The sequence below is a fragment of the Wolbachia endosymbiont (group A) of Crataerina pallida genome (assembly GCF_964028475.1).
In the GTDB taxonomy this organism is placed as follows: Bacteria; Pseudomonadota; Alphaproteobacteria; order Rickettsiales; family Anaplasmataceae; genus Wolbachia; species Wolbachia pipientis.
Genome location: NZ_OZ034785.1, coordinates 519,045 through 634,387 on the forward strand (window position 1 = coordinate 519,045; position 115,343 = coordinate 634,387).

The following is a 115,343-nucleotide window of genomic DNA, read 5'->3' on the forward strand; positions in this document are numbered from 1 at the left end:
CCTGAAGTGCGGGTGAGAAAAATCTTTTCAGCGCTAGAAGCTATAGCATATGCAGCAGAATATGCATCATCATTTGCTATTGCTATTATCCTCTTTTTTCCTCTTGCACTATAGATAAAATCAGCTAGGTCAAAGACACCGTTTACTTCCCCTCCTGGACTGTATATGTCAAGTAGAATCGTCTCTATGCTTTTATCTTCTAAAGCACTCTCTATCTCTTCATGAATATTTTCATACGAAGTCATGTCTAAAATATGATCAAAAGCTTCTGTTTTTTTAGTCAAAACTCCATAAATACGTATTATTGCTATTCCTTTTGGGTTTATATGAAAATGCTTTAAGTTCTTAAAGATAGGTTGTTTGCTGTTATATAATGATAGTAGTTCAAAGCTTCTTCTCTCTACCATTATTGGTTTATTTATCCACATCACCTTCCTTCCCTTTTATGATTAACATCAGAATCGAAACAAAGTCCAAAAGAATCAGCACGCTTTTGATCTTCTGCTATTTCTTGGTCAATTTCTTCTACATCGTAACCCATTTCTGAAACTACTTCTGAGCGACTCTTGAAGCCATTTCTTACCGCCATTTGCTGTGCTTGCTGATCTTTAAGAGGATCCACCCAATCAAATCCCTGTGGTATCCATTTTACTTCTTCTTTCGCTGCTTTTACTACTTTTTCATCTATACGAAGTTCTCCAGAAAGTACTGCTAATTCTAGCCATCTATTCCAAATAGGTCTACAAAACTGGAACACTATCACGTTATGCTGTAACATTGCACACCTTCTGCGAAACTCTATCAGCCCTGCTCGAATGGATGAATAATTAACACCTGTTAAATCTCCTGTTAGCTGCTCATATGTTATTCCTGTACCTATTGCTATTGCCCTCAGTTGCTGTCTCATGAATGCTTCATAACTTCCTCCAACATCTGATGGCTCTGAAAATTTTATATCTTCTCCTGGGTCTAAAAGCTGCATTGTTCCAGGTTCCAGGCCAGATAGTGCTACTCCTTGCTCACTTGCTTCACCTTCTCCCATGATATTTGCTTCTGGATCGAGTCTCGTAATAAATCCAGCAAACATTGCTGCAGTTCTCTTTCTCACCAGCTCTGCATCATCATATTGATCAAGCTCATAAAGCTTCAGCAGTATATTAGAAAGCCAAGGCTCCCCTCTGATTTGCCCAGGTCTTAATGGTCTATAAATATGTAAAACATCATTTGCTGGCACTCTCACTGATTCACCAAACGAGCCTTCACCAGGGTGTTCTTTAAATAGGTAATATGCTTCTCTTTGCCCAAGCTTGTTAAACTCAATCCCGTTTCTTATTACATTACCATTTCCTAAAGTTTGATTTGTTTTATTATCTAAATGTTCAGACTCAAGTACTTGCAGTTGTAATGGCACAGAAAATCTATCTTCCAGCTTTCTCGTTCTTAAACGTACAAAACATTCTCCCCCCTCTATCATACTTCTGCATACTAGAGCTTGTAATCCATAAAAATCACTTATTCCACAGCTATCTGCTTCATCTGTCCATTTTAGCCATAATTCTTGCACTTTCTTTCGAAATTCTCCATCTCTTGCTTTTGATTGTGGTTTTATTCCTGTTCCAATAGAGTTACTTACTATTGTATCAATGATATTTGCTGCATATGGATTTTTTCTTACCATATCCCGAGAGCGGCTACGTAAGTGCCCAAGGCTCTGAGAAAGTAAATTATTTATGCTTCCTGTTTCTCCTTGCCAATACATCACTCTTCTTCCTGAGCCTGACGCATCCCAAGCAGAACTTTTGATTTTTGGCTTACTAAATAGTTGTTTGAAATTTTTCAGCATCATACTAACCAAAATTCTCTTAATTCTTTCAAAGTTCCGTTAAATTTATTTCTGTCACATTTTCCGATTCCTTCTACTTCATGTGGCTCTGGATTTGTTTTACCGTCAGTATATTGCCATAAAATCCAATCATTCCAGCCTTTTGGTAATGTGAGCTCTTTTCTCCAGCTTGCTATCCATAATGGACATTTTGTCAAAGTTGGCGTGGCAAAATCCTTAAGAAAATAGCTACTGCCATAAATTAGGGGTAATCTTCCTGTTACTTCTTCAACTCTCTTTACAAATTCCTCAGCTTGCTTAACTGCAATATTTTTGCCACTTTTGTTTTCTTCAATATCCAGCGCAAGTATGGTATTTTTGCTTTCGCCTACCGTTTTTAGAAAATGATCAGCTTGATTCTTGCCGTTTCCTTCTGTGCCAAAATGATATGCTCCCCAGAGTAATCCTTCTTCTTCAGCTTTCTTTCTTCTCTTCGCATACTTTGAATCCACATATTTTAGCCCTTGTGTTGCCTTGTGAATTACTCCAACTATACCATTCTCTTTGTCTAGCTTAAAATTCACATTTTCTTGCCAATGTGACAAATCTATTATTCCATTTACTGGACTCTCTCTATTCTCCCATAGTTTTATAAAAGTTTTTAATTGCTCTAAAAATTCAGAATATTCCTCTTTTACAACTTTTCTCAGAAAATTTTCCCTCATATAACTCCTTTATTTGTTGCAAAAATAATCTTTCGTTTAGGCTTCATTCCAGCAATCTTTAGTTCACCTTTGATGCGTTGTCTGAGGCTGAGCAAATCATTTATCTGAACTTCAGCATATCTCACCACATGGTCACCATATGCAATTGATACCACTCTTTCGCCACTCTGAAGCTTCTTTATTGCTTGTTCAACTTGAATTAGATAATCTTCGTTATACATTTACTACTCGCTGATCCATTTGCTTTTCACTATTTTCTTTGATTTTTTACTTTCTGGTTTTTCACTTAAACTATTCCATTTACTCTCTGGCCATCTATCTATTCCCAGTGCTATCGATGCTGCTCTTGCATAAATCCTACAGTCTAATACTTCATTTCTTTCTCTTACCTTTTGCCACTCTTGTTTGGTATAACCTTTTACTACTTTGCTGACTAATTGCTCTGCCGTTAGCTGCTTAAAATATTCAGGTGCATACTCGGGAAAATGACAGTATCCTGCTGGAGCTTCTTCACCGTCCTTTAAAACATTAAGTAATTGAAAAAGTTCTGACTTTAAAATCGATACTCCCACTGGCCAGAGCTTTATTCCTCTTTTTAGCTTTTGACCACCAACTGTTATATCTACTCTACTTGGGCTGCTAAGTGGTACTAGAGCTTTATTTACACCTTTCACTGCCATTACTCTTCCAGAGCCTTGATGACCTCTTACCCAATTGTATACTTCTTGTGTCGCATACCCAGCATCAACCGCCATCATACTTATCATGTATTCAAGACCATTTTCACCGATAAAATGATGATTTAAGAGCTCAGAGAGTTTTCCCCATACTTCTCCTCTTCCAGTATCACCTTCAAATACTCGGTATTCTATTGACCAACTTTCGCGGCTTTTTCCCCATGCTACAACTTCTACTTCTAAACGATCTTTTTGGACATCTACTCCTGCAGTAAGCACCACTTCTCTCCTAGGTACTGTGCCTACGGGAAAAAATTCTCTCCTGTTAAATAATTGCTTCCAATCTGGTACTTCTCCTTTGTCTACCCAGGTTTCTCCAAGCGTAGTATTTATCCATACTTTTAGTAATTGTTCACTTTCTTTTGCATGAAGAAAATCTTCTACTGCTTGAGTCCAGCTATACCAGCCTACTGGACTATAAAGACTTGAAAGATGAAATCCTTTTTTCTCACCTTTTACTCCATTAGTAGGTCTCCATTCTCCACGCTCAAGCATCTCTGTCTTTTGATGATTTTCTATTTTGCCGCTACATTCAGTGCAGACATAATGTGCTGTTCTTGAGTCGTTGTTTTCCCATTTAATTTGTGACCATTTTAGAACTTGATAGTAATTACAATACGGACATGGTACAAAAAAGTACTGCTTATCTGTTGCTTCAAATTCTTTCTCAATTCTGCTTATTCCATGAATCGTTGGTGTTGATACTAAAAAAATCTTTCGCCGTGCAAATGTATTAGTTCGAGCAATACTGAGCAGCACTGGATCTCCTTCACCACCTGAATCTCCTGGATAGGCGTCTATTTCATCAAGAAAGAGATATTTTACTGGCATAGATCGGAGGCCTACACTGCTATTTGCTCCAGTTATTACTACTATTCCACCTGGAAACTCCTTACTTTGCACAGTATTGCCCGAATCTCTTGACCTTGGGTCTTTTACTTTACTTTTTAAACATGGCGTACTCTCTATTAACGGCGCAAATCTTCCTTTTGACCAGCGTTTTCCCATTTCAACTGTTGGCTGCACAACTAACATTGGCCCTGGTGTTTGATCTATGATATAGCCTATCCAATTATTTCCTGCTTCTGTTCCCCCAATCTGTACTCCTTTCATGAATACTATTTTCTCTGCTGGTGAAGATGGAGATAGTGAATCCATGATTTCTTTTAAATAAGGAGTTCTCTCTGTTCTCCATTTACCTGGCTCTGATGCTGCAGTTGGAGCTAAAACTCGATACTCATTTGCCCACTCTGATACTTTAAGCTCTGGATCTGGTCTTAAACCTTCAGAAAAAGCTCTAGCGTATATCATTGTCTGCATCTACTCATAATTGGTTCTATCTCAATATTGTTAACAGTAGAGTTTATTCCTCCACACTCCTCCAATTCCATAAACATCTTTTTCTGAAATTCGTTTTCTATATATCTTTTGCTCATCTCACTTATCATTATTGCTATAACAAGCGCAAATATCCCTGTTATTGTTGCAAAAATGATTGCACTGCTTATTGTTGCTGCTGTTAAACCTATATATGCTGCCATTGCTACTGCGCTAACTGTAATACAGATGCAGATAATATTATTATGTTTTTTCATCCTTTTATCTGCTATTTCTCTCTGTGCTATATATTTATTATGAAGGGTTGGAAAATTAACAACGGTATCTCTGCAGAGCAATGACCCATTTTTTTCAGTAAATAAAACTTTAAGTAACTCCAAATTATTTGATTTGATTGCTAAGTGCAAAACAGGTGTATAATTTGCTCCTTTTTTCAGCAATAACTTTACTACATGTAAATGCCCTTTTTCCGCAGCAAGGTAAACTGGTGATAGACCTTTATTATTTACAATATTAATATCGATTTCTTCTTTTAAAATTGCATCTACAATCTCAATTTCTCCTCTTTGTGCAGCTAAATGGAGTAGACTATTCTTTTCAGAACCGTATTTATTACTCATCAAAGCCTTCTTTATCTCAGGTTTAGCGTAATCAAATGGTGTTTTACCGCTATCGTCTTTTACCAGAGGGTCTATATCTTCTCGCGTTAGTAAAACTTCTATTGTTTTCAGTCTTTCAGCGTAATGTAGTGGTGTTTTATTTTCATAGTCTTGCAAATTGACTTGAGCATTAGGCTCCCTTATTAAGCATTTGAGGATATCCAAACACAAATCTCTTTCATCGTAATTAGTATTACTTACAGCTATATGAACAGGTGATAATTTCATCGAGTTTTGTCCTACACGTGCGCTATTTACATCTGCTCCTAGCTCCAGTAATAACTTTACTATCTCTAACTTTTTGTTATTAACTGCATAGTGCATTGGTGTCTGATTTCGTGCATCAAAAACCTCGATTTCAGCTTTTCCTTCTCTTATCAAAATCTTTACAACTTCTGCATGTCCTATGCCTGCTGCTAGATGTAATGGAGTATGGTGCAAAGCATTTCGTACATTAACGTCAATACCTTTTCCTATCAAATATCTAACTGCATTAACTTCACCTATCATTGCAGCTAAATGAAGTAAGCTATCTTGTTCTGACCCGTATTTGTTATTAATTAGCGCTTGTAATATCTCTGCTTTTTTCCCTTCTTTGGCGTAATCAAGAGATGTTTTACCATCATTATCTTCTACAAAAGGATTGATATTCTTTTTTGTGAGTAGCAGATCTACCATACTTAATTCATCAAACTCTATAGCGCAATGTAGTGGGGTTTTTCCGTTTAATCCTCTAACATTTACATCTAATCCAGGTTGATTAATGAGACACTTTATTAACTCCAAACTTAAGTTATCAGCCATTTTATATTCAAAATCTTTTTTATATTTGAAATTTAGTATTAGATAATTCTTGTAATGAGTTTGTAATCTCTTCAGTTAGCGCCATATGAATCTTTTCAGTGTCACTCAGTGATGCAAGTAGTGCTGAAACTCTATTTGGAATATTAAGCAAATTATTACGGACAACTCTTGCTACGTTAAATGCATCGCGCTTTACTTCCTCTACTGCTACAAGTTCACCAATCTCAGCCTTAGCTTTCGCCTCAAGAAGTTTACCTCGCTCCATTTCATTTTTTATTCGAGTTTTCAGCAACATCGTGGAAAGTTTTTCTCCGTTTTCTGAATAGTTTTTTCTTCTCAATGGTTGACTTGGATCTCTTATTGCTGCCACCGCTTCATTTGCCTGTTCTCTATTGATCAAACCATCCTCCAACTCAACTATTCCTTTTTTTACTAAATAACAGACATATTGCTTTGACACTCCTATCTCTCTTGCCCATTCCGTTTGCGTTATCTTTTCCACTTTTTTCTTACTGTTTTTCTTCTTGAATTTCTGAAAAAGTTTTGCCAGTACCAGAAAGAATTGCCTCCCTACCTGTGTATATTTGCCAACGTTTTATCGTTACATCTTGGAATATTAAGCAAATTATTACGGACAACTCTTGCTACGTTAAATGCATCGCGCTTTACTTCCTCTACTGCTACAAGTTCACCAATCTCAGCCTTAGCTTTCGCCTCAAGAAGTTTACCTCGCTCCATTTCATTTTTTATTCGAGTTTTCAGCAACATCGTGGAAAGTTTTTCTCCGTTTTCTGAATAGTTTTTTCTTCTCAATGGTTGACTTGGATCTCTTATTGCTGCCACCGCTTCATTTGCCTGTTCTCTATTGATCAAACCATCCTCCAACTCAACTATTCCTTTTTTTACTAAATAACAGACATATTGCTTTGACACTCCTATCTCTCTTGCCCATTCCGTTTGCGTTATCTTTTCCACTTTTTTCTTACTGTTTTTCTTCTTGAATTTCTGAAAAAGTTTTGCCAGTACCAGAAAGAATTGCCTCCCTACCTGTGTATATTTGCCAACGTTTTATCGTTACATCTACAAATTTTGAATCTAGTTCTATTGTCCTGCAGATTCTTCCTGTTCTCTCGCATGCAATTAGTGTGCTGCCAGAACCGCTAAATGGATCAAGTACTATGTCTCCTGATCTGCTGCTGTTTACTATTGCTCTCTCCATTAGCTCTACTGGCTTCATCGTTGGATGTAGTGTATTGTGCGTTGGCTTATCATAAAACCATAGATCACTTTGATTTCTTCCTCCATGCCACTCACGTTTATTACCGCTTTTCCATCCATAGAGCATTGCTTCGTATTGTCTTTGATAATCAGATCTTCCCAGTGTAAAGTGATTCTTCGCCCAAATGATAAATGTTGACCAACGACCACCTGCTTCTTCAAATACTTTTTGCAACGTTGAAAACTCTGATGATGATACGCAGATGTAAATTGCACCCTTTGTATATGCTAAAATATGGGAACAGATGTCATAGAGAAAAAGTTCGTACCTTTCACCTTGATTATCGTTTAATATCTTTTTATCTTCTCTCTCTTGACTGCTACCATAATCAACGTTATATGGAGGATCACACACAGTAATATCTGCCATTTTATCGTCTAATACTGCCTTAAATGACTCAACTACGCAGCTATCACCACAATAGATTCTATGATTTCCTAAAATCCAAAGATCACCTGGTTTTGTTACTTTTTTGTCATCACCAGCTAAATCAGAAAGATCTTCTTCTTCATTATCTAAATCATCAAGAAAGTTTTGAACTTTTTCCAATTCAAATCCAGTCATTTTAAGATCAAACTGTAAATCTTCTAGCTCTTGAATTTCCACTCTCAAAAGATCATCATTCCACTTTGCCCAATTAGCTGATTGATTTGCCAGTAATCGAAAAGCTTTGGTTTGTGGTTCATTTAAATTATCACTTAAGACCACTGGAATACTTTCCATACCAAGTTTTCTTGCTGCTTTAAGTCTTAAATGACCATCAACCACAGTGCCATCGCTTTTTGCAACTATTGGTATACGAAAGCCAAATTCCCTGATTGAAGCACACATTCTATTTACTACGTCATCATTTTTACGTGGATTACGCTCATATTCGACCAGATTTTGAGTAGGATAATAGTGGATTGCTAAATTCATATAATTTAAATCCTTAATAATTAAAAAGTTAATATTCAAAATATCTCTGACGCTAAAGAAGGCCTGGGGTTGAACCCACCAAACCCGCCATTATGGCCGAAAGGACCCACTTTTACGGTATTTTTAATGTGTTAAAATCTTTACTAAGATTCATAACGTAGAACATTAATGCCAAAGCATCTGCTTGATTATCATCTCTAGGTGAAAAACCTTTTTCACGTATCGCTTCAATAACTTCACTCTTACTTGCATTACCTTTGCCTGCTATAAAGCGTTTTATAGTTTTAACATTAACACCTTGGTAGGGAATATTGTTCTCTTCACACCAAGCAGATAGAACGGCAAGAAAACCACCGTAGCAATGCGCTGCATCAGTTCCTAGATGTCTTCTCACTTCTTCAAAATACACTGCAGTGAACTCATGTTTCAAAGAATTAAGCCAATTACGAAAATTCAAGAAGCACATGCCACCTCCGCTAAAACGACTACCATGAAAGCCTTTGCTTCCACTTTCAATTATTCCATCTGTTAGAATTGCCCAGCCCGTTTGCTTGCCAAGGTCCAGTGTTAGGATTGACATTTATATTCAGAATTTGTTTCGCTAGAGTGCTATATAATATATATTCAGGATTTGAAAAATTTTTGTCCAAAAAATCTTCTTCTTAAGCAAACTTTTTAGAAAAAACTTGGTTAAAAATCAGTAAACAGCCCTTGCATAATTATTGGTCAAGACTTTCAGATTTCTATCTTAACTATTTAAATAGTCTATTATGTTATCATGGTGTGGTTAGTTTCTTATGAACATTTATCCAAATCGTAAATTTTGGGAAGATGATTTAGAAGTCCCTGTTAACCATTTGCTTGACCGTTTTCACAATACAAAAATACGTCAGTCTTGGATAGATTCACTTTCTGGTAAGCAATTAAATATTATTTTTCAAAACTCCTTTAAAGATAAATTAAATGCTCAACTCTTTGATGATGAAAGTTACGATAATACATCTGTACAATACAAACGTAAAGTGATTGCTAATTATTCCGATTCTCTCGTTACTTACTACTTGATTACCTGTTTTGACCGTGCAAAACTAGAAGTTACTGTCAGTGAAATTGCAAGATCTGCATTAACTACAGAACTCATGAAATCCTACCTTGTAAAAAATAATAATAAATATGATAAGAAGTCTTTGCTGTTTCTGCTGTTTCATGCAGATTACAATCTTTTAAAGTCTGTCTATCACTTTGAAAAAATACAAAGAAAGAGTTTCATGTCTTTTGCCTTACAAAAAATACCAAGACGACCAAGTACTCCATTTAAGGACTTTATCTCAGAGGAAATCATACAACAAATACTGAAAGAAGATAACATTAAGAGAAATGACAGTTTCGAGAATCAACTACAAGGTTTCTTCTATCATCAGAATCGTTTATATGTGTTAATACGAAAAGCTAGCGATATAGATTTGTTGTTAAATTCAAACAAAGTTATTCATGGCCATAAGGCAGAGTGGATGATTTTGGATTTTCTACTAAATGGCACTCAGGTAGATCTTGGTGCTAGAAATATCGATCAAGCTATAGAAATAGCAAATAGCATTGCAAGTTGTTACTTTGGCTGCGAATGTATTTTTGTAGATGTGCAGGATAAAAACTTCGCGGAACAGGTGCATAAATTTATAGAAACTTGTATTAATGAATCTGATTCAAATATTCGTGTTTTTGAGTTAAAGTTTCAGTCAAATCGTTTCAATTACAGCTATACTAATATCACTTTGACTGTTGCTCCATATGATCCTATTGCACCGGAATTACATGTTTTAAAGCCATTTGTAGGAGACATAGTGCCATTTATAGAGTCGATTAAAGTAATATTTCAAGGCAAAAAGATAGGCTTATTTTTTAAGCGAAGTGATGAGTACATAGCAATTTACTACTCTGAACATCCTCTGAATAAAAGGGAAAGAGAGGATTTTAAAGCATACATAAAACAATTTTATGGTCTTACAATCTTGCCAAGAGCAAATCTCTGATCTTTTTAATTCTGGCAGCTCTTGGGTTAATCCAAATCAAAATTACATCGAAGCAGCAAGGTATTTGTCAGATCTTGAATTAATTAAGATGCAAGAGAGGTCTTACATTATCTGCTCTCGTAGACAAGATAAATTAGATTGGCCAAATATAGTTGATCCATACTGTAACAATGAGATTTTCATTGATGAGGACTTTAACGAAGCATGCGATAATATAATTTGTGAAAATTGCAACCGTGATATTTTACCTAATACCTACAAGAAGCAAAGATTTCACCGCTTATCTGCATATTTAAACCCAGAGAAATTTATGAATTGGTTTGAAGGTCAGCTAAGTGATACAAATTTTATGTGGCAAAAAGTGGAAAGCGGAGTTTATCATGTTGGTGGACAAGGTAAGATTGTAAGTTTAATCATACTTGATTTTTGCACCAATCCAACATTCTTAACGATAGATAAGCTTAAAGCTAATCCAACTGTATTAATAATACTGAGAAAAAATCCATCAAACATACCTCTTGATTTGCCCACAGTAAAAATGGTTGACCTTTTCTTTCAGCATAAGACTTTAATTGAAGTATTCCAAGAAGCAGTACAAAGAGGAGTACCAGAGTTAATACCAAATACTTCAATGCAAATCTTACATACTGCACTTAATCTAATTGAACCTCCTAAAGAGAAGGAATTATTAAAGTTGCAATTGATAGAGGGCTCACTTTACGTAAACAATATAGAGATTCTAAATAAGAAAGCTGTAGCATGTATGAAGGTTTTTCGCATATTATTTGAACAATTTTTGCATGATTGTAAAAAAGAATTACCTCCTGAAAAACACATGTTGCTTAGCATAACTGAAATAGAAAAACGCCTAAATCTTGATCCAGAAGCAGACCCAGAACATCACATCAGAAAACCACTAAACACAATCCAAAGAACAATAAAAACCACCTTAGCTAAAAAGTTAGGATTAAACATCGAACGTAATGATGTGATTCAAACAGTTGGTTGGCCTGGATCATCGCGTAAAGATTATGGCTACCGTATTAACCCTTTCACTGTGCTGATAAAAGTAGTTCGTTAACTGTGTTGAAGAGAAGTAAAAGATGTTACAATGGAAAAAGTAAAATTTGTGACAAGGCTTGTGATCAAGTTTTAAAGAAGCGTTCTTTGGTTGGTATTTTACCCTAAAGTCACATCTAGCTTTAAAATACAGTTTTTGCCTTATCTAAAAAAAATACAAATTCTCAATTACGTAAAAGCCTAAATTTCTTTTGCTTTCTTCAATCTTTTCTACTCTGTTCGTTTGCCGACTTTTGTGTTTGAAGCACATCTACATTCAATGCCCCTATACTAATATATACCGACCACTTTTTCCGGGAGTTTCTGAAAAAAAGTTAAAATAATTTTAAGACAGCTAAGAAATTAAAAAGAGCATTATGTCTTTTACAACAGAAATCTTCGCTATTTGAGTCCTTTCCATTTTGGAAACAACTTTTTACTTGAGCTGAAAAGAGATTACATGAGTTTTTGGTAAAAACATACAAAACCTATCTAAATCATCAATAACGCTATAATAGCCCTCTAAAGACGTTTTAAAGAATGGTATTGTAGTAGAGAGATTATTTTGGCTCCATTCCCTTCTTGTAAAGCTAAAGATACTAATGTTAGCAAACTCTATAAACTTAAGAATAACTGTAGAAACTATTATTTTTTAAAGTCAGAAAAAACATCACTTACAATTCAACAATTCTCCAAAATCAATTATGTTTGAAAAGTAATCACTATCTATAACATCATCACTTACATCATTGACGTGGATAAGGACTGGACGACATGAAAAGCCTTTTGGACGATTTAGTGCATCTATTTTCTTTTGTACCTCTTGTATTATTGAATGACCAATTTTATCTTTTGAAAATTTGATTTCGCAAATGTAGAGAGTGTTAAACTTCGTTTGAATCATATAATCAATTTGACAGCCTGCACTATTACGCGTTCTTTTCTGAAAAAATGGATTTTCGCTTATTATTCCATCAATTCCTAAGATATTATGTATACTCTTTCTATTGTTCAGCACCAAATTTTCAAATTGAAGCCCAATAATTGTATACCACTCTGGTAAGAACCCTATAGAGTAGGTGTCACGATTAATTTTCCCTAGATCTTTTTCGATATATTTTAGATAAAACCTTAAATAATTATCTTGAAGTCTGTACCTCCTGAGTCGTGAATCAGTACCCGTTTTTATACTCCAAGTATGATCCTTTGCAATAAAACCAGCAAGCTCAAGCTCATGTAGATACTCAGAAATGCGTCCATGTCTTACGATATTTAAAGTAGCACAAATTTCTTCTTGTTCTTTAGCTCCAGTAGAAAGAGCTCTGACTATTTGCTTATAAAAAGCCGTTTTTCGCATGAATAAATCTGAGAATATTTGATTAAATTCTTCAACTAAAAACCCACCTTTTGTAAAACAAAGCCTTTTAATATTTTCTTCAGCGCTATGTTTAAAATTTACCTCCTCTAAATACTTTGGAATTCCGCCAGTTACTGCAAGCACCTTAAATTTTTCATATGCTGAAATATTTTTCGGCCAAAATTCATTGCAATCAGAAAGTGATAATTCTCCGAGTGTTAAAGTTAACGATATTCTCCCTACGAAACCAGTGCTGCTAAGTATATTTTTCTCGATCCAGGATGAAGCTGATCCACAAACAACGAAAATTAACTTGTTATTATTTTTTAGCTGCGTATCCCAAAAATTTTTTATTTTGCCTAAAAAGGTTGGATCTTTTGAGCCCATCCAAGAAATTTCATCAAACAGCAATAATGTTTTTCCTGATAGTAGACGTTCACCAACTGCCCATAGTAAATCGCTCCAGTCATCATACCTAGCAAAAGATGTATTAAATTGTCTAGCAACTTGTCTAGAAAATTCATTAAGTTGGTAGGACGTTGTAGTATGCCTTTCTGGTGGCAAACCTATAAAGGAGTAATATTGTTCAAAATACTTACCAAACTCTTGAATTAAACGACTTTTTCCTATACGACGCCTTCCTTTGACTACTACAAAAGATGCAGTATTTTTGTCTGTAAGCTCCAGTAGTTGTTTTAACTCAGTTTGCCTACCAATAAATGATGGAGACATAAAACACAAAATATAAATCTTTGTCTCCATTATACTAGATAAAATTAGAGACGTAAATAAATAAATTTAGATCTTTGTCTCCATCTTGAACTATTGAGAGGGTTTTGTAGCTTCTGTTTCTTCTTCTATGGCAGTAGCTAGAGACTTTTTTCCTTGAGCTACCTCTACAATTTGCTGATTTCATCACTGAGAGTTTTGCAATTAATTGCTCAGAGGTTTGCGATAAAAGTTGTTGTATTCCCATAATAGTCTCCATAACCCCTTATACTCACCATAAGTTGTTCAATCTTTTTTGAAAAATTTTCTTTGCAAAGTGTAAAAAATGTGTTAAACTTACTAGTAAGTTTACTAAAGATGCCTTTTATTTGCGTTTTAGAGGGCATTATAAGCGTTCTTTAGTGTGGCTAGTAAGTGTTTACACCCTAAAGTTACAGATAGCTTTAAAATGCAGCTTTTGCCTCATCTAAAAAAATTAAGAATATAAAGCTGTTTATTTTGCTTTCTTCAATCTTTTCTACCTCAAGTCTTCATCGCGCTTGCATAAAAGCCTTATTAAAGCAACTAGACCCAGCTCACTTGAAAGTTATTGAGTATTCCGGAAAATCCGGAGATCTGAATTCTTAGTTCAGCTATTAAACTCAGTAGACCAGCGTTATGCGTTTGTTAAAAAAAAGATGAGGGTTAGAGCCTCTGTTAAACTTATGGTAGAAGTAAAGCTATTGCAAAAATAATGTTTCAAAAAGTCTACTAACCATTTGTTCTTTAGGTTCAAAAAATTTTCTTTGCAATCAACAAAAAGCATGATAGACTAGTTGTAGGGTTTTTTCTAATAAATAAAAGTTTGGGGTATTAAGATGCCTCGTAATCGAGTTTTAAGCTACCCTACATGAGTAACTTAGGTCTTGGTGGTATAACTGTACCCTGAAGTCATAGAATCTTTTTAAAACGCTATTATGGATCATTTGTTTTTCACTGCCTTTACTTTATATTTTTATTATAGGTTGCAACTCCATAGAAAAAGCAAAATTATGAAAGGACATCAAAAAACGTTAAGTTCTTCTCTTAACTGATATATACTATGTACTATAGCATAGTATATATTTATATATATAGATTTTTGCCATCTTGCCAACTTCCCTAAACCCGCTATAGAAGAGGACTTTACCCATGCTATCTAGTTGGCAACTTTTTGCCATCTTGCCATCTTACTATTTCTTTAAACTATTGATTTTCTTATATTTTTATCAATTTTAAGTTGGTAGAATGGCAGATTCTTCAGTTTGCCAACTTGCCATCTTGCCAACTTACTATACTATTTTGCCATCTTGTTTTGTAGAATTATGTATCACCCAAACGTCTGGATTTTCAACTGGTAAGGTTACTCCGTTATTTGGTGAAAGATAATAATCTGGCTTTACCAGCACATGTTGATTTTCAGAAATTTTTAACTCCATGTCTTTAACACATAAATAGCCGTACTTTGATTTAGTGCTTGATACTTTATATCCAAGAGCTTCCTTAAAGAACTTTATGTGGCCAAGAGCTGCAAGATGGCTAATCCTTTCACGGATGCTACGTTCACTTCCAAGGCCTAGCTTTCCCTCAAAATACCTAGCAAAGTGTGCCGCGGTGTAAGTTTCGCCTTTATATGCTTCATTAGCAATTAACTCTAAAATTATATCACATCTTCTTAGACGTTCTAAATCCAATTTAGTATTATAGCTAGACCTTACTATTCTTTCTGAATTTAATGTATCATCAGATTGTACAAACGCACCGTTATGCCAATAAAATGAAATCTTTTCTTCGTTAGATGCAGAATAATTTGACTTCTTACGGCAAAGTACTCGTTCATTACCAGAAGCATCAGCTTTATCTGGCTTTGACAAGTACCAACGAGATCTTACTGTATTATTCCACGCAGTTGAACCACCTGTACCTGTTTTACGTATTATTCCTGAATCAGAAGGATGAGCACATAATAATACAGCTCCTTTTATTACTTTCACTATTTTTCCACAACAACTTTGAATAAATTGTCTCACATGAGAGCGATTGTTTTCATTGCCACCAAATAAGTCTGCTGCTGTATCTAAAACTACTAGCTTTGGTTGAAATAATTTAATATCTTCAAGTAATTCTTCAAAGCAATGAGTTAATTTACCTATATCTTTGTTATCAAATACCATGAGTAGATTATCTTTCCACACTCTCGATAAAAAGCCAATATTATCATGAAAGTCACAGGATTCCATATCTAACTGATATAATCTATTTATAGCACACTGTCTTCGCCATAGCTCTTCTGTATCATCTTCACAAAATACACCATATGTCTTCATCTGCTCAATTTCCATTCCCAACCAAGATTTACCTGTGCTCGCTGCTGTCATTAGTTGTTGAGCAAGTAGAGACTTTCCCATACCACCATCACCGTAGAGAGCCGTAACACTTCCAATAGGAAGCCAATCTTTAACAATCCATTCTCTTTCTGGAGCAATATTAGCCCAAGCTCTGGTATCTATTCTCAACGATTTTTTTGAAGGAGCCTTTTTTGTACTAAGGATGAACTCTTCAACATTTACACCTTCTTTCACGCAATCAGCAGCGTCCCAACCCTTTGGTTTATCTTTAGGTATTTCCAAAATGCAAAGTTCTTCAACTCCAAGACAAGTAAGTTTCATAGCAGATTTTTCAGCGTATTTCTTACCTGGTTCATCATTATCTGGCCAAATAATAACATGTTTACCTTTGAGTGGTGTCCAATCTGTCTTCTCAATAGGTGCATTTGCTCCTGACATTGCTGTTGTTGCAGTTATTCCTTTCTCTATCAGCGCTTCTGCACATTTTTCTCCTTCAACAAGAATAACTTTATCGGACTTCAAAATACCTGGAATATTATAGAGTGGCCTTATCTTCGGTGCACCAAAGTCGGACTTTTTTATATCAAAAGGAAGATATCGCTTTCCATTATTATCATCATAACGATAGACTCTAACAATAGCTTGGCCGTTTTCATCGTAATAATCCCAATATGCAGTTGGATTACTTGAAGTTTTGAAATGACCAAGCCACTCAGCTATAGAAGCCATTACTTCAGGAAACTCTATTCTTGTACTTTTTCTATTTACTCCCGCCCAAAGGTCGATAATGTCACCACTGCCATTAAGTTAAAGAAAAAGTGATGGACTGTATTATAAAATCAAGTAAGATCCATAAGTTAAAAGAAGCAATAATATGAGTAAAAAAAAGAGTAATTACATTTATAAAAAATAAATTGATGAGTTTGAACTTTATAAACGCTCACAAAGTATCCTCAAAAGATTTTTCAAGAAAAAGAAAGCTGCCTTTCATTGATGTGTTTATTCTAATTTTCAGAAAGAGTGTAAAATCATTGCAAGTAATGCTTAATGAGTTTGTTCTGCATACAAGAAAGGATCACACAATCACGGCAAGTGCATTTACTCAAGCAAGGAAAAAGCTAAAGCATACTGCGTTTTCAGAGCTAAACGATGATATAGTTTCTCTATACTATCAAGATAAGGAATTTAAAACCTATCATGGTTTCAGAATGCTTGCCTTTGATGCTTCTATACTTATCCTGCCAAAAAGTAGTGAGGTAATAAATGAATTTGGCTCAAGACCAATAAGAAATTGGACTAAAAAAGAGTTTGGAGATTACACAAGTACAACTTTTGAAGTATGTTACGATGTATTAAATAATGTCTCTATAAAATCAGTACTTGGCAGAAGTGACAGTTATGAAGTTGCCTTAGCTATTGATATGCTTGGCAGCGTGAAATCTAACGATTTGCTGATCTGTGATAGGGGATATGTTTCTTATCGGTTTTTTGCTGAGCTTGCACAAAGAGGTATTAATTACATAATTCGCTGTCCATATTCGTCATTTAATGAAATTAATGCTATGTTTAAGCCAGAAAGTCCATCTGATGCGATAGTCGTGTCAACCGCACCTGTCAAGGTAGCAAGACAGCTAAGGAAGCTAGGATTACCTGATAAAATAAAGTTTAGATTGGTCAAGATAGTTCTTTCTTCTGGCGAGATTGAAGTGTTGGCTACATCGTTGTTAGAAGAACAGCAGTTTAAAGTTGAAGAATTTGGAGAGTTATATTATTTACGTTGGGGAGTAGAAACATTTTTTTCCAAACTCAAAGGAAGGTTAGGTTTAGAAAATTTTACAGGTAAAAGTGTTGAAACCATAAAGCAGGATTTTTGGTCAACCATCTTTATTAGCAACTTAGAAAGTATTATGACAGAGGATATAGAAGAGACATTGAACGCGGGTCTAGCCAATTGCAAGTACGAGAAAAGCATCAATAAATCTGTCTCATTTAATGCAATAAAAAATTTAGCTTTCGATGTTTTTTCTACAGAGTCAGACATAGACTGCATTATGGATCGATTATCACAGTTATTTTTGATGAATACTTTAGTAGTGAGAAAAGGAAGGAAGGTCGAGCGTAATAAAGTAACTGATACTCGTTCACTGAACTACCAAAAAAGAACTAGAAAACATGTGTTTTGAACCTAAGATACCTTTTTGTTAGAGGTTACATCTTTCACTCAATAACCTACAGTTGTTATTTTTTCAGTACCTTGAATTTTACTTCCCTCAAGGTTCACCATAATATTTGTCATCATTACAAAATTACTTATATTTTTGGTCGAATTTTAACTCCTGTTTCCTTAACTTAATGGCAGTGATAATGTCACCACCTTCTCCTGTTGCAAAATCATGCCATAGGCCAGCTTCACTACCACTTAATTCTACTACTAGACTCTTGCCTTTATCACCTTGTACATTGCCTACATAAAACTTATCACCACGAAAAGTTCCTCTTGGTAATAGATATGAAAGGCATGATCTGATATTTAACAAAAGCTGAGCTTTTAGCTGTTCTTTTTCTAATAACGGTTTGTAATGTCCATTTCTTTGTGGTGCTGCTGTATTAAAATCATAATAGATATCCATAAAATTCCCCAATATATTAAAATTTAACTTATGAAATTCAACTAAGCTGTTTTCCAGTGTCCGTTAACTTCACTGATGAATTTTGTTGGTATGGGTCTTCCATTTTTGAGTTCATACATTACTTGCAGAACATTTCTATGCTGACTAGGTTTAAATATTACTACTCCAGATGTATATAAACTTCTTAAAACATTAGCACCACTCAATGCTTGAAATGGATTCTTTTTTAACGTAGTTGTGGATACTTTTTTGGTATAATGTGTAAAGATTACTCCGGCCATAGGATTAGTTATAGAACGTAGTTTATCAACATCATTTTTCAGAAAAGAGACCATACTCCTATAATCAAAAAGAGAATCTATCACTATAACGTCAACTGTTTTTACATCGAGATTTTCGTACATAATTTCTTTTATTTCTTCCACATTCAAGGTTAGTTTTATTTTTTGAGTGATGACTAAGTTTTCTGTCCCTGCATCAAGGGTTTTCTTGCTGATTCTTAGCTTCTGTAAGCGCTCTCTTATGTAATCATATTCCATTTCATTCTGTAGATAGAATATCTTAAGTGGCTTTGCAGGCTTCATACCAAGAAATGATACTCCAGCAGCTAAATGTACTAACATGGAAAGAAGAAAATTACTTTTTCCGATTTTGGGAGTTCCACCTATGACCAAAAGACCGCCTGGAGTTAATATTCTTGGCCCTATTATATCTTTTGGCATTGGTGATTTATCATTTAAGTAGTGTCTTACAGAAAATGCTTTTTCTCCATTGTTTTGTAACGTGGAATTTTTTTTAGCGTTCAACCACTTTTTGGCAGAATCTATGTTACCTTCAACTAAAGTCCAAAGACTGAGTATGTCTCCCTTCTTTTCTTTATAAATGTCATTCCAATTTCCTGCTTTCTCTCCTTTTATTTCAACTATTATCTTATCTTTACCTAAATTTGCCAGATAGAACCTATCTTGATAAAATTCTCCACCCGGAAGTAAGTAAGATACACATTCTTTTATGTTATCAATTAACAATGATTTAATCTCTTTTTGAGATGAAAAACCCATAAAATTTCCCTCCTTTTTAATCAACATATTCTTTAAACGTTTAGAGTCCAGATTGGCGAGTTCACAAACAGTTTCAAAGGATCGTGATCGAATCCATTTACAAGCCTCTTTTTTAAGTTTTAGGTTCCTTCCTGCTGCATCCTGAAGAGCTCTAATAATAACAGCAGCCCATAACTTTCCTTCGTCGTACTTCAAAATGGTAACCAGTCAGATTCAATACCATTGTTTTGTTCTGGAGTAACAACTGTAGCAATTCTGTTTCTATCTCCGTATCTACTGTCGGCTTCAATACCAACTTTTGCAGTAAACTCTAACCCGTTAAAATCAGCTATAGAGTTGATTTTTCTAGCAATAGCTGCTTTTTCTGAAGTGTCATGTGCATGAATGTTCCGTGCTGACTCCAAAATACTTCTAAGCATAGAACGACCAGATTCTCCCCAAGTATCTTCTCCTTCAACTCTTGCTTTGCCACTTTTAATACCAATTACTTGAAAAATCTTGCGTTTTGCATATGGACCTTCAGTGACAGTAAATTCAACGTTTAAATAGATGCTGCCGGTAGCATAGCTTTTAGTGAACCAATTTTCATAACCTCCAGGCTTTATTGCCATTTTTACCTTGACTATTGTACCTTTCGGTATTAAACTGCTTTGCAGTTTTGCGTTATTAAAATCAGTTAAAAAATCTGATAACATATTGTCTCCCATAAATTAAGTGAAAAAAATCAACTCCATTGGTCTACAAGTTTCCAACGACCATTTATCTTATCGACAAGCTTGCTTGCCACACGTTCACCATTTCGCAGTTCAAATACTATCTGACGTACAGTACTTTCTTCATCATGAGCAAACATCACCATGCCAGTGCTATAAAATCCACGTAAAGATCCAGCACCGCTTAAACCTTGAAATGGATCCTCTTCTAGCATCTTTTTGGATAGTTTTTTTGTATGGTGAGTGAGTATTATGCCCGAATCTGGATTGATAACATTTCTCAGTCTTTCAAGTGTTTTTTGCAAGAAGAATAACATAGCGCTATTGTCGTTTTCATTGCCATATTCACTTGAGTTAAAAATGTTACGAAGAGGATCGACGGCAATAATATCAGGTTTGAAACGCTCTTTGATAACATTTTTAATTTCATCTATTTCTTCACTGCTGAAAGATAATTGTACTCTTGGTGTAATGATTAAGTTATTGGCAGCTATATTCAAAAGTTCGTTATCCAGTTGAAGTTGTTGCAAACGTTCTTTCATATATTCAATTTCAGTTTGCAGATAGAAAATTTTCATAGGTTTGCTTGGAGTCATACCCAAAAATGAAACTCCAGCAGCCATGTGGACAAGCCATGAAATTAGAAAATCGCTTTTGCCAATTTTAGGTGGGCCACCTAGTACCAATAGACCTCTTTTTGTTAAAATCCTTGGTGAGATTATATCTTCTGGTATCGGTGCTTTGTCGTTTAAATACTCTTTTACGCTGAAAAAGGGAATTTTTTGACCGATATTGAAAAAGCTTTGTTCCATAATAATTATTCTCCAATTTTTAATTAAGCAATAGGAGCCAAAGTTTTGGCTTTAATTTTCGCAAGCAATTTACCAAGATGCGGTTCTTCAACCATATTCAGGCAGCCACTGCGATCTTTAGCTGGATATCCCCAAGAGTTAATAGTTTGACAGACAAATAAACGTTTCTCTGTTCCATCATCTTTCTTGATTCCAACCATGCTGATTACCTCATCAACTATCCCTGGAATCTCACTAGCAGTTTTAGCCCCTTCACATTGAGGTAGCCATGTTGAACGATTACAGTCATCAAGATATTGACCTAGTGTGCCAACTATGATGATGTCTTTATCTCTGATGTGTTGAAACTGATTGAGCCATGCCATCATCTCTTGAGCAAGTAACCCATAAGCAGCTCTTTTATCTTCTTTTCCCGATCTATCAGAAAAACACTCAGGTTGCATCCTTGCCCATAAAAGACATAAACGTGAAGCAACGGTTATACTATCCACAAAGATGCATCGGTATTTAGAAACTTCAGAAAGAAGATCTTTGTGCTTGCTACAGACATGCTCATAGTGTTTTTGACTATACGCCTGATCAGATTTTAGTGCAGGGTTCGGACCACCAATTAGGCAGGCAATATCCCGAGCTTGATTCCAAGTACGAACACTAATTGAATCTCCCTGCCAATCTTGAACAGCAAGCAGACCTGCTTCAAAGTCAAGACAAAGTGTTGGTTCACTTATAGTCTTTAAGAGGCTGGTTTTACCAATACCGTAAGGACCAAAAATTACTACTTTTATGCCTGTAGTTGTTTTCAATCTTTCATTATTGTTTAAAATTTTAAAAGTCATTTATTCACCTCAATGGTATATGTTATATATTCAGGAAAGGTAGAATTTATGTTCAATTTTTCTTTTTGCCCTTGTAGTAGATGGAAGAGAGTTTTATACGTATTTTTCTTACCATAGTATTTAAAGTAGTTCTTGATATGTTGTTCATCTTAGCAACTTCATATAAGTTAAAGTACTTGAGTTGTTCGCATATCCTCTGCATCTTTCTTGGTAGCGTTGAAATCATGTAATCTACATCAGTACGTTTTGCTACTTCATCTTCAAAAGCTTCTGTTTTCTCAATATTGATGTAGTTATTAATATTGCGTTTTATACATAGTTGTTTCTCTAATAAGTTGTTGGCACGACGTTCAGTTAATCTTGCTACAAAAGTGTTAAAGCTACCTTTACTTTCATCATATCTATCAAGATAAGTCCAAATTTCACAGAAAAGTTCTTGCTCAAGATCTTCATGAGTTTCATGAGCAAAGCATTCAAAAAGTTTTAATCTCTTAGCTTGATACCGTATATTTTGAACAACTATGGCAGTTTTTAGTTTCATAACTTTTCCCTAAAACAATTAATGCTTTAAGGATGAGAACTTATAGGTGCACTTTGTAGGACAGGAGCAAAAATAAATAATACAGATGCAATTTTTAACCTATTAATATTCTATTGTTTTTTTTCGAGAATAATACAGTTCGATTTTTAAATAATACTGCAACAAAAAATTAGGCAAAAATTCATTTTTTTTGGACAAAAATTTTTCAAATCCTGAATATATATTATATAAGCCTTTCAAACTCATCACAGGTGTCAATTCTTACACAATCAGGAAGAGCAGCAATAGCAGCAAGTATAAAAGAGCAGCCGATACATCTTGCCTGGGGAACAGGTGATGCAGGTTGGGAAAGCAATCATAAAGTAGAAAAAACTTTTGCAGCTGATAGCGAAATCAAGCTTGATCACCATCCCATTAAAGACGTAAAAATTTTTATCAGACAAACAACTTATCAGCCAAGTATTGATTATACAGTTGATAGTAGTACTGGTGTTATTCAGTGCACAGAAAACAGCTCTATTGTAGAGAGTAGTACAGTTAGAGGTTGTCCGGAAACTAGTAAATTCAAGCATATTCCCTCTTTAACATAACCCTACTCATAGCTAGGTATATGAAATTCTCAGTGGATGTTGTGAGTAAATCATACTCCTTCGATAGCCTTCTATTCCTATTAACCCAAGCAAAAGTCCTTTCTACAACCCATCTTCTTGGCTGTACTTTAAACCCTTGTTCTCTTGTTGGTAGTAGCTCAGGTGGCGTATCTTTGTGCACCCAAAATCTACATGGAGGCCTTTTAACAATTTCAATATCTATGTCATATTCTTCCTTTATGTGATTCTTTAAATTTCTTCCTTGGTATCCCATGTCAGCCCACATTTTTTTAACTTTAGTATATTTTGTTCTCATATTGTTTAATGCTATTTTAATACCATCTCTATCATTTTCGTTAGCAGCGCCTACGTAACAACCTAGTATAAAACCCTGAGTGTCTGTAATTATATGCCTTTTTCTACCCTTTACTTTTTTACTTCCATCATAGCCTTTGATCCCCCCTTTTCTGTAGTCTTTACAGATTGACTATCTACTATACAGGCACTCGGCTGCTCATTCCTTCCTATTTTTCTTCTACTATATTTTGTAATTTCATAATTCATTTTCTCAAAAATTCCCTGCTTCTTCCATTGCCTGAACTGCTCATACACAGTCTTCCATAGCGGAAAATCATTTGGTAAATACCGCCATTGACACCCTGTACGCAATACATAGAAAATTGCTTCTAATATTTCTCTTTTGCTATACTTTGGCGGCCTTCCTCCTTTCTTGTATGATACTCTGAAGTGTTTTTCTATTCTTGCCCATTCCCTTTCGCTTAGATCTGTTGGATACTTTTTTCTCATCTTTACCCCGTACTAAAATTTCAGATATTATAGCCTTTTACTAGTTTCCGGACAACCTCTTATAGCTCTTTCCACAGAAGTCCGGATATGATAAGATTAAGGATAGATGGCGATAAGGAGGTTGGATGCCGGCAGCATATAGTTATGATTTAAGAAAAAAAGCAATGGAAGCACTAGACGAAGGGGAAAGCAGAGAAGCAGTGGCAGCAAGATTTAAAATTGGACGAACTACTTTGTGGGAGTGGCAGCAAAGAAAAAAAGAAACAGGCGACTTTCAGTCAAAAAAACTCGGTAATGGAGGTTACAATCAGAAAATTATCGACTGGAATAAGTTTATCGAATTTGCTAAAAAACACGGTAGAAAAACTCTGTCGGAAATGGCTAAACTTTGGGGCAACGTTAGTATCCAAACGATCCACCGAGCTCTCAGAAAAATTGGATTTACGCGCAAAAAAAGACATATGGATACAAGGAAAGGAACGAAGAAAAACGTGCTGAATTCTTAAAAATTATAGCAACAAAAGAACCAGAAAACTTAGTGTATATAGATGAGTCTGGGATTGATAACACGGAGGACTATCCATATGGGTATTGCCAGAAAGGACAGCGATTTTATGCCCTAAAATCTGGAAAAAAAACTCAACGAATCAGCATGGTTGCAGCCTTAAGTAGAAGAAAGATAGTTGCTCCATTAACATTTGAAGGCCACTGTAATATGGATATTTTTAATGGATGGTTTGAGCAATTTTTGGCACCGATCTTAGAACCTGGACAAACTGTCATTCTTGATAATGCTACTTTTCATAAGTCTGATAAGCTTATCAAGCTCGCTAAAGAGTCGGTGCAGAAATTTTGTATCTGCCGCCTTATTCTCCAGATTTTAACAAAATTGAGCATCATTGGTTTGCTATAAAAAACAGAGCCAGGAAAAACATTCCTCTATTCGAATCCTTTCGTCGTGCTGTTGATTCTGCCTTCCTATGACCTATTCGGACTATTATGAGAAATGCTATACTATAGAGTACGTTCAAAGCACACCACCGGAGCCCATTACTTCTCAAAAACTACTCAATGAACTTGGCAGGCGTACTGCAGACGAAGTTCTCTTCTGCACAGGTGATGAGAATGGAGAACTTGTAACTCCTTCTGGAAGGTTTAGGTCCTCAAATGTACCAACCAATAATTTGTACCTTAAATTTACTTTCGATTTCACGGACGCAGCAAATCAAGTGATAAGGGAATTAGGGGTTATGGTTGGTACTAAAATAAAAGAAGGATTACCTGAAGGACAGAGATATTTTGAACCAAAAGACGTGGAAAATCCTGGAATTTTGTTAGTTTTAGAACACTCCGTACCACTTATCAGAACATCTGCAACTCGGGAAACTTTTTCATTTGTTGTAACTTTTTGAAACAAAATGACTTTAAATAGTTATTATAACCGCTTTAATCCTGACAAAGAGTACGAAAAAAGTTTGTTTCTAGCAGGAAGAGGTCTACAGTCAGCAGAATTAAACGAGACGCAAGAATATGCTCTCTCTAAGCTTAAAGGCATAGGAGATGCAATATTTCGTGATGGCGATGTTATAACAGGAAGCAATTGTATTATAGATAGAGAAACTGGTAAAGTTACGCTTGAATCAGGAAAAATCTATCTTCGTGGAGCAGTGAGAAAAGTCGAAAAAGAAGAATTTATTATTCCACTGAGTACCACAGTTCGTATAGGTGTTTATTATCTAGAATCTACTATTACAGAGCTTGAGGATGAAAATCTTCGTGATCCTGCTATTGGTACAAGAAACTATCAGGAAGTAGGAGCTGCAAGGCTTAAAGTTTCCACCATTTGGGGATACCAAGTAGAAAGTGTTACTGTTAACTCTACAAATGGCGAATTTTACCCAATTTACAATATTGAAAATGGAGTATTGATAGAACATTCACCGCCACCACAAGCAAATATAGTAACTACTGCTCTTGCTCGTTATGATAAAGAAGCAAATGGTTCCTACGTCGTAAATGGCCTTGAAGTAATGTTCCTGCAAAAGGAAGAGGGAGAAGGAGGAAAAAAAATATTTGTGATTAATGAGGGCAAAGCTCATGTTGATGGCTATGAGATTGAACTTCCTCACAGTATTCGTGTTTCTTTTGATGAAGATCCGGATATAAAATCAGTTGAATCAGAGCCACATACTTTTCAGCCAAATAGCCAAAGAGTAATGGAACTTAAAGTTAATGATTTTCCAATAAGTGAAATTAAAAAAGTAGATATAACTGTTCAGAAAACCATTACCATTACTCACGGTTCATATTCAGGAGCCATTGATCCGATACCTGACTCTGCAGTACTTGAAATTATTCAAATTAAACAAGGCAATGTTATTTATGAAAATAGTATAGATTACAAATTAAACGCAGGAAACGTCGATTGGTCATTACCTGGTAAAGAGCCAGCTCCTGGAAGTAGTTATCAAATAACTTACCGCTGTCGTACTCATGTAAGCCCTGAAGATATAAGTGAAGAGGGATGTAAAGTAAGAGGTGCCGTTGATAACAGCTTGGTTCTGGTTGATTACACCTGGAAAATGCCCCGCTATGATTTAATTACTATCGATAGCAAAGGAGTAGTAAGGAGAATAAAAGGTATAGCTCACCCTTGGCGGCCATCAATGCCTAAAGCACCTAGCGGACAACTTTTGCTCTGCTACATTCATCAGACATGGAAAGAAGGCGAAAAAGTAAAAGTAGTGAACAATGCTATTCATGCTGTACCTATGAATGAGCTTGAAGCAATGAAAAGGGGAATAAATGATCTTTATGCGCTGGTTGCAGAGGAACGTTTACGCAATGATGCAAATTCAAGAGAACCTACAACGAAAAAAGGAGTATTTGTTGATTCGTTCTTCGATGATGATATGCGTGATCAAGGAATTTCGCAGTCTGCAGCGATAGTAAACAAGGAATTAATTTTACCAATAGATGTAACGATTGCTGATATTGATGGGGGAGAAAAAACTTATTTATTGCCATATAAACTTGAGCCTGTACTGGAGCAGCTTTTACAGACCAAAGGAGAAAAGATCAATCCATACCAAGCTTTTGATCCAGTACCAGCACAAATTACTTTAAATAAAAATATTGATCACTGGACGGAGGTTACCACGAATTGGAAAAGCCCAGTAACAAGAGTATTTAACGTTAAAGAAACGACAGAGCTATTGTCAAGTACTTCATACGAAACTGAATTTATGAGAGAAGCAGTACAGAATTTTGAAATTGAAGGTTTTTCCCCAAACGAAAAGCTCAAAGAAGTGAAGTTTGATGGTATCGTCATTCAGCCTATGGCATAAGAGGTGAAAAATATGATAACAGCTAACAACCAGGGAAAATTAAAAGGAAGATTTACCGTTCCTGCTAATATTCCAGCAGGTACTAAATTAGTACAATTTTATGGGGATAAAGGAAGCTATGGAGAGACAACTTATACTGGTAAAAAAACTATTACCATAGAAGAGAGAAGAAGAGTTATCGCAGCAAGAAGAATTGACCCTTTAGCCCAAACATTTACTTTAAATGAGAGCAGACACATAGGAGGCCTAAACTTATGGTTCACAAATAGCGGCAAAAAACGTGTTGTTGTGCAGATTAGAGAAACAGCAGTGGGAATGCCATCGCAGACTGTTATTGCTGAAAGCTATATCGAGCCGAAAGATATAAAAGTAGATGGCACAGCAACACGTATAGAATGGTCACCAGTGTTTTGCCATGCAGGAGAGGAGTATGCGATAGTACTGCTTACTGATGATCCTGGTACTGCAGTAAAGATAGCAGAACTTGGCAAATATGATGCAGTAAATAGCCGTTGGGTAACAAGTCAACCATATCAAGTAGGAGTATTACTTTCATCAAGCAATGCAAGTACCTGGACTCCACATCAAAATTTAGATTTAACGTTTCGATTACTAGCTGCAAAATTTAGTGAAAATTCTTACGTTATTGATCTGGGCAAAGTTACTGCAAACAATACTTCAGATTTAATTGTTTTGACGAACGTCGAAAAAGTAGCATTTGATACCAATGTAGAGTTTATCTTAACAGATGAAGAGGGAAAAGAGAACTTTTTGTCTGATAATTTGCCACTTGCACTGCGTGAAAGACTATCTGGAGAGCTAACAGTAAAGGCAAGCCTAAAAGGAGGGCGAGAAAAAAGTCCAGTGCTATATCCTGGGTTACAGCTAGTTCTAGGTAATCTTTCAGAGTCTGGAGATTATGTAACAAGAAGCATTACAGCAGGAGCTAACACTAAGATTACCATAACATATGATGCGCTAATACCTGGCACTGCAGACGTAAAAGCATATGTGCAGAAAAGCGTCAAAGAATGGCAGCTAGTAAATTTAACCTCGGGAAAACCAATAGGGGAAAATTGGGTAGAGAGAACTCATGTGCTAACAAACTTTAATGGTAATGAGACAAGGGTAAAATTGGTTTTAAGTGGAACGGTTGTCTATCGTCCTAAAGTAAAAAATCTCAGAATAATAGTAACATAATGAATGTTGACCAAACCAAACGAGGATATCCTTTGCCACATCCAGAAAATATTGCAGTGGAAGATGTAGTACGTATTCGAAGAGCTATAGAAAAAATAGATGAAGATATTACCGAAAGAGAAGATGAGCATAATCAACTTAAGAGTAATTTTGAGCGGTTTAATTTTGAGACTTTTTTAAATTTTTGGAAATGAAAGAAGCAATATACCAAAGGATAAAGGATTTAGCAGCAAACAGCACACCTGATCAACTGGCATATCTTGCAAAATCGCTGGAATTGATAGCAGATAAAAAAGCTATTGCTGACATTGTGCAGATGACTGAGGTAAAAGAGATAATTGATGCACTACAAAAGAGGCTTAAGGATTTAGCAGCAAACAGTACACCAGATCAATTAGCATATCTTGCTAAAGCATTGGAATCAATAGTCGACAAAAGTGCAGTTTCTGAAATTGTGCAAATGACTGATGGTAAGCTAAAAGAACTTCTTGATAGTGCAAAAAAACACCTAAATGATATAAACAGCAATAAAACAAACTCAATATCAGCAATAACTGCAGTAAAAACAGATTCTGTTAATGAAATCAACAAGCTTAGGGATAATTCCTTAAATACTTTAAAAGCATCATCAGATTCACATATATCGCTACTTGATACGAGAAAGAATGCCAATATTGCAGCAATAAATAGCATTAGTAACAGTCATAAAGATGGTCTTAAAGGTTTAGTAGAAGATTTTCGTGCTGTTAATAATGTACCACCTGGCTCATCAATTATAGGAGAAATAGAAACTCGAATTGAAAACATCCTTAATGAGATAAAAACTAGAGATGATGAGCTGAAAGTGTCGCTTACACAAGAAATAAGAAAGCGCAACATGGTTGAACCTGGAGCATTACCTTTCTTATTTGGTGTACTTGGCAGAAAAAATAATTATTTTGGCCACGGAACTTTTACGACAGAGCTTGGAAAGTGGAGTAGTGATATAACAAAAACTGACTATATGTTACAACTACTAGCAGGTAGCCATACGTACAATACAGATTACGTTAGTTTTTATCGGCCAAGACAACTAAGTTTTATAGAGGGAAGCAAGGGAACATTTATTTACGGAGAGTTATGCACAAAAAGCTTTTCGGGTAGTTATGATGAGATATACTATTACCCATATGCTGCACTTGGAGTAGTATTTATAAAAAATACAACCAATGTGAACATAAGTAAAACAATAGAATTTGTTGGATCATCGTACTCTAGTACGGAGTACGGGGGTGCAGGACTATTTGTGGGAACACCAGATAATACCAATTCTAATAAATCAAGAATTTCAAGAATAATATGGAAAAATGTTTACCAATACACGAGTTCTGATAGCAAATTAGCTGGATCTGGTAATGTGGAGATTCCAGCAGGAAAAACAGTTGCAATATTACTTTACACATCATCTTATCTGTATTCCAGAACACAAGTTAGTCAAGGTATGCTTGCATCAAATTATGTACACAACTATGGTCAATTTATTCAGTGGGGGATTTATAACATACGTAGCAATGTTCTAACTACAGGACTTGAAGTAGATGTGGAGAGAACGCTAAAAGCTTGGCAATGTCCAGGATTATCTAACACGTATGAGATTTGGAGGTAACAAACAATGTCTATCTACATTAGATTTGAAAATGATAAACAAGTAGAAACAACAACACTTGAAAGCAAGCCAACTGGAAATGATTGGTATGAAGCACCAGAAGATTTTGATTGGCAAAAAAGTTATTGTTTAACAGAGGGAGGAAAAATTGCTCAGCGTACTAAAGAAGATATACAAAAGGAGTTACTGGATAATGCGAAGCTTTGTGCATTTGATAGTATGCGTTTCTATTATGATAATCATACTCACCAATATGCAGGTCATTCTCACCAAAAAGCTAAATCTTATGAGATTCAAGCGGAAGCCGCAAAAAGCATTCTAGCAGACCAGGATGAAAAGGATAAAGCAATTATAGAACCTTTAGCAAAAGTCCGTGGTATTACGGTTATTGAAATGGCAAGAATAATTGAGGAAAAAGTGAAAAAAGCAGTAAAAGCAATAATTAAATGTGAAGAGCTTGAAGATTTAGCCAAAAGAAAGATTGAAGAAGCCAAAAGTGAAAATGAGCTACAGACTTTGCTAGATGATTTCAGGAAAAAAATACAAAGAAATGGCTGAAGAATTTTTACATGGCGTAAATGTTATTGAGGTAACCTCAGGAGCAAAGACAGTACGTACAGCTAAATCATCAGTGATAGGTGTAATTGGTACTGCACCTGAAGCAGATGAACAAAAATTTCCGCTAAATAAACCAGTGTTAGTTGCAGGAAGCTTAAAGGAAGCAGCAAAGCTCGGAAAGAGTGGCAGTTTACCTTCTGCAATAAATGGAATATTTTCCCAGATTGGTGCAACAGTAGTAGTTATTCGAGTTGAAGAAAGTGATCCAAAATTAAAAGAAGAAGAGACGCTGAAAAATATAATTGGCGGTGTTGATAAAGAGACTGGAGAGTATCAAGGGATAGAGGCATTCCTCAGTAGTGAAAGTATAGTTCATGTTGCTCCAAGAATATTAATTGCACCTCAGTTTACTCATCAATTGCCTGAATCTGAAAATCCTAAAAACCCAGTAGTAGCAGCTTTGATAGGAGTAGCAGAAAAGCTGAGAAGCATAATAGTAGCAGATGGTCCAAATACCAATGATGAAGAAGCAACAAAGTGGAGAAAAAGTGTAGGCAGTAGCAGAGTTTACGTAGTTGATCCGTGGGTAAAGGTATTTACTGAAGGGAAAGAAGAAACTTTGCCGTCTAGCCCATTTGTAGCCGGTTTAATAGCAAAAGTAGATAGTGAACAAGGCTTTTGGCATTCACCTTCAAATAAAGAGATAAATGGTATTGTTGGGACAAGTAGGGCTATTGATTTTACGCTCGGTAATACAAATTGCAGAGCAAACCATTTAAATGAAAATGAAGTAACAACGATAATTCATCAAAATGGCTATAGGCTTTGGGGAAATAGAACATGTTCAAATGACTCAAAATGGGCTTTTCTGTCAGTAAGAAGAACTGCAGATTTAATCAACGATAGTCTACTTCGAGCTCATTTATGGGCAGTTGATCGAAATATTACCAAAACTTATATAGATGATGTGATTGAGGGGGTAAATTCCTATCTGGCAAGTTTAAAAGCACAAGGGGCGATTATTAGCGGAAAATGTTATGCAACACCAGAACTCAATACACCAACAAACATTGCAAGTGGAAAAGTATACTTTGACTTTGAGTTTACACCACCATATCCGGCAGAACAAATAATATTCAGATCTCATCTCGTAAATATAAGTTAGGAGAAAGCAAAGTGTTACCGAAAATACTGAGAAATTTTAACGTATTTGTTGATGGTAGAGGCTATGCAGGAAAAATAGATGAAATAACTTTGCCGAAGCTTACCATAAAAACAGAGGAGTACCGTGCTGGTGGTATGGATATTCCAATAAATATTGATATGGGCATGGAGAAGCTTGAAGCAGATTTCACTTTTTCTGAATACGATACAGAACTCTTTCGGCTATTTGGGTTGATAAATGGAAATTCAGTATCTTTGACGCTCCGTGGAGGAATGCAAGGAAGTGGTAGCAATGATATTGAAGGAGTAATAATCAATTTAAGGGGCATATTCAAAGAATTTGATTTTGGTAACTGGAAACCTGCTGAAAAAGCAACGCTGAAGTGTACTGTAGCTGCTCATTACTATAAACTTACTATAGGTGGTAATGAATTAATAGAAATCGATGCTGAAAATATGATTAGAAAGATAAATGGTGTTGATCAAATGGCCTTGCTGCAAACGGTTTTAGGAATATGAAAACTTATTTGAAATTTTATTTTTAAGGAGGAAGTAATGCACACTATACCACTTAATAATCCAATTACAGTTGATGGAATTTCTGTCTCAGAATTATCGATGCGTGAACCTAAAGTAAGAGATTTACTTGCTATAGAACGCATAGAAGGCGAAGCTTTGAAAGAAGTAGCTTTAATTGCTAATCTAGCGTCTGTGCCAAAAGAAGTAGTTGAAGATTTATGTATTAAAGATTATGTAGAAATACAGAAGGTGCTAAAAGATTTTTTGTCGCCGCTGGAACAGAGAACTTAAAGTATAATGTATTACTACTCAGTTCTATTTCAGGAAGTGGAATTGAGCAGATTACTAATATGGATGTAAATGAATTTTTATCCTGGATAGAAATAAGTAAAGGAGTAGCAAAAAAATGTCAATGCTTTCAATAAAGATCGGTGCAACATTAGATGGCAGTTTTAATAGTGCAATGAAAGGTAGTGCAGCAAAGCTTTCTAAGTTGGGTGATAGTATAAAGCAGCTTGATTCGTCAATGAAATCAGTCTCCAAATTTAAGCAATTAAATCATGATGCTCTTGAAGCCATGAAGAATTGGAAGGAAGCGGAGAAGAAAGCGAAAGAATCAGCTACAGCAATTGCTAAAGAGAAGAAGGAAAAAAAAGAACCAAGCAAAGCACTGAGAAATGAATTCGAAAAATTGAAAGCATCGGCATCAAAGGCAAAAGAGGCTTATATTAAAAAGAGAGATGCACTTCACACATTAAATGAAGAAATAAGGAAAAGTGGAAAGGATGTTAAATCTTTAGTGAGAGATCAAACTAAACTTGGTTCATCTATTGAAGCACTAAAAGGAAAATACAGTAAATTAGGATCTGTGATACAAAAACAGCAAAATGCTTTAGCAAGAAAAGCACATTATAAATCACAAGTAATGGAGACTATAGGACTAGGTCTTTCGCTTGCAGCGCCAATTAAAGTTGCGATTGACTTTGAAAGTGCCATGGCTGACGTTAGGAAAGTAGTAGAATTTAATGGTGATAATGAAGCTAATATATTTACTCGAAAATTGAAGAAATTATCCCGTGAAATACCATTATCGGCTGCAGAGTTAGCAAAAATAGCTGCAAGTGGTGGTCAGCTTGGTATCGACAAAGATAAGCTACTTGAATTTACCACAACAGTAGCTAAAATGGCCACAGCATTTGACATGTCTGCCGAACAAGCTGGTGATTCCATAGCTAAATTAGCTAACATTTATGGAATTGCAGTAGAGAAGATGGAAGGAGTTGGTGATGTTATAAATTACCTATCAGATAACACTGCTGCCAAAGCAAAAGATATGGTTGAAGCTCTAGCAATAGTTGGTGGTACTGCAAAACAGTTTGGTCTTGATATTAAGGAAACAAGTAATTTAGTAAATGCCTTCATTAGTTTAGGTAAACAACCAGCAAAAGCAGCAACTGCAATAAACGCTCTACTTAGTAAACTTCAGACTGCTGAAGGACAGGGAAAAGAGTTCAGAGCAGCATTGGAATCCATAGGAATAACTGCAGAAGAGATGTCACAAAAAGTTGCTCAAAACGGTCAAGAAGCATTACTCTACTTTTTTAAAACTTTAGAGAAAATAGATAAACAGGAACGTTCTCAAATTCTTCTCAACCTCTTCGGTCAAGAATATCAAGATGATATTGCATTGATAGTTGGGAGTTTGGAAGAATATAAAAAAGCAATAGGTTTTGTGACTGATAAAGAAAAGTATAATAAATCTATGCAAAAGGAATTTAATAACCGTGCAAGTACTACAGCAAATAATTTGCAGCTACTCAAAAATACAATAGCAGAGCTAGGAATGAACTTAGGGTCAGTTGTGCTACCTCCTTTAAATTGGATAAGTAAGATTTTGAGGTCTATATCTATAGGTATAGCTTGGTTCGCAGAGAAGTGTCCAATTTTAACTACAGGAATTATGAGTATAATTTCAGCTCTTATTATTGGCAAGATTGCAGTAGTAGGTTTTGGTTATGCATTTGCATTGGCTGGAGGTGGAATATTAACTTTTAAGGCTATTTTGCACGGAACACTTTTGCCAGTATTAACTTCGTTATCAGCTCGAGTAATTCCAGCAGTGATCATGGGACTGAAAGCTTTAACGCTAACCAATCCTATAGGAGCTGCTATTGCTGGACTATCAGTTGGTGCAGCGCTTGTAATTGCTAATTGGCAAAAGGTAAAGGACTTTTTTTCAAGTCTCTGGAAATCAATTACAAAACCTATAGAAAATTGGACTGGTATAGGAAAATTTTTTAATGATAATCCAATAAAAGCATTAGAGAACCCAGTAGAAGCAAAAATAGGCAGCACAACTAGTGAAAACAATGTTTTTAGTAAAGAAAATCCTTTATTAAATAATAATGCTTTTAGTAGAATTTCGAATAGTAGAACGAATATTGAAAGTGTGATTACAGAAAAAAGTTCTGTAGCAGATAATTCAGAGAAAGTTTTAAAAGACTGTGAAAAGTGTGAACAAAAAATTTTCAATCAAACTTTTACATTTAATATAAGTATAAAAGCAGAACCTAACCAAGATGTACGTAGTCTTGCTGATGCAGTAATAAAAAGAATAAGAGAAAAATCGCGAGACGTTCTATTTGATTCAATAGAACCAATTTACTAATGCTATCACTTGGTCAACATAAGCTTTCTCCAACAAGTGTAAGGTATAGTAAAGAAAATCGTTGGAGTACAATTGAGTGTATTGGGAAAATACCTTCATTACAAAATATTGGCCAAGGTACAGAAAATATAGACTTAGAAGGAATAATTTATTTCCATAATCTCAATGATTTAAATCAATTAAAAAGTATGAAAGAAGCTGAGAAAAATCAGGAACCAAGTATCTTAGTAGATAGTTTAGGAAATGTTTTGGGAAGATTTGTTATTGTGCGGTTAGAAGAAAAGCAAATGTTGTATTTTCCCTGTGGATTACCAAAAAAGGTTGAATTTAGCTTAAGTTTAAGGAGTTATGTATGACAATACACTATATAGCACGAGAAAATGAAATGTTGGATTACATATGCTTTAAACACTATGGACATAGCTCTGGAGCAGTAGAAATAGTATTGAAGGAAAATCCTGGACTTGCGGAGTATGGAAGTTTTTTGCCTGCAGGATTAAAAATTAAGTTACCTATAATACAAGAGCAATTAAAAAAATCGAAGTTAAAAGTGTGGTAGTAAATGAAACCTGAATTTAGCATTGAAGGAATAAAAGATCCTGTAATATCGGTGCATCTTACTGATGAATCTGGTACTATAGATGATGTCGCAGAGGTATGCGTTAATTATGGCAGTCAAAATGTAGAAGTTCCAAATGAATTGAACATAGCACTAGGTTATAAAGAAACTGGAATCTTTCCAATGGGTATATATACAGTCAACGAAGTTACGATACAAGGCCCACCTAAGACTCTACTAATCAAAGCTCATGCAACAAATTTAAGAATATCTTTGAAGGCAAAAGTATCAAAAGAATGGCATCAAATTACCATAGAAAACTTAGTAAAAGAAATAGCTCAAAAACATGGATATGGACATAAAGTTGCTGAGGAATTTAAGGATATATTGATACCCCACATTAACCAAATAGATGAAAGTGATATCAGTTTGTTAACTAAAATAGCAGTAGAACGCGAAGCAATGGCAAAATTAGCTGGTGGGTACATATTATTTATTTCAAAAAATATGGCAAAATCAGCCACAGGAAAAGCTTTAGGAACAACGACTATTATACCTCAAGACACAATTAATTGGAAAGTGCATTTTACCGTACGCGATAAATACAATTCAGTAGTAGCAAAATGGTATAGCTATGAAAAGGGCGAAACTATTAAAGAAACAGTTGGTAGTAGCGAGCCAAGTTATATTATGCTGGAACTTTACTCTAATGCAGAGTCAGCGCTGAGTGCAGCAAATGCCAAATTGAAACAATTGAAGCGTAATAATGAAACTTTAGATATAACTATGCCTGGTAATCCAGAGTTATTCGCAGAAGCTAAACTTAATCTTATAGGTTTTAATCAAGCGGTAGATGGTGAATGGATAGTTAATAGAGCAGAGCATAATTTAAATAGCTCAGGCTACCTGACTATGTTATCAGCATCTTTGAGTAAGTAACGTTAAGGAAAAATAAGTATATAGTCTATTCAATGTAAAGAAACTACTGAATATGAGTCAACTGAAATGTAATGAAAAGGAAAAAATACATTTTGTATGGTTTATAATATTAATGGTATGTGTTGTTATTACTTATTGCTACCAAAGATCTAAAGCTGCAGATAATTATAACAAAACATTACAAGTGGCTACTAATAATTGCAACTTAGAAATAGTAAAACTTTTAGTAAAAGACATGGCTCCAAACTTGAGTGGAACAACGTTACATTTTGCAGCAAGAAAAGGATGTTTAGACATTATCAGATTTTTAATAGAAGAGGAAAAAGTAAATATAAACGCACTTGATAGAAATGCATTTAAAAGAATAGCTTTACATCACGCTGCAGGTGAAGGACACCTAGAAGTTATTAAGTTTTTATTAGACAAAGGTGCAGACCCTACCATTAGAGACACAGATGGGAAAAACCCAAGAGATGTAGCTGTACTAAGATCAAGGCACAATAAAGATAAACCTTACAGAGAAATAATAAAGCTACTTGCAGAAGCAGAGGATCGATACGAATCAACAGAAAGTAATCACTAAAGCTGTAAGTTTTTTGATCTCCATATAAACTTCCAAAACTATCCATAACAGATTAATACTTTCACATGAAAAAGCAAAAAGTTCCAATTACAGTAATTATCACGTTATTAATCCAAACCGTAGCAATCATATGGTGGTTATCCAAGTTAGACTCAAGGGTACAATTTCACGATAAACTTATTGAATATGGTTTAATGGAAAAAGTGTTAGTATAGCTCTTTCCACAGAAGTCCGGATATGATAAGATTAAGGATAGATGGCGATAAGGAGGTTGGATGCTGGCAGCATATAGTTATGATTTAAGAAAAAAAGCAATGGAAGCACTAGACGAAGGGGAAAGCAGAGAAGCAGTGGCAGCAAGATTTAAAATTGGACGAACTACTTTGTGGGAGTGGCAGCAAAGAAAAAAAGAAACAGGCGACTTTCAGTCAAAAAAACTCGGTAATGGAGGTTACAATCAGAAAATTATCGACTGGAATAAGTTTATCGAATTTGCTAAAAAACACGGTAGAAAAACTCTGTCGGAAATGGCTAAACTTTGGGGCAACGTTAGTATCCAAACGATCCACCGAGCTCTCAGAAAAATTGGATTTACGCGCAAAAAAAGACATATGGATACAAGGAAAGGAACGAAGAAAAACGTGCTGAATTCTTAAAAATTATAGCAACAAAAGAACCAGAAAACTTAGTGTATATAGATGAGTCTGGGATTGATAACACGGAGGACTATCCATATGGGTATTGCCAGAAAGGACAGCGATTTTATGCCCTAAAATCTGGAAAAAAAACTCAACGAATCAGCATGGTTGCAGCCTTAAGTAGAAGAAAGATAGTTGCTCCATTAACATTTGAAGGCCACTGTAATATGGATATTTTTAATGGATGGTTTGAGCAATTTTTGGCACCGATCTTAGAACCTGGACAAACTGTCATTCTTGATAATGCTACTTTTCATAAGTCTGATAAGCTTATCAAGCTCGCTAAAGGAGTCGGTGCAGAAATTTTGTATCTGCCGCCTTATTCTCCAGATTTTAACAAAATTGAGCATCATTGGTTTGCTATAAAAAACAGAGCCAGGAAAAACATTCCTCTATTCGAATCCTTTCGTCGTGCTGTTGATTCTGCCTTCCTATGACCTATTCGGACTATTATGAGAAATGCTATACTTGAGGAAAGGGTAAAAAATCTTTCTGAAGAATTAGATGAGTTTAAATTGCAGGTTTTAAGCGGAAAAATTAAATCTTAATATCCTTACCTAAATTCATAATGATTAAATATATTTTATCCGTTGACGGAGGAGGCATAAGGGGCATAATACCAGCCATTATTCTAGCAGAAATAGAAAAGAGAGCAAGAAAACCGATAGCTGAAATCTTTGATCTTATGGCAGGGACCTCAACCGGTGGAATTGTTGTAGCTGGATTATGTAAAAAAGATAAACCTCAATATTCAGCCAATGATTTAGTTGAGTTTTACCAAGAATACGGGTCATATATTTTTAAATCTTCATTTTTGAGAAGATCAATATTTTCTTGGTTTAATTGTGCACAATATTCACATAAAAATATTGAATTTGTACTGGATAAATATTTTGGTGATGATACTCTACAAAACACTTTAAGTAATGTACTGCTTACCAGTTACGACATTCAGAATAATTGCCCATTTTTCTTCAAAAGCTGGAAAGAAGGTAATATTAAGCTGAAAGATGCACTCAGAGCTGCAACGGCTGCACCTACTTACTTTGCACCTAAATATCTTAAAATCAACCAAAAGGAAATGGTATTAGTGGATGGCGGGGTATTTGCAAATAATCCAGCGGCTTGTGCATATGCAAGTGGTAAGAGGTTATTTCCAAATGATGATATTCTACTGTTATCGATAGGTACTGGCAGAACAGATAGAAGCATAGAGTATGCCAATTCAAAGAGGTTTGGAAAAATAGGCTGGATAAAACCTTTGTTAAATGTGATGTTTGCCTCTGGACTGGACTGCGTAAATTATCAGATGAATCAAGTAATAGGCAATAGATACGTAAGAATACAATCGCAATTGAAGCTAGCGTCGGCTGACATGGATAACATTACATCAAAAAATATCAAATCTCTTCAGCAAGAAGCAAAGGCAATGATAGAGGAAAATCAAAAAGTAGTCGATAAATTCTGTGATGTTTTATCTTGATACGTAGAAATGCCAAAAAAATTCTGCAGAGCTAAATAAGGGTTTAGAATAGATAATATATTAACTACTTTTACTTATATCTTAAACACAATTCAATTTTCACACTCACCTAACTCATCAACAGTTAGGCCACTTGCTCGCAAAATAACATCAGTAGAAACACCCGCCTTCACTAGATTTTTTGCAACCCTGATTTTCTCTGCTTTTTTAACTTTTTCCTTGCCACTTTTCATATCTTCAGATAAAGATCTGGCTACCGTATCCAGTAATTCTTGATCCTCAATTTTTTCGCATTTACCTACAAACCGCAAAACTGGCTCATTTTCATATTCTGTTAGTCCAAGAGCTTTAATGTTAACTGATAATGTCTTTGCTATCTTATATAATATTTCAATTGGAATGTCTGTATATCCTCGTTCATAGTCATGTATTTCTTTAGGTGTTGAACCGATTTTATTTGCCAAGTCCTCCTGAGTGTATTCCCGTATTAATCTCTCCTCTTTTATCCTTTTCCCCACTTTGTAGAGTATAGAATCAGTACAAATTTCTTTCTCTATATCATCATACTCATAAGTAGATAAGCGAGTCACTTGGGAAATAATATCAACTGAAACTCCTTCTTTCACTAGATTCTTTGCTACTTCTATTTTCGCTTCTTCTTGGCTAATTTTCTCGCTAATATATACAAACCTTACTAATGGATACAGCTTCTTGCGTAATTCCTGATCCTTAATTTCTCTATGTATTTTTGTTAGATAGACTATTTCTTTATCCTCATCTTCATACCAACCGTTTTCTCTTAGTACTGTTGGTCCTGGAAGTAGATCTACAGCATTAACTGACAATGCTCCTGCTATTATATACGATTCTTTGATTGTAATAGCCTTGCACCCTAGTTCAAAGTTATGTATTTCCTTATGTGTTAAACCAATTTTGCTTGCTAATTTTGCCTGAGTATACCCTTGTACTACCCTACAGCCTTCTATTTTTTTCCCTAGCTCGTAGCTCAACATGCTCTGAATTATCATAGATAAATCCTCTAAAAGCTGTTTTTCCTACAGAAGCAAACATATATTCTATCACAAAAAAATCCACTATTGGCTAAGTTTCTATGAAATCACAAAAATTTCTCAATCATATAATTTGATAAGCCTGTCGTTTGCAAGATAATATCAACAGAAATTCCTTCTTTCACTAAATTCCTTGCAACTTCAATCTTCTTTTCCTCTCTGACCTTTTCTCTACAAACATGTATACCTTCAAATAAAGACTTGATTAGCATATCGCGTAATTCCCGACTCTCAATCTTTTTGTATTCTTCTATCAAGTTTGATAGCTTTTCTTCCGCTTCACTATCCTCATCTGATTCGGGAAGTAGATCTATGATACTGATTGATAATACCTTTGCTATTTCATCTAACATTTCAAGTGAGACAGCAGCTCTCCCTTGTTCATACTCGTATATTCCTTGATTTGTTATGCCAACTTTATCCGCTAAATCTTTTTGTGTATATCCTCGTATCAATCTCCACTCTTTTATCCTTTGCCCTACTTTGTATGGAATAGAAATTTTTTTCTCATCATTATCATATTCATCAATAGATAAACTGGTCGTTCGAGAGATAACATGAGCAGAAACTCCTACTTTCATCAAACCCCTTGCTACTTCTATTTTTACCGCTTTTCTGCTTTTTTCCTCACTCAAACGAATAAATTTGGTTAATAAATAAAATACCTCGCTTAATTCTTTATCTTTATAACCCTTTACTAAATTTAATATTTCTTCATCTTCAAAATATCTTTTTTCATCTGGTAGTGTTTCTCTACAAACTAGACCTTTAACATTTACTGATAATGCTTCTGCTATAGCATATAACTTCTTAATTGGAATTTTACGGTTCCCTTTCTCATATTGCAGTATTACCCAGTACTTTACACCAATTTTCTCAGCTAAACCCTTCTGAGTATAACCTCGCTCTAACCTCCAATTTTTTACTTTTTGCCCTACCTCACAGTCTAGACTTTTTTCCACGCAAAAAACCATATATATAATATTTTCTACTATAGCTCAAAGGCTCCAGTAAACTCTGGAACCTTAAAATAAATGAATTAAAGTTCCCTAAAGGTTTCTTTACTACCTCCACATACCCTATCTACCCATGAAGACAATACTTCATCATTGCCAATCTCTTTTATAGCATACTTTTCACTCCATATGCCACATCTAGTGAAATTACCTTTCTCTACTGCTTCTTGAAGTTTCACTCCCCCAAAAAGGCAGTTTTTTCCTATTTCTTCGCCTCTTTTTTGTAACTCAGCCCACATTTCCTTGTTTTCTACTCTGACTTGTACTTGATCATATTTTTTTACATCGTGGTACAATATAATATTTAGCTTACCAATGCTTGTAGGAAATTCTAATATAATAGAGCTTTCATCTGACATATCGATATAGTTTCTTATACCTCCCTTCTCACTTTTAACCTCAACTGCATCATTGCCAATTTTTAAAATATTACTTCCTAACTCTCTCAGTATTTTGGCTACCTCTACCTTGCTATCCCCAGAAAATTCTATATACGATGTTGTATTATCTATCTCAACATCTATTAATTCTCCTTCTTGCACAGCACTTTCGCCAGCTTTCTCTAGTTCTTCTAGTCTCTCATCTATCTGTGGCTGAACTTCTGGTTGTAGCTCATTATAGATTTCACCTATCAATTTATTCTCCAATAAAGTATCATGAAACTCTGCACCGTTTAGCATTAATTTACGTATTAGCTTTTTACGATCAGCCTTATCAAATTTATGAAAATGTGTACCCAATATCACATATTCCGCGAAGCTCCACTCTCCATCATTACATGCATTTAGCCTTCCTCCAGCAGCTAGTACTTTGTCTATAACTTTGTGCAATTCATTTACATTCTTTGCCTCTACCACTTCACTTTTAAACCAGCTCAAAGTTTCTGCACTCGGCTTTATTTTTTTCAAAGCTGAAGCAAATGGATTTTTATCTTCTTGATCACTTACAGGTTTTGTGCCATAAACATAGTCAAATCCTTTCCCATAGTTGATTTTGTTTTCGCGAACTTCTCTACCAGGGAAAGGTGCTATTTCTTCAGGCTTTTTAGCCTTATTAATTTTGCTTACAAAGGTGGATTGCTCCTTAGTACGACCAATTCCTACAATAGCATTTAACACCTCACCTTTTGATAATCTATCAAGATCAATGTTTAACTCGTAAGTACCTCCTTCTTGATCATCAAAAGGTACAATTATTTTATTAACCATATTAGCCTCCGCTATTAAATATACTTTACTAAGTCTATAACCGACTTTATTACTTTATTATTAATTCAATGTATACTTTCTCATTAATTATAAACAAGGATTAATGCATTTGCAAATACTTTCTTCATTCAAGTAGTTAAACAACTCATGAAAATCTTCAAACATCTGCTTTATAACAGTCCTTGCTCTTTAAAGCTAAAATACCCAACACTTGTGATGATAATGTGATCCAGTAACCTAATCCCTATAGTCTGACAAGCTTTAGCCAAGTCTTTAGTTACAGCTTCATCCTCATCAGATGGCTTTAACCTTCCTTCTGGGTGGTTATGCGATATTATTATTGACGTCGCTTTTCTTATTAATGCCTTTCTTGTTACTTCTCTTATGTAAAAAGGTACCTTATCCACTGTACCAGTGAACACTTCTTCCCCCTTTAAACGGCACTTTTGATCAAAATATATTATTTTCATCTTTTCCTCCTCTGAATAACCAATACTCACCCTTAAATATTTTACGATGGTTTCCAAGTTATCCATTACAGGTCCTTTCTTTAACTCTTCTCTTGGTACTCTCTTTGCAGCTTCCTTTAGGCATAAAATTACTGCTACTGTAGAGTCGGTTATCCCTTCTATAGTTTTCAAGTCATCTATTTCCTGGCCTAAAACTCCTCCTATTCCAAAATTATCTATTAGCTTTCTAGCAATAATTCGAGCTTCTTCCCTGTCATGCACTGCACTTAGAAACGTTTCTATTACTTCACGATCAAGTAGTGCTTTACCGTTGCTTTCTAATGCTCTGAATTCTATTTCTTCTCTACGATCCTTACTACTTTTCTTATTATTCATAAAAATTACCCTTCACTAATAACAAAATGTTTTTATATATTTACTGCTGTTTTTTGTCAGCATTGGCATAAAGCCATAGCTTTTGAGTGAAGTCAAATCAATTTTTAAATCTTTTTTACTTATTTTTTCATTAAAAAGTAAAGACATTAATAGATACTGATTTTTTATTTTAAATTTGTTGAATTTCGTTCAAAGAGATGCCTACCGCTTGCAAAATAATATCAACAGAAATTCCTTCTTTTACTAAATCTTTTGCAATTTTGATTCTTTCTTCTTCTCTAATTTTCTCCTCACAAATTTGTATGCTTTCAAACAGAGATTTTATTAGCGCATAGCGTAATTCTTGACTCCCAATTTTTTTGTATTCTTTTATTAAATCAGGTAGCTCATCTTCTACTATCTCATCTTCCTCTATGAGCAGATCTGTAATGCTAATTGATAATGTTTCTGCTATTGCATATAATTTTTCCAGTGGAATAGCTACACGCCCTTGCTCATAGTTGCTTATTTCATCACGTGTTGTAGTCATTTTCTCTGCTAAATCCTTTTGAGTATACTCTCTCACTAGCCTCCATTCTTTTATCTTTTTTCCTATTTTGTAGTATATAGAACCAACTTTTCCTTCAATACATTCATCAGCAGAGAGACCAACTGTTTGTGAAACAATATCAATAGAAATTCCTTCTTTAACCAAATCCTTTGCAATTTTTACTTTCTCTGCTTTCCTACTACTTCTTTCACTGACTTGGACAAATTTGGTTAGCAAACAAAACATCTTACGTAACTCCTGATCATTAATCTTTTTATATTTTCTTACTAGATTTAATATTTCTTCTCCCTCATCTTCAAGGCAGATTTTTTCATTTGATACAGGAATAAGATCTGCAATATTAATTGATAATGCCTTTGCTATAGCGCACAACTTTTCAATCGAAATTTTTCGTGTTCCTTTTTCATATTGTAGTACATATTTGATATGTTACACCGATTTTTCCCGCTAAATCTTTTTGAGTATATCCTCGCTTTAACCTCCAGCTCCTTACTTTTTGTGCTATTTGGTACCTTATTGAGATATTTGCCATAAATATTATACAGGTTAATACTACCAAATAAAGATATACAAAAGGGATGCTTCTTTCTATGTTTGAATTTTAGTTGAATATTTCTTCACAATTGTGTATAATTATCAATGCTTTTTAGGTTAATTCGTCATGGCTTTTTCTAAATTTCTTGATGCACGCAATGATTATGCCTTTAAAAGAATATTTGGCACCGAGAAGAATAAAGATATTCTCATTCATTTCTTGAACGATATTTTAGGCTTTACTGGCTTAGCTGCTATTCACGATGTTGAATTCTTAGCTACCATTTTGGATCCTGAGATTGCCGCTAAAAAGCAAAGTATTGTCGATGTTCTTTGTAAAGACTCTCAAGGTTCAAGATACATCATAGAAATGGTGCGACCTGAAAGTCTTCGGTCATATTGTTTAAAAGGAGAGGAATTCCTCCAGAAAGAAACTGAAAGGATTCTAAAACTTATTAAACCAGATGTTTTGCCATCTGAGTCTATGCATCAGTGCGAATCGGGCAACCGGTTGGTGCCAAGCGATGCGGACAATGAACCTCCTCTTGAAAAAGAAGATGCTCAATCGTGAGAGGAGCATAAACTACAAGCATCATGTGGTTGGAGAGCTAGGCTAGTGGTATGGTGAACGTAAGTGAAACTTCAAAGTATCGTAATTATGAAGGAGCTAAAGATGCTGATAAGCTCTAACCAAAAAGGTAATGTGGATAAGTTACATTTCTCATTTCTAGATGTACGCAAATAATAACTCCACCGGTATAGAGAAGTCACCTAACCCACTGTTGTATGACAGAAGGAACAGGGTAAGCCTGTATTTTCGCCTACATGGCAAGCAAACCGCAAGGAATGCTGATGGAAGTGCAGGTAAAGGAGAATGGAGAAAGCGAATGCCATTTTGTAACGAAATGGATAGAATTTGTAACATTAATTCGCGTGAAAACGAGCAGACTTCCGTTTGGTCCCTCGTGACAAGAAACTTTGTTAACCACTTAAGGTAGGAAAGCAGATGATTACAAGTAAACCTGTAAGTGCATCTACCGAAAGCTTTGAAGCATGGAAGCAGTTGCCATGGAAGAAATGCCAGAAAGTTATTGTGAGGCTACAAAGACGTATTGTTAAGGCTGTCCAAAAAGGAAGATGGGGTAAGGTAAAAGCTTTACAACATCTTCTCACACGCTCTTTTAGCGGAAAAGCTTTGGCTGTTAAGAGAGTAACTGAAAACCAAGGAAAAAACACAGCGGGTGTAGATCGTCAATTATGGTCAACTTGCAATGCTAAATTTCAAGGAATAAAGCAGTTAAAGCAAAGAGGATATAAACCTTCTCCGCTAAAACGGATTTATATCAGTAAATCTAATGGCAAAAGAAGACCTCTTGGAATACCATCGATAAAAGATAGAGCCATGCAAGCATTATATCTGTTTGCTCTGGAACCGATAGCTGAAACAATCAGTGATCGTCACTCCTATGGCTTTAGGCCTAAAAGATCCTGTGCAGATGCTACAGTAGCTTGTCATTTGTTACTGGCAAGTCGTAATCAACTACAATGGATACTTGAAGGTGATATCAAAGGATGCTTTGACAACATTAATCATGAATGGCTTATGAAGCATATTCCTATGGAGAAGAAAATTCTGCATAGTTGGTTAAAAGCTGGCTTCCTAGAATCGAAAACTCTGTATCCCACAACTGCAGGTACCCCGCAAGGTGGTATAATTTCTCCAATACTAGCCAATTTAGCCTTAAACGGACTTGAAAAGTTATTGGAAAGTCGATTTGGTAAACTCGGCAGTAGAAGAAGAAACAAAATCAGAAGTGGAGTGAACGTAATCAGATACGCAGACGACTTTATTATTTCAGGTTTCACACATGAAGTACTGGAAAATGAAGTTAAGCCTTTAGTATCATCTTTTCTTCATGAGCGAGGTTTAATTCTTTCAGAAGAGAAGACAAAGATTACATCTATCACAACAGGGTTTGACTTTCTTGGTTGTAATGTACGTAGATATAATAAGAAGTTAATTATTAAACCTTCGAAAGAAAGTATTAAAAGACTTCTTAATAAAGCACGTACATTGATAAAAGCAAATATAGCGAACACTCAGGCTATAGTAATTAAGTCACTCAACTCTCTACTGAGAGGATGGGGAAATTACTATCACCATGTGTGTGCTAAAAAAGCGTTTAGAAAGATCGACAATGAAATTTGGCATAGTTTATGGAAATGGGCAAAGAAAAGACATCCTCGTAAAGGATTACGTTGGATAAAGAATCGTTACTTCAAAGTAATGGGTCAACGCCAATGGGTCTTTGCTGCACCCATATGCAAGAACAAACCAAAAGAGATACGGTATTTAAGACTGCTTAAGCTGATTGATATACCTATCAGACGACATGTTAAAATCAGAGCGGATGCAAATCCCCTTGACTTAAAATGGAAAAAGTATTTTGATGAGAGAGTGAAACGAACAAGAATGTTAGCAAGCTCTTTCTCAAGAGAAGGTTCTCTACTGTTGGTGTCACCATTAAGAATGATGTTTCCTGAGGAATCATGAAGGACAAGCCGGTTCTAGAAAAGAAGAACTTAGATAAGGGGCTCAAGCGTAGTGTGGGGAAACCTGCATGCTGCGTTTCTAAGGGAGGGGGTAGTAGTAATACTGCTTCCTTACCTGACCAAGTCGCTAAAACTACTGGCTTTGAAAAACGTGCCCAATACTATGCCGCTAAGGCCTATTCAAGTCAAGCTGATGTAGGTGATCAGTATCATGATCTTAAAGGCGTTATCTTTATTGCCATTGCCGATTTTATCTTATTTCCTAATAAGCTAGCTTATAAGTCTGATCATGTTACTTTTGATAAGATAACTTTTGAACATGATCTCAAAGACTTTAGTTTTACTTTTATAGAGTTACCTAAATTTAAAAAAAGAGAAGATCAATTAGAAAATGTAGTAGAGAAATGGTGTTATTTTTTTAAACACGCCGGTGAAACAAGTGAAGATGATCTAAAAAAAATAATAGGAAGTGATTTAATTATTGGCAGGGCTTATGATGAGCTGAACCAATATAATTGGAGTAAAGAAGAACGTCTTGCTTATGACCAAGCTAAGAAACGTACCGATGATTATTTATCTAGTCTTGAAGAAAAACTTCATGAAGGCATCCTCATCGGACATCAAAAAGGTAAAATTGAAGGTAAAATTGAAGTTGCAAAAAACTCACTCAAGGCCGGTGTATCTATTGATGTTATCGCTGAAATAACCGGCCTTTCTTTAGATGAGATTAAGAAATTAATTTAACCTTATTCCTAGTCAAATGGCCTTGAATAGAAGTATTATTTAAATAACTCCTAGGTCCTTGCTGTTCTTCTATATTATTAACCTCTAATGTATCACCTCCATTGTGTAATATCTGCTCTATTGATTGATTTAATGTTACATCTAATCCTTTATTAAATTTAGCCATAAACTCATTAAACCTTTTCTCGCTTAATTTACCAGGGCATCCTGCTTCTCTACCAGGGCACGCTTTCTCTACATATGAGCTTAAAATCCCTGAAACCTCATCAAATTTACCACTCATGACTTTTCTAGTAATCTCTTTCTGCATTCCCATATAATCAATATTTAACCGGTGCATTGATACACCACTTTTTAATCCAGCTTGCTCTACTACTTTCTCAAATTCCTCTATAATATTTAATGCATAGCCCTGTGCTTCTAATGGTGATATAGACTGAACTACTGTGGAAATATACTTCTGACCTGTAACCCTTCTAATCAATAAGTCAAATAACATTATTGAACCATTTACATCCATTTTTGCATCTACTTGTGATATTGGACTTGAAGTGCTTGATGTTTCCTCAGGTAATGTAGGTTTAGAATTTAATAATCCACCTACAGAGCTTTTTACCCAACTAAACAAATTATTTATCCATGAAGATGGTCTTGCTCCACTACTTGTTGCTATCTCAGGTCGATCACCTAAATCTATAGCAAGAGGTTTACGCGATAAGTGATTATGATGACGACTATGATCTCCATGGTGATGAAGGCGTTTGCGTTGTGCAGGTCTATCTTTTTCTTCATTATCTTTAGTATTAGCTACTTGACTTACAAACTTCCCAACTCTAGTTCGATTAGAGCCATCTAGTAAGTGATTATCTAACCTTCCTGGTAACGCTAAGAGCTGAGAATCACTTGACTTGTTTCTAGCCCTTACCCTTATAGCTTCTAGGGAATCAGAACCTGCTTTACCATCTAATTCTTGTATATCACGTTTCTTGTGAATAGACCCACAATTTTCAATCTTCCAAGTACCTTGTCTAATATACTCTCCTGGAATCCAAGTAAATACTCTTCGCCTATTATCATCATATTTAGCATAATCAGCAGCATACAAATACTCTTTAGATTTCACATTCATTATATAAATATCATCACCATAAGGTTCAACTCTCCACAGACTTTGTTCATCTTTTCCTCCTGGAACCCAAGTAAATACCCTTCGCCTATCTTTATCATAATTTAAATCATCAAGAACAGCATATAAATATTCATTACATCCAACATTCATTATAGAGTAACTATCACCATAAGGCTCTATCTTCCATTTTAATTCGCCATCCTTTTTATCCCTTGGAATCCAAGTAAACACTCTTCTTCTCTTGTCATCATAATTAAAATCACTACTAGCAGCATATAAATACTCATTTTGATAAAGATTTTTAATACATACTTTTGATGAAAACACTGCATTTTTTATTGATTCCGGTAATTTGCTTTTTAATTCTTCAAAGTGAGATATTTGTTCTTTATTATTTATCTTCTCCATAACTCCCTTTATACAATAGGCTAACTTCAGTATTGGACCATCATTAAAGTCACTTGCTTCAATAGTAGCACCTCTATTTAGTAGAAAGTCAATTATATCCGACTTATTATATTGAGCAGCTACGCACAGAGGTACTTGACCATTTTTGTCTTTCGCTTTAGTATCAGCTCCTTTCTCAATGAGAAACTCAGTAGCTCCTAAACATCCTCTCCGTGCAGCATAGTGTAGTGATGTCCAACCATCTTTATCAGCATTATCAACGCTTACTCCTTTGCTTAGGAAAAGCTCTATAATATTTTTATTATTGTTCTCACTAGCAACATGAATAGGTTTTTTACCAGAGTTGTCTGCAGTATTAATATTGGCTCCTTTCTCAATGAGAAATCTAGCACTATCTAATTCACTAAACTCAGCAGCATAGTGTAAAGGGGTCGAACCATTTTTATCAGTTTCATCAACGCTTACTCCCTGTTTCAGAAGAAAATCTGTGATATTCATGTGATTATTCATAACAGCAAAGTGAATAGGAGTCCTGCCAAGTATATCCTTAGCATTCACATTAGCTTCCTTATCAACTAAAAACTTAGCAATATCTAAATGACCTTTCAATGCAGCCCAGTGTAGTAATGTGCAGCCATATTTATCAGTCGCATTAACACTCACATCTTTACTAACAAGAAACTCTACTGTACCTAAATTACCACTCCAAGTATAATAAAACCCGCCATGCGTTCTGTCGTCAATATCTTTCGCAATAAGATCACTAATTGTCTTTAGATCTTTTTCATTTTTTACAGTAAGTAACAATTCTTTATCTAAGTGTGCTTGCATAAAAACTTGCCTCATTGTATCAGAATTAGTATAATGTTCCTCATCTTCAGGAGTTCTACCACTGTTATCTTTAACATCAATATCAGCACCTTTACTTATAAGATACTTCACCATATCTAAATGATGAACAGAACGTGAAGCATAATGTAGAGGGGTTTTACCATCTTTATCTTTAGCATTAACGTTAGCACCTCGATTTACAAGGCCTTGAACTTCATTAAAATCACTATCTTTTACTGCAGCCAGTAATTGCTCATTTAATTGAGCTTGTTTTAAGTATTTTAAGATGCTATCATGCTTTCGGTCGATGGCGATATCTAGCGGTGTCTTACCATCCTTATCTTTAGCATTGATATTGGCTCCTTGATCAAGAAGAAGTTTTACTATTTTCAATCTGCCTGCTTTAATAGCAAGATGCAAAGGTTTTTCATCATATGCATTTTGAGACTCAATATCAGCGCCTCTATCAAAAAGAAATTTAACTATATCTAAATTACCTTCTTGCACAGCACAATGTAAAGGCGTTTCCTGATATGTTGTTTCATTATTGATGTTAGCACCATTATCAAGAAGAAATTCTACTATACTCCATTTACCTGCTTCCACAGCACAAAGTATTGGTGTTTTACCAAACTCATCTTGAGCTTCAATGTTAGCACCATTATCAAAAAGAAGTTTGACTTGATCTAAATCGCCATTTTGAGCAGCAAGGTGTAAAGAAGTTATAAGGCTTTTTTGCAAATTAGTAATAGAACTAACATAATTTAATTTATCTATACTATCTGCGTTGTATATTTTATCTATTTCATCACTCAATAGTATTTCTTTATCAGTGAATCTTATAGACAACGTTTTCATTTTAGGTTCTTTATAAAAATCCTTAAAATATATAATACATAACTCCATATTGGCATTAAAAGCGTTGGTAACTATCAAGTCATATCTAGAATAAAGAAAAGCATATTGTCCTGCCTTTTTAGATATAACCAGCTTGTTCTTTTCTTCTACGTCTTGAGGAGTTACCACAACGATTTCTTTATCAGAGATTAAAAGTGAAGGCTTTAAATCTAGACTATCATCTATTTCCATCGGTGTATTATTAAAAATAATTTGTAATTTCTTATACCACTTATTTATAAGTGCATCTTTTAACCTAATTGTCATTACATCTTGCTGCAAATCAGTGGCTGATATAGACACCTTAATTAATAAATCACTTGCATCTTTAATAACCATTGATATTGGTTTAATACCCAAATCCTTATTTATTTGTTGTACCAACTTACGCAAATCTAACGTATTCCTTAAACTCCTTTTTCTGTTGATATTGTCATTCATTACTACTTCTCGAATAGGTAAGTCTTCTATATCGAGTGTTTCATGGTCTGAAGTAATTACACGTATACTGCTTTCTTCTACAACAATATTTCTCCTTTCACTTTCTTCTCTATTAAGTTCATTGTGTATATTTTCCAGAAACGCTGGACAAAAATCAAAGCTTCTTTTCTTCCTTTCACTTAAACATCCACCTAAATCTAACTTATTTTCTGATTGGCCAAGGAAAGTAGATTCTTCAACATCTTTGACCATAGAAGATATTTTACTTTGCTGATTGCCTGCCTCAGTCATCATTAATTTAGAGCACTGGTTTATTACATCCTGACCATAACCACTTAATAAGAGATTGTTTTGTAAAGTCCTTGACAATGCTGAGATTTGAGTACCATTTAACTTATTTCCAAACTCAGATAACTGTTCTAAGCTGCAGGAATCCTCTGTAAAGCCAATTTGATCTTGGAGTGACGAAAAGCCTAAACATTGATACGTTGGATTTCTATTTTCACTTTTAAAACCATCAATTGATATTAAACATTTAAAGTCAGTTTCTACTTTAGGAGTATATTTATCCTTATTCTGATAATTTTCTGAAGCTTTACCAATTAAATCTTGTATTTTTCCCACCTCAGATAAGCTAAACCTATCTAACCTACGGATTGTTATTGGTTCTAAGCCTAGATCAAACTCCAATGTAGAAATCCTATAAGACTTACTGTGATTCCAACCTTTTATGTTGACCGTACGATTGGACTTCTTATCGTGAAATATCAGATCCGCACCACTACTAGAAATCTTAATCCTATCTGGAGCAATATTTTTTAATATCACTACTCCTATACGTTCTTCATCGTTCCCTAGAGAAGTTAAAGTATCGTCTTGATTATGTGTAATACTGATAGACTGAGTAAAATCTACATTATATTCTTTTATGATCTTTCTATAATCACCCTTAAGTTTGTCTTGATAGTCTATTATTCCATTGACTTCTTGCTGTAAACCTAAATATTGGGAAAAATTACCATTGTTCCACAGAAGAAAATTAATATCTCTCCATTTACTTTGATCATTATAAAAATCTTCTATTCTAATAATCAAAGGAGCTTCTCCTTCTCTTATTAATAAGAGATCATCTTTATCTTTATATTTCTCAATATCTTTAAGATGGGAATCTATAACTACATGATCATCTTCAAAATCTTTAGACAATAAAAACATATTCTGAGTTTGTGTAGCTTGTAAAAAAGGAACTAATTTCCCTTTTTCTGAAGAAGAACATGACATTGACTCTATAATAGGGATAAATGCTTCTCCCTTTTTATTCATAATTATAAGATGCCTATAATTACGATCTTGAAAGTAGTTTTTTACTCGAATGTTACTATTATTATATTTTAAATACAGATCACATTGCTGGATTGAAAAATCTTTTTCAACCTCTGGCATAAATAGCGTATCTATTTTTTCATCATCTGAACTATTATCAATCTTAACTTCTTTATTATTTATATCATCAGTAATAACATATACGTCCCTTCCTTTTCCTCCTCTTGCAAACATGGTACCTTGGTCGAAGTTGATTACATCATCTCCTGAAGAACCGAAAACCATATGTGGAACTACACTATTATCTTGACTTTGTGTTTTTCCTCTAATAACACTCAAAACTTTATAACCCTTATTATTCTTTAGAATCTTTTTATAATGAGTTTCAACATCGTCAAATTTATTTAGAGAATATTCTGAATGTAATTCAAATGAATTAATCTTTATATTTGCTGAGTCTGATCTCTCAATCTTAGGAACAATATTACTACCATTTTTATCTATCAGTACAAAGTGAGGTTTATTACTGCTCTGCTCGACATAATTTTTTACATCAAGAGTAAATTGATTATTTTGACCAAAATTTATTTTCAAAGATAAAGTATTACTCTCTTTAGAGTAGGTTATCTGATCACAATCACTTAATAAATCAATCTCTGGAAAAACTACAGTTCCTGTTCCATCTACATTAATTTCTGAATATAAACCCCTACCTTTATAGTCTGCAGTTTTTACGTAAAAAGTATAATTGCTTTTTCCACCTTCGACTGTAGTATACGGCGAAATGATAACTTTTCTGCAATTTTTGACTACATCTTTCTTATTTCTACTAACACCGCCACCACTATCTATTATAACATCACGGTTATCACTTCCTGTAAAATGCTCAGAATAACCCATACACAAGACCTCATCTACCTTGTTCTGTCTTCCAATATAATGGTAATTAAAGAGGTTGTTACTAACATAATCATCAATTAACAAACGATTATTTATTCTTACCTTTAATCTCCCATAGGCATTAGGCTTAAAACGATAGTCAATCACACCTGTAACTTTATTTTCTGCTAATTGACTTAGATCAAGTATATTAATAGAGTTACTTCCACCAATCATTTTGCCTGAAAAGCTAGGGTTATTTACAATAACAAATCTGTTTGCTACATTATTGCCACCAGTTATTTTTGTTGTACCTGGATAAATTAGAAAATTATTGTTCCATTTATTGCTTCCAACAATTTCGCCTTTATCTATATTTTGTAAATCATAAACAATTGTTTTGCCATTTCTACCATCGTGACTAATAACCATTGCATTCTCACAGTAGTATAAAGGCGGTTGAACTGAACTTGTAATACCTTTTTCATAATCCTGCCCAGTAACCTTTGGCAAACAAATCCTGCTAGCACCTGGTATACTATCAGGTATAACACGTGAAAGATCTTTGGTATTAGTATCTTCTTTATCCATCAAAATCTTTGCATAATCAGGCCGAAGAGTATTATCACTTACTTTTCCAAGACCAACACCATAAGCAACAACACTATTAGGAGCATTATTTAAAGCCTTCCATACTTCTTTAGCTAGACTATCAACTGTGTTTTTTCTATCTGCAAGGTGTTGCACATCAGATGCCATATCTTGAAATAGAATCGTTCTCCAAAATATGCTCCAGTTTTCTCCATGGGTTGTATCATACTTTTTCTCGTACTCTACTATATTGCTGATACCACTATAAACTCCATAACCTACCATGAGCCCAAATCCAACTGCAATACCAACCACCGGCATACCAGCTGCTGTAAGAGCAACACCAGAAATAAATGACACTCCAGAAAAGGATATAGATGCTATATTATCCCTTATTTCTTTCTCTCCACATGGATTATCACTACTTTCTCTATTTTTACAGTCTACAAGATTATTTGCTGATATGCCTATATCAATAATATCAAAGACACCACCTACAGCCCCTGCCACACCTTTTGCTATTGTACTTCCAAATTTTACTCCCGCCAATTTAACAGCAAATTTTGTCTGCCTACCTAAAGTACCAGGTACAATTCTTGCTACAACCTTTTCAGATGACGTTACAACTTTTGGAGCAATTTTAACCATTACATTCTCAATTGGTTGAGATGCAAAAGACCATCCTATTCCACCTAGATTTAATCCACAATCCGTTGCTGTTCCATCCTTGCAAGATACAATAGCACCATGGATTCCTCTGATCAATTGTATTCCACCTGCAGCATTCATTAACCTGCCCTTTAGCTTTGGATTTTTTGTTAAACTACTATCTTGATGTATAATATCATCGTGCAAATCCTTGATACGTTCGTTCTGAACATAGCGTTCATACCCTTGATCTCCAACAACCTTGTCAAGTAAGTACTTACGATCACCTTCAATGCTTTTACCTCCAACAAACTCTACTAGTTGAGCATTTTTCGCTTCATCTTGACTACTTTTAACATAAGTTAGGAACTGTTCACTATCAATTATAATTTTGTCTACATTATTTTCATCTACCTTTCCTTTACTAAACTTTTCCACATCACTCTTTGAAAATAAACAAGGATTAACACTTCTTTTGCTTCTACCACCAGGCCTTACACAACTGTTTAGGTTGAATTTCTTCTTAGGTGGTTGCTGACCAATTTGCATAATAGAACTGTGAACCACATTAACAGGTGTGAATTCTTTTTCATTACTTAGTTGAATAAGAGAATTTGCATTGCCTGCTTTTTTGTCAAAAACCACACCTACACAAGCCACTTTATCACCATCTGTAAGTGTTTTATAAGTGACACCTTCCTTATATTCATCGGTTATTTGTTTATTTGCCTCTTTCTTCAATGCATCAGTTTCTTTTCCCTCCCTTGGTCCCTTAAGCTCTAATCCTATTGGTATATATTCTTTAGCATTACTACCTCGATCTGCAAACTTAACACCATGAACCAGCATATCAACACGTTTTCCTTTACCAGTTTGAAATTCCGTTAATATTAGTGCTCTACTCTCTGGTGATTCTCCTAGCTTTATGTCGCTATAGTGACTAAACAACCCATGTAATACTGCCTGAAAATGTGCTTCTTTTTCAATTAAAGACTTAAAAGGAGATACTCCCTCTCCAACTTTTCCCAATAATTCTTTATATTTATCTAGTGCCTTATTGAGTGTTTCTTTTAATTTCTCAGGGTCAGATACTTCTGATGCAGATTGATCGATATGTTGAGACTTCAATACTTCATCGAAAGCCTCCTTTAATTCGTTAGGATAAGGTACATTTTCAAAACTACCCTCAAATTTATCAGTTTTTTTGCTATTATACTGTGCTAAAGAAATAGGCTCACTAACCTCCATACTAAAATATTTTTCAAAATTTGATTTTTCATTAATATTAAAATTGAGGTCTAGTTCGACTATTTTTCTATCTCCTACTTTTTGCTTGAGTTGATCAAGAGGAATGCCTTTTTTTAATACTTCAGTTCTTCCATCTGTCTCAACAATATTCATCACATAAACTGATTTTTTATCATTTTCTGGAATAAAGACCATTGTCGTAACTCCATGGCTTTGGTCTAACTTAGATGGCTGTCCAGCACCTTGTCCTTTACTTTTCTGATCTTTAAGACGTTGAGATTTAGGTTCAGGTTGAGCTTCTGTGGGTATATTTTCTCCATAAATAAAAACGTACTTTTTAAAACTGCTTTCTAAAGCTTGAACTTCATTTAATAACAGGGACTGCCCTAACAAAAACCTACTAAAATAATGATTATCTCCCTTCTCTCCTGTACCAGGAAATGTGTGATAGATACGTTCTATATTATTCTGAACTTTCTCTTTCAGCCCCTCTTCATTAACTCTACAATTATTTCGTCCATCAATAGATATCAATATTTCATTAAAAAGAGGAGTGATTTCTTGATCACGTGATTTAGCAACGATATTCGAAACAGGAGATGGATGATCAAGGTTTACACCAACGCATAGCATGTCATTTGCAGTAGTTAAAACTCTCATTACATTCGGTTGAAAACCTTTTGTATAATCCTCAGCTTGTTTTAAAGCAGCAGCTGGTGTAGTTCCACTCTTTTCTCCTATTTTGCCTTCTTTTAACTCTGCTTTAGTAGCAGCCTTCATCTCTATAATAACGGGAATAGCATTTAATGCTCTATCCTTACCACGAGGCACTAGAACTATATCAGCGTAACCTCTTCCTGCAAATTGCTCTAAGTAAACCCTAAGATTATGTCTATAGCGGAAATTTACTAAAGCTCCTGCTACAAACCCATGATGCGCTGCTTCTCGTGTTCCTTGAGCATAGGTAAGTGAATTCTTATATTCAGAGTGGATTCCACTAACTTTTTTAAGAATTTTTTCGGTAAACTCTTTTACTATTTTCACGTCAGAATTAGTCAACTCTGCTATATCACTTTCTGGATTCTGCCATAATCCGCGTTTTATTTCCTTAAACTCATGTGTTGGAGAAGCATCATTGTCCAATTTATTACTTTCTACATTAACAGATATTCCTGCCATTTTCCCTTTGGCATCTTTTTCTTTAGTAATTTCTACCAATCTCACACCTAGCTTACCTTGATCTCTAGCTAGCCTCACAACTTCATTCCTGACGACTTTAGTATTGCCTAATATCTTATCTAACTCACCATAGCTAAACTTTTTCTTTGTGCTACCAGATTCTGCAATAACAAAAAGCCTTACTTTATCAGCAGCATCTTCTGGGCTTTTGATTTCCCCCTTTTTAATAACAGCTACTTTTAGAGTCTTTGCACTATCAAAACTAAAATACACTTTCTCAATATCCAGCTTTGTTGCAATTTCTGTGTCTACCAAAGTAGAAAAGCTTCCTAAAAAGAAATGAGGAAAAAATCCTTCTTTGCCTACTGAATGTAAATATGATGGAATTTGGTCTATATATGATTGAAACCTTGCTTTGAAAGATTCAAAATCACTTTTTTGTTGGGTTGAAGTACTTGGGCCAGGTTGACTAACTCCCGCTTTCTCTCGAATTAACAGCTCCATTAACTCAAAATCTTGTGGTTTTTCTTGACCTAACATATAACCCCCCAAATAATATATAATACTTTTTAATGATCACCTAACCCCACATAAGATTGTTTACTTAACTTAACTTCAACCAAGTTAGCACTTACACTATCCTGATCAAGATTTTTCTCTATGGACTTACCATAAGCTAAAAATCTATTTAATAAATCATGATCTCCTTGTTCTAATATAGAACGTATATAATTTGCTTTTTCAGAAGACATAAACTCCTTGATTTGCCTAGAATTAGCCTTATCTAGCATTCCCCATACTGGCGCCATATAACCTTTTTCAACCAAAGGCACCAAAAATCTCCCTTGAAAAACAGAGTTATTCATCATTTCTTCGTTCAATGTTGAAGTACGATGATTATCAAATCCTTCTTTTGTCCACATATACATAAAAACCTCCACACCCGCACCTAGATAGTGCTCTGGACATTCCTTTGTCATGCACTTTAACCAAACATAGTAATTAATTTCCCGAATATCACCTGGTTTTAAATAATCAAATAACTCCTGAAATTTACAAAAGTTATACATGTCTATCATTATATTCAAAGAACCATAATGACCATTTTTCTCCAAATCTCTTTTCAAAAGCTCTGGATATCTATTAGGACTTACCTGACTCAGGAAAAACTCAAATATATCAGGATAAATGCGAAAACTAGGTCCTGCCGTATAAGCTGCATTTTTCATCAAGATCCTATCTTTCTTTTTTGCACTCATTTCATTTTCAGGTAAGGATTTTATTTTATTCCAAAAGAACTCCACTGCTTCTACTTGTTGCCAATCTACTGCACAGTCAAGCCCATACTCATATGGATGACGGCCTCTTAAATCCAATTTATCAAGATACCCACTAATGAAATGTGACCAAAACTGTGCTAAAGGACCTTCTCCACAGCACTTAACTAAGTGGTTATACTCTAGTAAGCTACTTCTACCTTGAGCTGATAATTCCTCTTTTCTTTCCTCAAATATAGCTCTTATTTCATCCTCCAAACAACACTCACATGCAATTTTATATCTACTTGCTCTGCCAAAAGCATTATCTGAATCTGGTAGTGTAGTAAGCCTTTTACCTACCTCGCGTCTATTAAGCTTGACTCCATGTAATCCTCCTACTTCCTCCCAAGACTCCTCATCAGATAACACTTGTGCAATAAGATTGTGTCCTTTTTGACCACTTCTTTCAATTATCTTCGAATGTGTATAGCACCAGCGTTCAATTTGGAGGAGCTTAGATGCCCTATAAGGATCATCCTCTTTAACAGATGAAAACAAAACTTCCGGAATATCTCCACGATCCATAATTACCTCCCTTACAATGAATGAAAAAATGCTTTGACCCTTAACTCTCTCGAGTACCATAATGAATTAGCCCTTAAGGACATTTTAAGCATACTACTCCACTTTTAAAACTTGTCAATCACTATTTTAGGAAATTTTTCAGCTTGGAGTAGTTTTGGGAAAAAGGCTCAATATACGACATTTTATTACTTTTAAATTCTGTTTTATCATAAGCTTGTCTTAATTATTCTTCTGCAAGCAAATCAATATTAATTTAGCAAAATATATTATTAAGATCTCAAGCAAAATAACTATTTCTAGCACTCAAAATCAAGAGAAGTAAGAGGTGTTTTTCTTGGAATGGCATGGTCTGCTGCAAAAACTTAAGACCTAGAGTAGTTGACTTTAGAAAAATCCCATTTTGTTTTCGCAGCAGTTCTTCCCACTTTAATTGAAAGCCCTGTTCAACTCTTGGGGTTGTTCAGTACTTGGACACTCGAGATTACTATTTATGACTTTGTTTTTAATCTCTTCTACCAATGCCCTTACTTTAAGCTTAGGAACATTTCTTGTTGCGATATCTTCTAAGTCTACAAAGTTAATTAGACTGATGCTTCTGTCTTTTACTCTATAGTCATTTCTATGCACATCAAAAAAGTTTCTTATACCAACAAATGACATTTTTTGAAAATCTTTTTCGTAATTTTTTGATAAAACATCAATTAGTGGTTTATGATTATGCAGAAAAATTTCTTTTTTTACTTCATTGGCTTTACTAATAAGAATATAAGCATACTCTGAATATTGCTTTCTCAAACCTTTTTGGTCATCTAATATACTACGTACACCTTCATTTTTCTCAAAAATACTAACCAATTTTGCTATATCACTTTCTTTCAGAAAGTCATACAACGGCTTATTTTCTTTTTCCATCTTTTTAACTTCTCTTCTACTGTTTTCAAGGTATTGTAAATAATCATTGTGTAGATTGCGTGAATCGCTTATAAGTTCTTGCTTTTTGTTTAAGTTTGATGAACTAACATATAAACCAGCAATTTCTAGTCTTGCTATGTGATTTAGTATAATATCACAAATATTTGTATGATTCATTCTATCAGCCCAGTGAAAAAGAGTTCCACTCATACTTACTTTATTAACATCAGCACCTGCCTCTATTAGAAGTTTTACTATATCTGTAATGTTTCCATAACAATACAGAATAGGCATATACAAAGGAGTGAATTCATCTTTGTCTACTGCATTCACATCAGCTCCAGCTTCTATTAGAACTTTTACTCCCTTTGTAGAGGGATTTTCACTAGCCTCATGCAAAGGAGTTCTTCCTTTTTGATCTTTTGCTTCAATATTTGCTCCTAAGTCTATTAGAACTTTTATTGCCTTAATTCTACCTTTAAATGCAGCAAAGTGCAAAGGAGTCTTTCCGCTGTTCTCTACTTTATTAACATCAGCACCTGCTTCTATTAGAACTTTTATTGTCTCTGCATTATCCTTTACAGCAGCTATATGCAAAGGAGTTCGCTCATTCTTATCTATTACTACATTAACATCAGCACCATTTTTTATTAGAACTTCTACTATCTTTGTACATCCACATTCAGCAGCCATATGCAAAGTAGCGGCTCCGTTTTTGTCTACTGCATTCACATCAGCTTCAGCATTTATCAATCTTACAGCTTCCTCTATATCTCTCTTTTCAATAGCAGCAAAAAGTTCTATTGATTTCGTTTCTTCTGTTTTATACATAAATTACTCCAAAAATATTAATATTTAGTATAAGTATATTCATAATAAATATCAATTCTTTTGCTAATTAATCGCTCTTGTTATAAGTTTACTTGATTTTTCTTTACTATTCCTAAATAAATTATTATCAATTTAATATATCTTTTTGTTAAGAATTTAAACTATATATCTACTTTCAGCAATCAAAACCAAGGGCGGTGAGAAGAGTTTGTTTTGGGATGTGTTGGTCTACCATGTGATACATACGAACTTTTTAATATAGTGATTTCATTGTACGCTAAAACTAGCCATATTAGCCCATTTCATCCATATCTACATACGAACTGTTTTGCCTAAGCTTATGAAAATAATTTAAATCCTCTATTTTTATAACCTTATTTTTACGCGGCTTGTTCTCACAAATATACGACCTTTTTTGCAATCTTAGGAAGAGTCAATAATTCAATTCTTTATAACACTAGCTAGCATGGTATCTTCACTAAAATATTTTTTGAAAAAGTTAGTTGATTTATAAATAATTCTCTACTAATACTGGCATGTGTTTGTTTATTCTGCTGAAGTGGCTCCGCAGGTTACTGTATAAGCTTCAGCAGTTTCCGTACTCCTTTAAAGTATAATTCATCATGATCTTATAGTAGTGATATCAAGTATAGGTCTTAACCATGTTGATTTATAGTAAAATTAGCTCGAATTTGGAGTCATAAGCAACTTTTAACCTCTCTATATACTCCATTGTTACTCACCATAAAAACTTAACAAAAATATGAGTAGTAAAAAGATTGTGTTGAAATTAGCTTGACCAATATTATATATTGTACATAATATATTCTATATCTAGGCTAGGAGGTAGTATGGTTACAGAGTCAGTAAAATATGTTGTAGAATCTATCAGTGAACAAAAGCTAGGAGAGGAATTAAATACTGAGCCATGGCATTCAAAAATTGAGTGTAATAGCAATGAGGGACCAACGCCTGAAGATGACATAACAGATTTAGATGACTATAGTTTGTTTGTTCAAGGAATAAGTAATCGTTCGGAATGTTATGACCTTGATCAGAGACATGAAACTAGGGAGGCTGTTGACACATGTGTAAAACATACATTGTCGTATCAGAGTGAAACTGATGATAGTGATTTATATTGGAAAAATTACCCTATTAGTCCAAGCATACGCGTCAAGTTAAGAGATTGTGAGCAAATTTAGAGAGGTTAAAGTGGATACTCTAGCCCTTCTACGTTTGTCTTTTAATGAAAATCGCGACCAAGTTATAGTGAGTTTTTTAAGAAATGCTTTTAAACTATTAATTTTGGTTAATACTAAAAATAACTCTCTAACCCGCCTTTTTAGCTCAATAAATGCCTTTGTTAAGCTAAGTTCTGTATTCTTTTTCACTTCTGTGCAACCAACTATGCCGTGAAATATAAGAATTGCGCACAATTTAGCATATAGTTCACATAATACTCTGCATGGCTTTCCTTTTAGCTTATCAAGCCTGATATGGCTTTTATACAATTTAAATAATAACTCAATTTGCCACCTTACTCTGTAAATCGTTAATACTTGCTCAGCACTAATTTTATTTTCTGGAACATTAGTTATAAATATTGACCAGTTCAACAATTTTTGATTTCTTTTAGAGGATCTGCGATCTTGCTAATCTATTAGCTTTCCTTCTTCTGGCCATAGACTGTTCTTCAGTTAGTTTCTGACATATAATTCTTACTCTAATTTTTGCTTCTTTTCCTAACAATACCTCGTTTTCTAAAAATCTCTAAACATTCTAATAACTCCATTTTTTGATTTGTTTCTACATCATATATGTTGGTATCGACGACTTATGAAATAAGCTCCTATTTTATTGATTTGTTTAAAAGAACTTGGCACAAAATAACCGAGATCAGATATTAGCAAATCATTGCTTAATATATTACTTAAATGTTTCCTATATCCCTGGTCTGATCTCACTGCCATTAAGTTAAGGAAAGAATGGTTAAAAACTGAACTAAAAAGTCAGAAATAATTAAGGATTTATGACAAATACTGAAACAGAATAGAGTAAACTTTAAAGCAGATAAACTCTGAAGTGTAAATTACTTAAGAAATAGTTTGTTTAGAAGTCATTTTACAGGAGCTATGGCAATAAGCTACCCAGTTATTATCAGAAGATATGAATACTACCTCTAGTCAAAATATGTGTTTTCTAACCCTTTTTTGGTAATTGAACGAACGAAGATAAGGTACCTTATGACGATCAACTTTCCTTCCCTTTCTTACCGCCAAAGTGTTCATCAAAAATAGCTTTGATAATTGATCCATAATGCAGTCAGTATCTGATTCCGTAGCAAAAATGTCGAAAGCCAAGTTTTTGATCGCGTTAAATGAGACAGATTTGTTAATGCTCCTCTTAAGCTTATCATCGGTTAAGTCCATATTCAACGCTTCTTCTACATCTTCTGTCATAACACTTTCTAGGTTGCTAATAAAGATAGCTGACCAAAAATCCTGTTTAACAGACTCAACACTTTTTCCTGTAAAATTTTCTAGACTTAGTCTTCCTTTGAGTTTTGCAAAAAATGTCTCAACTCCCCAGCGTAAAAAATATAACTCCTTAAATCCTCCAGTTTGAAACTTTTGTTCATCCATTAATGATGTAGCTAACACTTCAATTTCACCAGATGGCAGTACCACTTTGAAGCGTTATTCCACTATTTTCTTGTTTTATCTTACGCTGAGCACATATGGTAACCTCAACACTAGATGGGCTTTTTTCTTCAAACATAGCATTCACTTCATTAAAAGATGATCTGGGACATCGAATGACATAAGCAATTTTTCTTTTTGTAAGGCTAGAAAGAAATTTATAAGATAAATATACAAATCAGTAAGTCATTAGTATTTACAACTTTAAGCATTTCATCTGCTAAGTTAATTTCATGAGTGTTACCTCTATCTAACACTGACCTTATGGCAACATTATTTAGCACATCTTAACAAACCGCAAAGGTTGCACTTGCATAATCACCTAAATCTTTTGGTTTTTGGTTACGTATTTTTCTTGAGCCAAATTCATTTTTTATTTCAACGCTTGTTGGTAAAATGATTTTGGAGGCATCAAGAGCTAACACTCTAAAGCCAAAACAAGTTTTAAATTTTTGGTCTTGGTAGTACAAGGAAACCACACCTTCGTTAATTTCTGAAAATGCACTGTGTTTCATTTTTTTTCTTGCTTGACTAAAAGCACTAGCAGTAACGGTATAGTCTTTTTTCCTATATAAAATAAATTCGTTTAGTATTACTTGCAGCGACTTTACACTTTTTCTTAAAATTAAGATAAATATGTCAATAAAAGATAACTTCCTCTTTCTCATAAAATCTTTTGAAGATGATTTATGGGATTCTATAAATTCTAGACTTGCCAATTCATTTTGAATAAATTTTATTACTGCCTTTTTTACTCATACTACCTTTAAACTTATTGGTATACATCATTATCCCATAAAATCTATCTTTTTTCCTTAACTTAATGGCAGTGGAGACGTCTCCACTGCCATTAAGTTAAGGAAACAGGAGTTAAAATTCGACCAAAAATATAAGTAATTTTGTAATGATGACAAATATTATGGTGAACCTTGAGGGAAGTAAAATTCAAGGTACTGAAAAAATAACAACTGTAGGTTATTGAGTGAAAGATGTAACCTCTAACAAAAAGGTATCTTAGGTTCAAAACACATGTTTTCTAGTTCTTTTTTGGTAGTTCAGTGAACGAGTATCAGTTACTTTATTACGCTCGACCTTCCTTCCTTTTCTCACTACTAAAGTATTCATCAAAAATAACTGTGATAATCGATCCATAATGCAGTCTATGTCTGACTCTGTAGAAAAAACATCGAAAGCTAAATTTTTTATTGCATTAAATGAGACAGATTTATTGATGCTTTTCTCGTACTTGCAATTGGCTAGACCCGCGTTCAATGTCTCTTCTATATCCTCTGTCATAATACTTTCTAAGTTGCTAATAAAGATGGTTGACCAAAAATCCTGCTTTATGGTTTCAACACTTTTACCTGTAAAATTTTCTAAACCTAACCTTCCTTTGAGTTTGGAAAAAAATGTTTCTACTCCCCAACGTAAATAATATAACTCTCCAAATTCTTCAACTTTAAACTGCTGTTCTTCTAACAACGATGTAGCCAACACTTCAATCTCGCCAGAAGAAAGAACTATCTTGACCAATCTAAACTTTATTTTATCAGGTAATCCTAGCTTCCTTAGCTGTCTTGCTACCTTGACAGGTGCGGTTGACACGACTATCGCATCAGATGGACTTTCTGGCTTAAACATAGCATTAATTTCATTAAATGACGAATATGGACAGCGAATTATGTAATTAATACCTCTTTGTGCAAGCTCAGCAAAAAACCGATAAGAAACATATCCCCTATCACAGATCAGCAAATCGTTAGATTTCACGCTGCCAAGCATATCAATAGCTAAGGCAACTTCATAACTGTCACTTCTGCCAAGTACTGATTTTATAGAGACATTATTTAATACATCGTAACATACTTCAAAAGTTGTACTTGTGTAATCTCCAAACTCTTTTTTAGTCCAATTTCTTATTGGTCTTGAGCCAAATTCATTTATTACCTCACTACTTTTTGGCAGGATAAGTATAGAAGCATCAAAGGCAAGCATTCTGAAACCATGATAGGTTTTAAATTCCTTATCTTGATAGTATAGAGAAACTATATCATCGTTTAGCTCTGAAAACGCAGTATGCTTTAGCTTTTTCCTTGCTTGAGTAAATGCACTTGCCGTGATTGTGTGATCCTTTCTTGTATGCAGAACAAACTCATTAAGCATTACTTGCAATGATTTTACACTCTTTCTGAAAATTAGAATAAACACATCAATGAAAGGCAGCTTTCTTTTTCTTGAAAAATCTTTTGAGGATACTTTGTGAGCGTTTATAAAGTTCAAACTCATCAATTTATTTTTTATAAATGTAATTACTCTTTTTTTTACTCATATTATTGCTTCTTTTAACTTATGGATCTTACTTGATTTTATAATACAGTCCATCACTTTTTCTTTAACTTAATGGCAGTGGGTCTGATCTCACTGCCATTAAGTTAAGGAAACAGGAGTTAAAATTCGACCAAAAATATAAGTAATTTTGTAATGATGACAAATATTATGGTGAACCTTGAGGGAAGTAAAATTCAAGGTACTGAAAAAATAACAACTGTAGGTTATTGAGTGAAAGATGTAACCTCTAACAAAAAGGTATCTTAGGTTCAAAACACATGTTTTCTAGTTCTTTTTTGGTAGTTCAGTGAACGAGTATCAGTTACTTTATTACGCTCGACCTTCCTTCCTTTTCTCACTACTAAAGTATTCATCAAAAATAACTGTGATAATCGATCCATAATGCAGTCTATGTCTGACTCTGTAGAAAAAACATCGAAAGCTAAATTTTTTATTGCATTAAATGAGACAGATTTATTGATGCTTTTCTCGTACTTGCAATTGGCTAGACCCGCGTTCAATGTCTCTTCTATATCCTCTGTCATAATACTTTCTAAGTTGCTAATAAAGATGGTTGACCAAAAATCCTGCTTTATGGTTTCAACACTTTTACCTGTAAAATTTTCTAAACCTAACCTTCCTTTGAGTTTGGAAAAAAATGTTTCTACTCCCCAACGTAAATAATATAACTCTCCAAATTCTTCAACTTTAAACTGCTGTTCTTCTAACAACGATGTAGCCAACACTTCAATCTCGCCAGAAGAAAGAACTATCTTGACCAATCTAAACTTTATTTTATCAGGTAATCCTAGCTTCCTTAGCTGTCTTGCTACCTTGACAGGTGCGGTTGACACGACTATCGCATCAGATGGACTTTCTGGCTTAAACATAGCATTAATTTCATTAAATGACGAATATGGACAGCGAATTATGTAATTAATACCTCTTTGTGCAAGCTCAGCAAAAAACCGATAAGAAACATATCCCCTATCACAGATCAGCAAATCGTTAGATTTCACGCTGCCAAGCATATCAATAGCTAAGGCAACTTCATAACTGTCACTTCTGCCAAGTACTGATTTTATAGAGACATTATTTAATACATCGTAACATACTTCAAAAGTTGTACTTGTGTAATCTCCAAACTCTTTTTTAGTCCAATTTCTTATTGGTCTTGAGCCAAATTCATTTATTACCTCACTACTTTTTGGCAGGATAAGTATAGAAGCATCAAAGGCAAGCATTCTGAAACCATGATAGGTTTTAAATTCCTTATCTTGATAGTATAGAGAAACTATATCATCGTTTAGCTCTGAAAACGCAGTATGCTTTAGCTTTTTCCTTGCTTGAGTAAATGCACTTGCCGTGATTGTGTGATCCTTTCTTGTATGCAGAACAAACTCATTAAGCATTACTTGCAATGATTTTACACTCTTTCTGAAAATTAGAATAAACACATCAATGAAAGGCAGCTTTCTTTTTCTTGAAAAATCTTTTGAGGATACTTTGTGAGCGTTTATAAAGTTCAAACTCATCAATTTATTTTTTATAAATGTAATTACTCTTTTTTTTACTCATATTATTGCTTCTTTTAACTTATGGATCTTACTTGATTTTATAATACAGTCCATCACTTTTTCTTTAACTTAATGGCAGTGGGTCTGATCTTACCCCCTCCGTTAAATTAAGTTGGTCTATTATCTGATTCATGTAGTCGAAAACTAATTGTAACTTTATTCCAGACTTAGTATTGCTTTCATAGCCACTGTAGCTAGTACCATAACCTTTATACATCTCTTCCATACTGTTAGGTAGAGTAATATAGGTACTGTCCAATAATTTAACACTATTAAATTGCTGTAAGATTTTGCAATCAACTTGCAAGATATTTTTAAAGAGAATCACAGATTCATTATAATCCTTTTCATAAATTCCACTGCTTCTTCAGTAAATCTAAAATCCAAACCTTGTTTTGTTATATCTCTCGTTTAGTAATTGACACATTGTTTCTACGCTACAATTATCAACTCCTATATTACCCAAGACCATGGCTTTTACGAATGATGAACCTTTTAGCTTTCTCTTTCTTTTTATAAACCTTGTTGTAATTGAGATTTTCTCTGCTTTTTCATTAAAAAATTCTTTGAGCTTTTTTGATAAGCAAGTTATTTTATTCATTGGTTCTCTCACTAAAAGTATATCTGGGAGAACTTATACCTTATTATTCTATCTCTTTCATACCTTTATTTCCTTAACTTGACGCGTATGATTAGTCCAAGAGACTCTGCTTTAATTAAGTTAGATCTACTACTGACTGAAAGTGAGAGAAGTCTAATTGATGAATTTCGTAAAGAGTTAAAAGATGTAGTAACAAAAAATGATCAAGGTTATAGGGATAAGCATGAAAATTTTACAAACACTGCTTTAGAGCGTATAGAGTGCATAACAAATAAATATTTGCAAAAAGGGATAAGACTCAATTCAAAATATAACGATGATAAGTATACTATAACAAGTTTAATTTTTAAGGAAATAAGAAATATCCCTAATAGAATACGACAGCATAAGGGATTACCACCTTATGAGAGTTTATCAGACGATAGTGAGACTATAACAAGTTTAGTTTCTAAGGGAATAAGAGATATTCCTGCCTACGAGGGTGTATCAGATGACAAAAATATAGGTATTATACGCAATATCATGAGTAATTTACTATTAAAAGGTGGAAGAGTAAAATGCAGTTCCTTTTATGATGATAAGTTATTGTATGCAACTTATGGGTTCAGTTATGAGATTTTTGCAGAACGTGAAGAAATCGATAACAAGCTAAAAAGTGTAGCAGATGAAGGTATTATAAACAGTAGTGCCCAAGGCAAAGCTTTACACGTAGAAATGGATAATGGATATTTTTATGTAAAATATTCGCAAGATAGCACTGTTGAGGTTGCAAAAGTTATAAATAATCCAAAAGTGAAAGATTTAAGTTTTAGACATCATATATTTCATGTTGGAAAGAGTATAGTAAGAGTTGAAAATGTAGGAGGAAAAAGAAATTATACAGACGTTTTAGAAGGTGGCATTGAAATGTCTTTTACTACTGAAGTAGGAAAGATTAGTATTCATCTACGTTCTAGTGATAAAGACAACAATACAATTGAAGTAAAGATAAGTGACGATGATAAGAAGAAACTTGATCAATTAAAAGATAAGGAAGAAATAGGAGAAAATTGCTTACTTGGTGGATATTCAGTACATGATGCGATTAAACGAGGATATTTTGAAAAACATGAAACACTACGTCAATCTTCTGAAAAAATTACCTTATCTAATGAAAAGAAAAAAAATAGTTGGTGTGAGATAGTAACAAATTCAAAACAGACAACAAGCCGTACTGTAGGGTAAATGCTACACTGCTTGATTGTCTAAAGATCTTATATTACTCACCATAAAAACTTAACAAAAGCTTAACGACGTGAGTAGTAAAAAGATTATGGTCATTGACTTAATGTTACATATCGCACACAATATATTATGTATCTTAGCGTAAGGGATAAGTATGGGTGAGTCTACTGGGATGGTAAAATCTATCATCAATCTACTAAAACCAAAATCCAAACCAGAACTATATGATATTGAATATGAATCAATTATAGAACATCTATCATCTAAAGCACATTTATTAAATGAGCTGATGAATGATATGTGGTACTCAGGAGATTTACCATCAGTTAGAAATCATAATGAACCAGCATCTTTGATGGATAGCAAACTTGGATTAAGTGAACAGATTTGTGTTTGGTTTGCTCTAGATTATGATCTTACGCCAAGTCAAAAAAATTTAAACAAGAAGTTACTTAGTGCTCTAAAATGTTTAGCTTCTAACTGTGGTTCATTTGATAATACTGAACCTCTTGAAGAATTTTTATATGACAATAAAAACAATAAAGATTTAAAAATAATTCTTAACCTCAAAAGAGGAGAATCTCAATCAACAGTATTGCATGCGATTGCAGGAGCAAATATTGGTGGATTTCGTCGCACAGGAAATCAGGCTATAGATTTACTCTTAGGAGCAGGTGCAGATCCTAACATACAAGATAATAAAGGAAAAACACCACTATACCTTGCTGCTGCTAAAGGTCATTACGATAATACAAACTCTCTTCTCTTGAAAGGAGCTAACCCTAATATAACAAGTAGAAAGGGGAGAACTCCACAACAAATAGCAACTAATAAACTCTGCTATAATATAGAAGAATTATTTCTAACTGATAAACAGAAAAAGTTAAATGCAGAATTGTATGACTTACTTGTACTCGATTCAGACTGCACTAAAAATTTAAAGGAGTTTTTAAGTAAGCATAAAAGAGATTCAGACCTAAAAGTGGTGCTAAATATTCGGCAAGGAATGGGTGAATCAAAAGTATTTTCTTATGTTGATCGTTTTTCTTGGGACAATGAAGGTCTTATTCAAGAGTTAAGAAAGATATTTTTAGAAGCAGGAGCATTAGATTATGCTATGAATATTTATCGTCAGCAAAAGGAAGGACAGGCCAGTACATTACTCGTCAATTTAACTTCAAATCAGAAGGAAAAGTTAAATAAGTTTTCTGATAAGGTGTTTCAAGCTCAAAATATGGCTGAACTTGAAGAGATTGTAAACGATGCTATAAAGTCTGGTGTACGATTAAACTATTCTCTTTCACAAGATTTCTTTTCAGGTAATGAGTACACTTTTACCGATTATGTGATGAAAAAAATCAGTGAATTAGAAAAAAATCCTAAAGTTGCTAGTAATATAATATGTCAATTAGTATCAAAAGGGGCAGTGTTTGGTAATACAGTTGATGCTAACACGCTGACATCAGAATTTAAAGAGCATAAAACTAACCTAAAAAAAGCTTATAGAGATTATATTAGCAATTCTCATAAATTTATTGAAATCGCAAAAAGTGCAACCAATAGCGAGCTAAAAGATGCAAGAGTAGACAACTCCGTTTTTTACTTAGAATATTCTAAAGATAGTAAAATAGACATTATAAAGATAACAGATGGGGTAAGGGATTTAGGTCTAACCGATGGAGAGGTAAACTGTGGAAGAAATATAGTAAAGATCGGTAAAAGTGCAGTAGAAATTAAAACTGAAGATGGCATAAGGAATTATACAGATCTTACAGAAGGCAGCAGTATAGTATTAACTTTCTATACTAGTTTGGGAAATGTAGACGTTAGGCTGTATCCTGACATACAGAATAAAAGCAAAATTATAGTAGAAGTGAGTAATAGAGAAGAAATATTAGAAAAATTCAAAGATCGCGAAGAAGAGTTAGGCAATGATTGCGAGCTTGGTAACTACTGGGTCTACGATGCTATTAAACAGGGATATTTTGAAAGATCTGGTGGATTAATGCGTCCTGAAGTAATAAGCGAGTCTAACAACAAATGGGCAGAACGTGAAGAATTAAGAAGGGTTTCTAATTCGAGGGAAGAAATTGCTAGGTAGAAGGTATTAAATATTAACTAAGATAATTAGCAATCTAAGAAACGAATTATCTTAAGCTCTACACAAATCACTCGCTCTTTTTTACAATTAATTTGGTTTATAGAACTACTAGAGGTTGTCCACAAACCAAGGAATACGTAGTATATAAAGAAAGAATATTGAGGTAAGAGATGAGGAAAAAATATCCAACAGATTTAAGTAAAAGGGAATGGGCAAGAATAGAAAAACACTTCAGAGTATCGTACAAGAAAGGAGGAAGGCCACCAAAATACAGTAAGTGTGAGATAGTAAATGCAATTCTTTATATACTGCGCACAGGATGTCAATGGCGCTATTTACCACACGATTTTCCGCCGTGGAAGGCTGTGCATGAACAGTTTAGAAGGTGGAAAAAGCAGGGAATTTTTGAGAAAATGAACTATGATATCACTAAATATAGTAGGTCAAAAATGGGAAGCCGAGCGCATGCATAGTGGACAGTCAATCGGTAAAAACCACGGAAAAAGGGGGGTCAAAGGTTATGATGGTGCGAAAAAGGTAAAGGGGAGAAAAAGACATATAATCACAGATACTCAAGGATTTGTGCTTGGTTGCTATGTAGGAGCTGCAAGCGAAAATGACAGAGATGGGGTGAAGATGGCATTGGACAATATGAAGGAAAAATACAGCAATATTAAGAAAATGTGGGCTGATATGGGATACCAAGGAAAAGATTTAAAGGATTACGTAAAGAGAGAATATGGGATAGATATTGAAATTGTCAAAAGGCCTCCATGTAGGTTTTGGGTGCATAAAGATACACCACTAGAACTATTGCCACAACGGGATCCTGGATTTTCAGTACAGCCGAGAAGGTGGGTGGTAGAGAGGACTTTTGCTTGGATCAATAGAAATAGAAGGCTATCAAAGGAGTACGATTTACTTACAACATCTACTGAAAGTTTCATATATCTGGCTATGAGTAAAGTTATGTTAAGTAGGGAATATGCTTGATTTACTGGTTTGTGGACAACCTCTATAGTATTTTCTAAAATGAATGATAAATTTCCATTATGGTATTACCAACCAAAAGTTGTAAGTCTGTACATTTATACATTAGAGGTCTGAGGCGGCTTTTGATGGTATGCCAACAGTGTTCTATAGGATTCAAATCTGGTGAATATGTTGGAAGATACAGCACATGACAGCCAAAAGACTCTATTAATGATTTTGTTTTAGTGGTCTTATGAAATGTAGCATTATCCATAACTATGGTTGTGCCAAGTGGCAATTTAGGTAATAACATCTTCTCCAACCATATATTAAATACCTCTTTGTCACACCCACCTTTGAAAGTCATTGGTGCAATAAATCTCATTCCAATCCACCCGGCTACTATACTGATTCTCTCTCGCTGGAATATCTGCATAAATTTTCTTTCCTCTTGGAGCACGTCCATATTCTCGGTATAACTTATTATCAACTCCTGCTTCATCTATATATAAGATGCTGGAATGGTCTATTTTTGAGATTTTATCAATAAATTGCTGCCTATCTTCTTGATTGCGCTCTTGATATAGTGTGACTTTTTTTTAAAGTAATTTTTAGCTGTTTTAGTCTATACCAAATTGAATTTATTCCAAATCCAAGATTTTGTTTCATCTCTGCCAGAGTATGGTCTGGATTCTTTGTAACATATTCTTCGAGTATTTTTGGGTCTATTTTTCGAATAAAGCTACCTTTTTTAGATGGCTTTAGGCTTTCACCAGCAGCTTTCTTTTTTAACCAGCGGTACAGAGTTGCTATTCCTATCTCCATGAGTTCTGCTATCTCAACCTTTGTCTTCCCTTTTTCTATCATCAATACTGCCTTTTCCCTTAAATCCACACTATATGCCATTATAACTCAAATACTTTATTATACCTTTATCATTTACTTTGGGAAATACTATAGTAGTAATCAAAATAAGATTTTTTCTTATAGTCAAGTTATAGTAAAATGAAATGCGATAAAGTTGCATTATTCTTTCTACAGCTAAATTTTTGCCTTAGCGTATTTATTGATCATATTCTAGAAGAGTTAGCTACTAATTGCAATCAAGCAGGATATGAACATATATATGGACCGTTTATGATGGAACTTTACGAGAAACATAAATTATTTATGAATGTCAATAGTGGTGTTGAGAGAAAAGTGTACATTGACTGCAAAAATCCAAATTCTGTAAAAGTTGAGTGTAAAATCCCCAAAGCACCTGTAAAGCTTCTAGATTTTTCTGAGAAAAAAATATGTGATATATCATTTTCAATGGAATTTACACTTGAATCTCAGAATGGTAAAGAGGGTCTAATATATAGAGACGGTAAGTTATTACTTGATGTTCCTGAGGAGTTAAAAAACTACCAAGATGGCGATAAGAGTTTATTTGATATTATAAGAGAATATTTCGAAAAATTTTGCAAAATATTAGGATTTACGTTTGCAACAAAAATAGAGCACAACTTAGGAAATGAATTGAAAGTAGACAGTCATGGCTATCTGGAAAATGTGGAACCTCCTGTCCGGAGCAATAATCATGCTCATGGTTAAAAAAGTATGCTCTATAAGCTCAAATGAGAAGAAATTACCTAATTTAAAAGTTTTACTTGATGATTATGGATTTTCTCAACTGCGCAGGATTCAAAGAAGGCTGGATAATAGACCTACTCAAGTTTAGTATTCGGCTTTGTAGCATTATACAACGCAAAATCCATACACCACATCTACTGCCACTGCGAAATAAAACATAAAACGCAACACAGCTCACCAATAATAACGCACCAACAACACCAGCCGCAATTGGTTGATTTGATGATTTTTCGTATATAGGGATTTCCTTCACTATAAAAACATGGTTCTATTTCAGCAGAAAAGGGTTGTTATGTGAGTTTGACTCTTGCTCAATAGTTTGCTCTGGTTTCATATGTAAATTGAAAATCTTTACTATTTATATTAATATACTCATATAATTTAATGTCAGTTTTTGTCACACTGGTTTACATCAAGACTATTTTTAACCTCTTCAACATCTGCTGGTGCATTAGAAGTCCTTCATATTTTGCAATAGTGGTTTCCTTATAAATCCTTGAGTTTTTTTTGCAACAGCTTTTCCTATTATTTTCGATGTTTTCATCTCCTCTTGTTAAACAATGCAATCAAGACCATAAAATTTCTCCAATTGCTCACTCCACAGCATCGGTATTTCTCTCAAATCAACTAATTTCAAATCTCTTGGCTGTCTCCCATTTACTATATCTTCTTTAATCTTCGGAGCTAAATAATTTAACCTTAAAATTTGTTGTACCCTTCTTGTACCTATATTAATTTTAACGCTCAGTTCCTTCACACTTGCATATTTTCCTGCCTCCAGTTGACGTTTCCAGGAATGGGCTCTCACCACTGCTTTCAGTAGCGCATTATTTGTTTTACCTTCTGGCTCAATTACTGTGCATTTCTTTCCTTTCTTTTTTATTGGTATAAATTCCACCTTATCCTCTAAACTCACCTCTATTCCATCTTCTTTTATCATTACTCCTTTTATTAACTTTTTCACTACTTCTTTCTGCTTTCCAAAATTTAAATTTTCCCATTTTTCTTCGGTCTTTTCTCTCCAATTTTCATATATCTGCTCCGCTTTTCTCATCACTTCTTTTTCTACTTCTCCTGCTACTATTGTTCGATTTACTGATTCACAATTCTTTCCCCTTAAGTGGTTATTACATACGTAGTATCGATATCTCTTATTCTCTTTTTTTGCATATGTCAGTGTCATATTTACACCACAGCTCTTGCACTTAATTATTCCCTTTAGCAGAGCTTCTTCATATTTTGCTTTTCTATATGGCTGATTCTTTATCAATTCTTGTGCTTTTTGCCATTTTTCCTCTTTTATTATTGCTTCATGCTTTCCCTCATACTCTTTCTCATAATGTCTTATCTTTCCCATATATATTGGATTTGTTACTATCCTCCTTACCGTGGCCTTTTTAAAGATATCTGATTTCGTACGGTACCCTTGGCTATTTAACTCTCTTGCCAACTCTGCCATTGACTTCAGCTCTATATACCTCTCAAATATATGTTTTACCAACTTTGCTTCTTTCTCATTTATTATTAATTCTTTATCTTTTACATCATACCCAAGCGGCAAAGTTCCACCCATCCATAGTCCTTGTTCTTTTGATGTTGCTATTTTATTTTTTACTCTCTCTACTATCATTTCTCTTTCTAGTTGTGCTGCTCCTGATAACACTGTTTGCACGAACTTTCCCATTGGCGTATTATTGTCAAATATCTGCGTTACTGCTACAAAATTTACTCTATGTCTTCTAAAAAATGACGTTACTTCGATGCTGTCTTTTGTTTCCCTTGATAACCTGTCTAGCGTATATACTACTACACAATCTACTTCTCCTTTTTTTACATCTTCAAACAACTCCTTTATCGCTGGTCTTTCTAAGTTTTTCCCTGAATATCCTCCATCATCGTACCTTTTGGCCAATGCTACCCAGCCTTCTTTGCTCTTTATATACTTTTCACATGCTACTCGCTGCGCATCTAAACTATTAAACTTTTGCTCCAGACCGTCTTCATTTGACTTTCTCGTATATATTCCACATCTTATCCCTTTACACATTTTCCTTTCCCTTTTGATCACGCAAACCAAATAGGAGCGGCCCATTGTAACTCATTCCCATTATTTTTCCAGCTACTGCTGACAATGACGTGAAAAATTCTTCTCGGTAGATTAAACCCTTATCTGTTACCATTATAGCTCTTTCCACAGAAGTCCGGATATGATAAGATTAAGGATAGATGGCGATAAGGAGGTTGGATGCCGGCAGCATATAGTTATGATTTAAGAAAAAAAGCAATGGAAGCACTAGACGAAGGGGAAAGCAGAGAAGCAGTGGCAGCAAGATTTAAAATTGGACGAACTACTTTGTGGGAGTGGCAGCAAAGAAAAAAAGAAACAGGCGACTTTCAGTCAAAAAAACTCGGTAATGGAGGTTACAATCAGAAAATTATCGACTGGAATAAGTTTATCGAATTTGCTAAAAAACACGGTAGAAAAACTCTGTCGGAAATGGCTAAACTTTGGGGCAACGTTAGTATCCAAACGATCCACCGAGCTCTCAGAAAAATTGGATTTACGCGCAAAAAAAGACATATGGATACAAGGAAAGGAACGAAGAAAAACGTGCTGAATTCTTAAAAATTATAGCAACAAAAGAACCAGAAAACTTAGTGTATATAGATGAGTCTGGGATTGATAACACGGAGGACTATCCATATGGGTATTGCCAGAAAGGACAGCGATTTTATGCCCTAAAATCTGGAAAAAAAACTCAACGAATCAGCATGGTTGCAGCCTTAAGTAGAAGAAAGATAGTTGCTCCATTAACATTTGAAGGCCACTGTAATATGGATATTTTTAATGGATGGTTTGAGCAATTTTTGGCACCGATCTTAGAACCTGGACAAACTGTCATTCTTGATAATGCTACTTTTCATAAGTCTGATAAGCTTATCAAGCTCGCTAAAGGAGTCGGTGCAGAAATTTTGTATCTGCCGCCTTATTCTCCAGATTTTAACAAAATTGAGCATCATTGGTTTGCTATAAAAAACAGAGCCAGGAAAAACATTCCTCTATTCGAATCCTTTCGTCGTGCTGTTGATTCTGCCTTCCTATGACCTATTCGGACTATTATGAGAAATGCTATACTGTATGAGTCTCTTCCCCTCTCTCTAGTATTAATTCTGTCCCTTCTACTGGTAATTTGTCGCTACTTATTCTCTTTCCCCTTTCTAGCCGATCTGCCAGATACTCTAGTCTTTTTGTTCCCTTTCTTGACATTTCTCCATACGCTTTTTCCTGCATTCTATAAGCTAATCTCGGTATCAGATATTTCTTTGAGTATCTAGGCGCTTCTTCCCCAAATACCTTCTTCCATATTCTTCTCAACTCTACCAACGCTTTTTTCTCTAAATTCATTACCTTCTTTTCTATTTCTTTCTCCATGCTTTTAGCCTCTCATAGAAGATTTCCCACTTTGCTGTTCAAATAACTTTTCAATTCTGTCTGTTTCTTTCTTTAATACCTCGGTTATCTTTTTGCTATTTTTAGCATAATCCATCGCTATCATTCCAAATTTATCCGCTTGCTCTATTTCTCCTCCAGCTTTTACCAGCTCCTCCACTATTTCTTTTTCACCTACCATGCACGCAAGGTGTAGAGGTATGCATTTATTTCCATATTCCTCAGCATTTACGTCTGCTCCTGATTTTATCAATTCCCTCACGATTTCTAGACGTTTCTCCGTTACCGCTAGGTGCAGTGCTGTGTATCCTTTCACATCTGCTGCATTCACATTCACTCCTTTTTCAACTAATAACTTCACTGTTTTTACCTCTACTGCATAATGCAGAGCTGTTCTTCCATTCTCGTCTCTTGCATAAATATTTTTATATGAGTTCTCTAATAATTCTTTTGCTGACTTATTAAATTTGCCAAGCTTTAACATAATCCACCTCACCTTTTCTTTAAATTTAAATCCCTCTTTTAAGCATTCCTTTTCGCTACCTCATCTATCATTTCGTTCACTTGGTTCATTATCTTGCTTGCTAAATTTTGACATTCTTTCTTTATTAGCGATTTGTCTCTCTTCCTTATTTCTCCTATCTCTATTATTTTTAGCTCTGGTAAATAACTCCCATTCAACATGTCTGCTATTTCTCCCACTAGCCTCTCTATTCCATAGCATGTCAGTTCTCTACTTTTTGTTATTCCTCCTTGTTCTCTCAGAAATTTACTCGCCTTTTCACTCTCTTTGCTATCACATAGACGATACTTTTCACTTTCCCAGATATAGTACATTGGTGTTGCACCGTACTTATTCAGTTGATTAACTTCAGCTTCGGCCTTTACCAGCTCTTTTATTATTTCAACTCCTGCTCCTCCTATTTTGCACGCAGAGTGCAGTGGCGTACATCCAGTGACATATTGAGTGGCATTTACTTCTGCTCCTTCTCTTAGCAGCACTTTTACATTTTCTAAACTTTTTGCGAATACTGCACAGTGTAGTGGCGTATAACCATTTTTATCTCTTGCATTTACCTCTGCTCCTTTTTTTATTAATAATCTCACTGTTTTGTAATCAGAGATTTCTACTGCTTGGTGCAATATCGTCTCTCCTTCTTCATTTCTTTTATTAATGTTTTTAAACCCTTTACTTGATACTTCTTTAAAAAACTTACTAAAAGATTCTTTGCTAAACTTCATACTTACCTCACAAAATTAGCTTTTCTAGCGCCAGATAAATTTCTTATGTTTACCTGCTGCTATTCAAGTCATGTCCGTTTTAGCATAAGAAAGCAAGTCTTTTTCTTTTTATTTCATACACTTTTACCTGTTATTAATATAATATATGAGGATCTAAATATAAGTACTTAACTTATTATAGATATAACTTGACTACTTTTCCAACTTCTGTGCAAATGTCGATGTTCATGCCACTTCAGTACTCCCGGGTAAAATACTAAAATGTGCTTTTCTAATTCGTGTATTGAGTCTTTTTGCTCTGAATCCAAATCATTTTTATAGTAAACGTTGTGTTCTGCTAAAACATATTTTCTGACCTTCTGATCTGTATAATTTTCTACTTTATAGTTGTGAGTAACGCTAAATCTTTCTAAAATTGGCTTATGTTTTAAATTCCAATATTGCCCTGAAAGTTTATCGCTTCCCAATACAAATTTATTTCCTCTTTCTTCTACGCTACTTACTGGAAAGCACGTATTTATGTCTCCTAAATCCCAACTGTCTGATAATACTATCTGCGCTTTTGCAAATTTAATCGATGGTAATAAACTCTGTGGTAATGGATATAGTGCTTTTAAGTTGTACCACAAATGATCTCTTTCATAGATGCCTTTATAATCCCTTGTGTAAGGCTCGGTTTCTCCAAGGATTGCTACATCTAGGCGATATATATCATTGCTTAAAGCTCGTTCATAATGATCGCGTAGATAGTTTTCTATAATCCTAATAACTGGACCACTAGACCTGAAAAAATTTACTCTTCCAAATGATAACACTGGTCCATTTTTTTCTATTTTTACCCCTGAATAATCAGAAAGAAGATCTCCAAATAAACTCTCATCCAATATAAATCTCTGCACATTATAATAATCGTTAAAAATCCTCATCAATCTGGATCTTACAGGCAGTGATAGTTTTGCCAGCTCTACTACTGCATCTACGAAGAAGTCATTTGGTACCTCTTTTATCCCTACTTGCAACTCAAAAAAGTGTTTACCGGGTGGCTCTTCAATAATTGTAATATCTTCTATATTTGCCCATTTTAATGCTATTTTTAGTGATGCTGGAGTTCCTCTCAGTCTTTGAAATTTTACTCCTTCTACTACGGCTTTTCTTTTATCCTTTATCCAACGTAGTATTTCCCCCAATTCATATCCCTCAATCAACCACGGCAATGTTTCTTCTTTAAGATTAAACTTAAATCCTTTGATACAGCTTGGATCAACCTTATAATCTATTGCATCAACCAGTGCTTGCTCTTGCTTTGTTGCGTTTGGCGGTAATAAACTTTTCATTTGTCTTTTCTTTCAAGTTGCTTTAATTTCCTTTATTTAGGTAGCTTATGAGTAAGCAAGAGATCATTGCAGAACTGATCAAAAATAAAGATGTTCTTAATATCGAAAACACTTTCCATAATATTTAACCATATTATCCATACTTTAAAAAACAAGTTACAACTTCTGGAAGAAAATCAATACTTTCGTCTCCCTAACATTGGATCCAGTAAACCTTAAACCACTTATTGCACGCAATCCCCTCACTGGTGAAACTTTTTCGATTCCACAAAACAAAAAAATACGTTTTAAATCCTATCTAACTTGACGTAGCCAAGCACTGCACACTCATTACCCAGCACCACAACATCCTCTTTTGGCTCGATTAATTCTACGTTTTCTACACCCTCTATAAATAGGTTTGCTATTATCCAAGATCTTGTAACATTCCATCCCAGCCTTCTACTTGCTTCAAACTTCTTAATGAACTGCTTCTTGATTTCCTCCTTCGATATTACAGGACTTATGCTCATTCTGCTGTGAATATCTATTTCCATAATATTGCAACCAATCACTGTTACTGCATCTGTTAAAACCCTTATATCATCCCTGGTGACTTGCTTTCCTACAATATCCAGTAGTTCTTCAGACGCTATGCCAGTTGTGGATAATTCTGTTGATAAAATTGAGATCTCCACACTTCCTGGCACTTTTGATTCAACCAGCGCATCCTTTACTCTTCTATCTGCTGACAGTGCATGATACCTATAATACTCCCTGCTGCCACACGTGCTTGGGCCTATTATCTTTGCTTTAATTCTTTTTCTAAATCGTTCGTCATCTTCTTCTTTCTGCCTCTCTACTCCATAAAACTCAGCCAAATTATCAAGATCTTCTCCTGTCGCAAATTTAAGTAAATTACTCTTTACTGCTTCATTTATTCTTTCTCTAAGCAAAAGTTCTTGCCATGCTGCTACCTCCAGAATCTTTATCGCTGGATCACTTTCAACTAATGCTGTAAAACTTGCGTCACGCTTCACCAACTCTTCCCTCATCCGAGACAGAATTTCTTCGAAGTTCAGTGGCTCAATAATGTTAGTCTGCTGCATCTTTATATTACCACCCCATCAAAGCGAATGTTTTTCCCACTTGGTACGTATAATCCTTCTAGGTCAAGCGTTACTTTTCCTTCTTTCACCTCTGTCATTTTTACTTTTTCTAATTTAAATCTTTTTTCCCATTTTTCCAAAGCTTCTGCAGTTGCTGCGTAAATTTCCAAAGTTAAATCTCTATTTATTGGCTTATCTACTAATTCAAATAGCCTAGACCCGTAATCTCTCCTCATTATTCTACTGTTAATAGGAGTGGTTAATATATCAATTATCGATTGTTTCAGATGTTCTATTCCCTCTAATTTTTTCCCTGAGTGAAATATGGAAAATTGAGGCAATGTTTTAGCATCCATTCCTCTCATATATTTTTCATGGATTTGACTTAATACTTGCATGTTTTTCACGTGCTATAGAAATAGCCTTTCTCAACTTCTTTTCAAGAATTTCTTTAGAAGGAAGCTGTGTTAAATACTGTGCAACATGAATATTAGAGCCTTCGAGTTCAAGATATTCTATATCCTCTTGATCCTTATCAGCACATAAAATAATCCCTAACGGTTTTTCTTCACCTGCTTTTCGTTCATTTTTATCTAACCAATTTAAATACCATTCCATCTGTCCTTTATAAGCTGGTTCAAAGCGACCTATTTTTAGTTCTATTGCTATAAGGCGTTTTAATCCTCTGTGAAAAAATAGTAGGTCCAAATACCTGTCAGTTGTTTTAGTACTCATCCTTTTTTGACGTGTTACAAAACAAAAATCATTTCCAAACTCTTGTAAAAATTTTATCAATTCATCCAAGATTGTATTTTCTAGATCAGTCTCGCTATAACTTGATGGCAATTCCATGAAGCTAAGGAAGTATGGGTCATGAAAAATGAATTCTGGTGCTAACATATTTTCTTCACGTAAATTTTTTATACTCCTTCTTATGAAATCTTCAGGTTTTTTTGCTAGTGCTGTACGTTCATACAACATAGTATCGATTTTACTACGTAGTGCCCTAACACTCCACCTTTCAATACGACACATTTCTATATAATAATTACGCTTCAGCTCATCAGAAATTGCAATAATTTCTACAAAATGTGACCAACTCAATTGTTGTGACAGTGTCGCGACAATCTCTTGATCAGGAAAGAATTTAGAAAATTGTACCATACGAAATAATGACGCTCTATCAAATCCACGTCCATATTTAATCTGAAGTTCTTTTGCAAGTTGAGAGATGATTTGCTTCCCATAATCTGCACGTTTGTGCTTTAGGATATCTTGATCAATTCTGGAGCCAATTTCCCAGTTTAACAATACTAGAGTAGAGTTGAATTGAACAGAAAGATGATTCTTTGCTCTATCTATTAAATCACTAATGTCTCCTAATAGGCTAGTAGTTATATCCATGTTCATAACCTTACTTTTGGTAAGTATAACAGATGGTTTATTTTTATCCTGAAAAAACATTATTACTTCCACTTATTACCTTGAAACCACAAGATACTGAATCCCCAACTCTTCCTACACTAAGACCATTTGCAAACACTGTTTTTGATCCTTCAGTTAATACTCTTCCTTCTGTAAAATTATCTCCTTTACGGCAAACTGGCTTACCATTTACAAAAACATTGTTACTCCCACTAACGCAAAAATGTGGTGTTGCTTCTGCACAATGATCTCCTACTCGCATAACCGATTTATTCATCAATTAAGGTTTATTTTATCTGCCTTCAATTTTATTCCACTTTTTGTCATTTCTATACTTGATTCCCCAGCTTTCAGTGTTATTTTATCTACTACTTCAATCTCTAAATGATGTTTTTCCTTATCATATAACAATCTTGTTCCATCTTGAAACTTCACACTATTTATTTCTTTTTTATTCTCTGGTGCGTGGTATTTTTCCTGATATATTCCTGCTAACACCACTCCTAATGATAGTTCACCAAGAGGAGAAAATACCATAACCTGTCCATCAATATCTGGCGGAGACCAATCTCTATCTTTTCCTGCTTTACTTGTTATCCATGGCAGATAATCTGTTACAATATCTCCTATTTTAACTCTTACTTTTGCTTTTTCATAATCTATTTCTTTTACAACTCCTATACGAATGATATTCGCTAATTTTCTACTTAGCTCTGAAATTGCAAAATTATGATCCAACATTTATATTTCCTACGTTTATGGTATGTGGCTTAATCTTATTTTCTGTCCATATCGATTTACCTAAATGAAGCTGATGACTCCAATCAACCATCCACACCAAATACGCATCTAACTCTGGCCTAAATCCGTCAATTTCCGCAGATATAAATTCTCCTGGTGAAACATTTTTCACATTCCAAGTATTTTTATTTACTACTCTCGCAACCTCAGCAGCTAATGTTCTAACAACTACCGAGGAATCCTCTACTGTTCCATCAACTACAATTCTCGCTTCAAATCTTGCTTTCAGGGCTAATTCCTCTGTTCCAGGATCTTTTCCCGATTCTAAACTCACAAGCTCTACAAATACCGCTGGCGCTAATAATTCTTTTCTTATTGCTGGATAAATTTCACATGTCTGTATAGACGGTATTTCTTCCTTCAGTGTGCTGCAAATTGCTTGATGTAAATCTTTCCAGAACTTTGTCATGCATATAATTTAACTCATGTAATGTATAAAATATTTTTCAAATACCTTTTCAACTTCATAATTAACAAGATTCCCTATTATCCTTGAAGCCTCTGGTTTCAGTGACAATTTAACTTCCTTTATTGGCAATGCTGCTCTTCCTTCACGTTTAAAAATACCGCTATTTCCTTTTGGCATAACTGCTGCAAATCCTCCTATAAACTCATGCTTTCCTACTTTCGATCCTCTTCTTGTTTTTTGTATTTTACCAATTGTTGATGCTCTAATGTCATAGAGATTTGCTCTAATCAACACGTCTAATCTGCTAGTTTTCGCCTTAAAAATTCTTAATCTCTTTCTTATCAAACTTAATTTTACCTTCTTTTCCTCACTGATTTCCTTAGCTGCTTGCGCTTTTAACCATAGTGCCGTTTTGTTTAACGCTTTTATAGCTGCCAGTTTTATTTTCTGCTCTTTTCTTTCAATATTGGAGATTATTTCATTAATATTGTTACTAATCAAACACTTTCTATTGCCTCAATTTTCCATATTTTACTTGAAGAATCTTTTAACGGTGGTTCAAAAATCTTGTAGAACCTTTTTTCAATCTTGATATAATCACCTATGCTAAAGGAAGTAACGTCCTGATCACGTATTTCTATAGAAGCAATTTGCTGAGTTAATTCTCCACCTGCACCTAAAGAGTACGTAGTCTCAGGACGTTTAATTAGCACTTTTATTTTACGAATGCCCTCCTTATTTTTATTACAATATATGGCTTCCACTCCTAGATGATCAAAACAATCTTCTAATAATCTTCCTATATTCATCAACTAGAACTAATTTTTACCAAAACGGCCGGACGATGGCACATTGGCAATGGATTCGACTGCGTATGCAAATCAGTTCCTCTATCAAACCTTCTTGGCTCTTGTTTTGCATAGAGTGGCTGTCCAAGAGTATTTACTGTCTCATTAAAATCTGCTGGTGCAAAATATGTTGTAAATGTGCTTGCTGTTCCTAGTGGAAAACAGTGTCCCGTATCTTTCTCAATAAATCTTCTTACGGTTCCTTCAGGATCTGTTGCTTGCCCTCTATATTCCTCAAATGTTATTCCGCAAAATGTAAATCCTGATCTCATGTCGTTCCTTAGTGCTGCACCTTCTTGCCATCTTTCATATGCTTCTTTTACTTTAACGTGAGAGGTTAGTGCATCAAAAAACTCAGGACTTACCAGCGCATGAATCCCAGTCATATATTCACCACTTAAGTTGTCCTCAACATGGCGCAATACTTCCAGACACTTACGCTTTACATCTGTTGTTGCTGTTCCCAGGGCAAAATTTACTACTTTTGGTGTAATTTCAAACTCGTTATACAGATTTAATAACTCTGACCCGTCAGCATCTAAAATTATTCCTTTGAGCGCTCCCATACGCAAATGCTCCAACGTTATTGCATGTTTGTTTCTCATTAGCTGCAAATGATCAGTTATTACATCTGCAAGCGCTTTAAGTTCACTCTCTGATCCAAATGCCCTTATTCCTTGTACTTCTTCTGGCAGCACTACATCATCATGAGGAATATGTGGAATCGTAAATGTCCTTATTTTCCTCTTTTCACGTTTTCCCACTGTTGCTGGTGCTCCTGGAATTTGCGTTGGCAATAGACTTAAAACTCCATTATGTTCTTCTATTGTAATATGTCTAAATCTTACTGATCTACTTGGAAACAAATTTAAATTTTCAACACGTCCATAATTTATCGGCAATATATTCATCGCATTTGTTAGTGCCGTCATGCTAAATGCTGTATTTGTAAATGGATTTTGCATTTTTTCTCTCCTTATTAATTTTAGTTAAATTCCCTTGCGGACAATGATCCCTCGTGCTTCAAGTTGCTTTATTGCTGCAGCTTTCTGCTCTTCAGTGATATTTGCTGGCCACACAACCGCATGATCTGCTAGTATTGCACAACGAGTAATAATTACTGCTTTAGCATTTTCTGTCGCATTTACATCACTTACTACTGCACCTATCGCTGTTTGTGTACCATCTGTGGCAGTTGGATTTATTATCTTAACCATGCTATCTTTATCGAGAGCCACTACTGTACCAAGCTTTAGGTTCTGCCCTTTTGCTACTGTTATCTGATCTCTTGAATATAGACTTGATGACTCATACTTTAATAAGTCACCCAGATTATTTTGTTCGCTTATACAACTCATAAATTTCTCTCCTTAACTGCTTACCGCCGCTTTTATCAATGCTATATACGGCGGTTATAAAAATACTTTAACTCCTACGACTTTTCGCTACCTGCATCATCAATTCTTCTCCTGAATTCTGTGGTATTGCACTCAGTATCTCTGTCTTCTTTGTTCTCTCTGCAAGTAATTCCATTAAAACTTCCCTAGCTTGCTCAACACTTACACTTTGCTCAATAAATTCTCCTATCTTTTCTGGCATCTTCGATAAATTACATAAACGTATTAATTCAAGAACTTCAGTACGATACTTGGTTAAATTATCAGTTTCTAGGTCATTTGTAGTTTGTTCATTCATAGTAATACTCCTGTTTTTATTAATAGATGAAAGAATTGTCATTCCGTCTGCAAGGCCTATTTCTACTGCTTTCTCCCCAAAATATAGCCCTGCCTCTGTTGATCGAATCTTTTCAATTGAAAGACCTCTGTTCCTTGCTATTAGCTGCAAAAACATTTCATATAGTCGGTCTACTTCTTTTTGTAAGCTTCCCAGACTTTCAGACGTCATTGGCTCATGCGGGTTTAAATCATTCTTTCGACTACCAGCAAAGATTGTGGTGTACTTAATACCTTGCTTTTCATCAAACCTACTTTGATCTATATGACTTGCTATTACTCCAATACTGCCCACACCAGAAGTTCTGCTCACCAATACCTTCTCAGCGCTAGAAGCTATAGCATATGCAGCAGAATATGCATCATCATTTGCTATTGCTACGATCTTTTTCAATTTTCTTGCTCCGTAAATAAAGTCGGAAAGATCAAATATACCGTTTACTTCCCCTCCTGGGCTGTCTATTTCCAGTATAATTGTCTCTATACTACTATCTTCTAGTGCTTGCTTTATTTGTGCTTCTATTTGCTCATATGATGTCATTCCGAGCATTTTATCAAACGCACCTGGTTTTTTCGTCAAGATTCCATGAATTGGTATAATTGCAGTTCTTTCTTCGTTGCTTTTGATGGAGTGCTTGAGATTTTTGAAAATTGGCTGTTTTTCTTTGTATAGCGATAGTAGCTCAAAACTCCTTGGTTCAAGCATTAATGGTTTTCCTAAGAGCATCATAACCCTTTACAATCAGAGTCAAACATTAAGTTGAAACTATTTGCACGCTTTTGATCTTCCGCTATTTCTTGGTCAATTTCTTCTACATCGTAACCCATTTCTGATACTACTTCTGCTCGACTTTTGAAGCCATTCCTTACTGCCATTTGCTGTGCTTGCTGATCTTTCAGTGGATCCACCCAATAAAATCCCTGTGGTATCCATTTTACTTCTTCTTTCGCTGCTTTTACTACTTTTTCATCTATACTCAGTTCTCCACAAAGCACTGCTAATTCTAGCCATCTATTCCAAATAGGTCTACAAAACTGGAACACTATCACGTTATGCTGTAACATTGCGCACCTTCTGCGAAACTCTATCAACCCTGCCCGAATGGATGAATAATTAACACCGGTTAAATCTCCTGTTAGTTGTTCGTATGTTATCCCTGTGCCTATTGCTATTGCCCTCAGTTGCTGTCTCATGAATGCTTCATAACTTCCTCCAACATCTGATGGCTCTGAAAATTTTATGTCCTCTCCTGGGTCTAAAAGCTGCATTGTTCCTGGCTCTAAACCTGATAGTGCCACTCCTTGCTCATTACTTTCACCTTCTCCCATGATATTTGCTTCTGGATCGAGTCTTGTAATAAATCCAGCAAACATTGCTGCAGTTTTCTTTCTCACCAGCTCTGCATCATCATATTGATCAAGCTCATAAAGCTTCAGCAGTATATTAGAAAGCCAAGGCTCCCCTCTGATTTGCCCAGGTCTTAATGGTCTATAAATATGTAAAACATCATTTGCTAGCACTCTCACTGATTCACCAAACGAGCCTTCACCAGGGTGTTCTTTAAATAGGTAATATGCTTCTCTTTGCCCAAGCTTGTTAAACTCAATCCCGTTTCTTATTACATTACCATTTCCTAAAGTTTGATTTGTTTTATTATCTAAATGTTCAGACTCAAGCACTTGCAGTTGTAATGGTACAGAAAACCTATCTTCCAGCTTTCTCGTTCTTAAACGTACAAAACATTCTCCTCCCTCTATCATACTTCTGCATACTAGAGCTTGTAATCCATAAAAATCACTTACTCCACTACTGTCTGCTTCATCTGTCCATCTTAGCCATAATTCTTGCACCTTCTTTCGAAATTCTCCATCTCTTGCTTTTGATTGTGGTTTTATTCCTGTTCCAATAGAGTTACTTACTATCGTATCAATTATATTTGCAGCGTAAGGATTTTTTCTCACCATATCACGTGATCTACTACGTAAAGTTTCAAGGCTTTGAGACAGCAAATTGTTTATACTTCCTAACTCTGGTTGAAAGTGAAAAAATCTTCTTCCTGAGCCTGCTGCATCCCAGGCTGAACTTTTGATTTTTGGCTTGTTGAATAATTGTTTGAAGGTTTTTAGTAGCATTTATAAAATTCCTTTACTCGTTGAAAAAATAATTTTCCTCTTTGGCTCCACTCCAGCAATCTTTAGCTCAGCTTTAATTCGTTGTCTTAAGTTTAGTAAATCATTTATATCTACTTCTGCATATCTTACCACATGATCACCATATGCAATTGATACTACTCGCTCTCCGTTTTGCAGCTTCTTTATCGCTTCTTCGACTTGAATTAAATAATCTTCGTTATACATTTATTACTTGCTGATCCATTTGCTTTTGACTATTTTCTTTGATTTTTTACTTTCCGGTTTTTCACTTAAACTATTCCATTTACTCTCTGGCCATCTGTCTACTCCCAGTGCTATTGATGCTGCTCTTGCGTAAATTCGGCAATCTAATACTTCATTTCTTTCTCTTACTTTTTGCCACTCTTGTTTGGTGTATCCTTTTACTACCTTGCTGACTAATTGCTCTGCCGTTAGCTGCTTAAAATACTCAGGTACATACTCGGGAAAATGACAATACCCTGCTGGCACTTTCTCTTCTTCTTTTAAAACATTAAGTAATTGAAAAAGTTCTGACTTTAATATCGATACTCCTACTGGCCATAGCTTTATTCCTCTTTTCAGTTTTTGCCCACCAACTGTTATATCTACTCTGCTTGGACTGCTAAGTGGTACTAGAGCTTTATTTACACCTTTGACTGCCATTACTCTTCCACAGCCTTGATGACCTCTTACCCAATTGTATACTTCTTGTGTCGCATACCCAGCATCAACCGCCATCATACTTATCATGTATTCAAGACCATTTTCACCGATAAAATGATGATTTAACAGCTCTGAAAGCTTTTTCCATACTTCTCCACTTCCTGTATCTCCTTCAAATACTCGGTAGTCTATTGACCAACTTTCACGGCTTTTTCCCCATGCTACAATTTCTACTTCTAACCGATCTTTTTGAACATCAACACCTGCAGTAAGTACCACTTCTCTCTTAGGTACTGTGCCTACGGGAAAAAATTCTCTCCTGTTAAATAATTGCTTCCAGTCTGGTACTTCTCCTTTATCTACCCAGGTTTCTCCTAAAGTGGTATTTATCCAAACCTTCAGTAATTGTTCACTTTCCTTTGCATGGAGAAAATCCTCTACTGCTTGTTGCCAACTATACCACCCAACTGGACTATAAAGACTTGAAAGATGAAATCCTTTTTTCTCACCTTTTACTCTATTAGTAGGCCTCCATTCTCCACGCTCAAGCATCTCTGTTTTTTGATGATTTTCTATTTTGCCGCTACATTCAGTGCAGACATAATGTGCTGTTCTTGAGTCATTATCTTCCCATTTAATTTGTGACCATTTCAGAACTTGATAGTAATTACAATATGGACATGGTACAAAAAAATATCTCTTATCTGTTGCTTCAAATTCTTTCTCAATTCTGCTTATTCCATGAATCGTTGGTGTTGATACTAAAAAAATCTTTCGCCGTGCAAATGTATTAGTTCGTGCAATACTGAGCAGTACTGGATCTCCTTCACCTCCTGAATCTCCTGGATATGCATCTATTTCATCAAGAAAGAGATACTTTACTGGCATAGAGCGAAGTCCCACACTGCTGTTTGCTCCGGTTATTACTACAATTCCACCTGGAAACTCCTTACTTTGTACAGTATTGCCTGAATCTCTTGATCTTGGGTCTTTTACTTTACTTTTTAAACATGGTGTACTTTCAATCAGTGGCGCAAATCTTCCTTTTGACCAACGCTTTCCCATTTCAACTGTTGGCTGTACTACTAGCATTGGTCCTGGTGTTTGATCGATGATATAGCCAATCCAATTGTTACCAGCTTCTGTTCCCCCAATCTGCGCTCCTTTCATGAATACTACTTTTTCTGCTGGTGAGGACGGAGAAAGTGAATCCATGATTTCTTTTAAATAAGGAGTTCTTTCCGTTCTCCATTTCCCTGGCTCTGATGCTGCAGTTGCTGCTAAAACTCGATACTCATTTGCCCACTCTGACACTTTAAGCTGCGGATCTGGTCTTAAACCTTCAGAAAAAGATGTGGCGTATATCATACCTCTAGCTCTTCACCATCATTAGATGATACTTCAACATCACTTAAAATAGGACTTACGCTCTCACTTGTTTTCTCACTTTCGAGTTCAGTAAACATTTTCTTTTCAAGCGCTTCTTCTACGTATTTCTGAGTTAAATTACTCATCATTATTGCAGCTATGAGTGCAACTATTCCCACCATTACCGCAGCTATAATGTTAGGGTAAATTCCTACTATCGCTATTGCGCATATTGTTATAGTGACACAGATGATATTGGTATATTTCTTTATTTTTTTGTCTGCTATTTTCCTTTCTTCAAAATATTTATTGCTCAATAAATGAAACGTTGGAAAGTTGTCATTTTTTCCAAATAAAACTATATCTTTTTCTTTGCTTAGTAACTTTATCAGTTTTACATTATTTGTTGTTATTGCGTACTCAAAAACATCTGTAGCATCTGCTCTTTTCTTTAGCAGTAATTTTACTATATTAAAATGCCTATTTATTGCTGCAAGATATACTGCTGATTCTCCTTGATCGTTTAAAACATCTACTTCAACTCCTTCTTTTAAAATCGCCCCCAGAATCTCCTCATATCCTTTTTTTGCTGCTAAGTGAAGTAAATTGTTCTTCTCTACTCCATACCTATTACTTATTAAAGCTTTTACTATTTCAGATTTGTTCTCTTCTTTCGCATAACAAAACGGTGTCTTGCCATTATCATCTTTAATCAAAGGATCTATATCTTCTCGCGTTAGTAAAACTTCTATTGTTTTAAGTCTTTCAGCATAATGTAGTGGCGTTTTATTTTCATAATCTTGTAAGTTGACCCCAGCATTAGGAACATTTATTAAGCATCTTACAATATCTAAACATAAGTCTCTTTCGTCGTAATTACTGCTACTTATAGCTACGTGCAAAGAAGATAATTTCATTGCATTTCTGCCGCTACCAGCTATATTGACATTCGCACCAAGATTTGAAAGTAATTTTACTACTTCTAGCTTCTTGTTGTTTACTGCATAATGCATTGCTGCATGATTTCTCACGTCAAGAACATCTTTATCCGCATTTCCTTCTCTAATTAAAATTTCTACTATCCCTTCATGCCCAGCTCCTGCCGCTAAATGTAACGGTGTATGTAGTAAAGCATTCTGCTCATTAACATTAACTCCTTTGTTGAGTAAAAACCTTACAGCATTTGCTTCATTCAACATCGCAGCTAAGTGAAGCAAACTATCTTCCTCTGATCCGTATTTGTGATTGATTAGTGCTTGTAATATTTCTTCTCTTGCACAAGAGAGCGCACTTTTACCATCATCATCAGTGATCAGTGGATTAATATTTTTCCTATTTAGTAAGAGAGCAACCATACTAAGCTCGTTAATTTCTACTGCATAATGTAGTGGGGTTTTCCCATTTAATCCTCTAACATTTACATCCACTCCTGGTTGATTAATAAGACACTTTATTAATTCTAAACTTAAGTTAGCAGACATTATTTAAAACTTAATATTAGATAATTCTTGTAATGAGTTTGTAATCTCTTCGGTTAGCGCCATATGAATCTTTTCAGTGTCACTCAGTGATGCAAGTAGTGCTGAAACTCTATTTGGAATATTAAGCAAATTATTACGTACAACTCTTGCTACATTAAATGCATCGCGCTTTACTTCCTCTACTGCTACAAGTTCACCAATCTCAGCCTTAGCTTTCGCCTCAAGAAGTTTACCTCGTTCCATTTCATTTTTTATTCGAGTTTTTAGCAACATCGTGGAAAGGTTACTTGTATTTTCGTTTTCTGGATTTTTCCTCCTAAGTGGCTGACTTGGATCTCTTATTGCCGCTACTGCTTCATTTGCTTGTTCTCTATTGATCAAACCATCCTCCAACTCAACTATCCCTTTCTTTACTAAATAACAGACATATTGCTTTGATACTCCTATCTCTCTTGCCCATTCTGTTTGTGTTATTTTTTTCACTTTTTTTTGCCTATTTTTTACGAATTTTCTTCTTGAGTCTCTGAAAAGGTTTTACCAGTACCGGCTAAAATGGCATCTCTTCCCGTGTATACTTGCCAACGTTTTATCGTTACATCTACAAACTTTGAATCTAGCTCTATTGTTCTGCAAATTCTTCCTGTTCTCTCACATGCAATCAATGTGCTACCAGAACCACTAAATGGATCAAGTACTATATCTCCTGGTCTACTGCTATTAACTATTGCTCTTTCCATTAATTCTACTGGCTTCATCGTTGGATGTAGTGTATTGTGCGTTGGCTTATCATAAAACCACAGATCACTTTGATTTCTTCCTCCATGCCACTCACGTTTATTGCCGCTTTTCCATCCATAGAGCATTGCTTCGTATTGTCTTTGATAATCTGATCTGCCTAGCGTAAAGTGATTCTTTGCCCAAATGATAAATGTTGACCATTTTCCTCCTGCCTCCTCAAATGCTTTTTGCAACGTTGAAAACTCTGATGATGATATGCAGATGTAAATTGCTCCTTTCGTATATGCTAAAATATGGGAACAGATGTCATAGAGAAAAAGTTCGTACTTTTCACCTTGATTATCATTTAATATCTTTTTGTCTTGGCTATTACCATAATCAACGTTATATGGAGGATCACAAACAGTAATGTCTGCCATTTTATCATCTAACAGCGCTTTATATGATTCAACTACAGAGCTATCACCACAATAGATTCGATGATCACCTAAAATCCAAAGATCACCTGGCTTTGTTATTTCTACCTTTTTGTCATCAACAACTAAGTCAGAAAGATCTTCTTTTTCACCATCTAAATCATCAAGAAAGTTTTGAACTTTTTCCAATTCAAATCCAGTCATTTTAAGATCAAACTGCAAATCTTCTAACTCTTGAATTTCCATTCTCAAAAGATCATCGTCCCACTTTGCCCAATTAGCTGATTGATTTGCCAGTAATCGAAAAGCTTTGGTTTGTGGTTCATTTAGATTATCACTTAAGACCACTGGAATACTCTCCATACCAAGTTTTCTTGCTGCTTTAAGTCTTAAATGACCATCAACCACAGTTCCATCGCTTTTTGCAACTATTGGAATACGAAAGCCAAATTCCCGAATAGAAGCACACATTCTGTTGACTACATCGTCATTTTTACGTGGATTACGATCATATTCAACTAGGTTTCGAGTAGGATAATAGTGGATTGCTAAATTCATATAATTGCTATACTAATTAAAAAGTTAATAATTAAAATATCTCTGACGCTAGAGAAGGCCTGGGGTCTGACCCACCAAACCCGCCATTATGGCCGAAAGGACCCACTTTTTATGGATTTTTCATCTTATTAATATCTTTACTGAAATCCATAACATAGAACATTAATGCTAAAGCATCAGATTCATTATCATCTTTAGGCAAAACCCCTTTTTCCTTTACAGCTTCAATAACTTCACTCTTACTTGCATTGCCTTTGCCTGCTATAAAGCGTTTTATAGTTTTAACATTAACACCTTGGTAGGGAATATTGTTCTCTTCACACCAAGCAGACAGCACTGCAAGAAACCCACCGTAGCAATGGGCTGCATCAGTTCCTAAATGTCTTCTCACCTCCTCAAAGTACACTGCAGAAATGTCTTTCAAAGAATTGAGCCAATTGCAAAAGTTTAAGAAACACATTCCACCTCCGCTGAAACGACTACCATGAAAGCTTTTGCTCCCACTTTCAATTATTCCATCTGTTAGAATTGCCCAGCCTGTTTGCTTGCCGAGATCTAGCGTTAAGATTGACGTACAAAAACTCCTTTGTGTAATTAAAGTTCAATGCCCTGTATAATATATATGTACGATGACTCGCAAATTCGTCCGCAATTTTGAAAAAAAATTAAAAAAAATTTCATATCCTGCCATTTGAGTTTTTACTTATCTTAATAACTATTTTACATAACTTATATTACGCCAATATTTATATTATTATATTATCATATATTATATTTTACCTGTATTTAAATATATATATAATATATATAAGACTTCAGTAATCCGCAAACCCTCTTTACTGGCCGATTTTAGCCACTTAACTTTAGAAACGGCTTTTAGGAATAGAACATAAAAAAGACAATATTATCAATAACTTAACGATTACTGCTTTCTGAAATACTAATTAGTAATTCAGAAATTAGGTACGAAATTGGTAGTTTTTTACCTATGAAAAAGTAGCTTCAGTAGTGTATCAAAACGTTTAAATCTTATTTTAATTTTTAAAGATTTTATTCTTTTAGATAAAAAAATTATTACTACTTTTTTATAATAAATTAGTCATACAAAGTCTTGGTAAAAATCTCTATTCATGAAACTTTTGGAGTTTTTATGAAGAATTCTTATCAAGGAATCGATTCTACAATTGTTAAACATGTGAGATTTCAAGCTTCGCGCCTTAAATCCAAAAGCTGTTTTATTAACGAAAGTCTCGAAGATATAGAACAAGAGCTTTTTTGTCAGGTTTGGCAATATCTTAACCAGCACGATGAGAAAAGAAGTAGTTTTAGTACTTTCGTTGCTAGATTAGCTAATTATTGTGCTCGCAATATGTTACGCAATCAGTTATGTCTAAAACGTAATATAACTTTTGATGATATAAACGACGATATTCCAGATCATAGGAACTCGGAAATCGAAGCGATAATTCGCACTGATATAAATAATATAATTTCAACTTTGTCTGAAAAAGATAGTAATTTATGTCAATTACTTAAGGTATTTACTATTACTGAAGTTTCTGTAATAACCAAAATACCAAAGACAACTATCTATCGCACACTAGAACGAATACGCGATAAATTCTCAGTTTTAGAGAAGTTATAAGCTCTCGATTATATTTGCTCAAAATTTTTTTTTTGCAAATTGCGGACGAATTGCCTAGGTCATCGTACATATATATTTAGGTACTGGGAGAAAAATGAAAATAATGAACAGCAATGAACGGCTAAAAGTTCAAACAGGTATAAAAATGGTCATCTTTGGTCCTTATGGTATAGGTAAAACTAGTCTCTTAAAGACCATAAATGAACCAACACTTTGTCTTGATTTTGAGGCAGGTTTACTTGCTGTTCAAGATTGGCAAGGGGATTCTGTAAGTATTCGTACTTGGAATGAGGCAAGAGATATTGCATGTCTCATAGGTGGTCCTAATCCTGCGTTAAAATCTGACTCAGCATATAGCCAAAGACACTATGAGCATGTATCCAGTAAATACAAAGAGCTTGCTTCGGAGTTTCTCAAGTATCGATGTGTTTTTATCGATAGTATTACAGTAGCCTCGCGTTTATGTCTTTTATGGACAAAAATGCAACCTGAAGCTTTTTCTGAAAGATCAGGAAAACAAGATATGAGAGCTGCTTACGGGTTACTTGCTCAAGAAATGATGGCTTGGCTCAATCAGTTTCAACATATTCCAAATAAAGACATCATTATAGTTGGAACTCTTGGGCAATACCTTGATGATTTCAATCGCTCGACTTGGCTACCTCAATGTGAAGGTGCTAAAACCGCAAGTGAAATTCCTGGCATTGTTGATGAAGTAATTAGCATGGTTGGAATCAAGAAAGATGATGGTACAGAAATTCGTTCATTTGTCTGTCAGACGATTAATTCTTGGGGATATCCTGCTAAAGATCGAAGTGGTTGCCTTAATATGGTTGAAGAACCGCATCTAGGAAAACTTCTTACAAAAATTAAAACTAAAGCTTTTGCAATTCAACCTGTCACGCCCAACATATAGGAGGTTATTATATGCTACAAAACTTTTTAACTATTGGTCAAAAAATTCCTTTTTTCAGTGTGAAAGAATACTTGGACGATCGATCGCCAATACCAGAGGATATAATCTCACCAAGAATTCTAACTAAAAGAGGTTTGTTAGTATTTGGTGGCCCTCCTAAGATTGGCAAAAGCGACTTTTTGATCTCTTGGCTTGTTTACATGGCTGCTGGTAGATCATTTCTCGGTATGACACCAAATAGACCTTTGAAAATCTTCTACATGCAAACTGAAATTGAATATGAATATATGAAAGAACGTTTGCAACAACTTGATAATGAACTTTTGAATGTAGCTGCTAACAACTTAATCATTACGCCAAAAGTGCACTTATCATTTAATCATGATGAAATAAGTGAAATTAAGGAGATTGTAAATGAACGCTTTAAACCTGATGTTTTGGCCATAGATCCATTACGTAACATCTTTAGCAGTGAATATGGAAATGAAAATGACAATAGTGCTATGCTGTTTTTTCTGCAAAAGACTCTTGAAAAGCTACGCAGTGCTGTCAATCCAGATGCTTGTATTGTACTTAGAGGTTGTCCGGAAACTAGTAAAAGGCTATAATATCTGAAATTTTAGTACGGGGTAAAGATGAGAAAAAAGTATCCAACAGATCTAAGCGAAAGGGAATGGGCAAGAATAGAAAAACACTTCAGAGTATCATACAAGAAAGGAGGAAGGCCGCCAAAGTATAGCAAAAGAGAAATATTAGAAGCAATTTTCTATGTATTGCGTACAGGGTGTCAATGGCGGTATTTACCAAATGATTTTCCGCTATGGAAGACTGTGTATGAGCAGTTCAGGCAATGGAAGAAGCAGGGAATTTTTGAGAAAATGAATTATGAAATTACAAAATATAGTAGAAGAAAAATAGGAAGGAATGAGCAGCCGAGTGCCTGTATAGTAGATAGTCAATCTGTAAAGACTACAGAAAAGGGGGGATCAAAGGCTATGATGGAAGTAAAAAAGTAAAGGGTAGAAAAAGGCATATAATTACAGACACTCAGGGTTTTATACTAGGTTGTTACGTAGGCGCTGCTAACGAAAATGATAGAGATGGTATTAAAATAGCATTAAACAATATGAGAACAAAATATACTAAAGTTAAAAAAATGTGGGCTGACATGGGATACCAAGGAAGAAATTTAAAGAATCACATAAAGGAAGAATATGACATAGATATTGAAATTGTTAAAAGGCCTCCATGTAGATTTTGGGTGCACAAAGATACGCCACCTGAGCTACTACCAACAAGAGAACAAGGGTTTAAAGTACAGCCAAGAAGATGGGTTGTAGAAAGGACTTTTGCTTGGGTTAATAGGAATAGAAGGCTATCGAAGGAGTATGATTTACTCACAACATCCACTGAGAATTTCATATACCTAGCTATGAGTAGGGTTATGTTAAAGAGGGAATATGCTTGAATTTACTAGTTTCCGGACAACCTCTTACTCATCATACAAAAAAATTATCAAAAAAGATGCTCGAAGAAGATCCATTCCAAGGTCTAAGTGGTGCTGGATCTTTACGTGGATTTTACAGTACTGGTATGGTGATGTTTGCTCATGATGAAGAAAGTAGTGTACGCCAGATAGTATTTGAGCTTCGTAATGGTGAACGCGTGCAAAATAAACTTGTCGATAAGATAAATGGTCATTGGCAGCTAATGGAATAGCTAATTTTCACTTTAAAGTCAACTTATAGGAGAGCGTATGCTACAAGATTTTTTAACTGATTTTAATAACGCAAAACTGCGAAGCAGTTTAATACCGAAAGGTACAATAGTCAAGGTAAAAATGGCAATAAAGCCTGGAGGTTATGAAAATTGGTTCACTAAAAACTACACTACTAGCAGTATCTATTTAAATGTAGAATTTACCGTCACTGAAGGCCCATATGCAAAACGCAAGATTTTTCAGATTATAGGTATCAAAAATGGCAAAGCAGAAGGTGAAGAAGACATCTGGGGAGAATCTGGACGTTCTATGCTGCGTAGTATTTTGGAATCATCCAGAAATATTCATGCAAATGACACTTCAGAGAAAGCAGTTACTGCTAGAAGAATCAACTCTATAGCTGATTTTAACGATTTAGAGTTTACAGCAAAAGTAGGCGTTGAAACTAATAATACGTACGGAGATAGGAATAGGATTACTACAGTTATTACTCCAGAATTACAAAAAAGTTTTCAAGATGATTGGTTACCATTTTGAAGTATGACGAAGGAAAGTTGTGGGCTGCTGTTATTACTAGAGCTATTCAGGATGCAGCAGGAAAAAACCCTAAACTTAAAAAAGAGGCTTGTCAATGGATTCGCTCACGATCTTTTGAAACTGTTTGTGAGCTGGCTAATCTTGACTTTAAACGTCTAAAAAATATGTTGAACAAATTTGGAATAAACAAGGAGAATTTTATGGATTTTTCATCTAAAAATGTTTTAAAAATAAAATCATTATTAATTAATAACATCAAAGATTGTTTATCTTATTTGTTACCTGAAGGCAAATCTTACCAAGATAAATTCTATATTGGCAGTAGAAATGGAAATAAGATAATAGTTGAAATGGAAGGAGAAAATGCAGGAAATTGGTACAACCTGATCGAAGAAAAGAAAGGAAATATAATAGACCTTTGGACTTTAGTTAAAGGTAATATAGATTCTGCTGAAACATGGTTGAACGGTAAAGATGAAAGAAGTTCCATATTACAAGAAAAACAAAACGAAGAAAAAGCATTTTCTGTAAACCATTACTTAAACGATAAATCACCAATGCCAAAAGATATAATAGGCCCAAGAATTTTGACACCAGGTGGTCTTTTGGTCATAGGTGGTACTCCAAAGATTGGCAAAAGTCATTTTCTTCTTTCTCTATTAGTACATCTGGCAGCAGGAAGATCATTTCTTGGCATGAAGCCTACAAGACCGCTAAAAATATTCTATCTACAAAACGAAATGGAATATGACTATATTAGAGAACGTATACAACAACTCAATAAACTTCCTCATTTAGCAACAGAAAATTTAGTTGTGACGAACAAGATGAATTTAACCTTAAATGAAGAAGGTATAGAGAAAATAAAAGATATGATAGCTGAAAAGTTTGATTTAGTTGTGATTGATTCTCCTTATAATTCCGTTAACTATGGTCTGCAGCATGCAATAGAAAAACTACGTTCCAAGATTAATCCTATGGCTGGAATAATCATCACAAATCACACCAAAAAAGTACCTACCTCTATATTGGAAAAGAATCCATTTCAAGCTCTCGTTGGTGCTAACGCTTTAAGAAGTTTTTATACATCTGGAATAGTAATATTTCAACCCAATAAACGTACAAATATCTTGCAAGTAGTATATGAACTTAGAAACGGTAGATCTATACCAACAAAATTCATCAACAAGATTAATGGATGTTGGAAATCTGCTAACGTTATAGCTAGAACATAAAAATTCTTCAGGTAGGTATGGATATTTATTGTTCACAAAGAAATGGACATTATAAATTATTAGGGAAGAAAGAACAGTTAAGAACTCAACTCCTATCAAATATAAGGTCATGTCTTTCTTATTTACTGCCAAGAGGAACTTTTCGTGGTGATAAGTTCTATGTAGGTGATCTAAAAGGCAATCAAGGAAAAAGTATGATAGTGGAGTTAACTGGCAGTAAAGCCGGATTATGGCATGATTTTTCTACCGGAGAAGGAGGAGATATTTTTGATCTTTGGGCTGCTGTTACTGGAAAAAATCAATTTACTGATACGATAGAAGATATTGCTAAGTGGATTGGTTATTCGGAAAAAAATAACACTCTGGGGCAACCAACGGCATCATGGAACTATTACGATGAAAGTGATCAAGTGATTGCTACAGTTTATCGTTATAACACTGATTCAGGAAAAAGATATCTTCCTTTTGATGTAAAAAGGTCTAGTTTTACTCTACCAGAGACCAGGCCTTTATATAATATTCCAGGTATCATGAAATCTGATAAGGTGATTTTAGTTGAAGGTGAAAAGTGTGCAGATGCTCTGATAGAGCAAGGTATAACTGCCACAACTGCAATGCTAGGAGCAAATGCACAAATAGAAAAAACAGACTGGTCACCACTTAAGGGTAAGCATGTTATTATTTGGCCAGACAATGATGAACCAGGTAAACAATATGCTGAGAAAGTTGTGAAAAAGCTTACTTTTCTTGGTGTTTTATCACTTACTCTTCTTGAAATACCGGACAATAAACCAAAAGGATGGGATTCAGCTGATGGTATAGAAGAAAAGATGAATATTCCTGAATTCATTGAAAATAACTCGAAAAAAATCATCGTTAAGCAATTTCTTAATATTCAAGAATGGAGTGTGGAACGTTTTATAGGTCCAGTACCAGAGCAAAAGTTTCTTGTTGAAGGGTTATTTCCTTTAGGAGTGACATCTATTCTAGCTGCAATGGGAGATACTGGCAAAGGTATGCTTCTGCTTGATTTAGCACTGAAAGTTGCGAGTAGAAAAGATCAGCCATGTGGTTTTGGTCCTTTAGTTACTGAACATGGATCTGTGGTAATTTTCTCAGCAGAAGATGATATGAGTGAAATACATCGTCGTTTAGAGCGTCTTGATTCGCAATGCGAAAGATTAAAATATAAAGATAGGCTCTTTATTGTACCATTACCAAATGTTAGTGGATCACTTACAATCATAAAGAGTGTTTCAGGTAAAGTTATAGAGACTTCTCCTGAATTTGAATCTATAACAAAACAACTTAATAAAATAAAAGACTTAAAATTAATCGTATTTGATCCACTTGCATCATTTGTGCATGCTGATTTAAATACTGACCCAGCCGTAGGCGATTATTTGATGTCTTTATTATCTGATTTAGCAGGTAGCACTGGAGCATCAATAATTACTGCCCATCATATGAGAAAGCCAAAAAGTGAAAAACCTATATCGACTGTTGAGCAAGCACGTGATGCCATTAGAGGTACATCTGCTCTTGTTAATGGTGTTAGGTGTTCATACGCTTTTTGGTCTGTAGAAGATGCAGCTAAACCGACAATTTTTAAATCAATAGGAGAATCTGTAAGACAGAACGCATTATTTTATGGAGCAATTGTTAAAGCAAACGGTTTGGCTGATCGCACTTTACGCACTTATTTAAGAAATGAAGAAACAGGATTGTTAGAGGACATAACTGAAAGATTAAGAATAAAAAATATGAACGAAAAAGATTCAAAGCAGCATCTTATAACTGCAATTACACGAGCAGCAATTTCTGGACATCCATTTACCCATACAGGAAGTACAGGAGTGTATAAACAGCGGCATAGACTACCTGAGGAGTTTCACAGTATAGGAAGAGATAGAATGGAGCGTATAGTTCAAGAGCTGTTACAAACACGGAAGCTGGTTAAGGGAATGGCTACTGGTTCAAAAGAAGATAAATGGCTTGACATTCCTAGCGGACCATTTGCTCGCGGCGTTGGAAAGTTTAGCTGTGGAGCTGAGCTATTCTCCTAAAAAATTTTTCTGATATAAAAAAATATTTTGATTTTTGCGGACGAATTTTGAACTCACCGTACATATATAATATAGGGGGCTTAATTAAAAATGTCAATTCTCACACAGTCAGGAAGAGCAGCAATAGCAGCAAGTATAAAAGAGCAGTCTCTACATCTTGCCTGGGGCAGTGGTGACTCAAATTGGGAAAGTAGCCATCAGGTCGAAAAAGTTTTTGTTGAGGGTGAAATAGCTCTAGATCACCACACTATTAAAGATGTAAGGGTTTTTACAGGACAAACAACTTATCAGCCAAGTATAGACTATACAGTTGATAGCAGTACTGGTGTAATAAAACTTACGGAAAATAGCTCTATCAGGGCAAATAGTGCAGTTACTGTAGAATATACTCAAAGCACACCACCTGAACCTATAAATTCTATAAAGCTCTTGAATGAACTTGGCAGACGTACTGCAGATGAGGTTCTCTTTTGCACAGGTGATGAGAATGGAGAGCTTTTGACTCCAACAGGGAGGTTTAGGTCCTCAAATGTACCAACCAATAATTTGTACCTTAAATTTACTTTCGATTTCACGGATGCAGCAAATCAAGTGATAAGGGAACTAGGAGTTATGGTTGGTACAAGGGTAAAAGAAAAATTGCCTCCTGGACAAAGGTATTTTGAACCACAAGATATAGAAGACCCAGGGATCTTATTAGTTTTAGAACATACAGTACCGCTCATTAGGACTTCAGCAACCAGGGAAACTTTTTCGTTTGTAGTGACATTTTAGAAAAAGAGAAAAAAGATGACCTTAAATAGCTATTATAACCGCTTTAATCCTGACAAAGAATACGAAAAAAGCTTGTTTCTAGCAGGAAGAGGTCTACAGTCAGCAGAATTAAACGAGACGCAAGAATATGCTCTCTCTAAGCTTAAAGGCATAGGCGATGCGATATTTCGTGATGGCGATGTTATAACAGGAAGCAATTGTATTATAGATAGAGAAACTGGTAAAGTTACACTTGAGTCAGGAAAAATCTATCTTCGTGGAGCGGTGAGAAAAGTAGAGGCAAAAGAGTTTGTTATTCCACTGAGTACCACAGTGCGTATAGGTGTTTATTACGTAGAATCTACCATTACAGAACTTGAGGACGAAAATCTTCGTGATCCTGCTATTGGTACAAGAAACTATCAGGAAGTAGGAGCTGCAAGGCTTAAAGTTTCCACCATTTGGGGTTATCAAGCAGAAGGTCTTTCTCCACGTTTTTCTGAAGGAGAGTTTTATCCAATCTATAACATTGAAAATGGAGTATTAATAGAACATTCACCACCTCCACAAGCAAACATAGTAACTACTGCTCTTGCTCGTTATGACAAAGAAGCAAATGGTTCCTACGTCGTAAATGGTCTTGAAGTAACGTTCCTGCAAAAGGAAGAGGGAGAAGGAGGAAAAAAAATATTTGTGATTAATGAGGGCAAAGCTCATGTTGATGGCTATGAGATTGAACTTCCTCACAGTATTCGTGTTTCTTTTGATGAAGATCCGGATATAAAATCAGTTGAATCAGAACCACATACTTTTCAGCCAAATAGCCAAAGAGTAATGGAACTGAAGGTTAATGATTTTCCAATAAGTGAAATTAAAAAAGTAGATATAACTGTTCAGAAAACCATTACTGTTACTCATGGTTCATACTCTGGAGCTATTGATCCGATACCTGACTCTGCAGTACTTGAGATTATTCAAGTTAAACAAGGCAATGTTATTTATGAAAATAGTATAGATTACAAATTAAACGCAGGAAACGTTGATTGGTCATTACCAGGTAAAGAACCAGCTCCTGGAAGTAGTTATCAAATAACTTACCGCTGTCGTACTCATGTAAGCCCTGAAGATATAAGTGAACAGGGATGCAAAGTAAAAGGAGCAGTTGATAACAGCTTGGTTCTGATTGATTACACCTGGAAAATGCCCCGCTATGATTTAATTACTATCGATAGCAAAGGAGTGGTAAGAAGAATAAAAGGAATTTCTCACCCTTGGCGACCATCAATGCCTAGAGCGCCTAGTGGACAACTTTTGCTCTGCTACATTCATCAGACGTGGAAAAAAGGCGAAGGGGTAAAAATAGTGAATAATGCTATTCATGCTGTACCGATGAATGAGCTTGAAGCAATGAAAAAAGGAATAAATGATCTTTATGCACTTGTTGCACAGGAGCGTTTACGCAATGATGCAAATTCAAGAGAACCTACCACCAAAAAAGGAGTATTTGTCGATCCCTTCTTTGATGATGATATGCGTGATCAGGGAATAGGACAATCTGCAGCAATAGTAAATAAGGAACTAATTTTACCAATAGACGTGGAAATTATTGATGTTGAAAGAGGCAAAGAACCGTATCTTTTGCCGTATGAACTTGAGCCGGTACTTGAACAGCTTTTACAGACTAAAAGTGAAAGGATTAATCCTTATCAAGCTTTCGATCCAGTACCGGCAAAAGTTACCATGAACAAAAACATCGATCACTGGACAGAGGTAAAAACAAATTGGTCAAGTCCAGTGACAAGAGAATTTAATACTAGAGAAACAACAGAGCTATTGTCAAGTAATTCATATGAAGCTGAATTTATGAGAGAAGCAGTACAAGATTTTGAGATCGAAGGTTTTTCGGTTGGTGAGAAACTTAAAGAAATAAAATTCGATGGCATCGTCATTCAACCCGTGGCATAGAGGGAAAAAAAAGTGGAAAAAAGAGCTAACAATCAAGGACAAATAAGTGGAAAAATAAAAATCCCAGCAAATATTCCAGCGGGTACTAAATTAGTACAGTTTTATGGGGATAAAGGAAGCTATGGAGAGACAACTTATACTGGTAAAAAAACTATTACCATAGAAGAAAGAAGAAGAGTGATCGCAGCAAGACGAGTTGATCCATTAGCGCAAACATTTACGCTAAATGAAAGTAGGCACATAGGAGGCGTGGAGCTATGGTTTGTAAATAAAGGCAAAAAACGTGTTGTTGTTCAGATTAGAGAAACAGCAGTGGGAATGCCCTCGCAGACTGTCATTGCTGAAAGTTATATTGAGCCGAAAGATATAAAAGTAGATGGCACAGCAACACGTATAGAATGGCCACCAGTGTTTTGCCATGCAGGACAAGAGTATGCAATAGTGCTACTCACTGATGATGCAGATACTGCAGTAAAAATAGCAGAACTTGGCAAATATGATGCAGTAAATAGCCGTTGGGTAACAAGTCAGCCATATCAAGTAGGAGTATTACTTTCATCTAGCAATGCAAGCATCTGGACTCCACATCAAAATTTAGATTTAACGTTTCGACTACTAGCTGCAAAATTTAGCGAAAATTCTCATGTTATTGATCTTGGCAAAGTTACAGCAACCAATACTTCAGATTTAATTGTTTTGACAAACGTCGAAAAAGTAGCATTTGATACCAATGTAGAATTTATCTTAACAGATGAAGAGGGAAGAGAAAACTTTTTGTCTGATAATTTGCCGCTCGCACTGCGTGAAAGATTGTCTGGAGAGCTAACGGTAAAAGCAAGCCTCAAAGGAGGGCGAGAAAAAAGTCCTGTTCTCTATCCTGGGTTACAGCTAGTTCTGGGTAATCTTTCAGAGTTCGGAGATTATGTTACAAGAAGCATTACAGCAGGAGCTAACACTAAGATTACCATAACATATGATGCGCTGATACCTGGCACTGCAGATGTTAAAGCATATGTACAAAAAAACGTGGATTGGCAATTAGTAAATTTAACATCAGGAAAACCAATTGGAGAAAATTTGGTAGAGAGAACTCATGTGCTATCAAATTTTAATGGTAATGATACAAGGATAAAATTGGTTTTAAGTGGAACGGTTGTCTATCGTCCAAAAGTCAAAAATCTACGAATCATTATCACTTAGCAGAATGTCAGATGATAAAACAAGTAGAGGATACTCTTTGCCTCATCCAGAAAACATTGCTGTGCAAGATGTTGTTCGTATCCGTACCACAATTAAGAAAATAGATGAAGATATTACCGAAAGAGAAGATGAGCATAATCAACTTAAGAGTAATTTTGAGCGGTTTAATTTTGAGACTTTTTTAAATTTTTGGAAATGAAAGAAGCAATATACCAAAGGATAAAGGATTTAGCAGCAAACAGCACACCTGATCAACTGGCATATCTTGCAAAATCGCTGGAATTGATAGCAGATAAAAAAGCTATTGCTGACATTGTGCAGATGACTGAGGTAAAAGAGATAATTGATGCACTACAAAAGAGGCTTAAGGATTTAGCAGAAAACAGTACACCAGATCAATTAGCATATCTTGCTAAAGCATTGGAATCAATAGTCGACAAAAGTGCAGTTTCTGAAATTGTACAGATGACTGATGGTAAGCTAAAAGAACTTCTTGATAGTGCAAAAAAACACTTAACTGATCTGGATAATAAAAAAGCTAGTTCTTTAGCAGTGATCTCTGAATCAGAGAAGCAGTTATTAAAGAGAATTGATGAAAAAGGAACAACAAATTTATCGCTACTTGATACGAGAAAGAATGCCAATATTGCAGCAATAAATAGCATTAGTAATAGTCATAAAGATGGTCTTAAAGGTTTAGTAGAAGATTTTCGTGCTGTTACCACTGGCTCATCAATTATTGGGGAAATAGAAACTCGAATTAAAAACATCCCTGATAAATGAGGTAAAAACTCGGGATGAACAGTTAAAAGTGTCTCTTATAAATGAAATAAGAAAGCGCAACATGGTTGAACCAGGGTCATTACCTTTCTTATTTGGTGTACTTGGCAGAAAAAATAATTATTTTGGCCACGGAACTTTTACAACAGAGCTTGGAAAGTGGAGTAGTGATATAACAAAAACCGACTATATGTTACAACTACTAGCAGGTAGCCATACGTACAATACAGATTACGTTAGTTTTTATCGGCCAAGACAACTAAGTTTTATAGAGGGAAGTAAAGGAACATTTATTTACGGAGAGTCATGCACAAAAAGTTTTTCGGGTAGTTATGATGAGATATACTATTACCCGTATGCTGCACTTGGAGTAGTATTTGTAAAAAATACAACCAATGTGAACATAAATAAGACAATGGAATTTGTTGGATCATCGTATTCGAGTACGGAGTATGGGGGAGCAGGATTATTTGTGGGAACTCCTGATAATACTAATTCTAATAAATCAAGTATTTCAAAAATAGTATGGAAAAATGTTTACCAATACACGAGTTCTGATAGCAAGTTAGCCGGATCTGGTAATGTGGAGATTCCAGCAGGAAAAACAGTTGCAATATTACTTTACACATCATCTTATCTGTATTCCAGAACACAAGTTAGTCAAGGTATGCTTGCATCAAATTATGTACACAACTATGGTCAATTTATTCAGTGGGGGATTTATAACATACGTAGCAATTTTCTCACCACAGGGCTTGAGGTAGATGTGGAAAGGACGCTCAGGGGTTGGCAATGTCCAGGGTTAGAACGAACTGATCAAATATGGCAATGAGGAGGAATTTGCGACTATTTATATACGTTTTGAAAACCACAAGCAGATTGAAACAACAACACTTGAAAACAAGCCAACTGGAAATGATTGGTATGAAGCACCAAAGAATTTTGACTGGCAAAAAAGTTATTGTTTAACAGAAGGAGAGAAAATTGTTGAAAGGAATAAGGAAGATATTGAGCTGGAATTATTGGAAAATGCGAAACTTTCTGCACTTGATAGTGTGCGTTTTTATTTTAATAACTATACTAACGAATACGCTGGAAATTCTCACCAAAAAGCTAAATCGTATCAAATACAAGAAAAAGCCGCAAAAAGCATTCTAGCAGCACCAGAGTCTATAAGTAAAAAGGATACAGAAATTATAGAACCATTAGCAAAAGTCCGTGGTATTACAGTTATTGAAATGGCAAGAATAATTGAAGAAAAAGCAAAAAAAGCAGTAAAAGAAATAATTAAATGTGAAGAGTTGGAAGACATTACCAAGAAGAAAATTGCAGAAGCTAAAAGTGAAGTAGAGCTACAGACTTTGCTCGATGATTTCAGGAAAAAAATACAAAGAAATGGCTGAAGAATTTTTACATGGCGTAAATGTTATTGAGGTAACCTCAGGAGCAAAGACAGTACGTACAGCTAAATCATCAGTGATAGGTGTAATTGGTACTGCACCTGAAGCAGAAGTGGAAAGATTTCCACTGAATAAACCAATGTTAATTGCAGGAAGCTTAAAGGAAGCAGCAAAGCTTGGAAAGAGTGGCAATTTACCTTCTGCAGTAAATGGAATATTTTCCCAAATTGGTGCAACAGTAGTAGTTATTCGAGTTGAAGAAAGTGAGAACAGCGATCCAAAATTAAAAAAAGAAGAAACGCTGAGAAATGTAATTGGAGGAGTTGATAAAGAAACCGGAGAATATCAGGGAATTGAGGCATTCTTAAGCAGTGAAAGCATAGTTCATGTTGCCCCAAGAATATTAATTGCACCTCAGTTTACTCACCAATTACCAGAAGATGGCAAAAATCCAGTAGTTGCAGCATTAATTCCTATAGCAGAAAAGCTGAGAAGCATAATAGTAGCAGATGGACCAAATACTAATGATGAAGAATCAATAAAATGGAGAAAAAGTGTAGGCAGCTCAAGAGTTTACGTAGTTGATCCATGGGTTAAGGTACTTATTGAAGGAAAAGAAGAAATCTTGCCAGCAAGCCCATTTGTAGCTGGTTTAATAGCAAAAGTAGATAGCGAACAAGGATTTTGGCATTCACCTTCAAATAAAAAGATAAACGGTATTGTTGGAACAAGCAGGCCTATTGATTTTACGCTCGGTAATACAAATTGTAGAGCAAACCACTTGAATGAAAATGAAGTAACAACGATAATTCATCAAAATGGCTACAGGCTTTGGGGAAATAGAACATGTTCAAATGACTCAAAATGGGCTTTTTTGTCAGTGAGAAGGACTGCAGATTTAATCAATGATAGTTTACTTAGAGCTCACCTCTGGGCAGTTGATCGCAATATTACCAAAACTTATATAGATGATGTGATTGAGGGGGTGAATTCATACCTATCAAGTTTAAAAGCACAAGGAGCGATTATTAGCGGAAAATGTTATGCAACTCCAGAACTCAATACGCCTGCGAATATTGCAAGCGGGAAAGTGTATTTTGACTTTGAGTTTACACCACCATATCCAGCAGAACAGATTACTTTCAGGTCACATCTTGTGAGTGGTACAATATTATAAAAATGGGAGAAAGAGATGTTACCGAAGATTTTAAAGAATTTTAATGTATTCGTAGATGGTCGTGGTTATGCAGGAAAAATAGATGAGATAACCTTACCGAAGCTTACCATAAAAACAGAAGAGTACAGAGCTGGTGGTATGGATATTCCAATAAATATTGATATGGGCATGGAGAAGCTTGAAGCAGATTTCACTTTTTCTGAATACGATACAGAGCTGTTTAGGCTATTTGGTCTAATAAATGGGAATTCAGTTTCTTTGACGCTCCGTGGTGGAATGCAAGGTAGTGGTAGCAATGATATTGAAGGAGTAATAATCAATTTAAGAGGCATTTTTAAAGAGTTTGACTTTGGTAGCTGGAAACCTGCTGAAAAAGCAACGCTCAAATGCACTGTAGCTGTCCATTACTATAAACTTACTATAGGTGGTAATGAATTAATAGAAATCGATGCTGAAAATATGATTAGAAAGATAAATGGTGTTGATCAAATGGCACTACTTCAGATGGTTTTAGGCATATAAAAAACATATTTGAAATTTTATTTTTAAGGAGGCGATAATGCACACTATAACACTTAATAACCCAATAACAATTGACGGGATTTCTGTCTCAGAATTATCGATGCGTGAACCTAAAGTAAGAGATTTACTTGCTATAGAACGCATAGAAGGCGAAGCTTTAAAAGAAGTAGCTTTAATTGCTAATCTAGCATCCGTACCAAAAGAAGTAGTTGAAGATTTATGTATTAAAGATTATGTAGAAATACAGAAGGTGCTAAAAGATTTTTTGTCGCCGCTGGAACAGAGGAGTTAAGATTCAATATTTTAAAACTTAGCTCAACAACAGGAAGTGGAATTGAGCAAATTATTAATATGAGTATAAAAGAGTTTCTAAAGTGGTTAGAAGTAAGTGAAGGAGTAACAAAAAAATGTCAATGCTTTCAATAAAAATAGGTGCGACGTTAGATGGTAGTTTTAACAATGCAATGACAGGTAGTGCAGCAAAGCTTTCTAAGTTGGGCGATAGTATAAAGCAGCTTGATTCGTCAATGAAATCTGTTTCCAAATTTAAGCAACTAAATCATGATGCCCTTGAAGCTATGAAGAATTGGAAGGAAGCGGAGAAGAAAGCAAAAGAATCAGCCGCAGCAATTGCTAAAGAGAAGAAGGAAAAAAAAGAGCCAAGCAAAGCACTGAGAAATGAATTCGAAAAATTGAAAGTATCGGCATCAAAGGCAAAAGAGGCTTATATTAAAAAGAGAGATGCACTTCACACATTAAATGAAGAAATCAGGAAAAGTGGAAAGGATATTAAATCTTTAGTGAGGGATCAAACTAAACTTGGTTCATCTATTGAAGTACTTAAAGGAAAATACAGTAAATTAGGATCTGTAATACAAAAACAGCAAAATGCTTTGGCAAAAAAAGCGCATTATAGATCACAAGTAATGGAGACTATAGGACTAGGTCTTTCACTTGCAGCACCAATTAAAGTTGCGATTGACTTTGAATCTGCCATGGCTGATGTTAAGAAAGTTGTAAAGTTTCAGTATGATGAAGAAATGAACGAATTCAGTGAGAATATAAAAAAATTATCCCGTGAAATACCGCTATCAGCTGCAGAGTTAGCACAAATAGCTGCAAGTGGTGGACAACTTGGTATTGACAAAAATAAGCTACTTGGATTTACCACAACAGTAGCTAAAATGGCCACAGCATTTGACATGTCTGCCGAACAAGCTGGTGATTCCATAGCTAAACTTTCTAACGTTTATGGAATTGATGTTAGTGAAATGGAACATGTTGGTAATGTGATCAACCACTTGTCAGATAACAGTGCTGCAAAAGCAAAAGATATGGTTGAAGCTCTAGCAATAGTTGGTGGTACTGCAAAACAATTTGGTCTTGATATCAAGGAAACAAGTAGTTTAGTAAATGCCTTCGTTAGTTTAGGTAAACAACCAGCAAAAGCTGCAACTGCTATAAATGCTCTACTTAGCAAACTTCAAACTGCTGAAGGACAAGGCAAAGAATTTAAAGCAGCATTGGAATCCATAGGCATAACTGCAGAAGAGATGTCACAAAAAATCGCTCAAAATGGTCAAGAAGCATTACTCTACTTTTTTAAAACTTTAGAGAAAGTAGATAAACAAGAACGTTCACAAATCCTTCTCAATCTCTTTGGTCAAGAATATCAAGATGATATTGCATTGATAGTTGGAAGCCTAAAAAAATATGAAGATGCCATAGCTTTTGTAGCTGACAAAGAAAAGTATAAACATTCCATGCAAGAAGAATTTGACAATCGCGCAAGGACTACAGCAAATAATTTGCAGCTACTCAAAAATACAATAGCAGAACTAGGAATGAACTTAGGGTCAGTTATGCTACCTCCTTTAAATTGGATAAGTAAGATTTTGAGGTCTATATCTACAGGTATAGCTTGGTTCGCAGAGAAGTGTCCAATTTTAACTACAGGAGTTATGAGCATAATTTCAGCTCTTATTATTGGTAAGATTGCAGTGGTAGGTTTTGGTTATGCATTTGCATTGGCTGGAGGTGGAATATTAACTTTTAAGGCTATTTTGCAGGGAACACTTTTGCCAGTATTAACTTCATTATCAGCTCGAGTAATTCCAGCAGTAATCATGGGACTGAAAACTTTAACGCTAGCTGTGGCTACCAATCCTATAGGAGCTGCTGTTGCTGGACTATCAGCTGGTGCAGCGCTTGTAATCGCTAATTGGCAAAAGGTAAAGGACTTTTTCTCAAGTATCTGGAAATCAATTGCAAAACCTATAGAAAATTGGATTGGTTTGGGAAAATTGTTTAATGATAGTCCAATAAAAGCATTAGAGAAACCAGTAAAAGCAAAAATAGGCGGTACAACTAAGATAATCAGTAAAAATAATGTTTTTAGTAAAGAAAATCCTTTACTGCACAATAATGCTTTTAGTGGAATTTCGAATAGTAGAACGAATATGATTGAAAGTGCTAGTGTAATTACAGAAAAAAGTTCAGTAGCAGATAATTCAGAGAAAGTTTTAAAAGACTGTGAAAAGTGTGAACAAAAAATTTTCAATCAAACTTTTACATTTAATATAAGTATAAAAGCAGAACCTAACCAAGATGTACGTAGTCTTGCCGATGCAGTGATAAAAAGAATAAGAGAAAAATCTCGTGACGTTCTGTTTGATTCAATAGAGCCGATTTACTAATGCTATCACTTGGTCAACATAAGCTTTCTCCAACAAGTGTAAGGTATAGTAAAGAAAATCGTTGGAGTACTATTGAGTGTATTGGTAAAACACCTTCATTACAAAATATTGGCCAAGGTACAGAAAATATAGACTTAGAAGGAGTAATTTATTTCCATAATCTTAATGATTTAAATCGATTAAAAAGTATGAAAGAAGCTGAGAAAAATCAGGAACCAAGTATCTTAGTAGACAGTTTAGGAAATGTTTTGGGAAGATTTGTTATTGTGCGGTTAGAAGAAAAGCAAACGTCGTATTTTCCCTGTGGATTACCAAAAAAGGTTGAATTTAGCTTAAGTTTAAGGAGTTATGTATGACAGTACATTATATAACCCGAGAAAAAGAAATGTTAGATTACATATGTTTTAAACACTATGGACATAGCTCTGGAACAGTAGAGGAACTATTGCTTGAAAATCCAGGCCTTGCAGAATATGGAAGTTTTTTGCCTGCAGGATTAAAGATCAGGTTACCTATAATACAAAAGCAATTAAAAAAATCGAAGTTAAAAGTATGGGAGTAAATGAAACCTGAATTCAGCATTGAAGGAATAAAAGATCATGTAATATCGGTACATCTTACTGATGAATCTGGTACCATAGACGATGTTGCAGAGATATGTGTTAACTATGACAATGAAAATGTAGAAGTTCCAAATGAATTGAACATATCATTAGGTTATAAGGAAACGGGAATCTTTCCAATGGGTATATATACAGTCAACGAAGTGACTATACAGGGTCCACCTAAAACTCTACTAATAAAAGCTCATGCAACAAATTTAAGAATATCTTTAAAAGCAAAGGTATCAAAAGAATGGCATCAAATTACCATAGAAAACTTAGTGAAAGAAATAGCTCAAAAACATGGATATGGATATAAAGTTGCTGAAGAATTTAAGGATATATTGATACCCCACATTAACCAAATAGATGAAAGTGATATCAGTTTGTTAACTAAAATAGCAGTAGAACGCGAAGCAATGGCAAAATTAGCTGGTGGGTACATATTATTTATTTCAAAAAATATGGCAAAATCAGCCACAGGAAAAGCTTTAGGAACAACTACTATTAGACCTCAAGACACAATTAATTGGAGAGTGCATTTTACCGTACGTGATAAATACAATTCAGTAGTAGCAAAATGGCATAGCTATGAAAAGGGCGAAACTATTAAAGAAACAGTTGGTAGCAGTGAGCCAAGTTATATTATGCTGGAACTTTACTCAAATGCAGAGTCAGCACTAAGTGCAGCAAATGCCAAATTAAAACAATTGAAGCGTAACAATGAAACTTTAGATATAACTATGCCTGGTAATCCGGAGTTATTTGCAGAAGCTAAACTTAGTCTTATAGGTTTTAATCAAGCGGTAGATGGTGAATGGATAATTAATAGAGCGGAGCATACTTTAAATAGCTCAGGTTATCTTACTATATTATCAGCATCTTTAAGTAAATGAAAACGATGTTAAGGAAAAATAAGTATATAGTCTGTTCAATGTAAAGAAACTACTGAATATGAGTCAACTAAAATATAATGAAAAGGAAAAAATACATTTTGTATGGTTTATAATATTAATGGTATGTGTTGTTATTACATATTGCTATCAAAAATCCAAAGCTACAGATAATTATAACAAAACATTACGAGCGGCTACTAGTAATTGTAACTTAGAAATAGTAAAACTTTTAGTAAAGGATATGGCGCAAAACTTGAGTGAAACAGCGTTACATTATGCGGCAAGAAAAGGATGTTTAGATATTATCAAATTTCTAATATTAGAAGAGAAAGTAAATATAAATGTAATCGACAGAAATGCCTTTAAAAGGACAGCTTTACATCATGCTGCAGGTGAAGGGCATTTAGGGATTGTAAGATTCTTATTAGAAAAAGGTGCGAATCCTAACATAAAAGATAACGACGGAAAAGGAGCTAGAAAAATGGCTGTAATGGCATCGCAACACGATAAAAATAAACCTTACAGAGAAATTATTAAGCTACTTGCAAATGCAGAGGAACAGCATAAATCAAAATAGTAGTTACCAAATTAGCTATCCATAATAAATTCACATTTTAAATCATTATGCAAAATCAAAAAATCCCAATTACGGTAATTATCACCATATTAATCCAAACCGTAGCATTGATATGGTGGTTATCCAAGTTAGACTCAAGAGTGCAACTTCACGATAAGCTCATGGAATATGGTTTAATGGAAAAAGTGTTAGTACTTGAGGAAAGGGTAAAAAATCTTTCTGAAGAATTAGATGAGTTTAAATTGCAGGTTTTAAACGGAAAAATTAAATCTTAATATCTTTACCTAAATTTACAATTGATTAAATATATTTTATCCGTTGATGGAGGTGGAATTAGAGGCATCATACCAGCCATTATTCTCGCAGAAATAGAAAAAAGAACAAGAAAGAGGGTAGCTGAAATCTTTGATCTTATGGCAGGTACTTCAACCGGTGGAATTGTTGTAGTTGGATTATGTAAAAAAGATAAACAAGGAAGCCCTCAATATTCAGCCAATGATTTGGTTGAGTTCTATCGGGAATATGGACCATATATTTTCAAGTCTTCGTTTTTTAGACAATCAATACTATCTTGGTTTAACTGTGCACAATATCCACACAAAAACATCGAATCGATATTAGAAAAATATTTTGGTGATGATACTCTACAAAACACTTTAAATAATGTACTGCTTACCAGTTACGATATTCAGAATAACTGCCCATTTTTCTTTAAAAGCTGGAAAGAGGATAGAAATTTTATTAAATTAAGGGATGTGTTAAGAGCTGCAACGGCTGCACCTACTTATTTTATACCAAAACATCTAAAAATTGACCAGATAAACAGAGTATTAGTGGATGGCGGGGTGTTTGCCAATAATCCAGCGGCTTGTGCATATGCAAGTGGTAAGAGGTTATTTCCAAATGATGATATTCTACTGTTATCGATAGGTACTGGCAGAACAGATAGA

99 protein-coding genes and 16 pseudogenes (2 of these 115 cut by a window edge) are annotated in these 115,343 nt (G+C 34.8%); 56 read left to right on the forward strand and 59 right to left on the reverse strand.

Annotation, left to right across the window (positions count from 1 at the left end):
* The 10 genes from ABWU55_RS02440 to ABWU55_RS02485 all read right to left on the reverse strand — a co-directional run.
* Positions 1 to 428, reverse strand: the 5' portion of a protein-coding gene (locus tag ABWU55_RS02440; protein WP_353286462.1) for a S49 family peptidase. It extends 586 nt beyond the left edge of the window; the window shows 428 of its 1,014 coding nt (coding positions 1–428); it begins with the start codon at positions 426 to 428; its stop codon lies beyond the left edge, outside the window.
* Positions 428 to 1,846 carry a phage portal protein gene (locus tag ABWU55_RS02445; protein ID WP_353286463.1) on the reverse strand — a complete coding sequence of 473 codons (1,419 nt, stop codon included), beginning with the start codon at positions 1,844 to 1,846 and terminating at the stop codon, positions 428 to 430. Before ABWU55_RS02445 ends, ABWU55_RS02440 begins: the two co-directional genes overlap by 1 nt.
* Complete coding sequence (locus ABWU55_RS02450; protein WP_264686595.1) at positions 1,843 to 2,547, reverse strand: glycoside hydrolase family 25 protein; 705 nt, start codon at positions 2,545 to 2,547, stop codon at positions 1,843 to 1,845. Before ABWU55_RS02450 ends, ABWU55_RS02445 begins: the two co-directional genes overlap by 4 nt.
* Positions 2,544 to 2,768: a gpW family head-tail joining protein gene (locus ABWU55_RS02455; RefSeq protein WP_114517459.1), complete on the reverse strand. Its 225-nt coding sequence runs from the start codon at positions 2,766 to 2,768 to the stop codon at positions 2,544 to 2,546. The genes ABWU55_RS02450 and ABWU55_RS02455 overlap by 4 nt, the downstream gene beginning before the upstream one ends.
* Before the next feature lie 3 nt (positions 2,769 to 2,771).
* Complete coding sequence (locus tag ABWU55_RS02460; RefSeq protein ID WP_353286464.1) at positions 2,772 to 4,595, reverse strand: phage terminase large subunit family protein; 1,824 nt, start codon at positions 4,593 to 4,595, stop codon at positions 2,772 to 2,774.
* Positions 4,592 to 6,085 carry an ankyrin repeat domain-containing protein gene (locus ABWU55_RS02465; RefSeq protein ID WP_353286465.1) on the reverse strand — a complete coding sequence of 498 codons (1,494 nt, stop codon included), beginning with the start codon at positions 6,083 to 6,085 and terminating at the stop codon, positions 4,592 to 4,594. Before ABWU55_RS02465 ends, ABWU55_RS02460 begins: the two co-directional genes overlap by 4 nt.
* 19 nt (positions 6,086 to 6,104) lie before the next feature.
* Positions 6,105 to 6,587 (reverse strand): hypothetical protein, encoded by a 483-nt coding sequence (locus ABWU55_RS02470; RefSeq protein WP_353286466.1) that lies wholly within the window; start codon positions 6,585 to 6,587, stop codon positions 6,105 to 6,107.
* A 68-nt stretch (positions 6,588 to 6,655) separates the two neighbouring features.
* Positions 6,656 to 7,060 (reverse strand): hypothetical protein, encoded by a 405-nt coding sequence (locus ABWU55_RS02475; RefSeq protein ID WP_353286467.1) that lies wholly within the window; start codon positions 7,058 to 7,060, stop codon positions 6,656 to 6,658.
* A 7-nt stretch (positions 7,061 to 7,067) separates the two neighbouring features.
* Entirely contained in the window at positions 7,068 to 8,282 is a 1,215-nt protein-coding gene (locus ABWU55_RS02480) for a DNA modification methylase (protein ID WP_353286468.1), read from the reverse strand.
* Between the two features lie 112 nt (positions 8,283 to 8,394).
* Positions 8,395 to 8,862: a crossover junction endodeoxyribonuclease RuvC gene (locus tag ABWU55_RS02485; RefSeq protein ID WP_264704635.1), complete on the reverse strand. Its 468-nt coding sequence runs from the start codon at positions 8,860 to 8,862 to the stop codon at positions 8,395 to 8,397.
* A gap of 217 nt (positions 8,863 to 9,079) precedes the next feature.
* Between ABWU55_RS02485 and ABWU55_RS02490 the strand changes: the two genes are divergently transcribed.
* Both ABWU55_RS02490 and ABWU55_RS02495 read left to right on the forward strand, forming a co-directional pair.
* The gene (locus ABWU55_RS02490) at positions 9,080 to 10,312 is read left to right on the forward strand and encodes a hypothetical protein (protein ID WP_264735450.1); all 1,233 of its coding nucleotides are present in this window, start codon (positions 9,080 to 9,082) and stop codon (positions 10,310 to 10,312) included.
* Positions 10,278 to 11,393: a hypothetical protein gene (locus ABWU55_RS02495; RefSeq protein WP_353286469.1), complete on the forward strand. Its 1,116-nt coding sequence runs from the start codon at positions 10,278 to 10,280 to the stop codon at positions 11,391 to 11,393. The genes ABWU55_RS02490 and ABWU55_RS02495 overlap by 35 nt, the downstream gene beginning before the upstream one ends.
* Positions 11,394 to 12,041: 648 nt before the next feature.
* On the opposite strand, the gene ABWU55_RS02500 is transcribed toward ABWU55_RS02495, so the two are convergent.
* The 3 genes from ABWU55_RS02500 to ABWU55_RS02510 all read right to left on the reverse strand — a co-directional run bounded on the left by ABWU55_RS02500 (position 12,042) and on the right by ABWU55_RS02510 (position 16,552).
* The gene (locus ABWU55_RS02500; RefSeq protein ID WP_114517500.1) at positions 12,042 to 13,460 is read right to left on the reverse strand and encodes an AAA family ATPase; all 1,419 of its coding nucleotides are present in this window, start codon (positions 13,458 to 13,460) and stop codon (positions 12,042 to 12,044) included.
* Positions 13,461 to 13,494: 34 nt separating this feature from the next.
* Positions 13,495 to 13,716 carry a hypothetical protein gene (locus ABWU55_RS02505; protein ID WP_353286470.1) on the reverse strand — a complete coding sequence of 74 codons (222 nt, stop codon included), beginning with the start codon at positions 13,714 to 13,716 and terminating at the stop codon, positions 13,495 to 13,497.
* A gap of 1,051 nt (positions 13,717 to 14,767) precedes the next feature.
* Positions 14,768 to 16,552 carry an AAA family ATPase gene (locus ABWU55_RS02510; protein ID WP_353286471.1) on the reverse strand — a complete coding sequence of 595 codons (1,785 nt, stop codon included), beginning with the start codon at positions 16,550 to 16,552 and terminating at the stop codon, positions 14,768 to 14,770.
* Between the two features lie 188 nt (positions 16,553 to 16,740).
* On the opposite strand from ABWU55_RS02510, the gene ABWU55_RS02515 reads away from it, so the two are divergent.
* Positions 16,741 to 18,006 carry an IS4 family transposase gene (locus ABWU55_RS02515; RefSeq protein ID WP_353286161.1) on the forward strand — a complete coding sequence of 422 codons (1,266 nt, stop codon included), beginning with the start codon at positions 16,741 to 16,743 and terminating at the stop codon, positions 18,004 to 18,006.
* Positions 18,007 to 18,183: 177 nt separating this feature from the next.
* Here the strand turns inward: ABWU55_RS02515 and ABWU55_RS02520 are convergent.
* The 6 genes and pseudogenes from ABWU55_RS02520 to ABWU55_RS02545 all read right to left on the reverse strand — a co-directional run.
* Positions 18,184 to 18,453, reverse strand: a pseudogene (locus ABWU55_RS02520) (hypothetical protein); the annotation flags it as partial.
* 41 nt (positions 18,454 to 18,494) lie between these two features.
* Entirely contained in the window at positions 18,495 to 19,709 is a 1,215-nt protein-coding gene (locus tag ABWU55_RS02525) for an AAA family ATPase (protein WP_353286473.1), read from the reverse strand.
* On the reverse strand, positions 19,706 to 20,209 hold the full coding sequence (locus tag ABWU55_RS02530; protein WP_353286474.1) for a hypothetical protein: 504 nt from the start codon (positions 20,207 to 20,209) through the stop codon (positions 19,706 to 19,708). The genes ABWU55_RS02525 and ABWU55_RS02530 overlap by 4 nt, the downstream gene beginning before the upstream one ends.
* 29 nt (positions 20,210 to 20,238) lie before the next feature.
* Complete coding sequence (locus ABWU55_RS02535) at positions 20,239 to 21,039, reverse strand: AAA family ATPase (protein ID WP_353286475.1); 801 nt, start codon at positions 21,037 to 21,039, stop codon at positions 20,239 to 20,241.
* A 23-nt stretch (positions 21,040 to 21,062) separates the two neighbouring features.
* Positions 21,063 to 21,875 carry an ATP-binding protein gene (locus ABWU55_RS02540; protein WP_353286476.1) on the reverse strand — a complete coding sequence of 271 codons (813 nt, stop codon included), beginning with the start codon at positions 21,873 to 21,875 and terminating at the stop codon, positions 21,063 to 21,065.
* 52 nt (positions 21,876 to 21,927) lie between these two features.
* Positions 21,928 to 22,416 carry a sigma-70 family RNA polymerase sigma factor gene (locus ABWU55_RS02545; protein ID WP_264724058.1) on the reverse strand — a complete coding sequence of 163 codons (489 nt, stop codon included), beginning with the start codon at positions 22,414 to 22,416 and terminating at the stop codon, positions 21,928 to 21,930.
* A 251-nt stretch (positions 22,417 to 22,667) separates the two neighbouring features.
* Between ABWU55_RS02545 and ABWU55_RS02550 the strand changes: the two are divergent.
* Positions 22,668 to 22,955, forward strand: a pseudogene (locus ABWU55_RS02550) (hypothetical protein); the annotation flags it as partial.
* 25 nt (positions 22,956 to 22,980) lie between these two features.
* On the opposite strand, the gene ABWU55_RS02555 reads toward ABWU55_RS02550, so the two are convergent.
* Positions 22,981 to 23,813, reverse strand: a protein-coding gene (locus tag ABWU55_RS02555; RefSeq protein ID WP_094189578.1) for an IS5-like element ISWpi1 family transposase whose coding sequence is annotated in 2 segments (ribosomal slippage) — positions 22,981 to 23,444 and positions 23,444 to 23,813 — 834 coding nt in all. Because the reading frame shifts where the segments join, the coding sequence is not laid out codon by codon here.
* A 125-nt stretch (positions 23,814 to 23,938) separates the two neighbouring features.
* On the opposite strand from ABWU55_RS02555, the pseudogene ABWU55_RS02560 reads away from it, so the two are divergent.
* From ABWU55_RS02560 to ABWU55_RS02640, 17 genes and pseudogenes are all read left to right on the forward strand, one after another.
* Positions 23,939 to 24,797, forward strand: a pseudogene (locus ABWU55_RS02560) (IS630 family transposase).
* 29 nt (positions 24,798 to 24,826) lie between these two features.
* Positions 24,827 to 25,225 (forward strand): annotated as a pseudogene (locus tag ABWU55_RS02565) (hypothetical protein); the annotation flags it as partial.
* 6 nt (positions 25,226 to 25,231) lie between these two features.
* Positions 25,232 to 27,160 (forward strand): DUF4815 domain-containing protein, encoded by a 1,929-nt coding sequence (locus ABWU55_RS02570; RefSeq protein ID WP_353286477.1) that lies wholly within the window; start codon positions 25,232 to 25,234, stop codon positions 27,158 to 27,160.
* A gap of 12 nt (positions 27,161 to 27,172) precedes the next feature.
* Entirely contained in the window at positions 27,173 to 28,360 is a 1,188-nt protein-coding gene (locus tag ABWU55_RS02575; RefSeq protein ID WP_353286478.1) for a hypothetical protein, read from the forward strand.
* Positions 28,360 to 28,554 carry a hypothetical protein gene (locus ABWU55_RS02580; protein ID WP_353286479.1) on the forward strand — a complete coding sequence of 65 codons (195 nt, stop codon included), beginning with the start codon at positions 28,360 to 28,362 and terminating at the stop codon, positions 28,552 to 28,554. The genes ABWU55_RS02575 and ABWU55_RS02580 overlap by 1 nt, the downstream gene beginning before the upstream one ends.
* Positions 28,551 to 30,005: a hypothetical protein gene (locus ABWU55_RS02585; RefSeq protein ID WP_353286480.1), complete on the forward strand. Its 1,455-nt coding sequence runs from the start codon at positions 28,551 to 28,553 to the stop codon at positions 30,003 to 30,005. Before ABWU55_RS02580 ends, ABWU55_RS02585 begins: the two co-directional genes overlap by 4 nt.
* Before the next feature lie 6 nt (positions 30,006 to 30,011).
* Positions 30,012 to 30,563, forward strand: coding sequence for a hypothetical protein (locus ABWU55_RS02590; RefSeq protein ID WP_353286481.1), 552 nt, complete (start codon positions 30,012 to 30,014; stop codon positions 30,561 to 30,563).
* Positions 30,556 to 31,728, forward strand: coding sequence for a phage tail sheath subtilisin-like domain-containing protein (locus ABWU55_RS02595; RefSeq protein WP_353286557.1), 1,173 nt, complete (start codon positions 30,556 to 30,558; stop codon positions 31,726 to 31,728). The genes ABWU55_RS02590 and ABWU55_RS02595 overlap by 8 nt, the downstream gene beginning before the upstream one ends.
* 11 nt (positions 31,729 to 31,739) lie before the next feature.
* A complete protein-coding gene (locus ABWU55_RS02600; RefSeq protein ID WP_264707795.1) occupies positions 31,740 to 32,246 on the forward strand; it encodes a phage major tail tube protein in 507 nt (168 codons plus the stop codon).
* 36 nt (positions 32,247 to 32,282) lie between these two features.
* A complete protein-coding gene (locus tag ABWU55_RS02605) occupies positions 32,283 to 32,537 on the forward strand; it encodes a phage tail assembly protein (RefSeq protein WP_353286482.1) in 255 nt (84 codons plus the stop codon).
* Positions 32,538 to 32,652: 115 nt separating this feature from the next.
* Positions 32,653 to 34,914 carry a phage tail tape measure protein gene (locus ABWU55_RS02610; RefSeq protein ID WP_353286483.1) on the forward strand — a complete coding sequence of 754 codons (2,262 nt, stop codon included), beginning with the start codon at positions 32,653 to 32,655 and terminating at the stop codon, positions 34,912 to 34,914.
* Positions 34,914 to 35,270 carry a phage tail protein gene (locus tag ABWU55_RS02615; RefSeq protein WP_353286484.1) on the forward strand — a complete coding sequence of 119 codons (357 nt, stop codon included), beginning with the start codon at positions 34,914 to 34,916 and terminating at the stop codon, positions 35,268 to 35,270. The genes ABWU55_RS02610 and ABWU55_RS02615 overlap by 1 nt, the downstream gene beginning before the upstream one ends.
* The gene (locus ABWU55_RS02620; protein ID WP_353286485.1) at positions 35,267 to 35,473 is read left to right on the forward strand and encodes a tail protein X; all 207 of its coding nucleotides are present in this window, start codon (positions 35,267 to 35,269) and stop codon (positions 35,471 to 35,473) included. The genes ABWU55_RS02615 and ABWU55_RS02620 overlap by 4 nt, the downstream gene beginning before the upstream one ends.
* Positions 35,474 to 35,476: 3 nt before the next feature.
* Complete coding sequence (locus ABWU55_RS02625) at positions 35,477 to 36,412, forward strand: phage late control D family protein (protein WP_353286486.1); 936 nt, start codon at positions 35,477 to 35,479, stop codon at positions 36,410 to 36,412.
* 52 nt (positions 36,413 to 36,464) lie between these two features.
* The gene (locus ABWU55_RS02630; protein ID WP_052264890.1) at positions 36,465 to 36,995 is read left to right on the forward strand and encodes an ankyrin repeat domain-containing protein; all 531 of its coding nucleotides are present in this window, start codon (positions 36,465 to 36,467) and stop codon (positions 36,993 to 36,995) included.
* Positions 36,996 to 37,270: 275 nt separating this feature from the next.
* Positions 37,271 to 38,130 (forward strand): IS630 family transposase gene (locus ABWU55_RS02635; protein WP_353286487.1). Its coding sequence is split into 2 segments (ribosomal slippage): positions 37,271 to 37,595 and positions 37,595 to 38,130, totalling 861 coding nucleotides; the frame shifts between segments, so codons are not numbered across the junction.
* Between the two features lie 131 nt (positions 38,131 to 38,261).
* Positions 38,262 to 39,176, forward strand: a complete 915-nt coding sequence (locus ABWU55_RS02640) for a patatin-like phospholipase family protein (protein ID WP_353286488.1) — start codon at positions 38,262 to 38,264, stop codon at positions 39,174 to 39,176.
* Between the two features lie 92 nt (positions 39,177 to 39,268).
* On the opposite strand, the gene ABWU55_RS02645 is transcribed toward ABWU55_RS02640, so the two are convergent.
* The 5 genes and pseudogenes from ABWU55_RS02645 to ABWU55_RS02665 all read right to left on the reverse strand — a co-directional run bounded on the left by ABWU55_RS02645 (position 39,269) and on the right by ABWU55_RS02665 (position 44,397).
* Positions 39,269 to 40,204 (reverse strand): helix-turn-helix transcriptional regulator, encoded by a 936-nt coding sequence (locus ABWU55_RS02645; RefSeq protein WP_353286489.1) that lies wholly within the window; start codon positions 40,202 to 40,204, stop codon positions 39,269 to 39,271.
* An 89-nt stretch (positions 40,205 to 40,293) separates the two neighbouring features.
* Complete coding sequence (locus ABWU55_RS02650) at positions 40,294 to 41,220, reverse strand: helix-turn-helix domain-containing protein (RefSeq protein WP_353286490.1); 927 nt, start codon at positions 41,218 to 41,220, stop codon at positions 40,294 to 40,296.
* A 65-nt stretch (positions 41,221 to 41,285) separates the two neighbouring features.
* Positions 41,286 to 42,470 (reverse strand): hypothetical protein, encoded by a 1,185-nt coding sequence (locus tag ABWU55_RS02655; RefSeq protein ID WP_353286491.1) that lies wholly within the window; start codon positions 42,468 to 42,470, stop codon positions 41,286 to 41,288.
* Between the two features lie 170 nt (positions 42,471 to 42,640).
* Positions 42,641 to 43,315: a RadC family protein gene (locus tag ABWU55_RS02660; RefSeq protein WP_353286492.1), complete on the reverse strand. Its 675-nt coding sequence runs from the start codon at positions 43,313 to 43,315 to the stop codon at positions 42,641 to 42,643.
* Between the two features lie 169 nt (positions 43,316 to 43,484).
* Positions 43,485 to 44,397, reverse strand: a pseudogene (locus tag ABWU55_RS02665) (helix-turn-helix domain-containing protein).
* Positions 44,398 to 44,526: 129 nt separating this feature from the next.
* On the opposite strand from ABWU55_RS02665, the pseudogene ABWU55_RS02670 reads away from it, so the two are divergent.
* The 3 genes and pseudogenes from ABWU55_RS02670 to ABWU55_RS02680 form a co-directional block, all read left to right on the forward strand.
* Positions 44,527 to 44,772, forward strand: a pseudogene (locus tag ABWU55_RS02670) (PD-(D/E)XK nuclease family transposase); the annotation flags it as partial.
* Between the two features lie 633 nt (positions 44,773 to 45,405).
* Entirely contained in the window at positions 45,406 to 46,953 is a 1,548-nt protein-coding gene (ltrA, locus tag ABWU55_RS02675; RefSeq protein ID WP_151807757.1) for a group II intron reverse transcriptase/maturase, read from the forward strand.
* Positions 46,950 to 47,696: an Rpn family recombination-promoting nuclease/putative transposase gene (locus tag ABWU55_RS02680; protein WP_353286493.1), complete on the forward strand. Its 747-nt coding sequence runs from the start codon at positions 46,950 to 46,952 to the stop codon at positions 47,694 to 47,696. Before ltrA ends, ABWU55_RS02680 begins: the two co-directional genes overlap by 4 nt.
* Here ABWU55_RS02680 and ABWU55_RS02685 read toward each other — a convergent pair.
* The 3 genes from ABWU55_RS02685 to ABWU55_RS02695 all read right to left on the reverse strand — a co-directional run bounded on the left by ABWU55_RS02685 (position 47,680) and on the right by ABWU55_RS02695 (position 60,857).
* Positions 47,680 to 57,810 carry an ankyrin repeat domain-containing protein gene (locus tag ABWU55_RS02685; protein ID WP_353286494.1) on the reverse strand — a complete coding sequence of 3,377 codons (10,131 nt, stop codon included), beginning with the start codon at positions 57,808 to 57,810 and terminating at the stop codon, positions 47,680 to 47,682. The genes ABWU55_RS02680 and ABWU55_RS02685 overlap by 17 nt on opposite strands.
* 29 nt (positions 57,811 to 57,839) lie before the next feature.
* On the reverse strand, positions 57,840 to 59,114 hold the full coding sequence (locus ABWU55_RS02690) for a hypothetical protein (protein ID WP_353286495.1): 1,275 nt from the start codon (positions 59,112 to 59,114) through the stop codon (positions 57,840 to 57,842).
* Positions 59,115 to 59,540: 426 nt separating this feature from the next.
* Complete coding sequence (locus tag ABWU55_RS02695) at positions 59,541 to 60,857, reverse strand: ankyrin repeat domain-containing protein (protein ID WP_353286496.1); 1,317 nt, start codon at positions 60,855 to 60,857, stop codon at positions 59,541 to 59,543.
* Positions 60,858 to 61,708: 851 nt separating this feature from the next.
* Here ABWU55_RS02695 and ABWU55_RS02700 point away from each other — a divergent pair.
* Entirely contained in the window at positions 61,709 to 62,062 is a 354-nt protein-coding gene (locus tag ABWU55_RS02700; RefSeq protein ID WP_265024414.1) for a hypothetical protein, read from the forward strand.
* On the opposite strand, the pseudogene ABWU55_RS02705 reads toward ABWU55_RS02700, so the two are convergent.
* The 5 genes and pseudogenes from ABWU55_RS02705 to ABWU55_RS02725 form a co-directional block, all read right to left on the reverse strand.
* Positions 62,039 to 62,871: pseudogene (locus ABWU55_RS02705) on the reverse strand (IS4 family transposase); the annotation flags it as partial. The gene ABWU55_RS02700 and the pseudogene ABWU55_RS02705 overlap by 24 nt on opposite strands.
* Before the next feature lie 172 nt (positions 62,872 to 63,043).
* Positions 63,044 to 64,299, reverse strand: a pseudogene (locus ABWU55_RS02710) (IS4 family transposase).
* A 280-nt stretch (positions 64,300 to 64,579) separates the two neighbouring features.
* Entirely contained in the window at positions 64,580 to 65,845 is a 1,266-nt protein-coding gene (locus tag ABWU55_RS02715; RefSeq protein ID WP_353286161.1) for an IS4 family transposase, read from the reverse strand.
* A 311-nt stretch (positions 65,846 to 66,156) separates the two neighbouring features.
* The gene (locus tag ABWU55_RS02720) at positions 66,157 to 67,422 is read right to left on the reverse strand and encodes an IS4 family transposase (RefSeq protein WP_353286161.1); all 1,266 of its coding nucleotides are present in this window, start codon (positions 67,420 to 67,422) and stop codon (positions 66,157 to 66,159) included.
* A 124-nt stretch (positions 67,423 to 67,546) separates the two neighbouring features.
* A pseudogene (locus ABWU55_RS02725) lies at positions 67,547 to 68,065 on the reverse strand (IS4 family transposase); the annotation flags it as partial.
* A gap of 87 nt (positions 68,066 to 68,152) precedes the next feature.
* On the opposite strand from ABWU55_RS02725, the gene ABWU55_RS02730 reads away from it, so the two are divergent.
* From ABWU55_RS02730 to ABWU55_RS02740, 3 genes and pseudogenes are all read left to right on the forward strand, one after another.
* Entirely contained in the window at positions 68,153 to 69,289 is a 1,137-nt protein-coding gene (locus ABWU55_RS02730; protein WP_353286449.1) for a hypothetical protein, read from the forward strand.
* Positions 69,290 to 69,443: 154 nt separating this feature from the next.
* On the forward strand, positions 69,444 to 71,390 hold the full coding sequence (locus tag ABWU55_RS02735; RefSeq protein ID WP_353286450.1) for an ankyrin repeat domain-containing protein: 1,947 nt from the start codon (positions 69,444 to 69,446) through the stop codon (positions 71,388 to 71,390).
* Positions 71,391 to 71,560: 170 nt separating this feature from the next.
* A pseudogene (locus tag ABWU55_RS02740) lies at positions 71,561 to 72,383 on the forward strand (IS5 family transposase).
* Positions 72,384 to 72,417: 34 nt separating this feature from the next.
* Here ABWU55_RS02740 and ABWU55_RS02745 read toward each other — a convergent pair.
* Positions 72,418 to 72,864 (reverse strand): transposase, encoded by a 447-nt coding sequence (locus ABWU55_RS02745; RefSeq protein ID WP_353286451.1) that lies wholly within the window; start codon positions 72,862 to 72,864, stop codon positions 72,418 to 72,420.
* 56 nt (positions 72,865 to 72,920) lie between these two features.
* On the reverse strand, positions 72,921 to 73,268 hold the full coding sequence (locus ABWU55_RS02750; RefSeq protein WP_264378254.1) for a transposase: 348 nt from the start codon (positions 73,266 to 73,268) through the stop codon (positions 72,921 to 72,923).
* A 99-nt stretch (positions 73,269 to 73,367) separates the two neighbouring features.
* Between ABWU55_RS02750 and ABWU55_RS02755 the strand changes: the two genes are divergently transcribed.
* Complete coding sequence (locus ABWU55_RS02755) at positions 73,368 to 73,958, forward strand: hypothetical protein (RefSeq protein ID WP_264378253.1); 591 nt, start codon at positions 73,368 to 73,370, stop codon at positions 73,956 to 73,958.
* Complete coding sequence (locus ABWU55_RS02760; protein WP_264378252.1) at positions 73,951 to 74,085, forward strand: hypothetical protein; 135 nt, start codon at positions 73,951 to 73,953, stop codon at positions 74,083 to 74,085. Before ABWU55_RS02755 ends, ABWU55_RS02760 begins: the two co-directional genes overlap by 8 nt.
* A 465-nt stretch (positions 74,086 to 74,550) precedes the next feature.
* On the opposite strand, the gene ABWU55_RS02765 is transcribed toward ABWU55_RS02760, so the two are convergent.
* Positions 74,551 to 76,044 carry a recombinase family protein gene (locus ABWU55_RS02765; RefSeq protein WP_264378251.1) on the reverse strand — a complete coding sequence of 498 codons (1,494 nt, stop codon included), beginning with the start codon at positions 76,042 to 76,044 and terminating at the stop codon, positions 74,551 to 74,553.
* Positions 76,037 to 76,183 (reverse strand): annotated as a pseudogene (locus tag ABWU55_RS02770) (DUF2924 domain-containing protein); the annotation flags it as partial. The gene ABWU55_RS02765 and the pseudogene ABWU55_RS02770, both read right to left, overlap by 8 nt.
* 59 nt (positions 76,184 to 76,242) lie before the next feature.
* Between ABWU55_RS02770 and ABWU55_RS02775 the strand changes: the two are divergent.
* Positions 76,243 to 77,102 (forward strand): IS630 family transposase gene (locus ABWU55_RS02775; RefSeq protein ID WP_156518142.1). Its coding sequence is split into 2 segments (ribosomal slippage): positions 76,243 to 76,567 and positions 76,567 to 77,102, totalling 861 coding nucleotides; the frame shifts between segments, so codons are not numbered across the junction.
* 28 nt (positions 77,103 to 77,130) lie between these two features.
* Here the strand turns inward: ABWU55_RS02775 and ABWU55_RS02780 are convergent.
* The 4 genes and pseudogenes from ABWU55_RS02780 to ABWU55_RS02795 form a co-directional block, all read right to left on the reverse strand.
* Positions 77,131 to 77,430 (reverse strand): annotated as a pseudogene (locus ABWU55_RS02780) (DUF2924 domain-containing protein); the annotation flags it as partial.
* Between the two features lie 4 nt (positions 77,431 to 77,434).
* On the reverse strand, positions 77,435 to 77,932 hold the full coding sequence (locus tag ABWU55_RS02785; RefSeq protein ID WP_353286453.1) for an ankyrin repeat domain-containing protein: 498 nt from the start codon (positions 77,930 to 77,932) through the stop codon (positions 77,435 to 77,437).
* Positions 77,933 to 77,970: 38 nt separating this feature from the next.
* Positions 77,971 to 78,690, reverse strand: coding sequence for an ankyrin repeat domain-containing protein (locus ABWU55_RS02790; protein WP_353286497.1), 720 nt, complete (start codon positions 78,688 to 78,690; stop codon positions 77,971 to 77,973).
* A gap of 167 nt (positions 78,691 to 78,857) precedes the next feature.
* On the reverse strand, positions 78,858 to 80,024 hold the full coding sequence (locus tag ABWU55_RS02795) for a phage tail protein (RefSeq protein ID WP_353286455.1): 1,167 nt from the start codon (positions 80,022 to 80,024) through the stop codon (positions 78,858 to 78,860).
* Between the two features lie 199 nt (positions 80,025 to 80,223).
* On the opposite strand from ABWU55_RS02795, the gene ABWU55_RS02800 reads away from it, so the two are divergent.
* The gene (locus ABWU55_RS02800) at positions 80,224 to 80,331 is read left to right on the forward strand and encodes an HU family DNA-binding protein (RefSeq protein ID WP_353286498.1); all 108 of its coding nucleotides are present in this window, start codon (positions 80,224 to 80,226) and stop codon (positions 80,329 to 80,331) included.
* Here ABWU55_RS02800 and ABWU55_RS02805 read toward each other — a convergent pair.
* The 18 genes from ABWU55_RS02805 to ABWU55_RS02890 all read right to left on the reverse strand — a co-directional run bounded on the left by ABWU55_RS02805 (position 80,312) and on the right by ABWU55_RS02890 (position 94,274).
* Positions 80,312 to 81,112: a baseplate J/gp47 family protein gene (locus ABWU55_RS02805; RefSeq protein WP_264378247.1), complete on the reverse strand. Its 801-nt coding sequence runs from the start codon at positions 81,110 to 81,112 to the stop codon at positions 80,312 to 80,314. The two genes, ABWU55_RS02800 and ABWU55_RS02805, sit on opposite strands and share 20 nt — an antisense overlap.
* 2 nt (positions 81,113 to 81,114) lie before the next feature.
* Positions 81,115 to 81,477 carry a GPW/gp25 family protein gene (locus ABWU55_RS02810; protein ID WP_353286499.1) on the reverse strand — a complete coding sequence of 121 codons (363 nt, stop codon included), beginning with the start codon at positions 81,475 to 81,477 and terminating at the stop codon, positions 81,115 to 81,117.
* 7 nt (positions 81,478 to 81,484) lie between these two features.
* The gene (locus ABWU55_RS02815) at positions 81,485 to 82,576 is read right to left on the reverse strand and encodes a YhcG family protein (RefSeq protein ID WP_264723488.1); all 1,092 of its coding nucleotides are present in this window, start codon (positions 82,574 to 82,576) and stop codon (positions 81,485 to 81,487) included.
* A complete protein-coding gene (locus ABWU55_RS02820) occupies positions 82,560 to 82,814 on the reverse strand; it encodes a PAAR domain-containing protein (RefSeq protein ID WP_264378245.1) in 255 nt (84 codons plus the stop codon). Before ABWU55_RS02820 ends, ABWU55_RS02815 begins: the two co-directional genes overlap by 17 nt.
* Entirely contained in the window at positions 82,814 to 83,278 is a 465-nt protein-coding gene (locus ABWU55_RS02825; protein WP_264378244.1) for a phage baseplate assembly protein V, read from the reverse strand. The genes ABWU55_RS02820 and ABWU55_RS02825 overlap by 1 nt, the downstream gene beginning before the upstream one ends.
* A complete protein-coding gene (locus tag ABWU55_RS02830) occupies positions 83,265 to 83,747 on the reverse strand; it encodes a hypothetical protein (protein WP_264378243.1) in 483 nt (160 codons plus the stop codon). The genes ABWU55_RS02825 and ABWU55_RS02830 overlap by 14 nt, the downstream gene beginning before the upstream one ends.
* 9 nt (positions 83,748 to 83,756) lie before the next feature.
* Positions 83,757 to 84,248 (reverse strand): phage tail protein, encoded by a 492-nt coding sequence (locus ABWU55_RS02835; RefSeq protein WP_386086961.1) that lies wholly within the window; start codon positions 84,246 to 84,248, stop codon positions 83,757 to 83,759.
* Positions 84,245 to 84,556: a hypothetical protein gene (locus ABWU55_RS02840; RefSeq protein ID WP_264378242.1), complete on the reverse strand. Its 312-nt coding sequence runs from the start codon at positions 84,554 to 84,556 to the stop codon at positions 84,245 to 84,247. Before ABWU55_RS02840 ends, ABWU55_RS02835 begins: the two co-directional genes overlap by 4 nt.
* Positions 84,556 to 85,560, reverse strand: a complete 1,005-nt coding sequence (locus ABWU55_RS02845) for a major capsid protein (RefSeq protein ID WP_264723487.1) — start codon at positions 85,558 to 85,560, stop codon at positions 84,556 to 84,558. Before ABWU55_RS02845 ends, ABWU55_RS02840 begins: the two co-directional genes overlap by 1 nt.
* Before the next feature lie 24 nt (positions 85,561 to 85,584).
* A complete protein-coding gene (locus ABWU55_RS02850) occupies positions 85,585 to 85,953 on the reverse strand; it encodes a head decoration protein (protein ID WP_264378240.1) in 369 nt (122 codons plus the stop codon).
* Positions 85,954 to 86,020: 67 nt separating this feature from the next.
* Entirely contained in the window at positions 86,021 to 87,055 is a 1,035-nt protein-coding gene (locus ABWU55_RS02855) for a S49 family peptidase (RefSeq protein ID WP_264378262.1), read from the reverse strand.
* Positions 87,055 to 88,461, reverse strand: coding sequence for a phage portal protein (locus ABWU55_RS02860; protein ID WP_264378239.1), 1,407 nt, complete (start codon positions 88,459 to 88,461; stop codon positions 87,055 to 87,057). Before ABWU55_RS02860 ends, ABWU55_RS02855 begins: the two co-directional genes overlap by 1 nt.
* Complete coding sequence (locus ABWU55_RS02865; protein ID WP_019236402.1) at positions 88,462 to 88,686, reverse strand: gpW family head-tail joining protein; 225 nt, start codon at positions 88,684 to 88,686, stop codon at positions 88,462 to 88,464. It lies immediately after the preceding gene.
* Between the two features lie 3 nt (positions 88,687 to 88,689).
* The gene (locus tag ABWU55_RS02870; RefSeq protein WP_264378238.1) at positions 88,690 to 90,513 is read right to left on the reverse strand and encodes a phage terminase large subunit family protein; all 1,824 of its coding nucleotides are present in this window, start codon (positions 90,511 to 90,513) and stop codon (positions 88,690 to 88,692) included.
* The gene (locus tag ABWU55_RS02875) at positions 90,510 to 91,994 is read right to left on the reverse strand and encodes an ankyrin repeat domain-containing protein (protein ID WP_264378237.1); all 1,485 of its coding nucleotides are present in this window, start codon (positions 91,992 to 91,994) and stop codon (positions 90,510 to 90,512) included. The genes ABWU55_RS02870 and ABWU55_RS02875 overlap by 4 nt, the downstream gene beginning before the upstream one ends.
* A gap of 3 nt (positions 91,995 to 91,997) precedes the next feature.
* Positions 91,998 to 92,477: a hypothetical protein gene (locus ABWU55_RS02880; RefSeq protein WP_264378236.1), complete on the reverse strand. Its 480-nt coding sequence runs from the start codon at positions 92,475 to 92,477 to the stop codon at positions 91,998 to 92,000.
* Positions 92,478 to 92,494: 17 nt separating this feature from the next.
* On the reverse strand, positions 92,495 to 93,706 hold the full coding sequence (locus ABWU55_RS02885) for a DNA modification methylase (protein WP_265017947.1): 1,212 nt from the start codon (positions 93,704 to 93,706) through the stop codon (positions 92,495 to 92,497).
* Positions 93,707 to 93,815: 109 nt separating this feature from the next.
* The gene (locus tag ABWU55_RS02890) at positions 93,816 to 94,274 is read right to left on the reverse strand and encodes a crossover junction endodeoxyribonuclease RuvC (protein WP_265018095.1); all 459 of its coding nucleotides are present in this window, start codon (positions 94,272 to 94,274) and stop codon (positions 93,816 to 93,818) included.
* A 582-nt stretch (positions 94,275 to 94,856) separates the two neighbouring features.
* Here ABWU55_RS02890 and ABWU55_RS02895 point away from each other — a divergent pair.
* The 24 genes and pseudogenes from ABWU55_RS02895 to ABWU55_RS03015 form a co-directional block, all read left to right on the forward strand.
* Positions 94,857 to 95,351 (forward strand): sigma-70 family RNA polymerase sigma factor, encoded by a 495-nt coding sequence (locus ABWU55_RS02895; protein ID WP_019236463.1) that lies wholly within the window; start codon positions 94,857 to 94,859, stop codon positions 95,349 to 95,351.
* Between the two features lie 94 nt (positions 95,352 to 95,445).
* The gene (locus ABWU55_RS02900) at positions 95,446 to 96,267 is read left to right on the forward strand and encodes an ATP-binding protein (protein WP_353286500.1); all 822 of its coding nucleotides are present in this window, start codon (positions 95,446 to 95,448) and stop codon (positions 96,265 to 96,267) included.
* Positions 96,268 to 96,278: 11 nt separating this feature from the next.
* Positions 96,279 to 96,842 (forward strand): annotated as a pseudogene (locus ABWU55_RS02905) (AAA family ATPase); the annotation flags it as partial.
* A 60-nt stretch (positions 96,843 to 96,902) separates the two neighbouring features.
* Positions 96,903 to 97,735 (forward strand): annotated as a pseudogene (locus tag ABWU55_RS02910) (IS5 family transposase).
* Positions 97,736 to 97,746: 11 nt separating this feature from the next.
* Positions 97,747 to 97,986 (forward strand): annotated as a pseudogene (locus ABWU55_RS02915) (hypothetical protein); the annotation flags it as partial.
* A 37-nt stretch (positions 97,987 to 98,023) separates the two neighbouring features.
* Entirely contained in the window at positions 98,024 to 98,524 is a 501-nt protein-coding gene (locus ABWU55_RS02920) for a hypothetical protein (RefSeq protein ID WP_264378234.1), read from the forward strand.
* Positions 98,509 to 99,759 (forward strand): AAA family ATPase, encoded by a 1,251-nt coding sequence (locus tag ABWU55_RS02925; RefSeq protein ID WP_353286501.1) that lies wholly within the window; start codon positions 98,509 to 98,511, stop codon positions 99,757 to 99,759. Before ABWU55_RS02920 ends, ABWU55_RS02925 begins: the two co-directional genes overlap by 16 nt.
* Positions 99,760 to 99,776: 17 nt before the next feature.
* A complete protein-coding gene (locus ABWU55_RS02930; protein ID WP_353286502.1) occupies positions 99,777 to 101,825 on the forward strand; it encodes an AAA family ATPase in 2,049 nt (682 codons plus the stop codon).
* Positions 101,826 to 101,915: 90 nt separating this feature from the next.
* Complete coding sequence (locus ABWU55_RS02935) at positions 101,916 to 102,599, forward strand: hypothetical protein (protein ID WP_353286503.1); 684 nt, start codon at positions 101,916 to 101,918, stop codon at positions 102,597 to 102,599.
* A 15-nt stretch (positions 102,600 to 102,614) separates the two neighbouring features.
* Positions 102,615 to 104,543: a DUF4815 domain-containing protein gene (locus tag ABWU55_RS02940; protein WP_353286504.1), complete on the forward strand. Its 1,929-nt coding sequence runs from the start codon at positions 102,615 to 102,617 to the stop codon at positions 104,541 to 104,543.
* A gap of 12 nt (positions 104,544 to 104,555) precedes the next feature.
* Positions 104,556 to 105,743, forward strand: a complete 1,188-nt coding sequence (locus ABWU55_RS02945) for a hypothetical protein (RefSeq protein ID WP_353286505.1) — start codon at positions 104,556 to 104,558, stop codon at positions 105,741 to 105,743.
* 4 nt (positions 105,744 to 105,747) lie between these two features.
* A complete protein-coding gene (locus ABWU55_RS02950; RefSeq protein ID WP_015589010.1) occupies positions 105,748 to 105,942 on the forward strand; it encodes a hypothetical protein in 195 nt (64 codons plus the stop codon).
* A pseudogene (locus ABWU55_RS07835) lies at positions 105,939 to 107,355 on the forward strand (hypothetical protein). The gene ABWU55_RS02950 and the pseudogene ABWU55_RS07835 overlap by 4 nt, the downstream one beginning before the upstream one ends.
* Positions 107,336 to 107,926, forward strand: a complete 591-nt coding sequence (locus tag ABWU55_RS02965) for a hypothetical protein (RefSeq protein ID WP_410530059.1) — start codon at positions 107,336 to 107,338, stop codon at positions 107,924 to 107,926. Before ABWU55_RS07835 ends, ABWU55_RS02965 begins: the two are co-directional and overlap by 20 nt.
* Positions 107,919 to 109,100: a phage tail sheath subtilisin-like domain-containing protein gene (locus tag ABWU55_RS02970; protein ID WP_353286559.1), complete on the forward strand. Its 1,182-nt coding sequence runs from the start codon at positions 107,919 to 107,921 to the stop codon at positions 109,098 to 109,100. Before ABWU55_RS02965 ends, ABWU55_RS02970 begins: the two co-directional genes overlap by 8 nt.
* 15 nt (positions 109,101 to 109,115) lie before the next feature.
* Positions 109,116 to 109,622 (forward strand): phage major tail tube protein, encoded by a 507-nt coding sequence (locus ABWU55_RS02975; RefSeq protein WP_264724064.1) that lies wholly within the window; start codon positions 109,116 to 109,118, stop codon positions 109,620 to 109,622.
* A gap of 37 nt (positions 109,623 to 109,659) precedes the next feature.
* On the forward strand, positions 109,660 to 109,914 hold the full coding sequence (locus ABWU55_RS02980) for a phage tail assembly protein (protein WP_264724065.1): 255 nt from the start codon (positions 109,660 to 109,662) through the stop codon (positions 109,912 to 109,914).
* A 115-nt stretch (positions 109,915 to 110,029) separates the two neighbouring features.
* Positions 110,030 to 112,318, forward strand: coding sequence for a phage tail tape measure protein (locus ABWU55_RS02985; protein WP_341819761.1), 2,289 nt, complete (start codon positions 110,030 to 110,032; stop codon positions 112,316 to 112,318).
* Positions 112,318 to 112,674: a phage tail protein gene (locus tag ABWU55_RS02990; RefSeq protein WP_341819762.1), complete on the forward strand. Its 357-nt coding sequence runs from the start codon at positions 112,318 to 112,320 to the stop codon at positions 112,672 to 112,674. The genes ABWU55_RS02985 and ABWU55_RS02990 overlap by 1 nt, the downstream gene beginning before the upstream one ends.
* A complete protein-coding gene (locus ABWU55_RS02995) occupies positions 112,671 to 112,880 on the forward strand; it encodes a tail protein X (RefSeq protein WP_341819763.1) in 210 nt (69 codons plus the stop codon). The genes ABWU55_RS02990 and ABWU55_RS02995 overlap by 4 nt, the downstream gene beginning before the upstream one ends.
* The gene (locus ABWU55_RS03000) at positions 112,881 to 113,816 is read left to right on the forward strand and encodes a contractile injection system protein, VgrG/Pvc8 family (RefSeq protein ID WP_353286508.1); all 936 of its coding nucleotides are present in this window, start codon (positions 112,881 to 112,883) and stop codon (positions 113,814 to 113,816) included.
* Between the two features lie 58 nt (positions 113,817 to 113,874).
* Positions 113,875 to 114,393 (forward strand): ankyrin repeat domain-containing protein, encoded by a 519-nt coding sequence (locus ABWU55_RS03005; protein ID WP_353286509.1) that lies wholly within the window; start codon positions 113,875 to 113,877, stop codon positions 114,391 to 114,393.
* Positions 114,394 to 114,440: 47 nt separating this feature from the next.
* Entirely contained in the window at positions 114,441 to 114,668 is a 228-nt protein-coding gene (locus tag ABWU55_RS03010; RefSeq protein ID WP_341819766.1) for a hypothetical protein, read from the forward strand.
* A 21-nt stretch (positions 114,669 to 114,689) separates the two neighbouring features.
* A protein-coding gene (locus ABWU55_RS03015; protein ID WP_341819767.1) for a patatin-like phospholipase family protein crosses the window boundary here: on the forward strand, positions 114,690 to 115,343 show its 5' portion. 276 nt of this gene lie beyond the right edge of the window; the window shows 654 of its 930 coding nt (coding positions 1–654); its start codon is at positions 114,690 to 114,692; its stop codon lies beyond the right edge, outside the window.

Bases quoted from the DNA above. Each gene is read 5' to 3' on its own strand.
- ABWU55_RS02720 (WP_353286161.1), bottom strand. From the start codon at position 67,422: ATGAGTTTGAACTTTATAAACGCTCACAAAGTATCCTCAAAAGATTTT.
- ABWU55_RS02830 (WP_264378243.1), bottom strand. From the start codon at position 83,747: ATGACAAAGTTCTGGAAAGATTTACATCAAGCAATTTGCAGCACACTG.
- ABWU55_RS02530 (WP_353286474.1), bottom strand. From the start codon at position 20,209: ATGTTATCAGATTTTTTAACTGATTTTAATAACGCAAAACTGCAAAGC.
- ABWU55_RS02515 (WP_353286161.1), top strand. From the start codon at position 16,741: ATGAGTTTGAACTTTATAAACGCTCACAAAGTATCCTCAAAAGATTTT.
- ABWU55_RS02645 (WP_353286489.1), bottom strand. From the start codon at position 40,204: ATGATAATTCAGAGCATGTTGAGCTACGAGCTAGGGAAAAAAATAGAA.
- ABWU55_RS02730 (WP_353286449.1), top strand. From the start codon at position 68,153: ATGATTAGTCCAAGAGACTCTGCTTTAATTAAGTTAGATCTACTACTG.
- ABWU55_RS02680 (WP_353286493.1), top strand. From the start codon at position 46,950: ATGAAGGACAAGCCGGTTCTAGAAAAGAAGAACTTAGATAAGGGGCTC.
- ABWU55_RS02765 (WP_264378251.1), bottom strand. From the start codon at position 76,044: ATGTGTAAAGGGATAAGATGTGGAATATATACGAGAAAGTCAAATGAA.
- ABWU55_RS02570 (WP_353286477.1), top strand. From the start codon at position 25,232: ATGACTTTAAATAGTTATTATAACCGCTTTAATCCTGACAAAGAGTAC.
- ABWU55_RS02690 (WP_353286495.1), bottom strand. From the start codon at position 59,114: ATGGATCGTGGAGATATTCCGGAAGTTTTGTTTTCATCTGTTAAAGAG.
- ABWU55_RS03005 (WP_353286509.1), top strand. From the start codon at position 113,875: ATGAGTCAACTAAAATATAATGAAAAGGAAAAAATACATTTTGTATGG.
- ABWU55_RS02750 (WP_264378254.1), bottom strand. From the start codon at position 73,268: ATGGCATATAGTGTGGATTTAAGGGAAAAGGCAGTATTGATGATAGAA.
- ABWU55_RS02825 (WP_264378244.1), bottom strand. From the start codon at position 83,278: ATGTTGGATCATAATTTTGCAATTTCAGAGCTAAGTAGAAAATTAGCG.
- ABWU55_RS02900 (WP_353286500.1), top strand. From the start codon at position 95,446: ATGAAAATAATGAACAGCAATGAACGGCTAAAAGTTCAAACAGGTATA.
- ABWU55_RS02970 (WP_353286559.1), top strand. From the start codon at position 107,919: ATGGCTGAAGAATTTTTACATGGCGTAAATGTTATTGAGGTAACCTCA.
- ABWU55_RS02810 (WP_353286499.1), bottom strand. From the start codon at position 81,477: ATGAGAGGAATGGATGCTAAAACATTGCCTCAATTTTCCATATTTCAC.
- ABWU55_RS02745 (WP_353286451.1), bottom strand. From the start codon at position 72,864: ATGAAGCAGGAGTTGATAATAAGTTATACCGAGAATATGGACGTGCTC.
- ABWU55_RS02935 (WP_353286503.1), top strand. From the start codon at position 101,916: ATGTCAATTCTCACACAGTCAGGAAGAGCAGCAATAGCAGCAAGTATA.
- ABWU55_RS02875 (WP_264378237.1), bottom strand. From the start codon at position 91,994: ATGTCTGCTAACTTAAGTTTAGAATTAATAAAGTGTCTTATTAATCAA.
- ABWU55_RS02510 (WP_353286471.1), bottom strand. From the start codon at position 16,552: ATGGCTTCTATAGCTGAGTGGCTTGGTCATTTCAAAACTTCAAGTAAT.
- ABWU55_RS02505 (WP_353286470.1), bottom strand. From the start codon at position 13,716: ATGGAGACTATTATGGGAATACAACAACTTTTATCGCAAACCTCTGAG.
- ABWU55_RS02700 (WP_265024414.1), top strand. From the start codon at position 61,709: ATGGTTACAGAGTCAGTAAAATATGTTGTAGAATCTATCAGTGAACAA.
- ABWU55_RS02845 (WP_264723487.1), bottom strand. From the start codon at position 85,560: ATGCAAAATCCATTTACAAATACAGCATTTAGCATGACGGCACTAACA.
- ABWU55_RS02785 (WP_353286453.1), bottom strand. From the start codon at position 77,932: ATGTTAAAGCTTGGCAAATTTAATAAGTCAGCAAAAGAATTATTAGAG.
- ABWU55_RS02480 (WP_353286468.1), bottom strand. From the start codon at position 8,282: ATGAATTTAGCAATCCACTATTATCCTACTCAAAATCTGGTCGAATAT.
- ABWU55_RS02980 (WP_264724065.1), top strand. From the start codon at position 109,660: ATGCACACTATAACACTTAATAACCCAATAACAATTGACGGGATTTCT.
- ABWU55_RS02490 (WP_264735450.1), top strand. From the start codon at position 9,080: ATGAACATTTATCCAAATCGTAAATTTTGGGAAGATGATTTAGAAGTC.
- ABWU55_RS02735 (WP_353286450.1), top strand. From the start codon at position 69,444: ATGGGTGAGTCTACTGGGATGGTAAAATCTATCATCAATCTACTAAAA.
- ABWU55_RS02625 (WP_353286486.1), top strand. From the start codon at position 35,477: ATGAAACCTGAATTTAGCATTGAAGGAATAAAAGATCCTGTAATATCG.
- ABWU55_RS02685 (WP_353286494.1), bottom strand. From the start codon at position 57,810: ATGTTAGGTCAAGAAAAACCACAAGATTTTGAGTTAATGGAGCTGTTA.
- ABWU55_RS02595 (WP_353286557.1), top strand. From the start codon at position 30,556: ATGGCTGAAGAATTTTTACATGGCGTAAATGTTATTGAGGTAACCTCA.
- ABWU55_RS02630 (WP_052264890.1), top strand. From the start codon at position 36,465: ATGAGTCAACTGAAATGTAATGAAAAGGAAAAAATACATTTTGTATGG.
- ABWU55_RS02575 (WP_353286478.1), top strand. From the start codon at position 27,173: ATGATAACAGCTAACAACCAGGGAAAATTAAAAGGAAGATTTACCGTT.
- ABWU55_RS02850 (WP_264378240.1), bottom strand. From the start codon at position 85,953: ATGAGTTGTATAAGCGAACAAAATAATCTGGGTGACTTATTAAAGTAT.
- ABWU55_RS02580 (WP_353286479.1), top strand. From the start codon at position 28,360: ATGAATGTTGACCAAACCAAACGAGGATATCCTTTGCCACATCCAGAA.
- ABWU55_RS02610 (WP_353286483.1), top strand. From the start codon at position 32,653: ATGTCAATGCTTTCAATAAAGATCGGTGCAACATTAGATGGCAGTTTT.
- ABWU55_RS02920 (WP_264378234.1), top strand. From the start codon at position 98,024: ATGCTACAAGATTTTTTAACTGATTTTAATAACGCAAAACTGCGAAGC.
- ABWU55_RS02840 (WP_264378242.1), bottom strand. From the start codon at position 84,556: ATGAATATAGGAAGATTATTAGAAGATTGTTTTGATCATCTAGGAGTG.
- ABWU55_RS02870 (WP_264378238.1), bottom strand. From the start codon at position 90,513: ATGATATACGCCACATCTTTTTCTGAAGGTTTAAGACCAGATCCGCAG.
- ABWU55_RS02895 (WP_019236463.1), top strand. From the start codon at position 94,857: ATGAAGAATTCTTATCAAGGAATCGATTCTACAATTGTTAAACATGTG.
- ABWU55_RS02585 (WP_353286480.1), top strand. From the start codon at position 28,551: ATGAAAGAAGCAATATACCAAAGGATAAAGGATTTAGCAGCAAACAGC.
- ABWU55_RS02540 (WP_353286476.1), bottom strand. From the start codon at position 21,875: ATGACTTTTAAAATTTTAAACAATAATGAAAGATTGAAAACAACTACA.
- ABWU55_RS02590 (WP_353286481.1), top strand. From the start codon at position 30,012: ATGTCTATCTACATTAGATTTGAAAATGATAAACAAGTAGAAACAACA.
- ABWU55_RS02495 (WP_353286469.1), top strand. From the start codon at position 10,278: ATGGTCTTACAATCTTGCCAAGAGCAAATCTCTGATCTTTTTAATTCT.
- ltrA (WP_151807757.1), top strand. From the start codon at position 45,406: ATGATTACAAGTAAACCTGTAAGTGCATCTACCGAAAGCTTTGAAGCA.
- ABWU55_RS02695 (WP_353286496.1), bottom strand. From the start codon at position 60,857: ATGTATAAAACAGAAGAAACGAAATCAATAGAACTTTTTGCTGCTATT.
- ABWU55_RS02940 (WP_353286504.1), top strand. From the start codon at position 102,615: ATGACCTTAAATAGCTATTATAACCGCTTTAATCCTGACAAAGAATAC.
- ABWU55_RS02445 (WP_353286463.1), bottom strand. From the start codon at position 1,846: ATGATGCTGAAAAATTTCAAACAACTATTTAGTAAGCCAAAAATCAAA.
- ABWU55_RS02805 (WP_264378247.1), bottom strand. From the start codon at position 81,112: ATGCAGCAGACTAACATTATTGAGCCACTGAACTTCGAAGAAATTCTG.
- ABWU55_RS02975 (WP_264724064.1), top strand. From the start codon at position 109,116: ATGTTACCGAAGATTTTAAAGAATTTTAATGTATTCGTAGATGGTCGT.
- ABWU55_RS02500 (WP_114517500.1), bottom strand. From the start codon at position 13,460: ATGTCTCCATCATTTATTGGTAGGCAAACTGAGTTAAAACAACTACTG.
- ABWU55_RS02760 (WP_264378252.1), top strand. From the start codon at position 73,951: ATGGTTAAAAAAGTATGCTCTATAAGCTCAAATGAGAAGAAATTACCT.
- ABWU55_RS02950 (WP_015589010.1), top strand. From the start codon at position 105,748: ATGTCAGATGATAAAACAAGTAGAGGATACTCTTTGCCTCATCCAGAA.
- ABWU55_RS02545 (WP_264724058.1), bottom strand. From the start codon at position 22,416: ATGAAACTAAAAACTGCCATAGTTGTTCAAAATATACGGTATCAAGCT.
- ABWU55_RS02460 (WP_353286464.1), bottom strand. From the start codon at position 4,595: ATGATATACGCTAGAGCTTTTTCTGAAGGTTTAAGACCAGATCCAGAG.
- ABWU55_RS02865 (WP_019236402.1), bottom strand. From the start codon at position 88,686: ATGTATAACGAAGATTATTTAATTCAAGTCGAAGAAGCGATAAAGAAG.
- ABWU55_RS02620 (WP_353286485.1), top strand. From the start codon at position 35,267: ATGACAATACACTATATAGCACGAGAAAATGAAATGTTGGATTACATA.
- ABWU55_RS02990 (WP_341819762.1), top strand. From the start codon at position 112,318: ATGCTATCACTTGGTCAACATAAGCTTTCTCCAACAAGTGTAAGGTAT.
- ABWU55_RS02450 (WP_264686595.1), bottom strand. From the start codon at position 2,547: ATGAGGGAAAATTTTCTGAGAAAAGTTGTAAAAGAGGAATATTCTGAA.
- ABWU55_RS02465 (WP_353286465.1), bottom strand. From the start codon at position 6,085: ATGGCTGATAACTTAAGTTTGGAGTTAATAAAGTGTCTCATTAATCAA.
- ABWU55_RS03000 (WP_353286508.1), top strand. From the start codon at position 112,881: ATGAAACCTGAATTCAGCATTGAAGGAATAAAAGATCATGTAATATCG.
- ABWU55_RS02820 (WP_264378245.1), bottom strand. From the start codon at position 82,814: ATGAATAAATCGGTTATGCGAGTAGGAGATCATTGTGCAGAAGCAACA.
- ABWU55_RS02855 (WP_264378262.1), bottom strand. From the start codon at position 87,055: ATGCTCTTAGGAAAACCATTAATGCTTGAACCAAGGAGTTTTGAGCTA.
- ABWU55_RS02790 (WP_353286497.1), bottom strand. From the start codon at position 78,690: ATGAAGTTTAGCAAAGAATCTTTTAGTAAGTTTTTTAAAGAAGTATCA.
- ABWU55_RS02485 (WP_264704635.1), bottom strand. From the start codon at position 8,862: ATGTCAATCCTAACACTGGACCTTGGCAAGCAAACGGGCTGGGCAATT.
- ABWU55_RS02455 (WP_114517459.1), bottom strand. From the start codon at position 2,768: ATGTATAACGAAGATTATCTAATTCAAGTTGAACAAGCAATAAAGAAG.
- ABWU55_RS03010 (WP_341819766.1), top strand. From the start codon at position 114,441: ATGCAAAATCAAAAAATCCCAATTACGGTAATTATCACCATATTAATC.
- ABWU55_RS02860 (WP_264378239.1), bottom strand. From the start codon at position 88,461: ATGCTACTAAAAACCTTCAAACAATTATTCAACAAGCCAAAAATCAAA.
- ABWU55_RS02815 (WP_264723488.1), bottom strand. From the start codon at position 82,576: ATGTTTTTTCAGGATAAAAATAAACCATCTGTTATACTTACCAAAAGT.
- ABWU55_RS02755 (WP_264378253.1), top strand. From the start codon at position 73,368: ATGAAATGCGATAAAGTTGCATTATTCTTTCTACAGCTAAATTTTTGC.
- ABWU55_RS02885 (WP_265017947.1), bottom strand. From the start codon at position 93,706: ATGAATTTAGCAATCCACTATTATCCTACTCGAAACCTAGTTGAATAT.
- ABWU55_RS02715 (WP_353286161.1), bottom strand. From the start codon at position 65,845: ATGAGTTTGAACTTTATAAACGCTCACAAAGTATCCTCAAAAGATTTT.
- ABWU55_RS02650 (WP_353286490.1), bottom strand. From the start codon at position 41,220: ATGGTTTTTTGCGTGGAAAAAAGTCTAGACTGTGAGGTAGGGCAAAAA.
- ABWU55_RS02535 (WP_353286475.1), bottom strand. From the start codon at position 21,039: ATGGAACAAAGCTTTTTCAATATCGGTCAAAAAATTCCCTTTTTCAGC.
- ABWU55_RS02640 (WP_353286488.1), top strand. From the start codon at position 38,262: ATGATTAAATATATTTTATCCGTTGACGGAGGAGGCATAAGGGGCATA.
- ABWU55_RS02985 (WP_341819761.1), top strand. From the start codon at position 110,030: ATGTCAATGCTTTCAATAAAAATAGGTGCGACGTTAGATGGTAGTTTT.
- ABWU55_RS02615 (WP_353286484.1), top strand. From the start codon at position 34,914: ATGCTATCACTTGGTCAACATAAGCTTTCTCCAACAAGTGTAAGGTAT.
- ABWU55_RS02605 (WP_353286482.1), top strand. From the start codon at position 32,283: ATGCACACTATACCACTTAATAATCCAATTACAGTTGATGGAATTTCT.
- ABWU55_RS02655 (WP_353286491.1), bottom strand. From the start codon at position 42,470: ATGGTTAATAAAATAATTGTACCTTTTGATGATCAAGAAGGAGGTACT.
- ABWU55_RS02660 (WP_353286492.1), bottom strand. From the start codon at position 43,315: ATGAATAATAAGAAAAGTAGTAAGGATCGTAGAGAAGAAATAGAATTC.
- ABWU55_RS02795 (WP_353286455.1), bottom strand. From the start codon at position 80,024: ATGAAAAGTTTATTACCGCCAAACGCAACAAAGCAAGAGCAAGCACTG.
- ABWU55_RS02995 (WP_341819763.1), top strand. From the start codon at position 112,671: ATGACAGTACATTATATAACCCGAGAAAAAGAAATGTTAGATTACATA.
- ABWU55_RS02930 (WP_353286502.1), top strand. From the start codon at position 99,777: ATGGATATTTATTGTTCACAAAGAAATGGACATTATAAATTATTAGGG.